The sequence below is a fragment of the Algoriphagus algorifonticola genome (assembly GCF_007655305.1).
Taxonomy (GTDB): Bacteria; Bacteroidota; Bacteroidia; order Cytophagales; family Cyclobacteriaceae; genus Algoriphagus; species Algoriphagus algorifonticola.
In genome coordinates this window covers 1-115,343 of record NZ_VLOG01000026.1, presented here as the reverse complement: position 1 = coordinate 115,343, position 115,343 = coordinate 1, and the positions used below count along the sequence as shown (strand labels likewise).

Below are 115,343 nucleotides of genomic sequence, written 5' to 3'. Positions count from 1 at the left end.
TTCCAATAGCCAAGTAGTAGGTCCGTTTTCCCTTGGTGCCGGAGTACCTAAACGCATCCCGGTTTTCATTAGGTTTTCGTAGTACCCTACTGCCACTTCAGGCTTACATAAATTGTTAAACTGACCGGATTGATCATTGCAATTGTCAGATTCATTGAATCCCAATAGGTGGTTGACTTGATCTTTTTCGATCACTCGCTGCAAGCCTGCAGGATTAGTTGCCCCCGCTCCCCAAGCCATAGGGACATATTCATAATTAGGTCTGCTGTTATTTGTGTTATTCCACTGGTAATACCAGCCAGCATTGACTTCAGGTGTAAAGCCACCGGTTCCTTTTTTTACCACCCAGTTCCAAGGTAATACCCGTATGAAACTAACATTATTTTGTAAAGCAGCAGGCAATTCATCAATGACCAAATCCTCTGTGGAGGCTACATAAACTTTACTTTTACTAGTTCCATTATTTGCAACTGAAAAAGTAGCCATATAGCCTCTTTTCAAAACAAATGAGGCAGTTTGATCATTCATGCCATTTGGAATTCCTGCTCCTGAATAAATTTGTTTCTCATAAATGCTGGCACTGTTTCCAGTTTGATTGGATCCTGAATATATAGTCAAGGCGGGATAGGTCTCAGAAAAAGGCCTGATCAAGGTGCCTTTCTGATAGAATTGATTGATACGATAGTTGGAATTCATTTGAGCTTGACCATGATTCACCCAAACCTGAGAAGTCATATCGCTCAAAAACTTATTTGGTTCTATGTTTTCCAGAATTACCCATGATTTCAAATCCAAGAAGTTGAAATGGGTTTGCATTCCCACATTTCCCCCTTCCTTGATGAGTAAGGTTGATTCTTGGTCCATGCTGATAATGCTGCTTCCAAGGGTAGCATTTACTTCCAGTTGGGAATTGACAAGTGTAATCCCAATCTCTCTGCAGACAAAGCTGATGTTCTGGGGAATTAAAAGATCTGCATCTGAAATCAGGAGATTATAAGCAATAGGTTTTCCGGGTTCCAAGGTTCCTGCTTTTGGATTTTTATCCTTGTTTAGATCAAGCTCTCCTTGACAAATCTGATGAGGAGATTTATTGGAACCAGGTAAACAAAAAGGCTTTGCACTTCCGGAAGCCTTGCTTTCTGTTTGGCCGGGAGGAGTTGGTTCAGAGGGTTTTTGATTTACTTCTCTCCAGTTTGCCTCGTTGAAAAAATCATTGTTTTCTTCACCGGTCCAAACCAGATATTTGGACGTCTGTCCACAGGATTGAGCATTACTTTGTTTTGATATTATGGAACAAAGTATTAGAACACTCAACCCAATCAGGTAGATTTTTTTCATGATAATCGGGTTTATTGATTTACTATTCCCGAAGTTATCTTCTTTGGTTTCCAGCGCTTTGGGCTATTCCGTCAGGTTCTGGGTGAAATAGGTCAAATGATTTAGAAAGTGTTACTCAACCTATCGGTGGAAAAGCGGATTAGGTTAATTGAGATTTACGAAGTACGATTTACGATGGGCAGAAGGACCTCAATCTCTATCCCATGCCTTTTGTGCTAGGGGAACGATGAACATTGAACCTTGCCGGCCTGCCGACGGAGGGGACCCTGAAAAACAAGTTTTCACCCAATTACTCAGTTACTCAAAAAACTCTTCTAATCAACATTCTCAGGTCCAGCTTCCCGAAGAAGTTTATCTTCCATCCTCTTTTTATCCTCTTCTATCAGGTCAAGAGTAACATTGATTTCGAAGGAAATAAGGATAATCAGTGAAGTGATATACAGCCAAAGCATCAAACCTATTAAGGTCCCTATAGAACCATAAAGCTTGTTATAGCTGGCAAAATTATTCAAGTAAAAAGTGAATCCATAAAAGGCTAAAGTAATCAAGAGGCCTGCAATATTAGCCCCAATTGAGAAGAAATGCCATTTATCATGGATTGCAGGAGCATGCCTGAATACAAATGCTGTTGTGAAGTAAAAAACAGCCAAAAGAACCAAAAACTTTAAGCTATTGAATAAGAAAATCAAGAAGTCAGAATTGAATAACTGCATTTCTTCAATTCTGGTGATGACAATTGATCCCAAAATCATAATTGTACTGGCTGCGAAAATCGCCAAGACTAAAGCAACTACTATACTGATTGCAATTACACGGCTTTTGAAAAAACCTCTACTCTCTTTGGTTTGGTACACAGAGTTGAAAGACATCATCATGGACATCACTCCTTGAGTACTAGCGAAAAGCGCGAAAAAGAAACCGATGGATAATAAGCTTTGCCGGGGTTTGGATACAATATCCATAATCGTGGTTTCCAACTGACTGTAAATTTCCCCTGGTAAACTCTCCTGTACAAAAAGTAAAATATTTTCTGTGGTGACGTAAGGGACAAAATCCTGCAGATAAGGAACGAGATTTAATAAAAAAAGCACGGTGGGGAATAAAGCAATCGTGAAACTGAAAGCCATTGAACCCGCCCTTTCGTTGATGTCGTCTTTTTGAAGCTGTTGAATGAAAATGTTCCCCAGATCATAGACATTTTTATACGGATCTCCTAGATGGACATTTTTTAAGCTTAACAGCCAATCATCGATTCGTTTACGTGCTTTTTTTATCCTTTCTTTTACCACAGATGGGGAATTCTAAAAATAGGGTTTCAATAAAGCTAATAAATTTTGAGGAGGTCTAGTGGGTTGATGACTTTCTTTTTTTAAAAAAGCCAAGGTGGTCCAGCCCTCTGTGATCAGCTCATCTGCCTCATTAAAAACCTGATACTCAAATCTTATTTTCACTCCCGGTAGTTGAGGGATCTGGGTTTTGATGGTCAAAAGCTCATCGTATTTACCCGGCCTTAGATAGCGAAAATGGCTTTCTAATACCGGCATCATGATTCCTTCCTCCTCCATTTGTCGGTAAGAGAAACCCACACTTCTCATAGCTTCCACTCGTGCTACCTCAAAATACATGGCATAATTGCCATAGTAAACATAGCTCATTTGATCTGTTTCGGCATATCTTACCCGGATTTGTGTTTCGGCTTGATACATCTTAAAATATTTTTGCTGCATTCAATGCGGCCTGATATCGTCTGGCATTCGCATTATGCTCTGATAAGGTTTTTGCAAAAGCATGATAGCCTGAGAAATCCTCCTTAGCGCAGAAGTATAAATAATCATGGTCTTCAAAATTCAGGACAGCATCTAAAGAGTTGATGTCCGGAAGATTGATTGGTCCAGGAGGAAGACCTGCGTATTTATAGGTGTTGTAAGGGCTTTCAGTTTCTTTGTGAATATTGAGGATTCTCTTGAGAGAGAAGTCTCCTAAGGCAAAAACCAGCGTTGGATCAGCCTGCAAAGGCATATTCAACTTCAGGCGATTGAGATAAACCCCGGCAATTTTTGCTCTTTCATCCTTTTTCTGACTTTCTGCCTGAACAATACTTGCTAAGGTTGAAACTTCCTTCGGATTCAAACCCAATTCTGCTGCTTTCTTTTTTCTTACATCCGTCCAGAAGTCATTATACTCTTTATACATTCTATCGAAAAGGGCTTCCGGAGATGTATTCCACCAAACTTCATAAGTATTGGGGATAAACATGCTCATAATGGTTTCCTCGTTAAAATCGAATTTTCTGATGTAAACAGAGTCTTGAAGTAAAGCAAGAAACTGCTCCTCCTCCATTTCTAAATTATCGGAAATTTTTTCCGCCAAATCCTCTTTGGTCCGGACATTATTGAAAGTAATCCGAACCGGAGTTTGTCTTCCTGACCTCAACAGTCTTACCAATTCCAGATTCGTCATCCTAGGTTTGATCGTGTAGAGACCCGGTTTAACAAGTTCCTGATATCCCAATACTTTGGCCACAAAGGCGAAGCTGACTGCATCATTGATAATTTGATCATCATAAAGCTTATTAGCCACATACTTATAATTGGCATTGCTGGGTATTCTTAGAGCAATGGGTTGATCAGGCTCTGAAAAAGTATTGGGACTGAAGAATACCTGATAGAAATAAAAAGTCATCGAAATTCCCAATACAGAGAAGGTGATGATCAGAATGAGCAGTAATTTTTTCTTTTTGTCGGCGATCATATGGGCAAAAATAGGAAATAGCTTTAAAACGCTAAGTAGAAACTTTTAATGGGTCTATTTTTTCTATTGAACAAAATACTGATAAAGCTCATAGAATTTGAAATTCCTAACTATCTTGTTAAAACATATTTTTATATTATGATTAAGCGTTTGTATTTCCTTTTGTTTCCCTGGGTTGCAGTTTTTTCCTGCGAAACTCCAAAAACTCCCGATCAGATCTGGGAAGAATCAAAAACTCAAATATTCAATCCTCAAGGATTATCTTTTCAATCCAAAATGGTTTGGGAAAACCCCAATTTCCATGAATTTGATACTACTTTCAGAAGTTTTGAGGCTAGAAAAATAAAGGATGAATATTTTGACTATGCCTATAGAGGAAAGAGAGATAATTATACTTTCGCGTATTTGGGAGGAGTGCTGCAGTCTATTGATCATGAAAAGAAAACCGTGAAAATCACCTCCATTGAGCAAGATTCTCTCAACTTTATCAAGACACTTCACAATAATAGCTTTCTTTCTTTTTCTCCATTAGGCTTGATGAAAAAAGAAGGCTGGTCCTTTGTAAAAGATACTATTGTCAACAATAAAATCTATTTTGATTACTTACATATCGAAATGGATACCACGATTGATAAAACCAAAGTTTTGCTTGAAAACCATCTTTTTATCAACCCTTCCAATGCTATTCCGGTTTGGTATAGCAGGCGTTTATACCATCACGGGAAAAGAAATCAATTGATAGAGATTTATTTTTCTGATTATATATTTTCCGAAGATACTGCAGAGTTGACTTTAGAAATACCGAGTTTCTATGTAAGCAAGACGGAGCAGGAATCTGAACCTCTATTGCCTTTGGAGGTGGGGGAAATAGCTCCTGATTTTGAATTGACTGATATGGAGGGAAATCCGGTAAGATTATCTGAGCTCAAAGGAAAAAGGGTGCTATTGGACTTCTCTATGATTAATTGTGGTTGGTGTAAAATTGCAATCAACAAATTCAAGGATGAAGATTTTGTCTTTGACTCAAATTTGGTTCCGCTATACATCAATCCGGTCGATAGCAAAGAACTGATGGAAAAATACCTTCGAACCAATTCTATTCCTTTTCCTGTCCTAGTGGGAGCTAGTGAATTGGGCAAATCCTATAAAGTCTCCGGTTATCCTACCTTTTATATTATAGATGAAAACGGGAAAATTGAATTTGTTCAAGTAGGGTTTAGTGATAACTTTATTGATCAACTGAATAGGAAAGAGAAATCCTGATGATCATCCCCGTTACCTGTGCAATAATTTTATTAGAACGCAAGGTGTTGGCTACACAGCGATCTGAATCCATGAATCTACCCGGATTTTGGGAGTTTCCAGGCGGAAAAGTAGAATCAGGGGAAAGTCCTGAGGACTGCCTGCATAGAGAAATCAAAGAAGAACTGAACATAGAAATTGATTTATTAGACCGCTGGAATTCTTTCGAACACTCCTACCAGCCAGGGAAAATTATTCAGTTGATCCCATTTTTGGTCTCTTTCAAAGGAGGAGAATTGATACTTTCAGAGCATACTGCATACCGCTGGCTGGGACTAAGTGAACTTTTTGAAGTAAATTGGGCACAAGCTGATATTCCCATTGTGCAGGAACTGAGTAGAAAGTGGGGATCAATTCAAAAGAACTATTAATTTTATTTATGCCTGCTGAATTTATACGACTGTACGAAGAAAACCCTGAACCTAGAAAGGTCAAGGAAATAGTAGATATCCTAAGAGATGGGGGAGTAGTAATCTACCCTACGGATACAGTCTATGGTATGGGCTGTGATATTACCAATCAAAGGGCCATTGAACGCATCGCTAAGATTAAGGGAATTAACCCGAAAAAGCATAACTTCTCTTTCATTTGCGCTGATTTGAGCGATATTGCTCAATATACAAGAGTGATTACTAAGCCAGTTTTCAAAATGATGAAAAAGGCATTTCCTGGACCTTTCACATTTATTTTGGAAGCAAATTCAACAGTTCCAAAGATCCTTCATTCCAATAAAAAAACGGTGGGTATTCGTGTTCCCAATCATAATATTCCGAGAACCTTGGTTCAGGAGCTCGGCCAACCCATTCTTACCACATCCATTCATGATGAAGATGAGGTGGTAGAATATAGCACGGACCCTGAATTGATTTTCGAGAAATATCAGCACTTGGTAGATGTGGTTATTGACGGTGGCTACGGACAAAATGTGGCTTCCACTATTTTGAACTGTACCGGAGATGAAGTGGAAGTAATCAGGGAAGGTCTGGGAAATGTTGAGGACCTATTTTAGAAATCTTTCCTTTTTTTAAATCGGAAAAAGACTTCAATTTCGCTTTCTCATCCTAAGAAAATCATGCGCCAAATTATTGCTGACCTTTTTTACTTGCCCAACCTGGAGTTTTTTTCAGCTATTTCTCAATGCGAGACGCTTTACATCTCTCCCTTTGATATCTATCAAAGAAAATCATACTTCAACAGAACACAGATTCTTCTCAGTAATAAAGTAGAGACACTCTCGATCCCAATTGTGGGAAGGCGACCTAGGTTATCATTGGGAGAAATTCAGATCGATTACAATCAAAAATGGCTGGCAACTCACCTTCGGGGAATCCAAAGTGCCTACGGGAAGGCACCTTTTTTTGAATTTTTTTTTCCATACATCGAAAGTATTTACGAGCAGGAAATCCGCTCTTTATGGGATTTAAATTACAAATTCCTGACAATCTGTCTTAAACTTTTACAGCTATCTGTCAAAGTGCAGGTGCTTGAAAGAGCTGAGGAATTGCCGGATGCTTGGGACATAAGAGGTCAAATTAAGCCCTCAGAGCACTTTTCCAAGAGAAATTATTATCAGGAGGAGCCTTACACCCAACTTTTTGGCTTAGACTTTGAGCCTAACCTCTCCGTACTGGATTTGCTCCTTTGCGAGGGACCTGCAGCAAAAAATTTCCTCTTAAAGTCTGCAAAAAAACAATGAACAATCCTTAAAAGGATTGTGTTTTTAAAACAAATTCGGTAACATACGTACAGGATTATTAAACAATCAGAAAGGAATTAAATGGAAGCAAAATTTTCGAACAGAGTCAAAGAGGTGATCTCTCTCAGTCGCGAAGAAGCTCTTCGCCTGGGACATGATTATATTGGTACGGAGCACCTCTTGTTAGGGATGATTCGTGAGGGGGAAGGTGTAGCTGTTTCCATTCTTAAAAAATTGGGCGTACCCTTGGACGAACTTCGGTCAGCGATCGAGCGTGCCGTCAAAGGTACAGCAAATCACAATGTGAAGAACATGGCCAATATACCTCTGACCAGACAGTCAGAGAAGGTATTGAAAATAACTTATTTGGAAGCAAAAATCTTTAAGAGCCAATTAATTGGTACAGAGCATTTGTTGCTTTCCATTTTGAGGGATGAAGAAAATATTGCCACACAGATTTTGAACAAGTTTGACATCAATTACGAAGCTGTCAAAGAAATGCTTGAAATGCAGTCTGATCCAGGAATGAGTCCGAGATCAAAAGCTGAAGCGGAAGATTCAGATGATGATGGCTCTAAATTATTCGGTTCTCCGGGCGGTGGATCTGGCTCTTCTAAAGCCGGTGCGGAAAAATCCCGCACTCCAGTTTTAGATAATTTTGGCCGTGATTTAACCAAAATGGCGGAAGATGATAAGCTAGACCCAATTATAGGAAGGGAAAAAGAAATTGAACGCGTTGCACAAATTCTTTCCAGAAGAAAGAAAAACAACCCAATCCTAATAGGTGAACCTGGGGTAGGTAAAACTGCCATCGCAGAGGGCCTTGCCTTGAGAATTGTACAGAAAAAAGTATCTCGTGTCTTATTCAATAAGCGTGTCGTGACTTTGGATTTGGCCTCTTTAGTGGCAGGTACAAAGTATAGAGGTCAGTTTGAGGAGAGAATGAAAGCCGTCATGAACGAGCTTGAAAAGTCTCCCAATGTGATCTTGTTTATCGATGAGCTCCATACTATCGTTGGGGCAGGAGGAGCATCAGGCTCTTTGGATGCATCCAACATGTTCAAGCCGGCATTAGCCAGGGGAGAAATTCAATGTATAGGAGCTACTACCTTGGATGAATATCGTCAGTACATCGAAAAAGATGGCGCTTTGGCGAGAAGGTTCCAGATGGTCATGGTAGATGCTACTTCTCCTGAGGAGACTGTGCAGATTCTACATAATATCAAAGACAAGTATGAAGATCATCATAATGTCAATTACACAGAGGAGGCTATCGAGGCATGCGTAAAATTATCTGACAGATACATCTCTGACAGATTCTTACCGGATAAGGCAATTGATATTTTAGATGAAGCCGGGGCAAGAGTGCATATCAACAACATTCATGTGCCGGAAGATATTCTAAAACTCGAGGCTGAGGTAGAAGATATCAAAAATGAGAAAAATCGAGTGGTGAAATCTCAAAAGTATGAGGAAGCCGCTCAATTGAGAGATAAAGAGAAAAAGCTTCTTGAGCAACTCGAAGTCGCTAAAGTAAGATGGGAAGAAGAAAGTAAGTCCAAGAGATTCACCGTGGACGAGGATAATGTGGCTGAGGTAATAGCCATGATGACTGGAATTCCTGCGAAGCGAATTGCTCAGAATGAAGGAGCGAAATTACTCAATATGAATGACGAGCTTGCCGGAAAAGTTATCGGGCAGGATGAAGCTATCAAGAAGCTTACGAAAGCTATTCAGAGAACGAGAGTTGGTCTGAAAGATCCTAAAAAGCCAATCGGTTCCTTCATTTTCCTAGGTCCTACCGGTGTTGGTAAAACTGAGTTGGCTAAGATGTTGGCAACCTACCTTTTTGACAAGGAAGATTCCTTGATTCGAATTGATATGTCTGAGTATATGGAGAAGTTCTCCGTATCCAGATTGGTAGGAGCGCCTCCAGGATACGTTGGATATGAAGAAGGTGGACAATTGACTGAGAAAGTCAGAAGAAAGCCTTATTCAGTAGTCCTTTTGGATGAGATTGAAAAAGCTCACCCAGATGTATTCAATATCTTATTGCAAGTATTGGATGACGGTATCCTGACCGACGGATTAGGAAGAAGAGTTGACTTCAGAAATACCATCATCATTATGACATCCAATATTGGTGTCAGAGACTTGAAGGATTTTGGAGCTGGAATTGGTTTTGCCAACAAGGCGAAGCAGGACAATATGGACGAGATTATGAAGTCTACCATTCAGTCTGCTTTGAAAAAGGCCTTCAGTCCAGAATTCCTGAATAGATTAGATGATGTGGTAGTATTCAACTCCTTGAACAAAGAGCATATCTTCAAAATAATCGACATCTCTTTGGGCAAACTCTTCCACAGAATCACTGATTTGGGATACAAGATTGAATTGACCGAGAAGGCCAAAGAATTCTTGTCTGATAAAGGATACGATCAACAATATGGTGCAAGACCATTGAACAGAGCTATTCAGAAATATCTGGAAGATGCTGTGGCTGAAGAAATCCTGAAAGGTGATTTGTCAGAAGGAGATATCATCACCGCCGATTATGACGGTGAGGGTTCTGAGTTGACCATCACGGTTAAAAAGAAAGAAAAAGCTGAGGAGTAAAAATCCTCTGGATAAATGAAACCCCGATTCTAAACAGGATCGGGGTTTATTTTTGCTATTTGGAAAAGAAGAGTCGGGTAATAAAAATTCCTTGACCATCCTCAGCTCCAGCATTGCTTTCCACTCCTGAAGTCACCTAGGTGAGCTTCCATCCTTGAGCAAGCATGCTGTTGATTTTTGAAGCGATTACCGCGTCATTGGAAGCGATATTTTGAAAATTAATACCGGTAGCACTGAAGAAGTTTAATAATTTGGTTTCCTCCAACTCATTTACTTTGATATCTGCCCGGTCTATTTCTTTTTGTTTACTGGTCTTGCCATCCGTTCTTTCTGTGGTAAACATGGATGCATCTACCTGTGTCTGACTGTCAATAATTCTGGAACGTCCAAGACCCATGGGAACTATGGATTCCACGACAGTGATAATTTTGAACTCAGAAAATGATGCCTGGCTAGAGACCTCTTGAGCTTTTAAGTTCAAGCAGAAGGCCGCTACTAAAGCGGCTGATAACAATATTTTTTTCATTACTGGTTTATTTAGATAAGGACTTCTACGCCAGTAATTTTAAAATTGTTTTCGAGAAAAAACTATCAGATAGATAAAATAAAAAACAACAAAGCCACACTCAAAATCATGGTCATCACTTTGGCTTTTTCTAGATTTTCTTTGAGAACTTTTCTTTTCCTCAAAACCAAGACTGCCAAACTCAAGCCGATCATTTGAAGTAGAATAGCCACTCCGTTTAAAGGCCCAATAGGAGCTTCCAAAAACTGAAAATTGGTATTGAAAATAGATAGAGTGCCCAATACAATTCCTGTTATTCCAAAAATAAATGATCGTTGAAGCAATACGCCTTCCGGCTGGTCAGTCCATTTCATAGTAAATTTTTTAATTGAGCGAAGTTAGGAATACACATTGGAAAAGAAAGCTCTCTTTTTCCGTAGAAGTCAAACAATTTTATTCTCTTTTTTTCTGATCAAAATATGCTTGAATTTCGTCTAATCCCATCGCATTCAAGGTCATCTCTTTGGTCAGTCCTCCTTTTCTTCCTACCAAAACTCCATATTTCATATCTGCATAGCCGTCCATTTCATGTGCATCCGGATTAATGGAGAGCATCACTCCCTGATCCATGGCATAGCGAACCCAGCGCCAGTCCAGATCCAATCTCCATGGATTGGCATTGATTTCTATGACAACCTTATTTTTTGCACAGGCATCAATAATGGTTTTGTGGTCTATTGGATAGCCTTCTCTTCTGAGGAGTAATCTCCCAGTCGGATGCCCTAGGATGGTCGTATATGGATTTTCAATGGCTGTCAATAATCGTTTTGTGGCTCTTTTGATATCCATATTCAGGATAGAATGCACTGATGATACAATAAAGTCAAAGCTTTTGAGCACATCCTCAGGGTAGTCCAAGCTGCCATCTCCTAATATATCCGACTCTATGCCTTTAAAGATCTTAAAAGGCGCCAATTCTTTGTTGAGTTGGTCAATTTCTTCATGCTGTTTTTGGACTTTCTCTATTTCTAGTCCACCGGCATAAGAAGCTGTTCTGGAATGATCAGAAATTCCCAAATATTCATAGCCTAACTCTTTGCAGTATTCGGCCATCTGTCTGAGGCTATGCTTTCCGTCACTATAGGTGGAGTGATTATGAAGAATACCTTTCAGATCTTTCTCCTCCAGAAGAGTGGGGATTTTTTGTTCTTTTGCCAGGCTCACTTCATCATAGCCTTCTCTCATCTCCACTGGGATAAACTGTAGATTTATTTGAGAGAAAAATTCTTCATCGTTTTTAAAGCCATTTTTCGCCAGCTTTTCTGCTATGGTTTCCTTTTCATCTACCAAACTCTTCAAGTGCTCTGCTGAGGCACTGAGAGCATATTTTTTTGCCGGGAATTTATTCAGATCACTGAAATGAATTCCAAAGTTTAGATCCAAGTCCTTAACTTTTCCTCTCCAAACAAAAGGGCTGGAAAGGCTTTTATCCAATTCAAATGCTCCGATTGCCTTAAATTGAGATTTCGCCTGAGAAATATCGGGGGTACCAACCAGCCATTCAGCTGTAGCAATGATTTCCATTTTTCGGGCAAAGTCTCCAACTTCTGCGATTTCAGATGAATTCAGGCTTTTTTGTAGTTCGCTTGTCAACGATTCTATGCTTTCTTCAACATCTGCATAGAGCCATTTTCCAGCGTTGGATGCCTTGAATTCTAAATTTTGGATAATGGTTTCCTGAGTTTTTTCTCCAAATCCTTTGATTTTAGCCACTTTACCACTTTGGCAGGCCTCCATCAGTTCATGGGTGGAAGTGATGCCTAATTCCTCCCATAGGGTTTTAACTTTCTTAGGACCTAAGCCTTTGATCTGCAAAACTTCCAAGATTCCCTCAGGGGTTTTTTCTATCAGTTCTTCCAGAGTACTGAAAGTTTCTGTTTCCTTCAAAGAAACAATGGCTTCCAAAATACTTTTTCCCACACCAGGGATTTTCGAAAGTTCACTTTCTAAAATTTCCATGATATCGGCATCCCCTCTTTCCAATGAATTCAGGGCCGATTGATAGCTTCTGATCTTGAAAGGATTTTCATCATGTAGCTCCATCAATTGAATACAGAGCTTAATTTTCTTCAGGATAGTTTTATGGTCCAAAATCTTTTCTTTTTCGTGATACTTATCAGACAAAAGTGCAGAAATAATGTTTCAAATTAAAGCCTGATCAGGTAACTTAAGCTTTTGGAGAGATAAGTAGCTGGCTTAGGAAAATTGGCAATTATGCATCCATGCTTTTCACGATAAGGGGAATTAGTTGGCATGAATGCAAGATGAGAGTTCAATTTAAGCTTGCTTCGGTCTTCGATCTTCAAATCGGTCAAACAATGAAAATTGGATAAATGGCGAGATTGAGGATAATCAGAATTACTAATATAAATGGAAAGAAGATGAACTATTGGATGGTGAAAAGCGAACCAAACTCCTATTCCTGGGAGGATTTTGAGGGAAAAGGGGAAGATGTTTGGGATGGAGTCAGAAACTATCAGGCTAGAAATTACCTTAAAGAAATGGAGGTAGGGGATGCAGTGATGTTCTATCATAGTGGAAAGGAGAAGGCAGTCGTAGGAATAGCTAAAGTATCCGTATCTGCATTTCCCGACCCCAAAGACGAGGCTTGGGTGGCTGTTAACTTAAAGGCTCATCAAAAATTAAATAAGCCTGTTACTCTTTCCCAAATCAAATCAGAAGATTCGCTTTCAGAATTGCCCATTTTAAAACAAAGCCGATTATCTGTTTTGCCTATGAGTAAGGAAGAGTTTGAAACGATTTTAAAAATGTCAAAATGAAGCAGCTTTTCGTATTGGTTTTAATTCTTTTTTTAGGATTTAAATCTTTGGCACAAGTGGAGTATGTGGCGAGATTTGAAATAGAGACTGATTTTTTCGATCCTCTTTTTGAAACCATTCCCACGGATCAAGGACTGATTTCTTTCAGGACTCTTTCTAAAAAGGCTTTCAATAACAGAAGGACCTTTCAATATTTTATTTCCGATTTGGAATTGAATACAGATGGGCTGATTGAATTGCCTGTCAGGGATGGTTTTGATATGGTAGGGTTTGATCTGGAAGGCGATTTTTTCCATGTTTTGTTTCAAAGAGGCTATTCTACTACCGGAGAACGCTATGTGTTGAAAATAGATTTATCCACTAGAAAGGGCTTTGAATACGGGCTGAGCAATCTTTTGGATATGGAACTCGCTGAGTTTTTGGTTCAAAATAATAGCGTCATTGTAATGGGAGTTGCCGATACCAGGCCTGCTGTTCAGGTATATGATTTGGATGACAAAAGTGTACACACGCTGCAGGGTATTTATGGAAATGACACCCAAATTCTGCAAATACGAAAAATGCCTGAAATCGAATCATTTCAGGTGGTATTGAGTCGAAAAGGTCAGTACAGAGAAAGGGAAATCATCATCAATACCTATGATTTGGAAGGAAATCTTCTGAGGGACATCAAGGTCAATCAATTTGGAAATCCCGATCAGGAAATTATGGAAGCCTTGCTTTTACCGATGCGAGGATATCAGCAGACTATGATAGGATCCTTTGGATTGGAGAGAAGAGATTATTACCAAGGGATGTATTTGATGGATATCAATGAATTCGGGGAGTTTGAAACCAAGCTATACACCTTGGAAGATTTCCCTAATTTTTTCAATTATCTCAATGAAAGGTCTAAAGCCAGAAAAGATCGGGAAGTGATGCGCAATATTGAGAAAAATAGAGTTCCAAGCATTCGTAACGTGTACTCTATCCGACAGGCTATAGAAACCCCGGAGGCCTATTATGTTTATTTTGATCACTATAATATTATAAATTCCCGCGGTAATTTTCGTACTCCTTATTCCCCAATGGGAATGTATAGATATGATCGTTTTAATCGATTTGGTCAGAATATTTTTGACCCTATTTATATGAATAGGCTAGGTTCTCCCCAGTTCAATCAACTGCAACCTGAGTACAGTTACATTTCAGCGCATTTCGTCAAGTTAGGCAAAGATGGAAAGGTGATTTGGGATAATGCTGCCACTTTTGATGACCTGAATACTGAAATCCGAATGGCATTTGGGGACATCGCAGTAGTCGGGGACGAATTTTACCATGCCTATGTTCGGGATGATGAAATCCGTTTGGCTTATTTCAAAAATGGGGAGAAGGTTTTTGATAATCTTGAGGTTGAAATTGAGTTGATGGATGAGACCCAGCGGATCGCTGAAAATAATATGGAGACTTTAAGCATTTCCCACTGGTTTGGAAGATTTTACTTGTTGACTGGTACTCAGAGGATTCGATATCAGAAAGAAGATGGATCAGGTGCCAGTAAAGAAGTGTTTTTTTTAAGCAAAGTCATGGTCGCTGGGGATTTGTATCAGCCTGAAGAAGGGCAAGAGTAGATTTTCTTTTTATATTTACCCGCAAATCACACCCATGCAAAAACGGCTTGTCTTAGATCAACAGCAAATAGGGATTATTCTCCGCAGATTTTGCCATCAGTTGATTGAAAATCATGATAATTTCGAAAATACAGTCCTGCTGGGATTACAGCCCAGGGGAAGTATCCTCATGGATCACCTAGCTCCGATTTTGGAAGAGATCTCAGGAGTGAAAGTTCCTTTCGGTTATTTGGACGCCACTTTTCACAGGGACGATTTTCGAAGAAGAGATTTTCCCCTCAAAGCCAACGAAACAAAAATTAATTTCCTGGTAGAGAGTAAAAAAGTTATTCTAGTAGATGATGTATTATACAAAGGACGTTCTGTGAGAGCAGCTATGGATGCTATGATCGCCTTTGGAAGACCACAGAAAGTAGAACTGATGGTCTTGGTGGATAGAAAACTTACTCGGGACTATCCTATTATGCCGGATTACTATGGCATCAGAGTCAATACACTTGATAGCCAATATGTAGTGGTAGAATGGGCTAATCAGGGACAAGCAGAAAATGCAGTTTGGATCACAGAGAAAGTAAAAAGCTAGGCATGTCACAACTCAGCACTCGTCACCTCTTAGGAATCAAAAATCTCACCCCGGAGGATATCCATTTGATCTTGGAAACTGCCGCAAATTTTAAAGAAGTCATTAATAGGCCTATCAAAAAAGTACCTTCACTTCGGGATATCACCATAGCGAATGTCTTTTTTGAAAACTCTACAAGAACCCGCCTTTCCTTTGAATTAGCTGAAAAAAGGCTCTCTGCTGATGTGATTAATTTCTCCTCGAGTAATAGTTCGGTCAAGAAAGGCGAGTCATTAGTTGATACGGTTAATAATATTTTGTCCATGAAAGTGGACATGGTGGTCATGCGTCACAGCAGCCCCGGAGCCCCACATTTTTTGTCTAGAAATGTCAAAGCAAATATTGTCAATGCGGGGGACGGAACCCATGAGCATCCAACTCAGGCATTATTGGATTCATTTTCAATCCAAGAGAAATTAGGGGATTTGGCAGGTAAAAAAGTTGCTATCATCGGTGATATCCTACATTCAAGAGTAGCGCTCTCCAATATTTTCTGCCTGAAAAAACTAGGAGCCGAGGTGATGGTTTGTGGTCCTATTACTTTGCTTCCCAAGCATATTGAAAGCCTAGGAGTAAAGGTGGAGTTGGATGTGAAAAAAGCTTTGCAATGGTGCGATGTGGCCAATGTGCTAAGAATTCAATTGGAAAGGCAGCAGATCAAATATTTCCCAAGCTTGAGGGAATATTCCCTGTACTATGGAATCAATAAGAAGCTGCTGGAGCAATTGGATAAAGAAATTGTCATTATGCATCCAGGTCCTATTAATAGAGGAGTGGAATTAGCCTCTGATGTTGCGGATTCCGAGCATTCCATTATCCTGGAGCAGGTTCAAAATGGAGTAGCAGTCCGTATGGCTGTCTTGTATTTGTTGGCAGGTTCCAGAAATTAGTCTGTCTGAATCAAAAAAACGGCTGTTGCGAAATCCGCAACAGCCGTTTTTCATTCTCCCTATGGGATATAAACTTTCTGACTTCAGCTTTTATTTTTTCTAGCTACTGCCTTACTCTTACTGCCAACTGCCTATTTTTCAGCTTTCTAAATCTCACTTCATCCTTTCAAAGGCCTCTCCATCTTCCTCCGCCTACATAGAATCCTAATGTAAAGCCAAAATACTGATTCAAGGCTTCTCCAATTATATTTCCACTGGTGTCTTGCAAGTTGCTGACTGGAACAAAATTATACTCAGCTCCCATTCGGAATTTGCCAAGCTCTATACCCGCTCTTACGATCGGTGCCCATTTAAAATCAGCATCCAAATTATCAAAATCAGGGGCTGAAGGGGAGCTTGAGTCAAACTCCACGGCGCTTAGTGTGAAATAACCATATCCCACTCCTATGTAAGGGGCAAAGTTGCTTCCGCCGTTGTTAAAATAATAATCAAAGGTCCCTGAAATAGATGCGTTTGCTGAAACTTCCCCTTGGTATTCTTCGAAATCATTGATGGTGGTAACCTCTTTGGCCAGAGCAGCCACACCGAATCTAAGGCCCACATTTATATTGTTAGCGATATTGATTTTTGGCTCTAAGTTGACCAAAAAACCTAAGCCTCCTCCATCAGGGATGGCAGGTCCCATGTCTAATCCCATTCTGAATTTCCCAGCTTGCTGACCAAAAGAGGCCTGAGCACTGAAAAGAATTGCTAGTACTATTAAAAGCTTTTTCATCTGTTTATAATTTGTTTTTTAGAGTTCAGATGAAATCCCTGCCTGCGGCAGGTAGGTCGCACATTTTCTCCGAAACATCTGGGCATCCCAGTGTGTGTGGCTTTCGTCGTGCTCGATTTCATGAATTCCTGTCGGTTAATTTTGAGTTGATCTATTGGAATCAAAAAAGGTTCCAAATATTCTAAACTTCAAAGTATTGCATGTAGTTTAGGAGCTAAAATCATTTTTATGCTAACAGTATCGAATTTAATCAAGCGTTACGGGAAACAAAACGCAGTGAATGATATTTCTTTTCATTTGGAAGGTGGTGAAGTGGTCGGTCTTTTAGGGCCTAATGGAGCTGGAAAAAGTACCACTATGAAATGCATAGTGGGCTTATTGAGAAAGACTTCCGGGGAAATTTTCATTGGTGGACATGATCATCTTTCTGTAGAGGCAAAGCGATTTTTCAGCTATATCCCCGAAACTCCCTATGTGTATGATTTATTGACTGTGCGGGAGCATCTACAGTTTATTGCTCAGGCTTATGAGATCAAGGATTGGAAAAGCAGAGGAGAAGAGCTGATGGAAATCTATGACTTAACCGATAAAGCCGATAAGCTGGGAAGAGATTTATCCAAAGGAATGCGCCAAAAGATATCCATATGCTGTGCTCTTTTACCCGATCCTCAGTTGTTGTTTTTTGATGAACCTATGATAGGTTTAGACCCAAAGGCCATCAAAAACACCAAAAAAATATTTAAAGAGCTCAAAGAGGCTGGGAAAACAATATTGGTCAGTACCCATTTGATTGATTCTGTGGAGACGATTGCAGATAGAATCATGATTTTGAAGAATGGAGATATCATCGGCAATGACACTTTGAGCAATTTGAAGCAACAGTTCGTTCAGGACGAACAGGGAAGTTTGGAGGATATATTTTTAGAGTTGACAAAAGATGGATGAGATCAAATTGCTCCTGAGAAAGGACCTTTTAATCCTGAAGAATAATATCTGGCTGATTCTGAAGAATCCCTTGCGATTGCTCCCCTACGGAGGGATGATTGCCTATTTTTTCTTCATTTATACGATGAGAGTGAGAAGAGGTGCCAAGGAAGGACAAACAGGAATTGAGAACATTAATGTCGAAGGTTTGCCTCAAGTTGACTTTGGACTTCAGAATGTAATAGGTGGAATTACCCTTTTAGCATTGGCATTTCTGATATTTCAGCTTTTCAGAGCAACCAAAAAGAATGTCAGTTTTTTCAAAATGGCTGACGTCAATTTATTGTTTACTGCACCGGTAAAACCTGAAAATATACTGATCTACTACATGGGAAGGTCCATCATACCTTCTCTGGGCGGGAGCATCATTTTTATCATTTACGGCGCTAGCCAAATGGCAGATAAGATTGAGCTTTCCTTCATGAATATTTCCTTTTTGGTTTTGGGATTTGCCCTATTTTTCTTCTTATCCTCACCTATACGCTTTTTAGTATATACACTTCATACCAAATATGGTGTGATGCAATATATCCAAACAGGAGTCATCATTTTGGCTGTATTTTTAGGATTGGCCATTTTGATTCCCGGATTAATGGCTGAAAAGTTTTGGCAGGGGATGTTTGCCTGGATAGCCTCGCCTGGGTTTGATTTATTTCCTATTGTGGGTTGGTCTAGAGCGATGATGGGCTATGTGTTTCACCAAAATCTGATTTCTGCTTCAGCATTTTTGGGCTTATATCTTTTGGCCTACTATGTGATCTTACGCTTAGTATTGGATACCGCGGGATATTATTATGAGGATGTATTGGAGGCTACCAAATCCAATGAAGAGCAGGTGGAAAAGGTAAGAGGGAAAAAGGAGTCTTCAGAGTCCTCCATGAGCTTGAATACCAAAAAGAAGTTGGTGCTTCCTGATTTTGGGGTAGGGGCAAAAGCACTTTACTGGAGAAATTATGTACATGCAAGCAGACAGGATTTTCATCCATTGTTTGGATTATGGTCTGTGATTTTAGCTGCCCTTGGGATTGCTTTTGCCATTCTTTCCAACTTTGATTGGTTTTCTCATAAAGTATTGAATGGCTATTTGTTGATGCTAGTAGGAATCAATTTTTTTGCTGGAATAGGAAGAGGCTCTGTTGGTGATCTGAAGAAACCTTATTTCTTTTTAATTCCGGCTTCCTGGTCCTCCAAACTCTGGAATGTCATAAAATTGGACTTGGTACAATTGGGCTTGATCTCCTGGGTATTGATTATTCCTTCTGTTTTGATAGCTGGCTTGGATTGGAAATTGATTTTGTTTTATCCTCTATGCGTATTTTTGGTATACATAGTCGGTTTGACGATCAATATGATTCCCAAAGTAGCATTTGAAGAAGGCTGGGATCAAAAGCTCATTAAACCATTGATGATTGGAGGGATTTTTCTTTTTGGAATTATACCGAGTTTGGTTGTCTCTGTTTTGATTTTCGCTTGGACCCGGCAATTTGTCTGGATGCTTTTTGCTTTTACAATAGGGCAAACATTCATTGCAGGGATTTTAGTCCATGTTTTGTTGGATGTGATCAGTAGATTAGAGCTCAAAGAGATTTAGGAGAATTAACAAAATCATCACCGAATTTTATTTGGTTTTTGACTGTTTGAATCGTGAGAGGGAAGAAAATTCCCTTAATTTTGTAGCTCCAAATGTAACTGAACTATGATTTACAATTCCATCATTGAAACCATCGGTAATACCCCGATGATCCGATTAAACAAACTTGCCAAAGATATCAAAGGTGAAGTGCTGGTGAAGGTTGAATATTTCAACCCGGGCAATTCCATGAAAGATAGAATGGCAATCAAAATGGTGGAGGACGCCGAAAAGGCTGGTATTTTAAAGCCAGGAGGTACAATCATAGAAGGAACTTCCGGAAATACGGGAATGGGCTTGGCTTTGGCTGCTGTTGCCAAAGGTTACAAGTGTATTTTCACCATGGCTGATAAGCAGTCCAAAGAAAAAATCGATATTCTTAAGGCTGTAGGGGCTGAGGTAATCGTATGCCCTACCAATGTTTCTCCAGAGGACCCACGCTCTTATTATTCAGTAGCGAGAAAGCTGAATGCGGATATTCCCAACTCTTTTTATCCAAACCAATACGATAACTTATCCAATACCGCTGCTCACTACGAGACTACCGGTCCAGAGATCTGGAATGATACAGACGGGAAAATCACGCATTATGCGGCTGGGGTAGGGACCGGAGGTTCCATGTGTGGTACAGCTAAATATTTGAAAGAGCAGAATTCGAATATTGTTACCGTGGGGATTGATACTTATGGTTCTGTGTTCAAAAAATATAAGGAAACAGGAGTTTTTGATGAGAAGGAAGTTTATCCTTATTTGACTGAGGGAATTGGAGAGGATATTTTGCCGAAGAATGTCAACTTCGATATGATTGATCACTTTGTGAAAGTAACTGATAAAGATGCAGCGGTCATGACCAGAAGATTGGCCAGGGAAGAAGGACTTTTTGTCGGATGGTCTTGTGGATCTGCGGTTCATGGAGCTTTGGAATGGGCTAAGGAAAATCTGAAAGAAGGAGATCAAATGGTGATTATTCTACCGGATCATGGAACCCGCTATTTGGGTAAGGTCTATAATGATGATTGGATGAGAAATCACGGTTTTTTGGAAGACAAAACTTACTCCACGGCCAGAGATATTATTTCCAAAAGACCGGCTAGCTATTCTTTGGTATCTGTCAAAAAATCAGATTCTATCAAAGATGCAATCGGGATGATGAATAAAACAAGTGTATCCCAAATCCCTGTATTGGATGGAGAGGAAGTAGTAGGGAGTTTGACAGATACCAAGTTGCTTTCCAAAATAATTGATAACCCATCCTTGAAAGATGGAAAAGTGGAGGATGTAATGGAGTCTTCTATGACTTTTGTGGCTGGAGATAGTACACTGGACGTGTTATCTTCCATGATTGAAAAAGAAAAGGCAGTGTTGGTAAGAGATGGAAATGATCAAATTCACATCATTACCAAACACGATATTTTAGAAGCGTTTACTAATTAAGTTTACATTGATTGATCCAAGAAAAGCAGAGCGTCTGCTCAATTCGCCAGTACATTTTGATATTGATCAAGCATTAAAAAGAGGTTGGGAGCTATTTAAAGCCCAACCTCTGATTTTGATCATGTATTTTTTATTGATCATGGTAGTTTCCGTTGGTCCTGCGTTTTATCTGGAGGATTTCTCTACCATCATTAGCTTATTGATAGGCCCACCTTTGACCGCTGGTTTTTATCTGTTGGCGAATAAGATCAGTAGGGGAGAACAGGTAGAATTCAAAGACTGCTTTGATGGATTTAAATTTTGGCTGCCTGTGGTAGGAGTCAATATTATCACTGGGATTATCACAGTCTTGGGAGTTATAGCGCTTATCATTCCCGGTATTTATTTGGGGGTGGCATATACCTTTGCGATGCCATTTGTTTTGTTTGCGGGTACTGATTTTTGGACTTCTATGGAATTAAGCAGGAAATTGATCACCAAAATTTGGTGGCGATTTTTCGCTTTTTTAATCCTGATTTTCTTGATTAATATGGTTGGAATTTTATGCTTGGGAGTAGGCTTTTTGGTATCAGGTCCTTTTTCTTACATGGCTATTTATGCGGCATTTGAGGAGTTGACAGGGGATTTATTAGTGGAGGATGATGCAGGTCCAACCATCACTCATGAGTCAGAAGCATAGCCTCTAATCTATTTCTACATTTTTGACTTAATTCCAGAATGGCAGTTTCAGAAGGCTGGGGAGGGGATATGGCTTCAGAAAAATAGATTCTGACTTTTCCTGGCTTCAAAAGCAATGAGCCTCTTTTCATGATCTCATCTGCACCTATAACAGCCATGGGGAGAATCGGAATACCAGTTTCAATAGAAAGTCGAAATGCCCCTTTTTGAAAAGGCAGTAAAGTTTGGTCGGTATCATTTCTGGTGCCCTCAGGAGCTACGACGACCGATTTCCCTTTGGATAAAAGTTCTACCAGTTTTTTGACGCTTTTTCTTCTGGACTCGGTGGAGGTTCTATCTACCCAAATCGCAAACCTCCCTACTATCCAGCCAAAAACAGGGATTTTGGAAAGCTCTTTTTTCCCCAATGCTTTCAAAGTTTGTGGGATTGCCATAGGTATGACTGGAGCATCTATGAATGAGCGGTGATTAAAAATGAAAATATAGGGTTGCCTGCGGTCAATATGCTCTAATCCTTCTACCTGATAGCTGATCCCTGAAAGAAAGGACCAGATTCCGGCCCAGCTTCGAATAAAAAAGAAAGAAATTCTATCTCCTTTTTCGGAAATCATAACTGGGAGGACTATGAAAAGACCCAAAACCAGCATGAGTCCTATAAAAAGGATTGCGGCGTAAATGGTATAAATTGTCTGAAAGAACTTGATCATCAGAAATTATCCTTAAATTTGGGTTCGAAAATAATCCTTTAACTCTTTGCTTGCACAGGCCCTGAAGCGTTTCAGGGCTTTTTTCTTGATCCAATTTTGTGAAAAAAATCCAATTCAAAGATTTTTTGAGCAGATGAAGCACATTTCAAGTGATTTTTTGACTCCCTTTTCTTGAAATTACAGAAAATCAGTACCTTTGCAGTCCGTTCGGGTGAACGGGGTGGTTTGGCAAGTGCTAAATCGCTGATTCATAACCAAAAACCGCAGTTAATCGGCCCGGTAACTGTCGGCATTTTTAGGGTCATTATTTATTATGTCTAAACAAGATTTTAACTGGGAAAACTTCGAAACCAAAGGATTCGGAGAAGGCTATTCCAAAGCACAGCGTGAGGAAATGGCTGCAATGTACGAAGGTACATTGAACGAGATCACTGAGAAAGAAGTGATCAAAGGAACCGTAGTAGGTGTGAACGACAAAGACGTGATCATCAACATTGGTTTCAAATCCGACGGTTTGGTTCCATTGAACGAATTCCGTGACTTGGAGTCCATCAAGCCTGGTGACGAAGTAGAAGTATTCATCGAAGAGCAGGAGAATGCTTTGGGTCAGTTGATCCTTTCCCGTAAAAAAGCAAAAATCGTTCGTGCTTGGCAGGATATCGAGAGCGCATTTGAAAATGATAGCGTAATCGAAGGTCTTGTAAAGAGAAGAACCAAAGGTGGTTTGATCGTAGATATCTACGGTGTAGAAGCCTTCTTGCCAGGTTCTCAGATCGATGTGAAGCCTATCAGAGATTTCGATATCTATGTAGGTAAGAAAATGGAAGTGAAAGTGGTGAAAATCAACCACGCTAACGATAACGTAGTCGTTTCTCACAAAGTCTTGATCGAGAAAGATCTCGAGAAGCAAAAAGCAGAAATCCTCAACAACCTGGAAAAAGGTCAGGTGTTGGAAGGTGTGATCAAGAACATGACCAACTTCGGTGTATTCATCGACTTGGGTGGTGTAGATGGTCTACTTCACATTACAGATATTTCTTGGGGACGTATCAACCATCCGGAAGAAGTATTACAGTTGGATCAGAAAGTACAGATCGTTGTGCTTGACTTTGATGATGACAAGAAGAGAATTTCTTTGGGTATGAAGCAGTTGACTTCTCATCCTTGGGATTCTTTGGCAGGCAACTTGGAAGTTGGTTCAAAAGTACAAGGTAAGATTGTAAACGTAGCTGACTACGGTGCATTCTTGGAATTGGCTCCAGGAGTTGAAGGTTTGATTCACGTATCTGAAATGAGCTGGTCTCAGCACTTGAGAAACCCTGCTGATTTCGTGAAAGTTGGAGACGAAATCGAAGCAGTTGTATTGACTTTGGACAAGGACGAAAGAAAGATGTCCCTAGGCATTAAGCAATTGACTGAAGATCCTTGGACTAAGGAAGATATGTCTACCAAGTATGCAGTAGGTACTAAGCACAAAGGTGTGGTTCGTAACTTGACTAACTTCGGTCTATTCTTGGAAATGGAAGAAGGAATCGACGGTTTGGTTCACGTATCTGACCTTTCTTGGACTAAGAAAATCAAGCATCCGTCTGAATTCGTAAAAGTAGGAGATGAGCTAGATGTAGCTGTATTGGAATTGGATGTAGAAAACAGAAGATTGGCGCTAGGTCACAAGCAGTTGGAAGAGAATCCATGGGATACTTTCGAAACTGTATTCCCTGTAGGATCTGTGCATAAGTGTACTGTTGTTTCTAAAAACGACAAAGGTGCTGTGCTAGAGCTTCCTTACGGTTTGGAAGGCTTTGCTACTTCTAAAAACTTGGAGAAAGAAGACGGATCTCAGGTTGAGGTTGGTGAGTCTCTGGACTTCAAAGTGACTGAATTCTCTAAGGATGACAAGCGTATCGTAATGTCTCATACAGCAATGTTCCGTGAAGAAGCTAAACCAGCTAAGAAAGCTGCTTCTTCTAAGAAGAAGGAAGATGCTGCTGACAAGACTCCAGCTGAAAAATCTACTCTAGGTGATTTGGATGCTTTGGCAGAATTGAAAGAGAAAATGGAAGGCGGCAAGAAGTAATTCTTGACCTCTTATAAAACAGAAAACGCCGGCTGCAAAGTCGGCGTTTTTTTTGCTATTTGCCTGGGAAAACTTTTTTAAATCTCAAATTAAAAAATCGGAGATTATTTTTTTTGAGGAAAATTTTGATATTTCTTTCTTTCTTTCTTTCTTTCTTTCTTTAGTTCAACTTTAAATGCAATTTGTATTTAAGTGTTTTAATTATTGTACACTAAACAAAAAGTTTTGTGACAAACAAAATCAACCTTAGCCAAGTGGCTAAAATCTTGTTTCTCGCTATCCTTGGCGTTTTTTTTAACGCTATTCATTCTAATGCAACTGGGGCTAGGAAAAAAGTTGAGTGTAGGACTTTGGATAGATATGACAATGTTCTTGCAAACGGTAATCGCTGTGATTTTGGTTGGAGTGAGTGTCTTTCTAACCCTTGTCCTTCTCCCGATGGGACTAGAGTTGAATACGAAACCCCTTCAATGAGTGATTAATTAAATAGAGATCCAGGAAACTGGATCTCTTTTATAGAAATTTGTTAATATTCAAACATCGTTTAGGTTAACCTTGTAATTATTTATCGAAAAATAGTATTTTCTTCATTGAAAGCATGAAATTATTTAGGAATTATCTATCTCTTGCTCTTCTGTTTACTGCTTGTTCTGTTGGAGATAGTTTAAAACAAGAGAAAGTCCCATTCAAAATATTAGGGGAAATCCCAGCACCTTTAGTAAGCTCAGATTCCCTTCTTGTATTTGAAGATTTATTGATTCTAAAAAATTCACCAGCACCTTTATTAAGCTTGAATAAATTGATTGAAAATGAAATTGGGATTTTTGTTTTAGACAAAGTATCGAGCAGGCTTTCATTATTTGATAAAAATGGAAAGTATATCCGATATTTTGGCCAAACGGGAAGTGGTCCAGGAGAATATGGGGTGATAAATGATTTTTTTATAGTCGGAGAATTGGTTTATCTCTTTTCCCCAAGTGATCTTTCTTTGTATTCTTATGAAATTAATACTGGAAAATTTATATCGAAGAATCCTCTTAAAGCTTTTGCTCAAAAGATAGTACCAATTTCTGATGGGGAGATCTTGGTGTATGTTTCTAATAATCCCACCGACTTCAACTTTAATGTCTATCGCTTCGATTTAGAAGGGAATTTGTTGGCAAAATATTTTCCGTTTGACCCTAAAAGATCAAATTCCATAGTATCATATACTGGTTTTTTAGCATCAGATGAAGGAAGTTATTATTGTGAGCCGTTTGGGGATAGAGTATATACATTTAATTCAACTACTAAGGATTTTGATCCCATATTTGAATTGGATTTTGTTTCCCAAGATATAAGATCAGATCGAGAGAATTTTGAGAAATACACAGGTAGTTACAGTTTGGATCCCCAAAATCGAGTTAGATTTCCTGGAAGTACTTTTTTGATTAATGATAATTGGTTGGTTATGGATATGACCTTTGATGCGAAAGTTCAATTTATCCTAATGAGCCTCAAGGATCCGTCAAATTTATTTACACTGAGTCGTCGAGTAGACAATGAGTTTTTTAGATTTGTTAGAAACCCACTATCCTTAAATTCAAATGATGAATTAATTTTTCCGATTGACCCTGAAAGTTTTCAGAATTATGACGGCGAGAAGGCAAGCACTATTATGAGTGATATTTTTGAGCAATCAGGTAAAATTTCACTGGATGATGATTATTATTTGGTTCGAGTTAGGCTTAAAAGATAAAATGATAACTGAATAAGCTCCCTTATTAAGAATTGGCTCTAGAAATTTAGAGTAGATTTAAAAGAAAAAAGCATCCCAAATTCGGATGCTTTTTTTAGTGAGGTCGCGAGCGGATTCGAACCGCTGTACAAGGTTTTGCAGACCTCTGCCTAGCCACTCGGCCACGCGACCATTTGAAATCGGAATGCAAATGTAGGAATTAATGATTCTAGTGCAAAAGCAGTACCATAATTTTTTGGAAAAAGAGCAGGTTCTTCAAAAAATTCAATTCTTATTAGGATTAAAATATTTACGGTTTTTCTTGGTTTTTTGAACTCCTCTAAAATTGATATTTAAGGTATTTATTTATAAAGATTCTAAATAAATTAAAGCCATACTTAGGCATTTTAAATAATTGAAAATCAGATTATTATATAATATTTTGGATTGATTGTTGATTTTTCGCAGTCCATCAACTCTTGTTTGAAAAATAACGCCCGGATACTACCTTTGCAGGGGTTATTGAAAACCGATTAAACTATTTAATTAGCTATAATATGTTATCCAAACGCTCGTTAGTAGGGGTTCGACTGAATTTCCACACGCTGGCAATGCTGTTTTTCTTACTGATCGGAACGCAGGCATTTGCTGCTGATCCGGCGGTGTCAGATAGTGATGAAGCCGTTGCTGCTGGGAAATCTCTCTTCAATGCGAACTGTAAAACGTGTCACAAGCTTGATCAAAAAGCAATTGGTCCGGCTCTAAGAGGAATCACCGAAAGAAGGTCCATCGACTGGGCAAAACGATTCATCAAAAATTCTCAGGCTGTAATTGCCTCAGGTGATGAATACGCGGTGGCTTTGTACGCTGAGTACAACAACACCAACATGCCTGCTCATGAATTCTTATCAGATGGTGATCTGGACAATTTGTTGTCATATATAGAATATGGCGATAAGGTCGATCCAGCCGCTCAGGCAGCTGCAGGTGCAGTTGGTGCTGATGGTGAAGTAGTTGCAGGTGGAGGAGTGCCAAGCGAGTATTTGACCATTATTGTAGTGGTATTGGTCATTGTTCTTCTTTTGATCCTGATTGTATTAGGGTTGATCATCTCTGTTTTGACCAAATACATTGATAAGCAGGACTTAGATGAGGATGACAAAGAATTCGTTTCTCAAAAATTTAATTTCGGTAAAGTATTAAAGAGTGATGGTTTTATCATTATTGTAACTGCCTTGGTGGTTGCTTTGGTAGCTAAAACCGCAATCGATGGACTTTATTCAGTGGGTGTTCAGCAAGGATATGCTCCTACCCAGCCAATTGCCTACTCTCACGCGCTACATGCAGGACAATTAGAGATTGCTTGTCAGTATTGCCATACCGGGGTAGAGATTGGTAAATCTGCCAATATTCCTTCACCCAACATTTGTATGAACTGTCACACCCATGTGCAGAACGTGCAAGGCAAAGAGGGAATCTCTCCGGAAATTCAAAAAATCTACGATGCGGTAGATAATAATAAACCAATAGAATGGGTTCGTGTACACAACTTGCCTGATCTGGCTTACTTCAACCACTCACAGCACGTGAAGGTAGGGGGTATTGAATGCCAGACTTGTCACGGTCCAATCGAAGAAATGGAAGTGGTTTATCAGCACTCTTCTCTAACTATGGGATGGTGTATTGACTGCCACAGACAAACTGAGATTGCTTCCGCAGGCAATGAGTACTATGACAAATTGGTTCAGTTGCACTCTGATTCCAAAGATGCTTTGAAAGTGAAAGACATCGGAGGTTTAGAATGTGCTAAGTGCCACTATTAATTCATTCATTTCGCAAATTCATTCCTAGATCATAAAATGAAGGAAACTAAAAAAACATACTGGAAAGGGCTTGAGCAGCTCAACAACGATCCAGAGTTTGTAAAGCATGCCGACCGGGAATTTCCCGAGCTTCCTTCCGCATTGGGCGAGGATGGCAGTGCTTCCAGAAGGGATTTTCTAAAATTGATGGGATTCAGCTTGGCAGCAGCTTCTTTGGCTGCCTGTGAAGCTCCTGTTCGAAAAGCTATTCCTTATGTGAATAAGCCGGTTGACGTTAACCCTTCCATTCCAAATTATTACGCATCTACTTTTGCTTCCGGAGGTGATTATGCTTCTGTAGTAGTAAAAACAAGAGAGGGTCGTCCTATCAAAATTGATGGTAACGAGCTTTCTCCTATTAATAAAGGTAAGGTAAATGCCATTGTAGAAGCTTCTGTACTTTCTCTTTATGATAAAGAGCGACTGGCAGGACCTTATGCCAATGGTCAAAAAACTGACTGGACTGCACTTGATGCTGAAGTAAAAAGCAAACTTGCTGCTGCAGGCTCGGTTAAAATTGTTTCCAATACCATTCTTTCTCCTTCCACCATGAAAGCAATGCAGCAATTTGCTGATGCATTCGGAGGTGCAGAAGTGATCATGTATGATCCACTTTCTAATTATGGTATTACTAAAGCTGCTGAAACTTTCTACGGTGCTGCAGTTCTTCCATCTTATTCTTTTGATAAGGCTAAAACCATCGTTTCCTTCGGAGCCGACTTCCTAGGTACATGGATTTCCCCAATCGAATTTGCTGGACAGTATGCTAAAACCAGAAAAATCAGCAAAGAGAAGCCGGAAATGTCCCGTCATTATCAGTTTGAGTCTAATTTGTCTCTTACTGGTGCGAATGCGGATTACAGAACTCCAATTAAAGCTTCTCAAAGTGGATTGGCTGTTTTGGCATTATATAATGCCATTGCAAAGAAAGCTGGTGTAGCTTCTGTCTCTGCTCCTGCAGTTGAAGTGGCTCACTTGGACAAAGCTGCTAATGACCTTTGGGCTAGCAGAGGTGCTTCTTTGGTAGTTTCCGGATCCAATGATCCAAACCTTCAAATAGTAATCAACGCAATCAATGAATTGCTTGGAAATAATGGTTCAACAGTAGACTTCTCTTCGCCTGTTTATTTTAGAAAGGGAGACGATGCTAGAATGAACCAGTTTGTAAATGAATTGAAAGCCGGACAGGTTGGTGGAGTTATTTTCTACAACTGTAACCCGGTTTACGATCATGCAAGAGGTACCGAAATCGCTGAAGGTATTGCTAAAGCAAGAGTTAGCTTGGCTACCAACGGCACTATGGATGAAACAGCTTCCTTAGTACAGTACATTGCTCCTGATCATCATTATTTGGAGTCTTGGAATGACTTCCAACCTAAGTTGGGTCATTACTCACTATCTCAGCCTACAATTTCTCCTTTGTTTGACACGCGTCAGGCTCAGGATTCTTTCTTGACTTGGGCTGGTTCTAGCACCAATTACTACGATTTCTTACAGCAAAACTGGCAGTCAGAAATGTATGCCACTGCTGAAAATACAGGTTCTTTCCAGGAATTCTGGGACAGAGCTCTTTTCAATGGTGTATATGCTGTAGAAAAGGCTGGTACTGCTTTAGCTCCTGTTGGAGATGCTGCAAGTGCAGCTGCGGCTGTAGCCAAAAATTATAAAGCAGATAATGCAGGTGCTGAATTGGTGGTTTATTCTAAAGTTGCTATTGGTAACGGTACTTTCGCTAACAACCCATGGTTGCAGGAAACTCCAGATCCAATCACAAAAGCTACTTGGGATAACTATTTGACTGTTTCTCAGAAATGGGCATCCGAAAACGGAGTGACCATGGTGGAAGAAAACACTAAGAAAGCTTCTATCACAGTCAACGGTAAATCATTGATTCTTCCAATCTTGATCCAACCAGGTCAAGCTGAAGGTACCTTCGGATTGGCTTTAGGATATGGTAGAACAAAAGCAGGTAGAGTTGCCAATGGAGTAGGTGTGAATGCTTACGAACTTTTGGATGCTTCTGCAGGCTTTGTGAATTTTGATATTACTTCAGGTGTAGAAGTAGCTGTAACTGGTGATTCTTATAAGATCGCGAGAACCCAGACACATCAGACTTTCATGGGTCGTGAAAACGTAATCCAAGAATCCGTATTGTCAGAATATAAGAAGGATGCCTCCGCCGGTAGATATAAGCCTGAAATTTATAAAGACGGTGAATTTGTAAAGCCATCAAAGATCTCTCTTTGGAGTGGTCATAAATATAGTCAGCATCACTGGGGTCTTGCTATTGACATGAACTCCTGTATTGGATGTTCTGCATGTTCTGTAGCTTGTCAGGTTGAAAACAACGTGGCAGTGGTAGGAAAGCAAGAAGTATTGAACCGAAGAGAAATGGCTTGGATCAGAATTGACCGCTATTATTCTTCTGATGCTCCGGCTGATGATTTGGATGGAATGGAGAAAGCTTCAGAAAATCCTGAGGTAACCTTCCAGCCTATGATGTGTCAGCAGTGTAACAATGCTCCTTGTGAGACTGTATGTCCTGTAGCTGCAACCACTCACTCCTCTGAAGGATTGAATCAAATGACTTACAACAGATGTATCGGTACAAGATATTGTGCCAACAACTGTCCATATAAAGTACGTCGATTCAACTGGTTCAAATATCATGATAATAAAGACTTCGCAGGAGTCAATGTTGCTCAAAACGATGATTTGGGTAAGATGGTATTGAATCCGGACGTGACTGTTCGTGTACGTGGTGTAATGGAAAAATGCTCCATGTGTGTGCAGCGTATCCAGGCTGGTAAATTGGCAGCTAAGCGTGAGAAGCGTAAAATTCAGGATGGAGAAATCAATGTGGCTTGTGCTACAGCTTGTCCTACTGATGCTTTGGTATTTGGTGATATGAATGATCCAAACAGCCGAGTTTCTAAGCTCTTGAAAATCGAAGAAAACACTACTTCTGCGTTGAAGGAAGTGAATGAAGAAAGAGCTTACCATGTATTGGAGGAGATCAACGTAAGTCCAAACGTTTGGTACTTCACCAAAATCAGAAATAAAGAGAAAAACGAAGCGTAATCATAATTTTATAAACTATGCAGGTTACTTCATCCGTACGTCAGCCGTTAGTTACCGGAGGCAAAACCTACCATGATGTTACACATGATGTGTCACGTCAGGTGGAGGGCAAACCATCTTTAGCTTGGTTCTTGGCCTTCCTTACAGCTGCAGGCGTGTTGGCTTTAGGATCAATTGCCCTTATTGCCACCCTCTGGGAGGGTATTGGAATGTGGGGTTTGAACAAAACCATCGGTTGGGCTTGGGATATCACCAACTTCGTGTGGTGGGTTGGTATCGGTCACGCCGGTACTTTGATTTCAGCCGTATTGTTACTTTTCAGACAGAAGTGGAGAACATCCATCAACAGAGCTGCTGAAGCAATGACAATTTTCGCAGTTATCTGTGCTGCGATGTTCCCGGTGATTCACATGGGTAGACCTTGGTTGGGTGCTTATTGGGCACTTCCATTGCCTAACACATTTGGTTCACTTTGGGTAAACTTCAACTCCCCACTGCTTTGGGACGTGTTTGCGATTTCGACTTATTTCTCTGTATCCTTAGTATTCTGGTACATTGGCTTGATTCCTGATTTCGCAACAATTCGTGACAGAGCTACTGGATTGAGAAAAACTATTTATGGTGCGCTTTCATTTGGATGGGATGGTGCTGCAAAGACTTGGATGAGATACGAATCTGTTTCCTTGATTTTGGCAGGTTTGGCTACTCCTTTGGTACTTTCTGTACATACTATCGTATCCTTTGACTTTGCTACTTCAGTAATTCCTGGATGGCATACTACCATCTTCCCTCCATACTTCGTTGCCGGTGCGATTTTCTCTGGTTTTGCGATGGTATTGACCTTGATGATTATTACCAGAAAGGTTTTCAAACTGGAAGATTATATCACCATGGGACACATTGAATTGATGAATATTGTAATCATCATTACAGGTTCCATCGTGGGTATTGCCTATATCACAGAATTCTTTATCGCTTGGTATTCTGGAGTTGAGGCTGAGCAATATGCATTTATCAACAGAGCTACCGGACCTTACTGGTGGGCTTACTGGTCTATGATGACTTGTAACGTGATCTCTCCTCAACTTTTCTGGTTTAAAAAAATCAGAACTTCCATTGTCGCTACCTTCCTTCTTTCTTTGGTAGTAAACATCGGTATGTGGTTTGAGCGATTTGTAATTATCGTTACTTCCCTACACAGAGATTATCTCCCATCCTCTTGGGCTATGTTCTACCCAACTTGGGCTGATGTGGGAGTTTATATGTTCACCTTCGGATTGTTCTTTACCCTATTCTTCCTATTTGCGAAGTTCTTCCCGGTAATCAACATGGCTGAGGTTAAGTCAGTATTGAAATCATCATCTGAAAAAGCTGCTAAATAATCATGGAAAGAGATACACATTTTATTCTTGGAGTGTACGAGGACGAAGATGTCCTTCTCCATGCTGTTAAAGAAGTAAGATCCACTGGAGTAAAAATCCATGAAGTTTACTCTCCTTATCCTGTTCACGGATTAGAGCATGTATTAGGCTACAAAAGAAGCAGACTTCCGATAGCAGCTTTCCTATTTGGAATGTTGGGAACTAGCTTGGCTTTAACTATGCAGTTTTACATGATGAAGTTTGATTGGCCTATGATTATTGGTGGTAAAGACTTTGCAGCTTTCCCTGATTTTATTCCTGTTTCCTTCGAAATGACAGTATTACTTGCTGCTTTTGGTATGGTAGGAGTATTTATGGTAAGCTCAAACTTGAAGCCTTGGGCTCAGCCTAGGATTTTCGATGTGAGAATCACCGATGATAAGCATGTGATGGCTATTGACATCGCCAATAACAGTAGCATGGAAGTAGAGAAGATTAAAGAAATTCTGAAGTCTTCCGGTGCTACAGAGGTAAATAATAAAAGTTTTGAATAGTAATTCTGGAAATATGAAGATTGCTAAAACACTAAGTATTTTGGGAGTATCTGCCCTTGCTTTCTTTGGCTGTAGAGCCGGAGGAGACAATCAGGGATTGGAATATGCCCCTCAAATGTATCACTCTGTAGCATATGAGCCTCTTACTCAGATCACTGATGAAGAGCAGGGTAAATGGTTATCTACCCGTGAAGATGAAAAGGGTGAATTCTTTAACAGTAATGTCTATAATCCTCATAACATGAATATGAGAGAGCCAGTAGAAGGTACTGTTCCAAGAAATAAGAATGGATTTCTTCCTCACAGATTGAAGCAGTTTGAATTGGAAGAAGCAGCTCTAATTGAAAATCCAATTGAGCTTTCTGATCCAATTTTGAAAGAAGGAGAAGTTCTATTTCAGCAATATTGTTCTTCCTGCCATGGTAAAGGCGGAGAAGGTGACGGAAAAGTTGGTGAGATTATCGGTGGTGTGGCTAACCTTAAAGGTGGTGCTTACATCGATCTTCCAGAAGGCCATATTTTCCACGTTATTACCAAAGGTAAAGGTAGAATGGGAGCCCACGGTTCTCAGATTACTACTGAAAACCGATGGAAGATCGTTCACTATGTTAAACAAGTAATTCAGAAGCAGTAATCATGGCTCACGACGTACAGAACTATAATTTGGATCAAAAATTTGATTTCAACGCGGGCATCAAAAAGTCTTTGTTGACTATTTTGGGTATTGGTGCTGCTTTACTTGTAATTGGTATTGTGATAGCAATGGCCGGTGGTGGTCATGCTGAAGAAGGAGCAGAGGCAACAGGCCATGCATTTCACTGGTATGAAAGGTTGTTCGCAAACGTGTGGATCAATAATGTGTATTTCACAGGTATTGCCATCGTTGGTGTTTTCTTCTTTGCTATTCAATATGCAGCTCAAGCAGGTTGGTCAGCTCCTATCACTAGGGTAATGCTATCTTTTGGTAACTGGTTGCCATATGCTGCTTTGATTATGATCGCTAGTTTCTTCCTTATGGGGCATAACTTGTTCCATTGGTGGCATGCAGAGTTGTTCGATCCTAATTCTCCGGAATATGATTCAATTATCGATGGAAAAGGAGCCTTCTTTTTCTGGCCAATGGAAAAAGGGACTTTCCCAATTTTTTACATTGCAAGAATGGTTATCTTCTTCGGATTCTGGGTGTTCTTCTTTAACAAGTTTAAGAAAATAGCTGCAGCGGAAGATCAATTAGGCGGAGATTCTCATTGGTTTAAAATGAGAAGCTGGTCTGCTTATTTCTTGGTTTTCTTTGCGGTTTCATCATCTGTTTCCGCATGGGACTGGGTAATGTCAATTGATACTCACTGGTTCTCTACTCTTTTCGGCTGGTATGTGTTTGCATCTTGGTTTGTTGCAGGGCTTTCTGCAATCACGCTTTTGACTATTTTCTTGAAAGGAAAAGGTTATCTGGAGATGGTCAATGAAAACCATATCCATGATCTTGGAAAGTTTGTTTTTGGCTTCTCCATTTTCTGGACTTATTTGTGGTTTTCTCAGTTCCTTTTGATCTATTATGCCAATATACCTGAAGAAACAGTTTACTTTGTTGAGAGACTGTCAAGTGACGTGTATGGACCGTTCATTTTCGTAAACATCGGGATGAACTTTGTCCTTCCATTCTTAGTTTTAATGACAAGAGATGCAAAACGTCATGGAGTCTTCCTTAAGTTAGTTTGTACGTTATTATTGGTTGGTCACTGGGTAGATTTCTTCCTGATGGTTCAGCCGGGTACCCTAGGTCATAACGGAGGAATTGGTTTCATGGAAATAGGAATGCTTCTCGTATATGGTTCAGCGGTGGCGTTGGTTGTGTTAGGAGGCTTGGCCAAAGGAAATCTTCTTCCTAAAAATCACCCAATGCTTGAGGAGAGCTATCATCATCACATTTAATTAAAGCCGAAAAGATTTAAATATGTACGGATTTCTTATTGCAGTTGGGGTTCTTTTGCTACTATCCATCATCTGGATGGTATATAGAATCCAAACCTTGGTTTCAGTAGTAAAAGGATCAGACAAAAAAATTGCGACAGGCAGTAATAAAATCAATGCGATCTTATTCGTTTTGTTTCTGCTTGGAACAGGAATTTTGATGTTCTGGTATTCTATAAAAGAATTTGATAATTATCAGCTTCCAGTTGCTTCTGAGCATGGGGTGATTACAGATCAATTATTCTGGATTACCATGGCGGTAACCGGAGTTGTTTTTCTGATTACGCACGTTCTTCTGTTTATCTTTCCTTACAAGTATCAGTACAAGGAGAGCAGAAAAGCTACTTTCTATCCTGACAACAACAAGCTTGAAATCATTTGGACTGTTGTTCCTGGTGTAGTTTTGGCTGGTTTGGTTATTTCGGGATGGATGGCTTGGTCTGACATTACTGCTCCTGCGCCTGAAAAAGCTCATGTAATTGAAATCATGGGTTATCAGTTTGCTTGGGACGTAAGATATGCTGGAAAGGATAATGTTTTGGGAGATTATGATTACAGACTAACTAGTGCTCAAAACTCTCATGGTGTTGATTTCTCTGATAAAAATTCAATCGATGATTTTCCTTCTCCGGTAGTAGTAATTCCAAAGGGGGAACCAGTATTGTTCAAAATCAGAGCAAGAGATGTGCTTCACTCAGTTTTCGCTCCCCATATGAGATTGAAAATGGATGCAGTGCCGGGTATGCCAACCAGATTCTGGTTTGTGCCAACCAAAACAACTGCTGAGATGAGGGAAGAATTAGGTAATCCTGAGTTTAACTATGAGATCGCTTGTACAGAAATCTGCGGTCGAGGTCACAATGGGATGAGGAAAGTGATAGAGGTGGTAGAGCCAGCGGCCTACCAGAAGTGGTTATCGGAACAGAAATCTTTCATTCAAAATAATCCTGCTTTAGCAAAAGGATTAGAGTCTGATGTGAAAGAACTGGCAGAAATTCAATAAGCGAACAAAAACACAAAATTATAAACTATGGCTACAGCGTCAGTTGCAACTCATGACACAGCCCATGATCATCACGATCACGAGCATCATGATAATTTTGTAACCAAATACATTTTCTCTACTGATCATAAAATGATCGGTAAGCAGTTCTTGGTAACAGGTATTTTCTGGGCAATTATTGGTGGATTCCTTTCCATCCTATTCAGATTGCAGCTAGGATTTCCTGAAATGAATTTAGAGTTCCTTCGCCCTCTTTTGGGTGGTTGGATTGATGAATCGGGTGCTTTGGACCCTACCTTCTACCTTGCTTTAGTGACAATGCACGGTACCATCATGGTATTCTTCGTATTGACTGCAGGATTGAGCGGTACATTCTCCAATTTTCTGATTCCTCTTCAAATTGGAGCTAGAGATATGGCTTCAGGATTTATGAACATGCTTTCTTACTGGTTCTTCTTCATGTCCAGTGTTATCATGTTTATTTCCCTATTCATTAAAACCGGTCCAGCAGGTGGTGGTTGGGTAGTATATCCACCTTTGTCAGCATTAGAACAGGCGATCCCTGGTTCTGGATTGGGTATGACTCTATGGTTGATTGCAATGACATTCTTTATTGCATCGTCTCTTCTAGGAGGTATCAACTATATCACAACTGTGATTAACCTAAGAACAAAAGGTATGTCTTTCTCAAGACTTCCTTTGACTATCTGGGCTTTCTTCTTAACAGCAGTTATCGGATTACTATCTTTCCCTGTATTATTTGCAGCGGCTCTATTGCTAGTATTTGACAGAAGCTTTGGAACATCCTTCTACCTATCTGACATTTATATCGGTGGTGAAGCGCTACCAAACACAGGTGGTAGCCCGGTATTGTATCAGCACTTGTTCTGGTTCTTAGGTCACCCTGAGGTATATATCGTATTGTTACCTGCATTGGGTATTACTTCTGAAGTTATAGCAACTAACTCCAGAAAGCCAATCTTCGGTTATAAGGCAATGATTATATCCATGTTAGGGATTACCATTCTATCATTTATAGTTTGGGCTCACCACATGTTCGTATCAGGTATGAATCCATTCTTGGGTTCGATCTTCATGTTCTTGACTTTGATTATTGCAGTTCCATCTGCGGTAAAAGTATTTAATTACTTGACAACATTATGGAGAGGTAATTTGATCTTCACTCCAGCTATGTTGTTCTCTATCGGTTTGGTTTCCTTCTTTATTTCCGGTGGTTTGACTGGTATTTTCTTAGGAAACTCAGCTATTGACATTCAGTTGCATGATACATATTTCGTAGTTGCTCACTTCCACTTAGTAATGGGATCTGCTTCCTTCTTTGGATTGCTAGCGGGTGTTTACCACTGGTTCCCTAAGATGTTTGGAAGAATGATGGATGCAAGATTGGGTTATATCCACTTCTGGTTGACATTTGTGGGTGTTTACATGGTGTTCTTCCCAATGCACTACATCGGTATTGCTGGATTCCCAAGAAGATACTATAGCTGGACTAACTTTGAGTTTACCAACATGTATACTGATTTGAACATGTTTGTATCAGTAGCAGCTATTATTACCTTCTCAGCGCAGTTTATTTTCCTCTTTAACTTCTTCTACAGCATGTACAGAGGTAGAAAAGCGACGCTTAACCCATGGAGATCTAATACACTTGAGTGGACCACTCCAATTAATCCAGGTCACGGAAACTGGCCAGGTGAAATTCCTACGGTATACAGATGGCCTTATGATTATTCTAAGCCAGGAGCACCTGAGGATTTCATCCCTCAGACTGTACCTCTTTCTGCGACTCCTGAGTCCAACTTGCCTCATGAGCAAGAGCAAGTAAAGCTTGAAATGGAAATTATGAAAGAGGAATCTGAGGTCTTGGTTGCCAATGAATCTAAACACTAAAAATAAAATAAACAGCTTTCGCCGGACTAGTTTAATTACGGTGATAGCTGTTTATTTCCTGATATTGGTCGGGGGCATAGTTCGGAGCACAGGCTCCGGAATGGGATGTCCTGATTGGCCAAAATGTTTTGGGAGCGTGATACCACCAACATCGGTAGATCAGCTCCCAAAAAATTATCAAGAGATTTATCTTGAAAAAAGATTAGCTAAAAACGAACGGTTTGTAGCAACCCTTGAAAAATTAGGCTTTGAAAAAGCAGCTTATCAAGTGGCCAATGATAAATCCATTTTAGTAGAAGAGGAGTTCAACGCTACTAAAACTTGGATTGAATACATCAATCGTCTGATTGGAGTATTGATTGGTTTCTTAATCATTTTCACAGTTTGGAAATCCTTCAGATTGTGGTCGGTAGATAAGTGGATTCCGATACTCTCTATTGCATCTTTGGTACTGGTTTTATTTCAGGGATGGATAGGTTCGTTAGTGGTTTCTACCAATCTGCTGACATGGATGATAACCTTTCATATGATCTTGGCTTTGCTTTTGGTTGGTTTACTTCTGTACATTAATCATAGAGCAGTTGATTTGATTAGGACAAAAGCCGATCTGTTTCAAGTTCCATCTAAACTCAGATGGATTTTGATTCTTGGAATTATCCTGATGTTTGCTCAAGTTATTTTGGGAACTCAGGTGCGAGAACAAATTGATCAGGTTGCCGCCAGTCTGGGAAATATGTTGAGAGAGGAGTGGATTGGAAGATCAGGAATGGTATTCTTGATTCACAGATCTTTCTCACTTGTACTATTGGGAGTTCATTTACTTTATTTCTTTTGGGCTTTTAAATACACCCTTAGAGAATCCCAGGTAAACATATGGTCTCAGGTGCTTATCCTATTGATTTTACTTGAAATTGCTTCCGGGATTGGTATGGCATATTTCGGTATTCCCGCCTTTCTTCAGCCTATACACTTATTACTTGGATCTCTGATTGTAGGAGTTCAGTTTATTCTGATTTTGCAGTTGAGAGACCATGTTCAACTTAAGTTAAATACAAATTGAAAATGAGGACAGTTGGTGTAACTGACCATTCGATAATGGATGTCCTAATTGGACGTCTGAAAGCCTACTCTGATCTACTGAAATTCAGATTATCAGCTTTGGTGACTTTCTCTGCAGTCTTTGGTTATATCTTAGGCGATAGAGGAGCAAGCTTTGGCTGGTCTGGCTTTTTGGGATTAGCATTGGGTGGATTCCTGATTTCAGGTGCCTCAGGCGCTGCCAATGAAATCATGGAGCGGGATTTGGATAAGTTAATGAAACGAACCCAAAATCGACCTTTACCCTTACAGATTATTTCTTTGAAAGAAGCCTATTGGTTTACCACAATGGTGGCAATAATAGGTGTTTCTTTACTTTGGATTTTCACAAATCCATTGACCACTTGGTTGGGTATATTAAGCATGGTGCTTTATGTATTTGCTTATACTCCTTTGAAAAAAGTTGGTCCTATAGCTGTATTCGTAGGAGCTATTCCTGGAGCCATGCCCCCTTTATTAGGATGGACTGCCGCTACAGGACAAATTACTTATGAGGCGTTAATTATTTTCGGTATTCAATTTATCTGGCAGTTTCCTCATTTTTGGGCAATTGCTTGGGTAAGTGATGAAGATTATAAGAAAGCAGGCTTTAAGTTGTTGCCAAGCGGTGGAGGACAGGATTTGAATACAGCTATTCAAATTATGATATACACCTTGTTTTTGCTTCCTCTCGGTTTGCTGCCAAGCTATTTTGGCTTGACTGGTTTGAATTCCGGGATTGTGGCAACTATCTGTGGCGTATTGTTCTTAGCTCAGACCTTTTCATTAATGAGGGACTGTTCTAGAAAGTCTGCTTTGAAGATCATGTTTGGGTCATTCCTTTATTTGCCAATTGTTCAGATTGCGTATCTATTGGATAAACTACCTTAATGATGGAAAAAGAATTGAAATATGTAGATATGGTGGAACAGCCTATCTCAATGCATCCAAAGAAGTTTGCATTGTGGCTGTTTATGGTTACTGTGGTGATGATTTTTGCTGCCTTGACCAGTGCCTACATCGTACGTCAAGCAGAAGGAAATTGGCTGGATTATGAATTGCCTAATATATTTTGGGTTACTTCTGGAATTGTAGTTTTAAGCTCAGTTTTCCTTCATTTTGCTTATGTCTCAGCTAAGAAGGATAATATTTCTCAGCTTCGTACAGGTATGGTGGTTGCAGTTGTCCTAGGGCTAGCCTTTTTGGTAGGTCAATGGTATAGCTGGGTTGCTCTGGTAGATAGAGAAGTGTTTTTTGTAGGTAATCCTGCAGGCTCCTTTCTATATGTATTTACCGGATTACACGCCTTACACCTTATTAGCGGTGTGATATTTCTGATTATTGTATTAATTTCGACCTTTAGATATAAAGTTCATTCACAAGCTATGAATACAATGGAGATGGCCACTACCTATTGGCATTTCCTCGGAGGCTTGTGGATTTATCTCTTTATGTTTTTGCTATTGAATCATTAAAATTAACCTGGTACAAATAAATTAATTATGTCTGCGCATTCTACTGCAATTGGAGTAAGCTCTAAAAGAGGCGTTTGGGGAGGTGGAAACGAACCTCTTAAAGCCAGCTATGGAAAACTGATGATGTGGTTTTTCTTGCTCTCCGACATCTTTACCTTTGCTGCTTTTTTGATCAGCTATTTAGCAATCCGTGTAAGTTATCCAGCTTATACAGGTCCTGCTGACACCTTTGTAGGATCTAACGAATACTGGCCAGTTCCTGAATTGGTTTTCGAAGCTGTTCCATTTCTACATGGAATTCATGCTCCATTGGTTTTCGTAGGTATCATGACTTTCATTTTGATTTCCAGCTCAGTTACCATGGTATTGGCTGTAGAAGCAGGACACAGAAATGATAGAAATGATGTAGTAAAATGGATGCTTTGGACTATGTTGGGTGGTATTACTTTCTTGGCCTGTCAAGCTTGGGAGTGGAATCACTTTATCCATGGTACAGATGGAGGAACTGTCCTTACCTATGTCAATTCTTTAAATAGACAAGTAACAGAAACAGTATTTGGAGCGAATTTGGTGGTGAATGAATACGGACCTGCTTCTTTTGCACAATTGTTTTTCTTTATAACCGGTTTCCATGGTTTTCACGTAACTATAGGAGTTGTACTTCTGTTCCTTTGCTTTTACCAAGCAGCAGTGGGAGTATATGACAGAAGAGGTCACTATGAAATGGTTGAAAAAATCGGACTTTACTGGCACTTTGTAGACTTAGTCTGGGTCTTCGTGTTTACCTTGTTCTATCTAATCTAAGCATCTAAATTCTTGTAATATGGAAATTCAGGATAACAAGTCAACTTTGGAAGTAACCCCAAGAAATGACGAAAAAATAAAAAAGATCTGGAAAACTGCAGGTATCCTTTTGGCTATCACTGTAGCTGAGTTTATCATGGCTTTTACTATGGATAGAGGAATTTTGCTTTATGCTTTATTCATCATCCTGACAATCTGGAAAGCCAAGTATATCATGATGGAATTTATGCACTTGGGTGATGAAGCGAAGCCTTTGTTTTACTCTATAATTGTGCCTTTGATCTTCCTAGTTTGGTTATTAATTGCCTTGGCAAAAGAAGGATCAGACATCTTTATGATGCGTTGGTAGAATTCTATTAAAATAATTAAAAAAAGTAGGTTGGGGTGTGACACTTCAACCTACTTTTTTGTTAAAAGCATATCATGAGAGGATTAAGAATATTACAAGGCTTGGTATTGGTATGTATCTTATTGATACCCGTGCTGATCATCATGTTTTTGAGAGGGTTTGGAAACAACGAGTATGATTTGCCAATCTTTTACCAAAATGGGGTAGAGAATCCCTTCCGAGAATGCACCTTTGAGGATAGCACTCAGCACTATATTCCCGAATTTACTTTTGTAAATCAGGATGGGGAGAATGTAGGAAGGAAAGACATGGAAGGGAAAATAACTATTGTTGATTTTTTCTTTACTTCTTGTCCAAGTATTTGCCCAGTGATGTCTAAGGAAATGGAACGTGTCAATGATATGTTTCGGGAAGAACCTCGAGTTCAGATCATGTCAATTAGTATTGACCCTGAGTATGATACTCCCGAAATCCTACAAGAATATGCTCAAAAGCACAACGCTACTTCCGATAAATGGCAATTTCTTTCCGGTCCGGTGGATGAGACCTATCAGCTTGCAAGATGTGGTTTTATTTTACCTGCTCTAGATGGCATGGGTGTTCCGGATGATTTCGTGCATAGTGATAAATTTGTACTCGTTGATGAGCTGGGAAGAATCAGAGGATATTATAGTGGCACGAACAGAGAGGACGTAGATTTGTTAATGTTAGAAACCAAAGTCTTATTGCATGGCAACAAGTAATTCCCTGCTTCAAAATGAAGCTAAAGTCAAAAATTGGATCATTGTTATTTCCGTTCTGATCCCTGTAGCGGTAGCTGTTTTGCTATTTATGCCTAGTAAGGTAGATATTGGCGCAGAATGGGTTTATTTTCTACCCCATTTGAATGCAGTAATGAATTCCGCCGCAAGTTTGGCCTTGATTTTAGGGCTTATATTTGTCAAGAAAAAAATGTATTCCTACCATGGAGCGACCATGAGCGTAGCTTTTGGATTGGGAGCAATTTTCCTGGTTTCTTATGTGATTTATCACGGAGCTGCCGAAAGCACCTCTTTTGGAGGAGAAGGATGGGTTAGACCTGTCTATTATTTCTTACTCATAACCCATATTATTCTGGCTGCAGTGGCACTTTTTCCAATTCTTTTCGCTTATTACTATGGATATACCAACCAAAGGGAAAAGCACAGAAAAGTGGTTAAATTTGCCTATCCGATTTGGTTGTACGTTTCAGTGACAGGAGTAATCGTCTATTTAATGATAAGCCCTTATTATATTCGCTGATTCTATTGAAAATTGAAAGGAGTTAAGATGAAGAAGTTGAAAACTTTATTATTTACAGTATTGGCATTCTTACTAGTGCAAGTCAATTCTTTTGCGCAATGTGCTATGTGTAGAGCCTCTGTAGAGAATAACGTAAGTAATGGTGACACGAGTATTGGTTCTGGTTTGAATACCGGGATTTTATATCTTTTTGTCATGCCTTATCTCATTGCTACCGTCATAGGTATTCTTTGGTATAGAGCCGCCAAAAAAAGAAAGTCAAAACTCGCACTTAGATAAGCATTTAAAGAAGCAAAGTTTGATCAGGGACTTTGCTTTTTTTATTTTTAGACCAAATGAGCTCAAACGTTCGCAGGCTGATTATTTTGATCAGCAGTTTTTCTCTCCTTGCTGTTTTAATCCTGAATTTCTTTTTCTTTCAAAAAAGTGATGAAGAAAGCTTCATTACTGTGCTGGAAGAAGAAATTCAACAAATTGACAGGGAGTTTGATGAGGATTTTGTCCAAATCTTAATGGTCATCAAACCTGACGAGGAAATTACTTTTGACCGGATCAGTTCTTCGGCTAACAATCATCCATTTTTTATTCTCAATCCTGAAAAGCAGCTATTATTCTGGTCAGATTTCACATTTACTTTAAACTTTGATCAGGTAGATGAAAACAAAGAGTATCAGTTACTGGAAGATCCTTATGGAAAGTTTTTACTTAAAAATAGAAAGATCAGTCGAAATGGGAAGTCTTACTTGGTGGTTCATGCGTTTCGTCTGGTTTGGCCGGGATCTATTGAAAATGACTATTTAGTAACAGGAGCAAATTCCAGGCTTTTCGGGAATGATAAATTTATTCTAAAACCTATAGGAGAGGAGGCAAATCATCAAGTCAGTAATCTAGCGGGTGTCCCGATTTTCGGGATTGATTTTCAGATTGGCTATCAATCGGCAGGGCGGATTTCAAACCCCGCTGTCTTCATCTTTTTTACTTCTATTTTCTTGCTTTATTTTCTTCTGAGCTCAGATTTTGTCTTGAAAAAATGGAGGAAAGGAAGAAGATGGCAAGGAGTAGGATATGGGATTCTGGTAGTTTTGGCATTTCGACTGGTTATGCTAATTCTGGGATTTCCCGGAGAGTATTTCAATATTGCCCTTTTTGACCCCAGTTATTATGCTGCTTCATGGTTGAATCCCAGCCTAGGAGATTTATTAATCAATACGGTTTTTGGAGTGGCTGTATCAGGAATGATTTTATATCAGCTGGTATCTCCCCGAACTCATGAGAAAATTACCATACTTCAAACCAAACAAGAGCTGAGAATATTCTTTGGGATAGTTTTCCTGATTTCAGTCTTAGGTTTTTATCTGGTTTGGGAATTACCAAGAGATCTAATTCTAAATTCTCAATGGCCATTGGATATAGAGGCCATCCCTACATTCGGGATTTTTGAGGGACTGAGCTTTTTGATTGTTTTTCTCTGGTCGGCTATCTATGTTCTATTCTGTCTTTCTCTGGGAAGTTTGTTGTTGGAACTCAATGCACCCAAGAAAATTTATTTCAAATACCTATTAGTTGCAGGGCTTCCCCTAGGATTATTAGCTATATTCTGGTCTACTTGGTTGGGAGTGGCCTGGTTTATACACCTGATCTTCCTTTTTTTGGTCATCAAATTTGAGCTTTTCAGAAATATTTTCAGACTGGGACTTAATACCTTTTTGACGTTTTTCTTTGGCTGTTTGATAACTGCCGGAATTGCGGGTATCAGCACTTTTCAAACAGAAAGAGAGCAATTGATTCAATCCAAAGTTCGCTTTGCCAATCAAAACCTAATAGAAAGCGATGTGATGACTGAATTTTTCTTGGGAGAAATTTTCAGCCGCATTCAATCCGACTTATTTATTCAAAATCGACTGGCAGACCCCTTATTATCCAAAGATCCCATCGAGACTAAAATCAGGCGTATCTATTTGGATAATTACTTTGATCAGTTTGACGTCCGCGTCAGACTGTTTTCTCCCAATGGACAGGACTTGATCAATTCGCCGGATAATAGATCCCTCAATAGACTTAGAGATCAATATGTCAAATCAGACTACGTAACCAGTCTCAAAGGACTCTACTTTATCAGAGGCTCTGAGGGAAATATGGGAAATCAATTTATTGCCTTTATTCCCATTCAACGCGAAGAAAATTTACTTGGGACTTTGTTTCTGGAGTTGCGGCAACTGAGGGTTCAGCCAGGCTCTGTATATCCTAAATTACTTCTAGATAAAAAATACAGTGAAAAATTAGATCCAGTCAGATTTGATTATGCAATTTTCAGGGAGGGCGAAATCATCCGAAATGCCGGATCTTTTAACTATTCGAATTCTGATTTGCTAGCGAGATTGGAAGTATCCAAGTTAATGGGATCGGGGATTCATGCCAATGGCTACCATCATTTCGCTGTGTCAAATGGGGAAGAGTTAATTGTGATATCCTCGGAAAACAGACCTTTTTCCTACTTCTTCGGTAATATATCTCTCTATTTCGTTGTATTCATCTTTTTGACCTTTTTCACCATTTTGACCAATGTCCTGATTAAGGGTAGAAAGAATTTTGAGTTTAATTATTCTACCAAGCTTCAGCTTTACCTCAACTTTGCCTTCTTTTTTCCAATTATTATCATTTCAATCATTACGATAGGGCTTTTGGCGAATAGTTACAGGGAGGATTTGGATAGGCAGTATATACAGAAGGCTGCTTTGATTCGTGGAAATCTTTCCAGTTTTCTGGGGGACCGTTCACTTAGTCAGGTAAACCAGGATTTGCTGAATGAGGAGGTTGTAACCTTGGCAAATACTATTGCAGCTGATATTCATTTGTATAATTCAGAGGGGATCCTTGAATCTACTAATAGGCCTAATATATTTGATAAAAAATTACTGGCTCCCAAGATTAATCCAGTTGCTATTTCTGAGATTATTGAAAAAAATCAACTTCAGTTTTTGGCTGAAGAACAGATAGGGAAGCTAAGATATAAGTCTGTTTATTTGGCTATTCCGACAGCAACCGGACAGGGGATTTCTGCAATCTTGGGAGTTCCGTTTTTTGAGTCTGAGGCGGAACTGAACACCCTGATTGCAGATGTGTTGAGTAATATTTTCAACACGTTTGTAATTATTTTCATTGTCTTTTTGATTGTTTCCTTCTTCGTTTCTAAAAACTTGACCTTCCCTTTTAGACTATTAACACAAAAGTTGAAAACCACCAACCTGGAGAATAACGAACCTATGCATTGGGATGCAAAGGATGAAATCGGTCTTTTGGTCAATGAATATAACAACATGCTTTTCAAACTAGAAGCCAGTAAAAAGGTGTTGGCCTCTACAGAGAAAGAGTCTGCCTGGAGGGAAATGGCTAAGCAAGTTGCGCATGAAATTAAGAACCCTTTAACTCCTATGAAGCTGACTTTGCAGCATTTGCTGAGATTGGAAGAGGCTGGAAGATTGGATGATTTGCAAAAACTCCGAAAGTCTCTGGAAACCCTCATTCATCAAGTTGACGCCTTAAGTGGAATTGCTTCATCATTCAGCACCTTTGCCAAGATGCCATTGCCAAAAAATGAGCTCATGAACTTTAAAGCGGTGGTAACAAGAGTTTTGGATCTTTTTAAGAATGATGAAAAGGTTGACTTGATTTTCCAGGATGACTCTTACACCGACACTATTCCCATCATGGGGGACGAAAAATTATTTGGCAGGGTGGTTTCCAATTTAATTATCAATGGAGTTCAGGCTGTGGAAGAGGGAAAAACTCCACAGATTAAAGTATGGCTTTGGATGACAGAACAGGCAGTATTTCTGGAGATTTCTGATAATGGAAAAGGTATACCAGAGGAACTTAGAGACAAGATCTTTATCCCAAATTTCAGCACCAAATCCACCGGTTCAGGATTGGGGCTTGCCATAGCAAAATCTGGTGTGGAAACAGCCGGAGGAAAAATATGGTTTGAAACTGATTTTGGAAAAGGAACTACATTTTACCTAACTTTTCCTATAGCCACATAAGTTGGCTTTTAGTACCTTGTGAGTAAAAGGGTCTGGTTTTCTGATGCGTAGTTGCTTGCTTATACTTCTATTTTTTCTGCTGGGGAATTTTTATTCCAAAGCCCAGCAAATCTGTAGGCAGGTTCCTGTAGCTCAACTTCAAAAAGGAATGGAGTTGGATTCTCTCTCAGGAATTAAAGAAACCATCATTTTAAAAGATGAAAAAGGCGATATCTATCCTTTTGTATTCGATCTCAGCAAAAATTTTATTAGCATAAAGGAAGACGTAATTCCAGCTACTGATTCCTTAACACTGTGTTATCGCACATTCTCTGTGCGCTTTGACAAACCCATTGCCAGAAGAACCCTACTCCAAAATTATGATTCTACGGCTAGGTTTAAGGATAATAGAGTGATCCAAAATGAGGTTTTGGATATTAGAGAAGAACTCTTCCCCAGTACCAATCTGTATAAGTCGGGTAGTTTGACCAGGGGTGTTTCTGTTGGGAATACACAGAATGTTTTTGTGAACTCTGCACTAAACCTTCAACTGGAGGGAGAAATCGCCGAAAATCTAAATATCAGAGCCAGTATTACTGATCAAAATGTCCCTTTTCAACCAGAAGGAAATACGCAGCAAATCCAGGACTTTGACAATGTCTTGATTGAGCTGTATAATAAAGATTTTCGTTTGGCTGCCGGAGATGTGGTTTTGCAGCAAAGGCAGTCTGAATTTCTCCGGTATTACAAAAATGTGCAAGGCCTTCAGCTCACTACCCAATATAAAATGAAGGGGAATTGGGAGGCAAGTACCCAGGGATTTGCTTCCATAGCTAAAGGAAAGTTCGCTTCTATACAAGTTCCAATATTAGAAGGAGTATTGGGCCCATACCGGTTAAATGGACCTAATAATGAGCGTTTTGTTATTATTATGGCTAATTCAGAGCGGGTGTTTTTAGATGGAAAATTGCTCCAAAGAGGCTTTAATGCAGATTATGTAATCGATTATAATCAGGCTGAAATCACTTTTACTCCAAAAGTTCTTATTACTCAATATTCCAGAGTTCGTGTTGACTTTGAATTTGCAGAGAGAAATTATTCCCGTTCCATAGTAGGAGCAAACCATTTGCAAACCAATGGAACAGTAGATTTTTATATGAACTATTATCAGGAGAAGGATAATAGAAATCGTCCCTTATTCACTGATTTCTCTCAAGAGGAATTAGTACTTCTGGCAAGTGTGGGTGATCAGGTTGAAAATGCCAGAATTCCAAGGATAGATTCTGTGGCTTTTGACCCTAACCGAATTTTATATAAAAAAATAGTGGAAGAGGACGGACAGGGAGACCCCATTGTATATTACAGGTTTTCGAAGGATCCAGAAAAGGCTTTTTTTGATCTTTCTTTTTCTCAAGTTGGCTTTGGAAATGGGGATTATATCAGGACCAATCAGCTATCTAACGGAACGGTTTTCGAATATGTACCGAGGCTCAATGGTCAGCCACAGGGAAATTATTCTATCGTCAGTCAGTTACCGGCACCTGATAAAAGAAGCATGTTGACCGCGGGTACCAGAATCAAAATTACTGAACATGAAAAAGTCTACACTGAATTTGCCCTTTCCAGCAGAGATAAAAATCTTTTTTCAACTATTGATAATGAGGATAATCAGGGTATAGCCTGGAAACTTGGCTTAGAATCTTCCAAACGACAAAGCAAACTCTTACCGGGATATGAGTTGAGTGGGAAGACTGAATTTGAATACAATTCCAGCAATTTTAATTTTATCGATCGCTTTCGTTACATAGAGTTTGACCGGGATTGGGGGGTTACTCAGGAAGAGCTTAGGAGCGCTGCGGCTGAAAGATTTATTCAGGCCGGGATTTCTGCTACAAAGGATGATTCCAATAGATTTAACTACTTGGTATACCTTAGAAATCGACAGAATGTAATGAATGGAGCCCAGCACACTGCCAATTGGTATTTCCAAGTAGGAGAGAGGATCAAGATTAGAAATGAATTTTTCAGCCTTCGTAGTGATAAGGATACTACCCAATCTGAATGGGTCAGATATCTCGGAAATATATCTTACCAGTCCAAACTTTTTAAGCCTGGCTACCAGTTTTCATTGGATCAAAATGCCCTTAAAGTCAGCGAAACAGATTCTGTAATTAGCACAGCCATGAATTTTAAAGAGCATTTGATTTTCATTCAAAACAATGATACGCTCGGAGTTAAGTTTCGCTTGGATGCCGCTTGGAGAGAAGATAAAGCTCCTTTTTCAGGAGTATTGGAAAATGATACCAAGGCATTTACTTCAAATTTCACTTTTCAAAAACAATGGAATCAGCATAGCTTGACAAGTACTTTTACCTATAGGGAATTGGAATATTTACAAAGGGCCTTGCCGAGAGAACTGACAGTCATGGGTAAACTAGATTATATAGGTTCTCTTGGAAAAAATCTCATCAGAAATGAATTAAGTTATGCTATCGGCAACGGTCGGGAACTGCAGAGAGAATTTGTTTTTATTCCTGCGCCGAATGGAGATGGAACCCATACTTGGAGGGATGATAATGGAGATGGGATTCAGCAGTTGAACGAATTTTACATAGCAATCAATCCAGAGGAGAAACAGTATATTAAAATTTTTGTACCTACTGATACCTATATTCAGGCTTATACTTCACTATTAAATTATCGGGTTCAGGCAAAATTTCCGGATGATTGGAAAGAGAGTGGAGGAATTAAATCCTTCCTCCAGCGCTTTTCAAATACCAGTAGTTTGAGCATTGAAAAGAAGGTGACCTCAGAGGATTTTTTGGTTCGGGTCAATCCATTTATCGGAGGAGTACAACGCGAGGATATTCTTTCATTAAGGCAAGTGATCCGTACATCCTTGTTTTTTAACCGGGCATCTGCACTATATGGCTTTGATTTATCGTTATTTGATTCACAGCTCAAGCAATTACTCTCGGGTGGCTTTGAAGATTTGATTCAAAAAGACTGGAAATTGAATACCCGATATAATTTTACAAACCGAACTACCCTTAGAATCCTTGGTTCAACGGGGCAAAGAGTTTCCAGCTCAGACTTTTTATCCAATAGAAACTATCAGATACAGCAGCGATCCCTTGGCCCCGAGTTTGTTTGGCAGCCCAGTGTCAAATTGAGAATGACAGGCTCTTATGTTTTTACAGATAAGGTCAACGAAGCGAATATTGAGTTTGAGGAAAAAGCCCTGAACCATCAGGTAGGATTGGATGTGCGCTTTGCAAGAGCCATCAAGACCACCTTGAATTTCAATTTGAAGTTGACCCAGATAGATTATAACGGAGTGGTAAATTCTCCAGTGGGGTACGAGATGTTGCAGGCTTTGACTCCGGGAACCAATATTATCTGGAACATGAATTGGCTCCAGAAGATTGGAGAAGGTTTACAGCTAAACATGGTATATGAGGGAAGAAATTCCCAAGGCCTGGATCGCATTGTTCATGTGGGAAGAGTGCAAGTGACGGCACTGTTTTGATAAAAAAATGTAACTTTGCTGGCTCTAGATAGTTGTCATACTAACTATTAAAACACTAACAAAAATGCCCAAAAGCATATTGGTAACAGGAGGAACAAAAGGAATTGGAAAAGCCATCATTCATCGCTTTGCGAAAGAGGGCTTTGACATCGCCACATGTTCCCGAAATCAGGAAGATTTACGTAGATTAAAAGAGGAGTTAGAGTCTAAATTCTCTAAGATAAAGGTCATTGCTGAAGTGGCTGATCTTTCTCAAAAAGATCAAGTGAAGGCTTTTGCTTCCAAAGTCCAAGCCGAATTTCAGCCAGACGTTTTGGTAAATAATACAGGCTTATTTTTACCGGGAGCCATTCATGATGAGCCGGAAGGGAATTTTGAACTGATGATGGATACCAATCTTTTTTCGGCTTATTATTTGACCCGAATTTTTATTGGAGAAATGATCCAAAGAAAATCCGGTCATATTTTCAGTATTGGTTCAATCGCAGGGACCACCGCCTATCCTAACGGAGGTAGTTACGCGATTTCCAAATGGGCCATGCTGGGAATGACCAAATGCCTAAGAGAAGAAATGAAACCCCATCAGGTGAAGGTAACTTCCATTTTACCTGGTGCTACTTACACGGCTAGTTGGGAAGGGGTAGATTTACCTATTGAAAGATTTATGAAGCCTGAGGATGTAGCGGAGTCTGTATGGGCTGCTTACAACCTTTCCCCGCAATCTGTTGTTGAAGAAATAGTGATTCGCCCACAATTAGGTGATATTTAATCATATGGAGCCATTAATTAAGTCTAACGATTTATTGTACTGTAATAGTCTTACTTCCTATTCACGTAGAAAAACCATTCCTGTCAAAGTTGGGGATGTATACATAGGTGGGGACAACCCAATAGTCGTACAGTCCATGACCACGGTAGATACCATGGACACTCAAGGTTCTGTAGAGCAGTGCATACGTATGATTGATTCAGGATGCCAACTGATCAGAATCACGGCCCCCAGCATCAAAGAGGCTGAAAATCTTCGAAAGATAAAAAATGAACTCAGAAAGAGAGGTTACCAGACACCCTTGGTAGCAGATATTCATTTCACTCCCAATGCAGCCGAAATAGCAGCAAAAATTGTCGAAAAAGTACGGATCAATCCGGGCAATTATGCCGATAAGAAAAAGTTTGAGGTCATAGAATATACTGACGAAAGTTACCAGGAAGAGCTGGATAGAATTCGTGAACGCTTTTTGCCTTTGGTGAAAATCTGCAAAGAACATGGAACTGCGATGAGGATCGGAACCAATCATGGATCTCTCTCTGACCGGATCATGAGCAGATATGGAGATACTCCCTTAGGTATGGTAGAATCAGCCTTGGAATTTTTAAGAATCTGTGAGGATGAAAATTATCATGATATCGTCATATCTATGAAATCATCCAATACTCAGGTTATGGTGCAGGCATATCGTCTTCTGGTGCAAAAGTTGGAAGAAGGTGGATTTAAGCCTTATCCCTTACACCTGGGAGTAACTGAAGCTGGAGAAGCCGAAGATGGAAGAATCAAGTCAGCTGTTGGAATTGGAACTTTGCTTGAAGACGGATTGGGAGACACAGTACGGGTTTCATTGACAGAAGATCCGGAATTTGAAGCTCCGGTAGCCAAAGCTTTGATAGATCGTTATACCAATAGATCCAGACATCAGGAGATTGATGTGATTCAAGATTATCCAATCAAACCATTCGAGTATACCAAAAGAAGCAGTGCTGAGGTTTACAACTTTGGAGATCATAATGTTCCTAGAGTAATCACAGATATTTCAAGAATAGAAAAGATTACTGAAAAGGAAATGAAGGCAGTCGGTCACTTTTATCTGCCTGAATTGGATAAGTGGAAAATGAATGATCAGGGATGTGACTTCGTCTATTCCGGTTCCAATTCTATTCCTTTCATGCTTCCTAATGGAATGAAGGAAATCCAAAATTTCGAAGTCTGGGACGAGGCTCCTGATCAGAAAAATAAGTTTCCGCTATTTACTTGGGGGAATGTTCAGAGTGCCAGCGTTTTTCATGAAGCTTTGAATTTTCTCGAATTGTTGGATACAGAGGTGGAGGAAGCTATTCCATTTTTACAAAACCAGACCAATTGGGTGGTTATTTTAAAAACCAATAACACTCATGCCATGCCGGCATTGAGAGCTGCCTTTGTAAAACTTTTGAAAGTAAGCTGTACTATTCCTGTGGTGGTAAAAGTTAGCTACACAGATCAATCAGCTGATAAAACCATGCTTTACGCCGCCACAGATGTAGGAGGTTTGTTGGTAGATGGATTGGGAGATGGGATTATGATTTCCATGGAAAAAGAAGCAGCCCATGAAAGAGATGAAATGCTTGAGCAAATTAAGCTGCATAATTCAGTTTCTTTTGGAGTCTTACAAGCTGCCAGAACCCGAATGTCTAAGACTGAATATATTTCTTGTCCTTCCTGCGGACGAACGCTATTTGATCTTCAGGAAACGACGGCTATGATTCGTAAGCGAACAGATCATCTCAAAGGTGTTAAAATCGGAATCATGGGCTGTATCGTAAATGGTCCTGGAGAAATGGCTGATGCAGATTATGGGTATGTAGGTTCCGGAAAAGGGAAGATTACTTTGTATAAAGGAAAAGAAGTGGTCAAACGATCTGTTCCTTCAGAAAAAGCCGTGGATGAACTTATAGAAATCATTCGAGAAGATGGGCAATGGATAGAGCCTGAGACCATCTGATTTTCTGTTAGAAAAGCAAAAAAAGATACTGGCTTTTGGGCAAACTTATCTCCCCATCAGTGTGTTTACAGTAAAAATTACAAGACTATGTCTGAAAAAAATAAAGTAAAAGAGTTCTTTAAGCTGGGTGAGGTGGGGAATTACTTTATCCGGGTTTTTCAAAAACCAGATCCTAATCAAAAATCAAATTTCAATCTGAGAATGATGCATGGAATCAACAAGATTTCCATCATCATCTTCTTATTTGCTATCATTGTATGGACGATCAAGAGATTGATGTAATTGCACATATAATTTCCTTTGAAGCCTGATTTCAGTTTTGAATCAGGCTTTTTTATTTTCGGTGTCGGGAATTCTTCTTTTTTTGAGGTATTTTAGACTCAATCAACCCTCAATAACCTATTCAATTTCATGAAAAAACTATTTACAGTTATCCTGCTTGCATTTCTTTCAGTTCAGGTTTTCGGTCAGCAATTGCAAAATATCAAGTCTAATTATTTTGAATTGCGCGTTTATACGGCTCATGAAGGGAAAATGCCCGATTTAATTAACCGTTTTCAAAATCATACCATGAAGATTTTTGAGCGCTTAGGGATGGAAAATATAGCCTATTTTCTTCCGGTAGATGAAAGTGAAAATAAGCTTTACTACATCCTAGGTTATCCGGATGCAAAATCCAGAGATTTATTATGGCAAAAATTTTCCGCTGATGAGGAATGGCAGGCAGCCTATCAGGAATCAATCAAAGACGGGATTTTAGTAAAAGACATTCAGGAAACTTTTATGGTATTTGCGCCGGGGTTGAATGAAGGTCCTCTGCCTGCTCCAAGTGGGATATTTCAGCTGAGAATTTATCATTGTTTTGACGGAAAGATCAGCGATATCCAGTCCAGATTTAGAAATCACACCCAAGCTTTATTTGAAAAGCAAGGTTTAAAAAATTATCCTTATTTCTTGACAGTTGAGAAGGGAGGCAACCAGCCTAAACTTATCTATCTCTTAGGGCACTCAAATCAGGCGACTTATGAAAAATCCTTTGCTGATTTTGTAAAAGATCCGGTATGGATTAAGGTAAAAGAAGCCTCAGAAAAGGATGGTAAAATAGTGGAAAGAGTGGATGCGGTTTTTTTAAAAACCTTACCTTTTTCTCCAATGAAATAGAAAAGAAAATCCCGAGCTGAAAACTCGGGATTTTTTTATCTTTCTACCTCTCTGAGATTTTCCATTTTTTTATTTCTCAAGAATCCATTGATATCCTCAAAGTGTTCTTTCACTCTTTTATTTCCAAATTCAAACACTTTGGTTACCAAGCCATCTAAGAAATCACGGTCGTGTGAAACCACCACCAAGGTACCGTCAAATGCTTTCAATGCATCTTTGATGATGTCTTTGGTTTTCATATCCAAGTGATTGGTTGGTTCATCTAGAATCAACAAATTGACAGGCTCCAATAAAAGCTTGATCATCGCCAATCGGGTTTTTTCCCCACCGGAAAGGACTTTTACTTTTTTGTTGATATCATCTCCTTTGAACATGAAAGCACCCAACAAATCCTTGATCTTGGTTCGGATTTCACCTACAGCAATCTGGTCGATTGTTTCGAAGATGGTTAGACTCTCATCCAAAAGGGAAGCTTGGTTTTGTGCAAAGTATCCAATCAAAGCATTATGACCCAGCTCGCATTTTCCTTCGTAGTCAATCTCGCCCATGATGGCTTTGATCATGGTTGATTTACCTTCTCCATTTTTTCCGACAAAAGCTACTTTCTGCCCTTGCTCAATGGTCATGGAAGCATCTTTGAAAACCACATGATCGCCATAAGACTTGCTCATTTCATCCACAATGACTGGATATTTTCCAGATCTTGGAGAAGGAGGGAAGCGAAGCTTTAAAGCAGAAGTATCTACCTCATCTACTTCCACGAGTTCCAGTTTTTCCAGCATTTTCACACGGGATTGAACTTGCAGGGTCTTGGAATAAGTACCTTTGAAACGTTCGATGAACTGGGTAGTTTCTGCGATAAATTTCTGCTGCTCTTCGTAATGCTTTTGCTGTTGTTCTCTACGCTCTTTTCTCAGTTCTAGGTAGTGAGAGTATTTGGCCTTGTAGTCATAGATACGACCCATGGTAACCTCAATGGTTCTGGTAGTAATATTGTCCACAAAAGCTCTATCGTGGGAGATCACCACTACAGCCTTGGCCTTAGAAATCAAAAACTCCTCGAGCCATTGTATGGATTCAATGTCCAGGTGATTGGTAGGCTCATCCAATAGAATAAGGTCCGGTTTCTGTAAAAGGATTTTAGCCAATTCAATTCGCATTCTCCATCCGCCGGAGAATTCAGAAGTGGATCTTTGCAAATCATCCCGTTCGAACCCCAGGCCTAAAAGTACCTTCTCAACTTCTGCTTCATAATTGACCTCTTCGATGGCGTAGAATTTTTCGCTTAATTCAGAAACCTGCTCAATTAGCTTATAATATTCTTCGGATTCATAGTCTGTTCTTACAGTCAGCTCCTCGTTGATTCTTTCGATCTCAGCCTTCATGTCCAAGTAGCTAGCAAAAGCCTTGGCAGTTTCATCCATGACAGTACAGTCATCGCTCGTCAAAAGGTGTTGGGGCAAATAAGCGACAACATAATCCTTTGGTGCAGAAACAGCTCCTGAAGTTGGTTTGGATTGCCCTGCAATAATTTTCAAAAGCGTGGATTTACCAGCTCCATTTTTTCCCATCAAGGCGATTTTATCATTTTCATTGATGGCAAAGGAGATATTACTGAAAAGCGCCGTGCCGCCATGCAGAACGGTCACATTGTCTACTGAAATCATAAGGCAAGAAATTGAAGCGGCAAAGGTAGATTTTTAAATATGAAATCAGAAGTTAGACATAAGAAAAAAACCGCCTCGAACTCAATCGAAGCGGTTTCAATTTATGGTTTATCGGTCACCCGATAGTAACAATTTATTAAGCGTTTACGCCCAAAACCTTGGCCATTACAGCACCAATTTCGGCAGGAGATTCTGCAACGTGAATTCCGTTTTCTCTCATGATTCTCATTTTGGCTACAGCTGTATCATCTGCTCCTCCGATGATGGCACCTGCGTGTCCCATTCTTCTTCCTGGAGGTGCTGTCTGTCCAGCGATAAATCCAACAACAGGTTTTTTGTTTCCTGTCTCTCTGATCCACTTAGCCGCTTCTGCTTCATAGTTTCCTCCGATTTCTCCAATCATTACGATGGCATCAGTCTCAGGATCTTCCATGAGCATTTGAACAGCCTGCTTGGTAGAGGTTCCGATGATAGGGTCGCCACCGATACCGATAGCGGTAGATACACCCAAACCAGCCTTGGCAACTTGATCCGCTGCTTCGTAGGTCAAGGTTCCAGACTTGGACACGATACCGATTCTTCCTTGCTTGAACACGAAGCCAGGCATGATACCTACTTTCGCTTCTCCAGGAGTGATTACACCCGGACAGTTTGGCCCAATCAAGATAGCTCCTCTTTCTTTGATATAAGGCTTAGCCTTCATCATATCAGCTACAGGAATACCTTCCGTGATAGCGATGATTACTTTGATTCCTGCATCAGCTGCTTCCATAATTGCATCAGCCGCGAAAGCAGGTGGAACAAAAATGATAGAGGTATCTGCACCAGTCTTCTGAACAGCTTCTTCTACAGAATTAAACACTGGCTTTTCTAAATGAGTTGAGCCTCCTTTTCCTGGAGTTACACCACCTACTACATTGGTGCCATACTCGATCATTTGCTGTGCGTGAAAAGAGCCCTCAGATCCGGTGAATCCTTGTACGATTACCTTGGAATTTTTATTGACTAGTACACTCATGCGTCGATTTTTAAAGTTTGGCACAAAAATAAGAGAAACCGACCGCTGACAAAAGAATATATCAACAATATCCACTTTATTTGACATACGGCATCTTTTTCTAATTTAGCCTTTATGAAACTTAACACCCTGAGGTTTCTGCTCTTAATCACCTTTACAGTGATCAGTGTAGCCACCCAGGCACAAACATTTAAATTCAATTCTAATCCTAAAGGGGTTCAGCTGCCTGTACAAACGGTTTTTCAGGTAGAGCAGGATACTTTGGGTAGGATATGGTTTTCCACAACAAGAGGTATATTTTTCTCAGATGGATTTCAAACCTATGAACTACCTGATAGCTTAAAATCGCTTTTCGATTATCAAATCAATATCCATAAAGATGAGGATGGAATGATTTGGTTATACAATGACCGAGGCTATGGTAAATTTTTGAAAGGAGGCTATGGAAGTTGGAAAGAAGTCAGTTTTCCTGAAAAGCTGAGAGACAATGATGTGTTTTATATTTTCTTCAGCACAAGAGGGAAGGGGAAGGAAAAGGAGTATGTGCTGGACACGAATTATGAGTTGATATTTTGGAGGGAAGGAGAACAAGCTCATGTTTTCTATAAGAAAAACAAAGACTGGGGAAAATTGGGTCACTTGGGAGGCAGTAGAGACTATCCGATATTTTTTCTTTCAAACTCCACTCTAAGATTTATCAATGGTAAATTTGAAGAATACAACTGGGAAAACTCCATCTTACCCTCACCTCCTGTGATGGTTAAGAAGTCTCCTGAAACAGGAGAATTTTATTTTTTAGGAAGTAACTATTTGGCAAAAGGTAGTTCTGAACTTAATGCCTCAGAAATTATTGATTCTAACCTTAAAAAAGATTTTACATTCCTTCGGGATTATTTCGATTTACAGTTTTCAAAAGGGAGCGTTTTCTATTTCTTTAATTCAAATCTGAGAAAACTAAGCTATGGTTCCCAGCGATTTTTGGATATTAACCTAGAGCCCCTTTTCAGAGTATTTTATATCCATGATTTTTTGATTGACAGAGAAGGAGTTTTGTGGATTGTAACGAGTAGAGGCTTAGTTAACCTTAATAGTTTAGCCTTCCAGACTTACAATGCACAGGTTTCAGGCTTGTTGAGTGATGAAGTGACTGCCATTTCAACTATACCGGGAGAGGACTCCTATTTAATTGGGTTTAATAATGGAATACAAAAAGTTTCTAGAAGTGGTATCCATAATATCTATGTGGACTCCAATTCCGGAGTGATTCCTAATAGTAGAATCGTGAATTTTTCTATTCAAGATGAGAATACAATTTGGTTTTCGGCCAATATTCGGGGAGTAGGAAAATATAATGTGAAGACGGGAAACCTACAGATTTTTCCGCATCCCGAAAAAGAGGGAGTCTCTTCAGTATATGCATTTGGTGATTCCTTGATGATCACCACTCCAAAGTCTGTGTATTTAGCTTCCACGAAAGGTAATTTTCAGAATTTGTATTCAAATTCTCTGAAGTCACAGCTGGAAGAAATCATGAATGGCTTCTACCACCTTCGAAAAGCCGGAAAACTATCAGATGGAAGAAAAATAATAATCAGGGCTAGTAGACTTGTAAATGAAAGAAGAATCATTCAGGAAAATGGGCTTTTAATTGCAGAGGGGTATGATTATCTGGAAACAGAAAATGGGATTTTGTTAGGCACCGAGACTGGTTTGAAAATCATAAAAAATGATACAATCCTTCCTTTTGAAGTGAATGGCAACACTGTAAACCGAGCGGTTTTTTCAATTCTGAAAGACTCGAAAGGAGTGATCTGGCTAGGAACCGATGATGGAATTTTTAAAATAGATCAATTGCAAATCAAGCATTTGAACAGTCAAAATGGATTGGCAGATAATGAGACCAACCGGGGTGCATTGATAGAAGGGAACCGAGGTTTGATTCTAATTGGAACTTTAGATGGATTTTCCATTTTTAAGCCTGATGAGCAGTTTTTTGCTCAGGGGGAGCCCAAATTACATTTGAATTCCATTTTCTTGGGTGGGAATCAGATTGAAGAAGGTGCTGAGTTGAAGGTGCCGTATGAGAAAAATACCCTTGAAATTAATTATTCAGCTATTGGGTTCAATGAGGAAGATGAATTATGGGTTCATTATAGAGTAATAGGCCTAAATGAAAATTGGGAGGTCCTTAAAAACCCCAAATCTTCGAGAATATTTTTGCCCAATCTGCCTGCTGGGGAATACCAGGTAGAAATTAAAGCTTCCTATGAAGGGACCAATTTCTCTGATGCTATCACTACACCAGTTTTCACGGTTTTAAGGCCCTTTTATCTCAGAGCCTGGTTTTTGATAATGCTTGCTCTGTTTCTGGTGGGGGTAGGGTTTTTTATCAATTCATTTTTCGACCAATTGAGAAAATTGGGGGTTTTGGAGAGCGTATTGTCTAAAAAAGATAAAGAAAAAGTGCATGCAGAAGAGCAATTCAAAAATGTATGGGATAGCTCCAAAGATGCCTTGTTGTTGAGTATTGATGGAAAAAAAATAGTTGCTGCTAATCCTTCTTTTGCTTTTTTGGTGAAAAAATCTACAGAGGATTTGGAGGGAGAGAATTTTCAGGAAATCCTTGAAGACACTAAATTTTTCATGAATTTTCAAAAAACATTGGACCAACTGGATACAATTGGTTTGACCTTTTTGCAGGAGGTGAAATGGAGTAATCAAAGTCTGGAAATGGAGGTTTACACTAAAGTGATTAATTCTGATATTCAGGAAGGGCGATTGATTTTGACGGTCTTTCGAGATGTGACGATTGAAAGGCAGATTGAAAAAAAGCTGACTGAGGCAAAAGAAAAAGCGGAAGAAGCCAATAGGTTTAAGACGAGTTTATTGTCGAATGTGAGTCATGAAATCAGAACCCCACTGAATGTGATTTTGGGAGGTACGGAACATATCATGATGAAATATTCTAAAGACCCCAAATTACTTTCGGAGTTGGATTTGATTCTTCAGAGTGGTGAAAGGTTGCTCACCACTATTTCCTCGATTTTGGATATGGCAAAAATCGAGGCAAATAAAATGCAGGTATCTTATTCTTTCTTTGACGTTAAAGCTTTTATATCTGCGATCATGAAACCCTATTTTTCTCATGCGGAACGAAAAGGACTTCAATTAAAACTTGAATTTCTAAAAGATAGAATAGAAGGAAGTTCGGATAAACGTTTCTTGGAAATGATCATCAATAACCTCATCGGAAATGCCATGAAATACACCGAATCAGGTGTGGTGAAAATGACTGTAGACCATGTTGGTGATCTTCTGAAAATAGAGATTCTGGATAATGGAGTTGGTATGGAGGAAGATTTTCTTCAAAAGGTTTTTGACCCTTTTGAACAAGAGAGTAGTGGAAATCAGCGAAAGTTTGAGGGAACAGGTTTGGGCATGACCATTACCAAAAATCTTTTGGAATTATTGAAAGGAGGCATCCATCTGGAGAGCGCTAAAAATAAAGGGACGAGAGTAATAGTTGAAATTCCATTGTCAGAATCATAATTTTTGTATTTTTCCTAATCTATTCTTAACCGGGATCCAAAGTTTAAATGTTTAGCCTTAAAATTCTCATCGTTGAAGATGACTCAGTCTCAGCTCTTTTATTGCAAAGGGCCTTGGAAAAAAACAATCACGAAATTATTGGTATAGCAGATACAGGTGAAAAAGCTTTGGACCTGCTCGATGAAAGTCATGCAGATATTGTGATGATGGACATCAATCTTGCCGGTGAACTCGATGGAATCACTACCACTGAGATTATCAATGAAAAGTTTGATATTCCGGTCGTATACCTTAGCGCCAGTTCGGATGCCGAAACCCTTAATAAAGTCGTGGGCACCAATCCTAGTGCCTATGTGATCAAGCCCTTCAATATCCGTGAACTCAACATGGTAATTGAATTGGCGATTTTTAAAGATCGCAAGGAGAAAGAATTACAAAAGCTGAATAATGAACTGGAAGAGAAAGTGAAAATCCGGACGGCTGAGCTTTATGAAGCAAACAAAGAGTTGACCAAAGCCCTTGAGAAGGAAAGAGAAATTAATGAATTGAAATCCAGGATTGTCTTAAATGTATCTCATGGGTTTAAAACTCCATTGACCTCTATATTGAGCTCTGCTCAACTGCTACAGATGTATGCTGAAAAAGATCATCCGTTCAAGCAAAAGATCGCCAAGCATGCGATGAAAATCGAAAATTCTGTTCGTGCCCTAAACAACCTGCTCACCAGTGTGCTATTCTTTGGAAAGGCAGACGCAAACAAAATGGAATTCAAGCCTAAAAAGATGTTTTTGGGAGCTTTTGTTAAGGAGTTGCTGGATACCGTTAAAGCCGGTATCGAAAATGATGTGACGATTAAAACAGAATTGGGTGACCTGCCTAAAACTATTGTTTCAGATAGTGAAATTCTATACCAAACCTTCGAGAATTTACTTTCCAATGCGGTCAAATACTCCAAAGATGGGAGTGAGGTCTTTTTCAAATTAGACTTTCAGAATGGACATCTTTTGGGAACTGTGGTAGATAATGGAATTGGAATTCCCAAATCAGAACAAAGTCAGCTGTTTGATCGTTTTTTCCGAGCAAAGAATGTGGGTATTGTGGAAGGATCAGGTTTGGGGCTTTCCATTGTCAAAAAATGTATAGAAGTTATGAACGGAGAAATAAACTTTTCAAGTGAGGTGAATAAAGGAACTACCTTTGAAGTGAAAATCCCTGTAATGTAAAATGTTGATTTCAACTGAAAATATTCAATATTCCCATCCGGGCCAAGCTCCTCTTTCTTTTCCTGATATTCATTTAAAAGCTAATGAAGCTCTCTTGGTTCTTGGTAAATCAGGAAGTGGAAAGACAACTTTATTAAATATTTTGGGTGGTTTGCTAATGCCTCACAGGGGAAGTGTATGCATTGACGGAGTGGATCTAAACTCAATACAAGGCTCAAATCTAGATCTTTTTAGAGGTAAAAATATCGGTATCGTATTTCAAAAACCTCATTTGTTAGCTCCATTGACAGTGGAGGAAAATCTTCAAATGGCTCATTATTTTTCCAAGAAAAAGGGTCAGGAAATCAATCGCTTATTGGATGAGCTGGGCATAGGAGTAAAATCCAAGTCTAGAGTTCAAAACCTGAGCGAGGGAGAAGCACAAAGAGTTTCCATTGCAAGAGCATTGGTAAATTCTCCCAAGTTGATTTTGGCAGATGAACCTACCTCAAGTTTGGATGATGAGAATACTTTTAAAGTTTTGAACCTTTTACAAACTCAAGCAAAAAAAATAGGAGCGGCTTTAATTATAGTGACTCACGATCAACGGGTTAAAGATCATATTCCTCAATTTATTGAAGTTAAAGGCGCATGAATTTATTTCGATTAAGCTGGAAGTATTTGACATTCAGGCCTCTTTCCACTGGATTGAATGTGATTTTATTGGCATTGGGCCTTGCAATTATTACTGTTTTACTGCTCGTTCAGGATCAGTTTGAAAATAAAATGACCAAGGATGCAGAAGGCATAGACTTAGTGGTCGGTGCTAAAGGGAGTCCACTTCAGCTCATTTTATCTGGGGTTTATCATATAGATTTCCCGACAGGGAATATTCCTTTGGAAGAAGCTAAAAAGCTATCAAGAAGTCGCTTGATTAAAAATATCATCCCCCTTGCCCTTGGAGACAATTATAAAGGCTATCGAATAGTTGGAACCAATCATGACTATCTCGGCCTTTTTGAAGCTCAGTTTGATCAGGGAAAAGTTTGGGAACAGCCGTATGAGGTGGTAGTAGGTGCTACTGTTGCCTTGCGGGAGGGACTCAAAGTTGGAGATACTTTTGAGAGCAGCCATGGGATCAGCGTAGGTAGTCATGATCATGAGCACGACTATCAAGTTGCAGGGATTCTTGCTCCAAGTGGAAATGTGATCGATAGATTGGTTTTGACCTCCATAGAAACAGTATGGTATACCCATGAAGAAGAGGCTGAGTCAGAAGATGAAAAGGATCATTCCGAGCTGCATCAGGAAGTTTCGAAAACTGGCTTTCCTGAAGGAGATCAAGCAAAGGAGGTCACTTCTCTCTTGATTCAATACAGAAGTCCTATGGCAGCTGTGCAATTACCGAGAATGATCAATTCAGGGACTTCTATGCAAGCCGCTTCTCCTACTTTTGAAATGGCTAGGTTATTTGAGTTGCTAGGCGTAGGTGTAAGTTTACTTCAAGGCTTGGCTTTTCTCTTAATTGGTATTTCGGGCTTAGGAATCTTCATAGCACTTTATAATTCTTTGAAAGAAAGAAAATACGATTTGGCCATATTAAGAGTAATCGGAGCATCCAGAGGGCAATTGGTATTTTTGATTTTCTTGGAAGGAATCATTCTTACCAGTATTGGAGCTTTAGTTGGGATTCTTTTAGGCCATAGTTTTTTAGCCGTAATTATTTCACAAAATGAACAGGGAGTTGCTGCCTCGCTTGATGCTTGGATTTTCTTAAAAGGAGAACTTTGGATACTGGTTTATGCGTTAGGGGTTGGTATTCTGGCCTCTCTTATTCCTGCGTGGTCAGCTTATCAAACAAGTATTGCAAAACAATTGACAAAGTCATAACTAGCAGCAGAATTAATTAAACCCATGAAATATTTCAAAACCACCCTATTGACAGGATTGCTTTCCTTAGGGTTCGCAGTTTTCACCTACGCGCAAAGCCTAAATGTGTGGAAGAGCCTTTCGGAAGTTACCTATAAAATCAGTGAGGATAACTTTGGGGAGCTTTACGTTCCAGTATTCTCTGATAAAGTGAAGCAGCTGGAAGGAAAAGTAGTGGAGGCGGATGGCTACATTATTCCTTTCGAAGGAATGTTCAAGCCGGAGCACATTATTTTATCCAGTTTACCACTTGCAGAATGCTTTTTTTGTGGTTCTGGTGGACCGGAAACGGTCATGGAGGTAATGCTGAAAACTCCTATCAAATACACCTCTAAAAGAGTGAAGGTAAGAGGGAAGTTGACTCTCAATTCCAAGGATCCTGAGAAGTTGATGTATATTTTGAAGGATGCTACTTTGGTGGAGTAGAGAAAAAAGGAGCCCTGAAAATTTCAGGGCTTTTGTATTAATAGGTGAGTTCTTTCTCCAATTCTTTAAATTTTTCCAGCAAATTCACGGAAATCGGTCCGGGTTTGCCATTCCCTATGGTTCTATCATCAATTTGTGTTACCGGTAATAGAACTTTGGTGGTACTACAGATAAAGGCCTCATCTGCGTCCCATACTTCCTGCAAACTGACAGGTCGAATGGTGACCTGACCTGCTATTTTGATTAAATTTTTCCGGGTAATTCCAAGAAGAATATGCTCACTTGGAGTGATTAGCTCACCATCCTTCACAATAAAGAAGTTGCTTCTGGAGCTTTCACTGATAAACCCGTTCATATGATATAATACATCCTCAGCTCCTTGCTTCTTCCACTGAGCCGAATGCCAAACTGCAAGTGCATAGTTGGTGGTTTTGATGTCAGCTATTGGACGGACATATTCTAAGGTCAAAAGCTTAACTCCCTTTTCATATTTCTCTTCAGATGGGAAAATTAAGGACTCTGCAAAAATGAATAGTTTGCCATCAGCGGGAGAAAAGTGGTTGTCTGAAACTCCACCGCTCAAAACCATTCTCAATCCGCCCTGCTCCAAATCATTCTTTTCAATTAATTGCCTGATGATTTGACGGAGTTCTTCTCTGGAATAATCTAAAGGAAGGAAGGTCTTTTCTGCTGAAGCAGTAAACCTATCCAGGTAATCTTCCAAAAATAGACCTTGATGATTGACTGTTCTGAAGAAATCAAAAATTCCATATCCCCTGATTAAGCCCAAGTCCATTGGATGGATAATTGCAGTTTGAGTATCTATGATTTTTCCGTCAGCGAAGCAAAATGGTTTCATATTTTTTCATTAAGCTCTAAAATTAAGCAACCTATTTTAATATTTTTGCTCTTTGATAATTTCATTTGAATAAGATTATAAAAAGAAAAAATAGTAACTTTACTCAAATTTTAATCAACTCCATGAACAGATTTATTCCTTTTTTAATTATTGTTATCTTTTTTGCCTCCTGTGGTTCAAGCTTAGAGGAGGAAAATTCAGAAATGAGAGCTAAAGTGATTGCCGTTCACGATGAAGTGATGCCAATGATGGGTAAGCTGAAGTCACTCGAAAAGCGGGCTATCAGCGAGGCCTCTGAATTAGAGGCTGAAAGTTCCTCGGATTCTCTTAAAATTCAAAAATTAAAATCCTTGGCTTATGACCTTGAACAAGCCTATGAGGCCATGTTTGTTTGGATGAGGCAATATGACAATGAGAATGGAGAACGAAGCCCAGAAGAGGTGAAAGCTTATTTGGAAGAACAGATGGAAAAGGTGAAAGTGGTTAATGAGAATATTACCGCTGCTTTGAACAAAGCCGAGAAAACACTCAAAGATTAAAGGTTTTCAGGCTTTTCAGAAAGAAATTTCTCCACATCTTTTGAGCTGATCACTCCTTCCTCATTTCCCCAGATATTGTATAAATAAGTACTGATTTGGGAAATCTCCAAAGCTGTTAGCTGAGGATTAGCAGGCATGGCTTGGTTATATGCTTCTCCATTGACAATGATTTCTCCTTTTTGACCATTTTTCATTATCCAGACAGCTCGATGAATACTTTCTTTGAAGTAATCTGATTCTTTCAAAGGAGGAATGAGCTTTCCCAGCCCTTTACCATCCTTTTGATGACAGTTTGCACAGTAATTTTCATAAAGTGCTTTCCCATTTACGGCATACTTCATCACTTCTGGATTAGAAATTTGAGCCAGTGTGTTATCCTTATCGGATGATTTAGGTGAGCAGGCAAAAGTGGCTAAAAAAAGAAAACCTAATAGAAACCTTTTCATGACCCCAGCAATTTTGGAATATCCTTGATCAGGTTATCCACCTGGTCCGATTTGGTACCGTCATAGACGCCTCTGATATGGCCTTCCTGATCTACCAAAACAAAAGCCCCACTATGTAGAAAACCTCCCGGTTCATTCTGATCTTCCATTGCAGTTGTCAGATAACTTGTCTGGCCGATTTCATAGATTTTTTGAGGTTCTCCCGTAAGGAAATTCCAGGTTTTTGCATTCTCAATCCCCAGTTTTTTCGCATAATCTTTCAAGACTTCCTGAGTATCATAAGTAGGGTCAATGGAGTGGCTTAAAATCTTAAAATCAGGATTGTCCCCAAATGCCTCGTGAACTCGGAGCATCTCTTTTTTCATAATAGGGCAAATAGTAGGACAGCTAGTGAAGAAGAAATCAGCTACATAGACCTTGCCTTTGACATCTTGATTGGAAATTGTATCCCCTTCTTGATTGATAAAAGCAAACTCAGCAATTTGATGGTAAACAGTATCTCCAGCATCATCGACATGCCAATTTCCCAATTTCGGTAATACTTCCTGTGAACTTTCTTCACTGGCAGGTTTACACTGCCAAAATATCCAAACGCTAACTAAAGCCAGTATTCCAATTCCTTTAATCTTCATGGGTGATTAAGATTTTGATCTATATTTTTTATAAAGCCTGATTCCCAACATGAGCAGAATCCCGAGACCTATCAGTCCTACAATTCCCCAAACCATACTGAGGGTATTTTTTAATACTATCAGGAATACTATTGCAAAAAGCAACAGGGTAGAGGCTTCATTCCAAAGTCTTAACTGAGTAGAGCTCCATCGGGTTCGTCCTGCTTGAATTTCTTTGAAAAGTTTATGGCACCCCAAATGATAAGCGTAGAGCAAAACCACAAAACCCAATTTGGCATGCATGAATCCCAGTTCAAGGTACCCCATTCTGTAAGTTAAAACCCAAGTACCAAAAATCAGGGTTAAAATGGCAGAAGGCCAAGTGATAATGTACCACAGCCTGGAAGCCATTAAGTCCAATTGAGGTTTTAAGATTTCCCGTTCTGCTTCAGGGCGATCCATGGCTTCTGTCTGGTAGATAAAAAGACGCACGATATAAAAAAGTCCTGCAAACCAGGTGACTACAAAAATGATGTGAAGTGCTTTGATATATTCGAAACCCATTGTCAGAATTTTCGGCTAAATTAAGGCCTAATCCTTTTAACCCCTAAAGTTTTTGAAAAGTACTCGAATTCTATACCTTTTGTTAAGTCTGTCTGTTTTGGCTTTGGTAGTATATATTTTAAATGAAAGCTTCACTCAGCCCGGATTGGATCGATTTGAAGGGAAATACGAAGAACTTGGCTTTTATAGAAATGAAAATAATACTGGCCCGGTGCTGAGAATTTATGCGATAAAAGTCCTGAACGAGGAAGGCGACTGGATGAGAGAATTCGCCGAAATGCAGCCACATACTAAATATGGAAAAACACTGGTTTACTTTTTCTCCCCAGAAGCTCCTACAAAAATTGAACTTAGTCCTAAGTATCCTTATTTTCAAGCAAGTTTAGAGCCATTGGTTTTAGCAAGCTTTGAAAAAAGTCCCATGGGCCAAAGTAAATTCCAAGAAGGTTTTTCACAATGAGAAAAAGAAAGTCCTTAACTGAGTTTAAAAAAGGTGTTTTAGCCGGGGATAGAGTAATTCTCTCCCAGGCAATCACTCTTGTGGAAAGCAATTTAGAAACTGATTCCAAACTTGCAGGAGATTTGGTTCAAGAGCTTTTACCTTACGCTGGTAATTCTATTCGGGTGGGGATTACAGGTGTCCCGGGTGTAGGTAAGAGCACGTTCATTGAGTCATTTGGAAAAATGCTCGTTGAAAAAGGAAAAAAGGTGGCAGTACTTGCCGTGGATCCGAGTAGCCAAAAAACCAAAGGAAGCATTCTTGGAGATAAAACCAGGATGGAAAAACTAGCTTCCGATAAAAGGGCTTTTATTAGACCTAGTCCTTCAGGAAGTACTTTAGGCGGGGTAAGTTCCAAAACCCGTGAAGCCATGCTAATATGTGAAGCGGCGGGCTTTGATGTGATTTTGGTCGAAACTGTCGGAGTAGGGCAATCAGAAATTGCCGTGAAAGGCATGGTTGACTTTTTTCTCCTTTTGATGCTTTCAGGAGCAGGAGATGAGCTCCAAGGGATTAAAAAAGGAATCATGGAAATGGCTGATGGGATGCTAATCAATAAAGCAGACGGAGATAACCTGCAACCTGCGAAAAAAGCTAAAGCTACCTATCAAAACGCTTTACACTTATTTCCATTGGGAGAGAATAATTGGTCTCCTCAGGTTCTGATTGGTTCCTCTATTTCTGGTATGGGTTTGCCAGAATGTTGGCAAATGATTGAAGATTTTCAGAGTAAAATGTTGGGTAATGGATTTTGGGAGAAAAATCGGGCCGAGCAAAGACTCAAATGGCTGGATGATAGTATTCAGGCATTGCTGGGCCGAGCATTTTATATGCATCCTGCTATTCAGAAAAAATTGAGCGAAGGAAAAAAACAGGTTTTGGAAGGTGACCTAAACCCAATGAATCTTGCTAGAGAATTAACCTCTCATTTTTTGAAAAAATAAAGCCCCGAATTTTTTTCGGGGCCTAATCATTTATTTCATCATAAAGCCAGAAGGGCCTCTACCTACGTCAAAAGTTCTAACCGTGTTTCTTGATTTGTCAAGCACAGTTATAGTCCCATTTCCTTGAAATCCATTAGCATTTGCTACATAAATCTCCTCTTTTGAGGAATCAATACCAATTCCATAGAAGCCTGAACCTTCATACCATTTGGGCTGTAGGCTTGTTCCAAAAAGAGGCAAAACCCCAATTCCGTCCTCGTAGTTTGGCCATCCCGAACTGGTCAATATATATAAGGTATTAGAATTGCTCAGAGCGATTTTTCCCGTAGCATTGGCAATTGGATACCAATTACTGGTAGCTAGAGTGAAGTTATCCAAGTGGAAACTATAGATAACCACCTCATCTGCTTTGGATGAAAACAGATAAATCTTGCCATCAATTTCAAAAAACTGTGATGGGTTTCCTTCTACTTCAATGCTTTTAACCAATTCCTCTTTTTCAGCATCAATCACCTCTACTTTTCCTTCTTCAGAACCCGCAACTAAAATGAATTTCCCGAAGGAAATCAAATCTTCAGGTTTCCTGGAAACGGCGATCTTTTTGGAAACAGTTCCGCCTAAAGTATTTCTAACTACGGCGATGTATGAGCTGGGAGTTTTGAAATTAGCATCATAAGGTCCATAATCAGAGATAAAGAGTTTGCCAGAATTGACAGTCAAGGACCTAGGTTGATCCAAACCTGATGTCACTGCTCCCAAACTTTTGAAATCTCCGGGATTGACTATTTCCACCTTGCCGGTGTTGGCAATCAGATACATTTTATCATCTTCATTGACCATATCTTCCAATAATCCAGCAAATGGTCGTCCATTGGCTGCTTCGAAAATATCAGGCTTCAATTCATTGGTGCTTGGGTTTAAGTGGTATACTTCTCCATCATTGCTTCCAAAAGAACCTTCATTCATAATCAAGATTCCTCTGTCATATTCCCCAAGAGGTCTTTCAGGGTCATTTCCTATACAGGAAAAAAGGATGAGTAGACTGACAAATACTTGTCCTAATTGCAGTAGTTTAGTTTTCATAGTTGAAAGGATATAGTAAAATGGATAGATCTTCCAGGCATGGGTCTCAAATAGATAACCTGGTATTGTGTGTTTAATAAATTTTGGATTCTGACTTGTAGAGGAATTTGAATTTTAGAAATACTAAAACCGGTATAGGATATTCCCAGATCTGCTAAGAAGAATGGGGAAAGTGTTCTAGGATTGTCAGCTGTGATTTTTCGCTCTCCTGTGTAATTTGTTTGAGCCTGAATGGAGAATCTTTGAACTTGAGCCTGTAATGATAGTCCGGCTTGATGTCTTGGGGTGTAAGGGAGTTGCTTCCCCAATGAAGGATCATTTTGAGATATCCCAACCAAAGAGACTGCCCGGTTCAAACTATATTGCCATTGTGAAATCCAATCGACTGCTCCAGTTTTGAACTTCATTGAACCCTGATATTCTACTCCATCAGATCTCACTTTTCTGATATTTTGCGGTGACCAAAAGGAACCTTGAGGCAACCAAATAATCCAATTATCTACATTCATGCTGTAGAAAGTCAGACTTTGAGAAAATGAATTCTTTTTCCAATGAAGACCTGATTCCACATTCCAGCTATTTTCTGGTAATAATTCCGGGTTGCCTCCAGGTGACCAAAATCTGTCATTTAATGTGGGAACTTTGAAGCCTCTTCCTGCCGAGATTTTCAACTCCAGACTTTGATTTTTTTGTTCTAAAAAAGTCCAATCTAAACCAGCCCCCGGAATAAGCGGAACAAGCTGGTCTCCATATCCCAACTGACGTAGGTTTAAGGATAAACTCAGTCTGTTTGTAGGACTGTACTTTGCTGATTGGAATATTTCCAATCGCTCATCTGTGGCAGCATAGGTACTGAGATCTCCCTTTACTAATGTGATTCTTGCTCCTGAGTGAAAAGATAGTTGCTCAGTGGGGAAGTAATCCCAGGCTCCTCCCAGAATGAATTGGGATGTATTGTTCTCAATCCCGTTAAATATGAGTTCCTCCCGAACTAATCCAGATTGAAATGCGAGAGTACTTTTTTTCTTGAAAACCTCATAATTCATGGACCATCTCAAAGCTTGGTCCTCTTGAAAGTCCTGAGTAGAAGATCCCATGGGAGGCTGGATTTCCCTTTCAGCTTGATGAAGCCAAATGGAGGTTTTCAGTGATTTATTGTCGGAGATTCTCCAATTCAGATCAGTAACAATCCCCTTTTGAATCACTTGGGCATGATCCTGCTCTTGTATTGGAGTACCGGGGAGTGCCAAATTCCGGAATGGATATTTATTGGCTGCAAATTGATGATAGATTTTACTTTGCAGGGCCAATTTTTTGCCTGAAATACTTCCTTTGACATTGGTTTGATAATTTCCGAAACTGGAAAATTCCTGAGAAAGTAAGAGGCTAGACTTTTCCTGAAATCCAGCTTGGGATTTCAAGTTAACACTGCCGCCGATTGCTTCATTTCCCAGAAGAGCACCGGATGAACCAAATTGTAAGCTTGCCTGATCAATGGCAAATACGGGTAACAATGAAAAATCACTTTGTCCGAGAGAAGGACTATTGAGGGGGATTCCGTTCCAAAAAACCGCGGTATGTCCAGCCGAACTCCCTCTAAAGGATGGGGAAGCCAGCATACCAGGCCCATAAGAGCGGATAAAAACCGGACTTTGGTCAACAAGGAGATCAGCCAAGCTCCTGCTTTGGTAAGCTTCTAAGTCTTTTTGGCTCCACTTAATTGACTTCTGACCCTGCCCGAATCGCTCATAGGCAGGGGATATCACTTCAATTTCTTGAAGTCCAACTGTATCGATTTTTTGGATATCAGATCCAAAAAATGTGAATGCCCACACTAATAAAATCATGCCTAATCGAATCAAAGGTTGAATTCGATCCGGGCTTGAAGAGAAATGGGAAGAAATGAAATAAGAGGGTATACTAAACCCAGTAATTGCATGTCTTCTTCGCTTTTCCTCCGAAAGCACAGAATCAACAGAATCAGGCAGGTCTCCTGGCTTGTCTGACTTTCACTGGCCTTCTCAAACCAAAAAAAAATGGTTCAATGGCTTTGCTTAGCGAAAGCTTTTCAAATTTCTGAGTAAATCAGAAAAGCGCAGACTTACAGTTGCGGGGACAGCTTCGGTATTTCACCGAATTCCCTATTAATCCCTGATCTAAGTTTTAGATCGGGAACCTGTTTCTGATGCAAACATAGAATCATTTCGAATCTGAAAAAAGCAGTTTGAAAACATTTTTTGTAAAGCGACTGATCTTATCCTTACTTTGAACTTTCAAAAATCAGATTCAGGTGAAGCGAATTCTTTTCTGTAAAATTTTTATTCTATTGATTGTCAGTGCTCTGTCCTGTCAAAAAAAGCAGAGAGATCAGGTTTTTTCAACTGAAAAAATTAGCCTTTCTTATGCACAGGGGTTTGAAATTGAAAAAGGGGATGGCTTTTGGGTTCTTACAGTAACTCAACCATGGACCGGCGCAGAAGAGGATTTTACCTACTTAGTACTTGAAGAAAATCAAACTCCTCCAGAAGGTGAATTTGATGGGTTTATTAAATTACCCACCCAACATATTGTCTTGACATCGACAACCCAGATTCCTCATTTGGATCTTTTGGGGCAAACCTCCAAACTCAGAGCCTTCCCTAATCTGGATTTGATTTCATCCCTCAAAGTATGGGAAAGAATTGAGCAAGGGGAAGTACAAGACTTGGGTTCAGCTCCTTCCGCCAATATTGAGTTGATCTTGGATTTAAACCCGGATTGGGTGATGATATCCACTTTGGGAGAGGATTTGAAAAGTTTACAACTGCTAAAAAACGCGGGGATCCCTGCTCCGATTAATGGGGAGTATGTAGAGCAGCATCCCTTGGGGAGGGCTGAATGGATCAAATTTACAGGAGTATTACTGGGTGATTATCAGAAATCTTTGGAAGTATTTGAGGCTATTGAGAAGGATTATCTAGAGTCTCTGGAATTGGTGAAAGAAATCGAAACTAACAAGCCAACTGTGCTTTCCGGAGTGTTGTATCAAGATATTTGGTATGCTCCCGGGGCGGATAGTTGGGGAGCCAAAATTCTTCAAAATGCAGGAGGAGAGTATATATTTGGTGATAAGAGCGGCACTGGGAGTTTGCAATTGAATTATGAATTTGTATTGGATCAAGCCTTGAATTCTGATTTCTGGATAGGTTCGGCTGATTTTTCTAACTTGGAAGAAATGGGTAGTAATGAGCCCCGATATCGGTCTTTTGCTGCATTTCAGAAAAGGAATGTCTTTACCTATACGGGTAAAAAGGGGCCTAAAGGAGGATTAGAATACTTTGAATTAGGCTATATGCGGCCAGATTGGGTTTTGAAGGATATTATCAAAATCCTTCATCCGGAATTGCTTCCAGATTACGAACTTTATTTCTATACCAGATTGGATGAGAAGTAGCCGAAACAGTTTTCTTTTAATTGTATCAGTAGTTGTATTAGTACTGAGCCTTTTTCTGAATATTAGTTTGGGTTCTGTTACTATTTCTACTGGAGAATTATTGGACGGTCTTTTTTTTAACAAGTGGGAGAGGGCATCCTTTGAACAAATTATTTTGAATTATCGCTTTCCGAAGGCGATTGTCGCTGTTTTAGCGGGTATAGGCCTCAGTATTTCCGGGCTTCAAATGCAAACTTTTTTTAGGAATCCATTGGCAGGTCCTTATGTTTTGGGAATAAGTTCCGGGGCAGGTTTTGGGGTAGCCATTTTGATTTTGGCAGGATCAATTTTTGGTTTTGCTTCCACTGCCATCAGTCCTTGGGCCACTGCTTTTGCAGGGACATTGGGAGCTGGGTTGATTTTAGCACTAGTAAGTTTAGTAGCTTGGAGAGTCAAGGATAGCATGACTTTATTAATTGTTGGGATCATGTTCGGAGCAGCGGTTTCTGCTATCATCTCTGTTTTGGCGTTTTTTTCCGGAGCCGAGGCATTGAAACTTTTTACCATCTGGTCTTTGGGTAGCTTAGGTGGATTAGGTTGGAATCAGGTTGGTCTCTTGTCATTTGTGGTGTTTCTGGGTTTGATTCCGGTGATATTTTCTATCCGATCTTTCAATGCATCTCTTTTGGGAGAATCTTATGCAGAAAGTATGGGAGTTAATCCAAATAGATTGCGTTGGTTGATGATTGGCAGTACGGGATTACTCGCTGGGGCAATTACGGCTTTTTGCGGTCCTATTGCCTTTGTCGGGATTGCGGTGCCGCATTTGGCCAGGATAGTTTGGAAAACTTCCGATCACAGGATATTATTCCCGGCTTCAGGTATTTGTGGGGCTATTTTATTATTGCTCTGCGATGCGGTAGGTCAGCTTCCCGGATCTGCTCAAAGCTTGCCAATCAATGCTGTAACTTCCTTGATTGGGGCTCCTTTGGTGATAGGCTTGGTTCTTCGAAAAAACTTCAGCAAAGAGTTCTGATATGAGAAGAGAAGTAATTGTTGGTGCTAATTTGTCTTTGGGTTACCAATCCGGTAAATCCCGTAAAGAAGTGTTGCAAGGAATAAACTTTAAGCTTTTTTCCGGGGAACTCACCTGTTTATTGGGCCCTAATGGGGTGGGTAAGTCAACCTTGATCAAAGCGATTATGGGAAGACTTCCCGTTTGGGAAGGAACATTGACTGTTCAAGGCAAATCGATTAATCAATTTACTCAGAAAGAACTCGCAAAGAATCTAGCAGTTGTTTTGACGGAGCCTTTTATTCCGGGGAATATGACCGTTACTCAACTCGTCAGCTTGGGCAGAACTCCTTATCTGAACTGGTCTGGATATTTATCAGATTTGGATAAAAAGGCAGTTTACAAGGCTATTGAGGATACGAAAATAGCATATATCCAACATGAGAGGCTTTCTGATCTGTCTGATGGGCAGCGCCAAAAGGCTTTTATAGCTAGAGCCCTAGCTCAAGATTCTCCGATCATGGTTTTGGACGAACCCACAGCGCATTTAGATTTAGTAAATCGCTACGAGATCATGCAATTGCTGCGAGAGATATCGGTTCAAAAGGGAAAGTGTGTCTTGGTGATTACGCATGATTTGGATATTGCTTTAGAGAGTTCTGATCAGATTTGGTTGATGAACTGCGGAGAGGATCTCCTGAAAGGTCTTCCTGAAGACATGGTGATTTCCGGAAATATTAATCATCTTTTTCCTCAGGAAAAATTTGAGTTTAATACCCAGCGGGGAAGAGTTGAAATCAAAAACCAGCCTGGAGATTTTGATATTGAAGGCCCTCTGGAATTGATTTTTTGGCTGAAAAAGGCCTTGACAAAAGCAGGAATATATCAAGTGAATGGACCGATTAGGATTAAAAATGAGCCTTTATTTATTTTTCATAAAGGTAAAGAGTACGGTTCTATAGAGTCCTTTATCGGCGGTTTGAGGATTGGGAATAAGTAAGTTATTATCCCTATAGAAAAAGTAGAGAATTGTATTTCTGAATCACTTTTTTTATATATTTGTCACACTAATTATTTGTATGACACAAGAGCAATTCGCAAAATATTCCTTCCTACTTGACCGTACAGCACGAAAGGTCAAGCAGTACGCTCAGCAGCAGTTTAAACAGGGAGATTTTGATGTGACTGTCGATCAATGGTTAGTTTTGAAAAATTTATCGGAACATGGCTTATTGAGTCAGACTGAGCTTGCGAATTTGGTGTTCAAAGATCATCCTACTTTGACTCGAATTATCGATTTGCTTTGCAAGAAAGGGTATGTTGAGCGAATCCCCCATCCTCAGGATAGAAGGAGTTTTCAGCTTCATCTGACGGATTCTGGGGTGGCTAAAGTGACTTCGCTGAGACCAAAAATTCTGGAGATTAGAGAAAAGGCTTGGGAAAATCTAAACGAGAATGATTTTGACGAGTTTAAGAGAATTCTGAATACAATCTATCAGAATTTGGATGGTCAGGTGATGGAAGAATAATAATTAGTGTACTAATAGTAATTATACGAACAATTTGAATTTAAAGGGGTTTTCCCATAAAGTTTATACAAGATGATTCATACTGATATTTGCATCATAGGAGCTGGACCAGTCGGTTTATTCGCAGTATTTGAGGCAGGATTGCTCAAAATGCGATGTCATTTGATTGACGCCCTACCACAAGTAGGTGGTCAATTGTCCGAAATTTATCCTCAGAAACCTATCTATGATATCCCGGGATATCCTGAAGTTAAAGCTCAGGAGCTTGTGGATAACCTGATGGAACAGATCAAGCCATTCTCTCCAACTTTCACTTTGGGAGAAAGAGTTGACCACTTGGATAAGCAGGAAGACGGGAGCTTTGTGGTGACTACCAGCGATAAAACGCATATTCACGCAAAAGTGATTGTGATTGCGGGTGGTTTGGGTTGCTTCGAACCAAGAAAGCCTGTTTTGGAGAATTTGGATGCATTTGAAGGAAAGGGAATCACTTATATGGTGAAAAATCCAGAAACCTTCCGTGATAAAAAAGTGGTGCTTGCTGGTGGAGGAGATTCTGCTTTGGACTGGACTATTTTCCTTTCCAATGTTGCACAAAAAGTAACTCTGGTGCACAGGAATGAGACATTCAGAGGTGCACCTGATTCTGCTGCGAAAGTATTCGACCTAGCCAATCAGGGTAAAATTGATTTGATCCTTTCGGCTAATTTGAAAGAAGTTGGAGGAAACGGAAAGTTGAACTCAGTGACTTTGGAGGACAAATCCAAAGCTGAAATCAAAATCGACACAGATTATCTTATCCCTCTATTTGGATTAAGTCCGAAATTGGGTCCAATCGCAGATTGGGGATTATCTATAGATAAGAATGCCATAGAAGTAGATACAAGAGATTATTCTACTGGGGTGGAAAGAATATATGCAATTGGAGATATCAATACCTATCCGGGTAAATTGAAGTTGATCCTTTGCGGATTCCACGAAGCTGCTATTATGATGCATTCTGCCTTTAAATATGTTTATCCTGATCAAAAATTGAGCTTTAAATACACTACAGTCAATGGTGTAAACTCATTTTAATGCTACTTTTGCGTCATGGTAAATTTCATTGTAGAAGATAACGACGGTAATCGTCAGCCTGTCGAAGCTCCAGATGACATGGGTTTCAGCCTGATGGAAATTCTAAAAGCATCTGATTATCCTGTATTGGCAACCTGTGGGGGTATGGCTCTTTGTGCTACCTGTCATGTTGAAATTTTGGAAGGAAAAGATGGCTTGGGAGATGCAACTGATGCAGAACTTGACCAGTTGGAAAACCTGCCTGAATATTTCCCAACTTCCAGGCTTGCATGTCAAATTAGAATTTCTGACGTCTTGGAAGGAGCCGTAATTAAGCTCAGAGGAGAAGACGTCGTCTAGAATATTTATACTCAACTATTCGAAACCACTCAGTAATGGGTGGTTTTTTTTTATTAAATTTTTCGGATATTGACTAAAGATAAATCGAAATGATATGAGATTTCTTCTTCTATTCTTCCTTTTGCTCCCTGGATTTGGTTTTTCTCAAATTACAGATGAACAGAAAATAAATTCTGTGGCAATCAATCAAGTCATCAATGATTATAAAAAGGCAAGAGAAACTGGGGATTCGGTTTTATTAAAATCTATTTTCACAGAAGATATTGATCAATTGGTGTCCAGTGGTGAATGGCGCAATGGGGCAACTGAAGCAATTTCAGGGATGGTAAAAAGTTCAGTGAATAACCCTGGATCTCGAGTTTTGAAAGTTGAAAAGATTAAGTTTTTGTCCAGCGAAGTGGCAATGGTAGATGCCAGGTATCTTATAGATCAAGCGGACGGAACTCAAAGGAAGCTCTGGAGTAGCTTTATATTGGTTAAGAAGAAGGGGAAATGGCTGATTTCAGCTATTAGAAATATGGACCCAAGGGATTGATCTGAAATTTTCTTTCAAAAATTTTTCAAGAGTTGATGTATCATTTTTTTCAGCAGCTTCGTATTAAAGTTAGTTTTTAAGCACTATTTATGAAAAGGTATTTCGTCATCCTATCGGTTTTAATTTTATCCTCTTGCCAGCTTTTTGAATCTGAAAACAGAGTTTATACGCTGGAGGAATTGGAATTGCTTTATGCTGAAATCAAGCAGACGGCAGAGTCCGAAACCTGTAATAATTCAAATGATTGGGGGTATGTTGCCCTGGGGAGTAAACCATGCGGCGGGCCATGGGAATATATTGCTTATTCAAAGAAAATTAACGTGGATGATTTTTTGAAGAAGGTCAAGCAATACAATCATTTGCAGGCTGAAGACAATAAAAAGAATAATCGGTTCTCTGATTGTATGTTTGTAGGAGAACCAAAGGGAGTACGTTGCGAGAATGGTAAGCCTATTTTGATATACCAGAATTAATCAAAAAGCTTAACTCCGAGTGTTAATTCTAATTCAATAGGCTGTTGGATTTTTTCTTCTATTTCTTCTTTGATCTCTTTAAAATCCTGATTGCTTAATTCATGGTCAGAAAGAATAGTCACAGAAAGACGTAAAGGACTGAGGCCTATGACTTTTACATCCCTGAGTAAACCATGTGGAATTTCTTTTCCACTCAATTGTTGAATTAATTGATTTTCCCGAACCATTTCTCTGAAGCTCAGCACTAATGGTGCGGTCACCAAAATTAAAATCCCCACACTGATCAAAATTCCTTTCTTAGCTAGGCGGAATGGACTAAATCCAAGAAGCATGAATGTCAATGCTGCAGCCATTACTATCCCCGCTAGGTTCGTTCCGAGTAACAGGGATGCTCCCCAGAACACATTCCAGTTGCCCCATCCCAGTCCAATACCAGCTACGGCTAAAGGGGGTACCAATGCTACAGAAATTGCAACACCTGCCAAAGTTTTGGCTATTTCTTCTTTGGAGTGAGCATATGCTCCTGCTATCCCTGAAGCCACAGCAATCCCCAAATCCAATAAATTGGGACGAATTCGGGCTAATATCTCAGAATTCATGGTTTTGAGCGGAGTAAGCCAAGTGATAAATACCGCAAAAATGATCCCCAACACTACTCCCCAAAATATGGTGATCAGGCTATTTTTGATGAGAATTCCATCTTGTCTCAAAGCGCCCATTGCCAAGGAAATAATGGGTCCCATCAAGGGTGCCAAGATCATAGCTCCGATTACCACCGGACCTGAATTTCCGAAAAGTCCAAAAGTTGCGATCATTGTGGATAAGGCCATGAGTACCAGGTAAGTGGAGGAGGTTTGAGAATTTTGTTTTAATAAAGTAAATAGCTCCTTGAACTCTTCAGAAGTTGCATGCCTTACCCAAGGAAGGTAGCCTTTTGTGAGTTCCGTCCGTAATTTTCCCATAGGTAAAGAAGAAACATTCAGCTCCTTCTTCTTTTCTTCCTTTTCTTTGCTTGAATCAAAATCAGAAAATATCCTTACTTTGTTTTTAGAAATTCCCAATTCCAGTTTTTGGGATTTATTCTCTTGACCATCCGAAGCGAAAGTAAACTCTTCCTCACTTTCTATAGTCATTTTTTCAGTGGAGATATAGCTCAAAAAGTCTGGGATTGCACTTCCTTTAATTGGGAAAAAGAGGTTTTGAAGACCAAACCGAATGATTGAAAAAAGGCTTTTTGGGGCCAAAATAATTACATGCATCAAGCCTTCATTCAATCCTGAATCTTTGATGACTCGTTTGAAAATAAGGTTGCTCTCACAATGCGAAACTGCCAAGATGCCCATGGCAGCAATCTCAATGGTTTTTTCTTCTTCTTTTCCGTAGGTGATTTTATAACTTTTCAATTTTACTCTTCTGAAAAGTTTTAGAAACCTTCGAAATCGTTCTTTTAGGTTTTGAAAAAAGTTATTTTCAAAAGAATCATACAAGATGCTAAGGGATTCTCCGATGACCAGGGAATTCATACACAACTCCCCGTTGATTTCAAGTAAATCAAATACCTCTACTTCCTCTGCTTCAAGAAAGTGGTTAAATGCTTTTTCTTTGGAAGATGCCACTCCCAAAGATTTGGCGATTAGGATGAGTTCAGGATGGGGGAGAAAAGCTATGGATGGACTATTTTTGTTTGCCTCTTCGATAATCTTTTTGCTTTGCTCATCACTGACCCAAAACAAAATGTTATCCTTTGAAGAATAGTCTTGAAGATTAAATTGATCAAATGAAAGTTTGGATTGAGGTTGAACTTCCAGTTTCTCAAAAAAGGAATTTTGATCTTCCTCAGGAAGATTTTGATCAAAAACTAATACGAAATCCCGCATACTTAAAAATAGCTATTGTTTAGCTGAATACTAGTAGATACTATAAAAAACAACAGCCCTCCGAGGAGGGCTGCTTATTATTCTTCCAAAAGTTTTTCGAGAATTTTTATCGCAGCTTCAGAAAGCACTGTTCCCGGGCCAAAAACTGCCGAAACTCCCTGATCGAAAAGGAATTGATAATCTTTAGCAGGAATGACTCCACCGGCTACCACCATAATGTCTGGTCTGCCAAATTTTTTTAAAGCCTCTATCAATTGGGGAATCAGAGTCTTATGTCCTGCGGCCAGAGAAGAAGCACCGACAATATGCACATCATTTTCTATGGCTTGTTCCGCCACTTCCTCTGGTGTTTGAAATAATGGTCCTATGTCGACATCAAATCCTAAATCAGCAAAGCCTGTAGCGATGACTTTTGCACCTCGATCATGTCCATCCTGCCCCATTTTGGCTACCATAATTCTTGGTCGCCTTCCTTCCAGTTCGGCAAACTGATCGGAAAGGGCAATTGCTTTTTTAAATGATTCCTGATTTTTCACTTCTGCTGCATAAACACCGGTGATAGATTTGGTTTGGGCCTGATGCCTTCCGAATACTTTCTCCATAGCCATGGAAATTTCCCCTAAAGTCGCTCTTTTTCTCGCCGCATCCACTGCTAGAGCCAAGAGATTTCCATTTCCGCTTTGCGCAGCTTCCGTGATAGCCTCTAATGCACTTTTGACTTCAGATTGATTTCGTGTGGACTTTATCTGATTGATTCGTTGAATTTGAGATTCTCTTACGGATTGATTGTCTACTTCTAAAAGTTCAATTTCTGATTTCTCGTCTACCTGATATCGGTTTACTCCTACAATGATATCTTTTCCACTATCTATTCTAGCTTGCTTTTTGGCAGCAGCTTCTTCTATTCTAAGTTTTGGTAATCCTGCCTCAATAGCTTTTGCCATACCACCCAAGCCTTCTACCTCTTCGATCAGCGTCCAGGCTCTTTCCACCAGTTGATCAGTCAGATATTCCACATAGTAGGAGCCGCCCCAAGGATCTACTACATCTGTGACTCCAGTTTCTTCCTGTAAAACCAATTGTGTATTTCGGGCTATTCTTGCTGAGAAATCAGTGGGTAAGGCAATGGCTTCATCCAGCGAGTTGGTGTGTAAAGATTGAGTATGCCCCATAGCTGCACCCAAAGCTTCTACTGCTGTCCTGGTAACATTATTGAAAGGATCTTGCTCTGTCAAGGACCATCCGGAGGTTTGGCAGTGTGTTCTCAGAGCGAGTGATTTTTCATTTTTGGGATTAAACTGCTTTACAATTTTAGCCCAGAGTAATCTGCCTGCTCTCATTTTGGCAATTTCCATGAAATAATTCATTCCAATTGCCCAGAAAAATGAAAGCCTTGGTGCGAAATCATCAATGTCCAAACCTGCCTTTACTCCAGTTCGCAGGTATTCCAGTCCATCCGCCAGAGTGTAGGCCAGTTCCAAATCGGCAGTTGCGCCAGCCTCCTGCATATGATAACCTGAGATCGAAATGGAGTTGAATCGAGGCATTTTCTGAGAGGTAAACTCAAAAATGTCCGCGATGATTTTCATGCTAGGCTGGGGAGGGTAGATATAGGTGTTTCTTACCATGAACTCTTTCAAAATGTCATTTTGAATGGTTCCGCTTAATTTTTCAGGAGAAACTCCCTGTTCTTCCGCCGCGACAATGTAAAATGCCATGATTGGAACCACAGCTCCGTTCATCGTCATGGAAACTGACATTTGATCCAAAGGGATTTGATCAAAAAGTATTTTCATGTCCTCGACTGAGTCAATTGCAACCCCAGCTTTCCCGACATCTCCAACTACTCTGGGATGGTCAGAATCATAGCCTCTATGGGTAGCTAAATCAAAGGCCACTGACAGGCCTTTCTGCCCAGCTGCTAAATTTCTTCTATAAAAAGCATTGGATTCCTCTGCTGTGGAGAATCCGGCATATTGTCTAATAGTCCAAGGACGCATTACATACATTGTACTGTAAGGTCCCCTGAGATAAGGAGGGATTCCAGCTACAAAGTCTACATGAGCCAATTTAAGAGTTGCCGGATCGAAAGAAGGAGGAACCTGAATTTGTTCGGGAGAATCCCATAAATTCTCTAACAAGGTATCATTAGCTACAGAGGGCTTTTTCCAAGAGTTAAAATCTGGTCTCATGAGTGATTTTGGGTTTCTAATAAAGCTGTTGCTCTTGTTTCAATTAATTCACTTTCCTCTTCTGAAAAATCCTTTGAAGAAAGGTTGTCGATGAGTTTTCCCTGAGCTTTGAATTTGTTGGCTCCGATTTTCGAAATCTCTGAATTCTCAACAGCTTTTTGGATTTTCAGTCGCTGAGCTCGAATTTGTTGGTGGATTTTTCTTCCTTCAAAAGCTTTCTCCCAACCGCCTTCATTTTCCAATTCGGCGATTTTGTTTTGAACAGCATCTTCTATTTGTTCTTGAAGCTTTTCCAGATAGTAAGTGCCAGCTGATGGGTCCATTACCTTATCCAAATAACTTTCTTCTTTCAAGATTGATGGGATGTTTCTAGCTACCCTTTTTTCTAAGTTACTTGCATCGTTCCCTTGGATGGGTCTGACCCAAATACAATTGCAGCCGCCCAATATCCCGGACATTGCTTCATAGCTGTCTCTGATTAGGTTGGTGTTTTTATCAATCAGGGATTTACTCCAAGTGGAAGTAGACACCAAAAGCTGAAGATTCGATGGATTTGATTCGACCCCAAATTTCGCCCCAATCATCGCCCAAATCTTTCTTAGGGCTTTCAATTTTGCGATTTCAGGAAAATGGTCTCCGGCTACTGAGGAGTGAATTCCAATTCTTGAAAAGATATCTTGAAGTGTACTTTTCTCATCTGAAATAGAGCTTATCAATTCAATCAATTCGCCAAAACCAAAGCTTAGTTCCTGAATTCCTGTCCCGCCGCTATTTCTATATCTGGCAAAATTCAGAACTAGTGGAGAAAAGTTAGGGTACTTTTTCCATTTGTTAAACTCAGCTTCGAAATATTGAACAGAATCTGATAAATTCAGATTTGTACCGAATACTTCATCAAAGGGAGAATTCAAGAAGCCTCCATGAAGCGTTGTTTCTGTTTTAGAAATAAATTGAAAAAATGAGTCTCTTACCTTCCGTGGATTTTTCTCAGGAAGAATATAAAGTGTGATATATGGAAGCAGGACATCCTTTAATATCTTCTCCCAGTCTTCATTTCCTGAAGCATGGATGATTAATGCATCAGCGCCATTTTGAAGTACTTCTAAAATCTCTTTGTTGGACAAACGAGAGTCCGAAGGATAAATGGAAACAGCATTAGACCATAGCCTTGGACTAAGTCCGGGAATCTCAGAAGGAGGGTGGAAAGTCATTGGTTGAGGATTGAAGTCCAAATCCTCCGAATGATAAATAGGTTGCTGTAGGATTTCTCCCCACACCTTTTTTACCAGGGTTTTTTCAAAATCTTTTCCTTTGAGATCCTGATGGATTTGTTCTAGCCAATCATTTTTACTTTTGACAGGAAATGGATAAAAATCAGGGCGTATCATATTTGGGTTTTGTATTGTAATGAGAAAGGCCTTTGCCTTCATCTTGGTCTCCAAAAATAATTAAATGTGAGGGTAAACCCTAAAACCATAAAATAGATTGACTATCTAAATATAAGTTGTTGAATATCAGGGAGACTTTGTCAGGAATATGGCTATTTGAACCAACGGAGATACTTTTTTACTATGAAATGTTCAATTTGATAATTTTAGGTAAAGTCGAAAATAATTCAAAATAACTTCGCCATGCCTAAAATTTAACTTTTTCAACCTAAAATGGATTTTTTATTTAAATGATTTTTGTACAAATTTGACACCCTTGTACGAATCCGTCCGGGTCATTGTTTTTTAGAAACCTTCTCAAATGAGTTCAGAAGCTAATGCAGTTTGGAATGAATGTTTACGTGTCATAGAACAACACGTGAATGAGCAGAGCTTTTCAACTTGGTTTAAGCCGATCAATCCGGTTAAACTAGAAGGGACGAGTCTGACCATTCAGGTCCCCAGCCAGTTCTTTTACGAATGGTTGGAAGATAATTATATCCAAGAATTAAAACTTGCTATCAAAACCGTATTGGGTCAGGGAGGTAGATTGGAATATGCTGTAGTAGTTGATCGTGGAAATTCTTCCAATCAACCCTATGTAGTTTCATACCCTCAAGGAAATCACGGTAATAAAAAACAGGGAAATCAAGCTAATTCTGCCACTGAGCAAAAAGTGACGCCTTTCGAGATGCAATCTTTGGGCGCCGAAGCTTTGACTCAAAGCAATCTGAATCCAAATTATACCTTTAATACCTACATAGAAGGCGATTGTAATAGATTGGCTAGATCTGCAGGATTTGCGGTAGCTACTAAACCGGGGATCACCTCTTTCAATCCACTCATGGTATATGGGGGAGTTGGATTGGGTAAAACTCACTTAGTACAAGCTATTGGGAACGAAATAAAAAATGGACCTGAGGATAAGTTCGTCCTTTATGTTTCCTCCGAGAAATTCGTGAATCAATTCATGGATTCCATCAAAGACGGGAATGTGAAAAGTTTCACCAACTTTTACATGCAGGTAGATGTGCTGATCATTGATGATATTCAGTTTTTGGCAGGAAAGGATAGAACGCAGGAAATGTTCTTCCATATTTTTAATCACCTACATCAAAGTAAGAAACAAATTATTATGACTTCCGATTGCCCACCAAGAGATTTGAAGGGGTTGGAAGAGCGATTACTTTCGAGGTTTAAGTGGGGTTTGACTGCGGACTTGCAAATGCCTGATTTTGAGACAAGAGTTGCCATTATCAGAAGAAAAATGCAGTCAGAGGGAATTTTCATCCCGGATGATGTAGTGGAATATTTGGCATACACGGTAGATACCAATGTTAGAGAGCTGGAAGGAATTCTAATTTCACTAATTGCACATGCTTCTTTGAATAGAGTAGAAATCAATCTTCAATTGGCTAAAACCGTGATGAAAAATATCATCAAGGATATAGAAACTGAAGTTGGGATAGATTTTATTCAAAAAACTGTCTCAGAGTATTATAGTATCAATCAGGATGATTTAAAGGCTAAAACCAGGAAAAAAGAAATTGTTGTGGCGAGACAGGTTGCGATGTATTTTTCAAAGGAGTTTACCAACCATTCTTTAAAGTCCATAGGCTATCATTTTGGAGGTAGGGACCACTCTACGGTTATTCATGCTGTTCAGACAGTAAATGATATGATTGAAACTGACAGTACTTTTAGAAATGCTGTCAATGAGCTGAAGAAAAAATTCAAAATGCGCTCTTACTAAGGTTTAGTTTAGAATCTTATCGATAGTTTCCTCAAATTTCCCTAAAGCTGGAATATACCTTTTCTGGATGTTCTCCAAGAATTTGCCTTGAGTGTCTATTGGATAAACTGGATTGTATTGAATTCGGTCTATGACCATGTCCAGCCAAACTTTTCCATCATCAATCAAATCTGCATGAAATGCTTCTATAGTAGCATCTCTGGAACCTGAAAAAGGTCCTTTACCCTGCTTCTCAAAATATTTCTGAATCACTTTCAAAGCCAATTCATGAGTTACCTCAAAACTCATGATCAATTCTCTGGATTGAGAGTCTGTGAGTTTGGCAAAATCAGCCCTGTGGGCAAAATTATTCAAATCTTCTAAGGCTGCTTGATATTCTTTGAAGCAATCTTCGCAGGATTGAGGGAGAGATTTCATAAGTCTTAAGCTTTCTTCAAGATAAAAATTTAATCTGAAAAGGCAGAAAAAAATCAGGAGGGTATTTCCCTCCTGAATTGAAATTATCTAACCGTATAACTCTGCATAAATGGTTGTCCATTGGATGCTACACCTTCAATTAATAGTCTACCACTATATTCTTCCAGGTATTTTCCTACTGCTTTCGGGTCTTTGGCAGGCTCTCTGTTGATCTGAGTAATCACAAATCCATCTCTCAATCCCAAATCTCGTAAGTATCCTCTGGACAAGGCAGATATTTTGATACCATACTGGATCCCAAGCCGGTCTTTTTCAATAGTATTCACAGCTTCAAGTCTGGCACCCAGAAGTTTGGAGCTGTAAAATTCTCTTTTGAGGACACCAGTTCCGCCTTCCAGATTTTGAAGTGTCATCGTACCAGTTTTCACTTCTCCATTTCTGATGAAAGTTACGGCAAGTTTATCTCCTGGGTAATAATAAGAAAGTGCCTCTTCAAAACTTCCCATTCCTGTGATAGGCTGATTACCTAGCTGAGTAATCACATCATTTCTCAAGAGACCTGCTTGGTCCGCAGCGCCTTGCTTTACCACATGAGTGACAATAACTCCATCTAAGGTTTTGATTTTCATTTCTTCCGCTAGTTCCGGCGTAATCTCTACCGCGTCAATTCCCGGAATTGCTTTTTGTACTTCTCCATATTGGATTAGGTCGTTGGCAACTTTCATGGCGATATCCACCGGAACAGCGAAGCCATATCCGGTATAAGAACCGGTGCGGGAAAGAATTGCAGTATTGATGCCGACTAGTTCACCTTCCACATTGACCAGTGCTCCTCCTGAGTTTCCTGGGTTTATTGGTGCATCTGTTTGAATAAAACTTTCCAAAGGAAAATCTCCACCAAGGATGTTGATCTGCCTTTCCTTGGCTGAAACGATTCCTGCCGTGACCGTGGAGGTAAGGTTAAAAGGGTTCCCAACCGCAATTACCCATTCTCCAATTTTGAGGTTTCGGGACGATCCTCTTTTGATAGCGGGAAGATTTTCTCCCTCAATTTTCAGAACAGCGATATCAGTATTTTTATCCGTTCCTACCAGTCTGGCTTGATAAGTTCTCTTCTTATGAACAACCTCAATGGTCTCTGCCAGATCAATCACATGATTATTGGTAACGATGTATCCGTCCTGAGAAATTATTACTCCGGAGCCAGTACTTACCTGTTGGGTAGGACCAGTGCCGAAGAAATAATCAAACATGCTGTATCTCCTTGGGTCACTTCCTGAAAAATTCTTAATGAATACTACTGACTCGGTACTGTTTTCAGATGCTGCTACAAAAGATACCGGAGGATTAGTTTGGTAGCTTTGGACAGCTTGCGCATTGTTTCGAGAGGTAAATTGTGTTTGTTCTGTCAGTGGCTCTTTTTGGTCAAAATCACCTCTGCTTGGTTCCGATATTTCCAAAGAAGTCCAGAAAGCAGCTCCCGCCAGACCTGCCAGAAAGGAAATCCCGGTAGTTTTGAGAATATTTTCCATGTCTTTTCTTTTAACAATTTGACGTCCTTTTTCCATTTAGGGTAAGAATATTCACATCTTTTAAGATGGAAATCCCTCAAAAATTTTTCCATTGATTAAAAACTGACGATTTGTACAAGGAAAAGTCTAGGCATCTTGTAATTTTGTCAGCCTATGGATTAAACCTTCCCAAATTTAGAAGGTTGTTTTCCTCAAAAGTAAAACTGAATGAAAGAAGCGAAGCGCGTAGCCATCCTGGGTAGCACCGGCAGTATTGGTACACAAACCCTGGAGGTGATTCGTCAGCATCCCGAGGACTTTGTCGTCGAGGTTCTAACTGCCCAAAATAATTGTGATTTATTGATTACCCAAGCATTGGAGTTTATGCCCAATGCTGTGGTAATCGGCAATGAGTTGAATTATCAGAAAGTGAAGGAAGCACTTCTTCCTCATGATATTAAAGTTTTTGCCGGCCAGAAAGCCATTGCCCAAGTCGTGGAAATGGAGACCATTGATGTGGTGCTTACTGCTTTGGTAGGTTACTCCGGGCTAATCCCTACTGTTAATGCCATTAAGGCTGGAAAGCAAATAGCTTTGGCTAATAAAGAAACTTTGGTGGTGGCAGGAGAAATCATCACCCAACTAGCCAAAGAAAATGGGGTCAATATATATCCTGTAGATTCAGAGCATTCGGCGATTTTCCAATGTTTGGTAGGGGAATTTCATAATCCTATAGAAAAAATCATTCTTACAGCTTCAGGAGGTCCTTTCAGAGGCAAAGACAGGGCTTTTTTGGAAACTGTCACGAAGGCTCAGGCTTTGAAGCATCCAAATTGGGATATGGGAGCGAAAATCACTATCGATTCAGCTTCTTTGATGAATAAGGGCTTGGAGGTGATCGAGGCAAAATGGCTTTTTGGGATTCAAACCGAACAGATTGAGGTAGTCGTTCATCCCCAAAGTATCGTTCATTCATTAGTCCAATTTGAAGACGGATCAATCAAGGCACAACTTGGTTTGCCTGATATGCGTATTCCCATTCAGTTTGCTTTGAGCTTTCCTCACAGATTGAAAAGTGATTTTGAAAGATTTGATTTCCTAAAGTATCCTAATTTGACTTTCGAGCAACCTGATTTAAAGACCTTCAGGAACTTACAGTTGGCATTTGATGCTTTAGCTAAAGGAGGAAATGCTCCATGCATTCTCAACGCAGCAAATGAAATTGCTGTAGCAGCATTTCTTCAAGATGAAGTAGGATTCTTAGAGATGTCGGATTTGATAGCAGAAACTCTTGAAAAAGCTCATTTCATAGCACATCCAAGCCTGGAGGATTATGTTAACACGGATAAGCAGGCAAGAGAAATTACAGAAAAATTAATAAAGCGTAAAGTATAATGGATACATTGATTATGGTGGGCCAATTGCTGCTGGGATTGTCAATCTTGGTAGGCTTACATGAGTTGGGTCACTTATTGACTGCCAAAATGTTTGGCATGAGAGTAGAGAAATTTTCTATTGGGTTTCCTCCAAAAATTGCAGGATTCCAATGGGGTGAAACTGAATATTCAATAGGAGCAATTCCTTTGGGTGGCTTTGTGAAAATATCCGGTATGGTGGATGAATCCATGGATACTGCCCAACTTTCCTCAGAGCCCCAACCTTGGGAGTTCAGAGCTAAGCCAGCTTGGCAGAGACTGATCGTGATGTTGGGCGGGATTATCGTCAATGTGATCACAGGTATAGTCATTTTTGTTTTCCTGGTTTACAATAATGGGGAAACTTATTTTTCCAGAGATCAAGTAGTTGAAAATGGAATCGTAGCCTATGAATATGCAGAGGCAATAGGCCTTCAGACAGGAGATAAAATTCTGGACGTGAATGGACAGCCTTATCAAAGCATCAATGATTTAAGCAGTGGAAATGTTCTATTGAGCGAAAACGGTTTTTACACAGTTGAGCGAAATGGCGAACAGGTCCGAGTTGATATTCCTAAGGGTTTTATCAATACCTTCAATAATGAAGATGCATTTAGCAAGTTCATTTCAGTAAGGTTTCCGTTTGAAGTTGGAATGATCGAGCCGGGAAGTGGAGCTGAGTCTGCGGGCTTGAAAGAAGGAGATAAAATTCTTGCTGTAAATGGAAAGTCAATTCAGTATTTTGACGAAATGCAGCTTGCCTTGCAAAATCTGAAAAATGATACTGCTCAATTTGTAGTTCAATCTGAGTCAGCTACAGATACCATGGCAATAGCTGTATCGGACGATGCGCGAATTGGCATTGCAGTCAATCCATTGCTAGAGCCTGTAAGCAGAAAGTTTGGCTTTGGAGAATCATTGGCTAAAGGAACAGAAAGAGCATTTGGAGTAGTAATCTTGAATGCCCGAGCACTTGGTAAAATGTTTACCGGTGAGGTTTCTGCAAAAAATGTCAGTGGTCCGATCGGAATGGCTAAAATTTATGGAGATAAATGGGACTGGACTAAATTCTGGAGTATTACGGGTTTGATATCCATGATCTTGGCATTTATGAACCTTCTGCCTATTCCTGCTTTGGATGGTGGTCATGTGATGTTCTTGCTTTACGAAATGGTTTCAGGTAGAGCTCCATCCGATAAGTTTTTGGAAAATGCACAGAAAGTAGGAATGGTTATTTTGTTAGCCCTGATGGTGTTTGCCATAGGGAATGATATTTTGAAGTTCTTCATTTAAGGAGAATAAACTTTCTGATTCTGAAGAGGCTGGTTTTTTACCAGCCTTTTTTTGTTAAGGTGTAAGAGGTACTTCAATTTTTCTGGAAGGAAAGTGAAAGAATTTTGATTTCTTTTTTCAGGTAGATTTTTTTTAAAAATACTCTTTGATAATCAGTTCTTTAAATCTTTTAAAACTTAATTTTTTTGAAATGAATTTTAAAAATTATTAGTTTATATAAATTTTAATTTATGGTAAAATATCTCCTAATTGTTCTTGGTTTTTTTTGGAGTCTACAACAATCGAACGGTCAAAATTCCCAAGTAAAAGTATTTGTAAACGGGGCTGATCAAAATTATTCCTTAGCTCCTCAAGGACTGGCAAGTACCTATAAAGTTCTAAAAGTAGTTACTCAGGAAGGGTTTGTTTCCTTTTCCCCATCTGAAATTGACGGGTTTGAATTTGAAAATGGGAAAAAATACAGCTCCCTGAAGGAGCGAAATTCAGGCGCCAAACAATTTTTTCAGGTTCTGATAGAAGGAGCTGTTTCATTAGGCTATTATGAATCAAATTATTATTTGATGTTTGATGGGGAGGCGGTTTTACTTAGCGAGGATAACAGACTGTCGAGAATGGAACAATCTAGAAGAGAAAAAAGAAAATCCTATTTAGGGGTCTTGTATGTTGCTCTTAGGGACTGTGCATCTGATTTTAATGATAAAATCAATAGTACCTCTCTTTCTTATCCTTCACTTGAAAAATTATTGATCTCCTATCATCATTGCATCGGTAAGAATTTCGAAATAATCGGGGAAAAAGAGAAGTATGTAGATTTCGGGGTTTCCGCAGCTATTGGATTCAGTAGCTTTTCGGATAATATGATTTCAAATGGAACTGGAGATCAAAGATTTGCTTTTAGGCCAGAAGTGCTTTTAACCATGGATTTCAATAAGCTGTCTCCTAGAATGAGAGCTGAAGTGGGTGTTGGATTTTTTTCAGTAGGGGATAGTTGGATTCACGCTCCTGAGTTAAAGCCAGGAGGGCAAAGGGAACGCTATGAAGAGGAGTTTAGAATCAGAAATATTCAAATTCCGGGATACTTAACCTACCGACTGATTCAAAGACCAAAACAAGACTTGTATTTTGGACTTGGAGTAAGTATGAATTTCTTAAAGAAAGAAATGATTTCTGAAATTTCAGAATATGAATTTATGCAAGATTGGGAGCCATACAGGATTATTACGAGGCCCAGGGATCCTGTCTTACTCGTCTTAGACCCCATTCGATTTGGAGGAATAATGAAACTGGGATTTTCGAAACAAATCAACCAAAAATGGTCCTTTTTTGAACTTCAGTATGAGTCTCTTCCAAAGATAGGCACCTTGGACTTCGAAGCTTCAGACGTTAGAAAATATTCAATGAGAGGTTTTTCGGGCAAGATAGGATTAAGATTTTAATTGAATTTTTTACCTAAGTTTTGAATTTTCTTTTGAATCAATTAAACTTCGGAGATAAAGCCTTTAGTTTAATTTTTGATAGGTATTCACTAGTAAAAATTTTTAGAGGCTCAGTAGAGATTTCCAAAGTCGCAGATATTTTAAGTTTTTGATCTTAAAAGATTTTCGATGCAGGTTTTTTTACCCAAGGAAATCAGGACTTTCTTAATCAATTTATGAGTTATCAGTTTATATGCGTTTTCAAATTTACTTAAGGCTTGTAATCTTAGCCTTTTTTCTAGGATTGATTCATTTTTCAGCCCTGAGCCAGTCGATTACTTATGAGGATCTTAAATCTTTCAATTCTAATCTAGAGGGAAACCAAGAATTTATCATACTGAATACCCTCGAGAAGAAAGTAGGGAAAATTGTCAGGAATTTTGACTCCAATAAATATGAAGAGATTGTATTTGAAAATTCTGACGGTTTGAGATCTAGTTTTGATGCCAATCAGATAAAAGGATTTCAACTTTCAAATGGAAGAGTTTTTGAAAGTGTACTAATTCCAGGATCTTCTAAAAGACAATTTTTACAAAGGCTATTTTCAGGTCAATTAATGAGTCTATATTCTTTAGGAGATAGATATTATGTTTTTAATGGCTTAGAGATTTATGAGTTAAGGTCAGTTTATGATGAGACTAAGGATATTTCCATAAAAAATTCAAGTAGGTATGTGCCTTACTTATCGTTGTTCTCGGCCCTGATGGCAGGGGATTGCTTTGGTCAGGTAGCTCCAATTTTGCAAAAAACAAAGCTTACGGAAAATGATTTAATCATTTTGCTGGAAAAATTCCATAAATGTGAAAACGCAGAATACATCATTCACGTAGCCAAAATCCCAATTTTTAAAGTAGCATCACAAGTAAAATTTGGAATAAATAGGTCAGGACTTAGATCAAATCAAAAGGAGGAGGGTAGAAAAGATAGGCTGACCTTTTCGAGTGGATATCAGGCGAGTTATAGCTTACAGTTTGAGGATTTCAGGAATCTTCCGAGGTTCAACTTCCAGATTTCATTTCAAGCTGAAAGGTCCGTTCAAGAATTAGGTTCGGATTTGGATCATCCAATAGGATTTTTTAAAGGGCAAGAAGAATTTCAGCTTGAGACCTTATCTATACCCTTGAGTTTCAACTATGAGGTTTATAAGAAGCCCAATCAGCTAGTGTATATGGGGATGGGTATCGGTTTTGCTTTTTCTAAGTTGACAAGTGAATTTGGAATGATAGAAGTTGATTGGACTAACCAAGACTATCTTTCAATATTTGAAAAAGGGTTTTTAAAAGTGCAGGAAAACACCGTTTTTCCTTTTACTCAAATTGGATTTAAAAAGAAAATAAGTCAAAAATTATTGATCCTGACTGAGCTGCAATTAAGATATCTGCCTAACTATTACTATTCTACTATCAATCAATTTGAAAGTACTTACCACAGGCTTGATACTAGTCTAAACATTGGAATCCAGTTTTAATTATGAGAATTATTCATTTTTCCCTCTTCCTTGTTGCTTTTATTGCCTTTTCTTGTGAAAACGAGAGCTTATCTCCCCGTAATAACCCCCAATTTGGCGTAGCACTTATTCAGGAGATATCCTCCTCAGGGGTGCAATTTGGTGCAACTATTTACGAGTTTGGTTCAGAGCCAATCATTGAATATGGTTTTGTTTTCTCTCCTTTGGGAGATCCGAAACTTCACAATGCTGATTTTGTGAGGGAGTCTGGTAATCCAGGTGAATATTTTGAATTGATAGCAGACAGTAATTTGGAAAAAGGGAAAATTTATTTTGTAGCTGCCTATTTAAAAACTTCGACAGCTACTTTATATTCCGAGGAGGTTTCTTTTCAAAGTCAAGGCTCTGAAGGTTTTTTGGTAGATTCCGTGGAGTGGCCCATATTATTCAAAGGAGTAGAGGAAAGAGTAAGAATAAAGGGAAAAAAATTTAGCTCTATCAAGTCAAATTATTCAGCAGAAATTGGAGGGCTACCAATGGATGTTGAACTGCTCGATTCTGAAAACTTTGAAATAATTATTCCTGCTGACTTCCCTCTTAGAATTGAAGGGCAAAATGTTCAAACTGCAATGAAATTTAGAATTGCAGGAAAAGAGTTTTTTGGGGTTTATAGTTCTCGCTTTATTGAGCCATCATTTGAACAAGCTGAATTAAAAGAACTGAATTTTACCGATTCGATTCAGGTTGAAGGTCAAAATTTTTCATTCGCTCCCGCAACCTTATATGTTAATGGGGTCCAAAGAGAGATTATATTTTTGGATTCTACTAAGATGGTTTTTCAAGCATACAATATTTCCAATCCCTCTGCAAATTCTACTATAAGTCCAGAAATATCTGTGGAAATGAGAGGGATAACCTATGACCTTGGTAAAAGATATACTTTGAAGGCACCTGTGGTTGAAAATACTTCAATCAAACTCTCTAAAAGTTCAGAACTGATATTGAATGGAAAAAACTTCATTCCTTCTGTTGCTAATTTCAACAATCTAATTGATCAACATGATGAAATTTTCAGTAGGCCTAACCTAGCTTCAAGCACGCAATTAAAATACTCTTTTGGACAAGTTCCCAGTAGATTTTTAACGCTTCGGGTCAAGAACTTTGATCTTTATTCCAATCCCGTTTCTTTAGAAGTAAATGATCCAGTGATTGCTTTGAGGAGAGGACCTGAAGAATTTTCTTCTTTTCCCCAAAAAGGATTAGTCATAGAAGATGAGGGATATTACATTGAGAATTCCAACTTGATGAAAGTTGGATTTGAATACCCATATTTATCAAATAAGGTTGGTGAAATTCCTCATCGAGAAAATTATTTTTTCGAAAAAATAGATGGGAAAATCCTGATTGGTGGTGGCGCTCAATCTCAATTTAACCTAAATAAAAATATTTATTGGTTTAATCCACAAACGAAAAAACTTGATCAGCTTACCGAGCTGCCTGAAGGTCTGGTTGGATTTAAAATAGTATATAAAGTTGGAAATAGCTTAATTTTCGAACAAGGTCTTAGGTACGAAGAATTTAGATTGGTTCCTAGCAGGGAAAGGTGGAAGTTAGATTTGAATTCTAAAAATTGGGAGAGATTGTCAGATTCAAAATTAGAATCTAATGCTATTTACAAGCACTTTATTTTTAGTGACCAACTTTACAGTCTGATTGCAGATTTTCAGAATGGAATTTATACTCTGGCTAAGAAAAATTTTTCCACATTTGAATGGGAAATTATCAAAGATAGGGTAGACTTGAGAAGTTCGTTTTATGTCCACCAACCTGTCCAAATAAATGGTTTTTCTTATTTTATTCAAGAAGATAAGATCGAAAGACTTGATTTAAGCTCTGGAGAGGTGGATTTATATCCTGTAAACACTGGACAGCGATTTAATTCTTCTTCAGCATTTAATTTGAAAGATAAGGCATACTTAGGCGTTGATTTTAGCTTATACGAGTTTGACCCAGCATACCTTTCTAACTAAGTTGTTGATTTATTCATTGATTTTCAGTTTTAGTTCTTTGCCTGATTCGTTTTAGGGGGCCTTTATAAAGCAATATCAAAAATCCTTAAATCTTTTATTTCTGTGACTAATTTGTTACCCATATATTAAATTTAAAAATGCGTGATAAAGGAAGTATTCAATAGAACTTGATTAATGATATGCCGATTAAGATTCCTTTTGATAAGCGATCCTTTTGTTGAGCCATAAAATTTTAATGGGAGATGAATGGTGGGCTCATTCACAAAGTATTTTTCAAATTGTATCGCTCATCTCTGCCATTCTGACCCATTCTTTCTTTGGCACAGGCATTGAACTTTAAGCACAGACCTTCGTACATTGGAGGTCTAACTTAAACCAAGTCAAAAAACGACAGTTTAACTGTCAAAATGTCTATATGAGTCAATTCGAAAATTCCTTATTTGATAATCTTATGGTAGGTGAGTATGCAGGAGAGGGAGATCTGATCCAATTAATCACAGATGAAGAAGATGATCAAAATGGAAAAGAAATATTAAAGGAAGAAATTCCGATTTTATCTGTTAGAAATACGGTACTTTTTCCAGGGGTGGTGATTCCAATCACTGTTGGACGGCAAAGGTCAATCAAACTGGTTAAAAAAGCCCAAAAGGGCGATAAGATGATTGGGGTCTGCGCGCAGATCAATCCTAATAATGATGATCCGGCTTGGGAGGATATTTATCAAGTAGGGACATTGGCCAAAATTATCAAGATGATAGTCCTTCCTGATGGAAATACCACGATTATAATTCAAGGTAAAAAGCGATTTAAAATCAGGGAGCAGGTTACTGATGACCCTTACTTTATCGCTAAAGTGGATTTCCTTGATGAAAACTTCCCAAAAAGCTCCAAGAAAATACAAGCGCTGGAAGAGTCTCTGAAAGACGCAGCTACCAGAATTCTTCATCTGAATCCAGAAATCCCAAGAGAGGCTCAAGTAGCTTTGGATAATATTGACAATACTCCATTTCTTACCCATTTCCTTTCTTCCAATATTAATGCTCCAGTCGAATCCAAGCAGCGATTATTGGAGATCAATGATGGGGTAGAAAGAGCTACTTTGCTTTTGGAATTCATGATGAAGGATATCCAAATGTTAGAACTGAAATCAGAAATCCAAAAGAAGGTACATACTGATATCGACCAGCAGCAAAGAGACTATTTCTTGCGTCAACAAATGAAAGTTCTTCAAACTGAACTGGGGGAAGAAGGTCCTGAGAAAGAGGTGGAAGATTTGCGAGTTAGAGGGGCCAAGAAAAACTGGCCTGCGGAAGTTGCTAAGCATTTTGAAAAAGAACTGGATAAGATTTTAAGAATTAATCCTTCTGCTGCAGAATACCCAATTGCGCTCAACTATGCAGAAACCATGGTGGAATTGCCATGGAATGAGTTTACTCAGGATAATTTTGATCTCAAGCATGCCAAAGAAATTTTGGATGCGGATCACTTTGGTCTTGAGAAAGTCAAGGAAAGAATTATCGAATACTTGGCTGTTTTAAAGTTAAAAAATGATCTCAAAGGCCCAATCCTATGTCTTTACGGACCTCCTGGGGTTGGGAAAACCTCTTTGGGGAAATCCATAGCCGCAGCCTTGGGAAGAAAGTATATCCGAATGTCATTGGGTGGTCTGCATGATGAGGCTGAGATCCGAGGTCACAGAAAGACTTATGTGGGCGCTATGCCAGGTAAGATTATCCAAAACATGAAAAAGGTGAAAATATCCAATCCTGTTTTCGTTTTGGATGAGATTGACAAACTTTCATCGGACTTTAGAGGAGATCCAAGTTCAGCTTTCTTGGAAGTATTGGACCCTGAGCAGAACTTCGCCTTCCTTGATAATTATCTGGAAGTGGAATATGACTTGAGCAAGGTTCTGTTTATCGCTACTGCCAACTCATTGGATACCATTCAGCCTGCGTTGAGAGATAGAATGGAAATCATTGAAGTGACTGGGTATACTCAGGAAGAGAAAGTAGAAATAGCCAAAAGACACCTAGTTCCTAAGCAAAGAAAAGAGCATGGACTTAAAGCCAATCAAATTCGTTTTGACAAAAGTGCTTTGGTGAAGATTATCGAGGATTATACCCGGGAATCAGGGGTTCGTAATCTGGAAAGAGCCATAGGTAAAGTTGTTAGAAATGTGGCCAAGTCTATTGCGATGGAAGAGGAGTATGAACCTAAAATCAATGCAGAGGCCGTTCGTAAAATCTTGGGTTCTGAGATGTTTGATAAGGAAACTTATCAGGATAATTCCGTGGCAGGTGTAGTGACTGGTTTGGCCTGGACCAGTGTAGGAGGTGAAATTCTATTTATTGAATCTAGCTTGAGTAGAGGAAAAGGGAAGTTAACCTTGTCTGGCCAGTTGGGGGATGTGATGAAAGAATCTGCTATGACAGCGCTATCTTATTTGAAGTCACAGGCAGAGCATTTGGAGATTGATCATAGAGTATTTGATCAATATGATTTGCACATTCACGTCCCAGCGGGTGCAGTTCCAAAAGATGGACCATCTGCGGGTATTACTATGTTGACTGCAATGGCCTCTGTTTATACCCAAAGAAGAGTGAAGGCGAAAGTAGCTATGACAGGTGAAATCAGTTTGATTGGGAAAGTAATGCCTGTTGGAGGGATCAAAGAGAAAATCTTAGCAGCTAAAAGAGCAGGGATTAAAGAAATTATTCTTTGCAAGAAGAACAAGCGGGATATCGAAGAAATCGATGAGCAGTATATCAAAGGAATAGATTTTCACTTTGTAGATAAAGTAAGTGAGGTGTTGGATATTGCTTTACTGAAGTCTAAAGTGGAGAAGCCGTTAAGGTTTTCCTTTCAGGCTGATGCCAAAAATGCTGAATAATTAAGCGGGGAGAAAAAACTCCCCTTTTTAGTTTTCTAAGGGAAACTGATCAAGTTTAAAATTTAAAAAATTACAAGATGGATCAAATACTTTCTTTAACTCCGAGACAGATCGTCGCTGAGTTAGATAAATATATTATAGGACAAAAGGACGCAAAACGAAATGTAGCCATTGCGCTTCGAAATAGAATTCGAAGAATGATGGTCAAATCTGAAATTCAAAAAGATATTGTTCCAAACAATATTTTGATGATAGGTTCTACCGGTGTAGGTAAGACAGAAATTGCCAGAAGATTGGCAAAAGTCGCTCAAGCACCTTTTACCAAAGTGGAGGCTTCCAAATTTACCGAAGTAGGTTACGTCGGTCGAGACGTGGAAAGTATGGTTAGGGATTTGGTAGAGCAGGCGGTTCATTTGGTGAGAGAAGTGAAGAATGAGGCTGTAAAGGCTAAAGCTTCCGAATCAGTTGAAGAAATTATTTTGGATATTTTGATTCCTCCTGTCAAGGGTGCAGGGTTTAGAACAGCACCTGTTATAAATGATCAGGAAGAACCGGGTTCTGACGGTGAACTCAATGAAAGAACCAGAGAAAGATTTCGTGAAAAACTCAGAAACGGAGATCTGGATGATAGAAAAATAGAAATCAATGTGAAAGCCTCTTCTCCGGTAGGAGTGGGAATGATTGGAAATGGAATGATGGATGATGCCAGTATGGCGGGCCTTCAGGACATGATTTCCAACATGATGCCAAAGAAGACCAAAAAGCGAAAGCTTAGCATAGCAGAAGCCAGAAAGGTTTTGCTGGAAGAAGAAGTCTCCAAGTTGATAGATTTTGATGAAGTAAAGGAAGAAGCAATTAAATTGGCTGAAAACAATGGGATTATTTTCATTGATGAGATCGATAAAATTGCTTCCAAATCAGGCAAGAATGGTGGTGGGCCAGATGTAAGTAGAGAAGGTGTTCAAAGAGACTTATTGCCGATCGTAGAGGGAAGTTCGGTGAACACCAAATATGGCGTAATCAATACCGATCATATTCTATTCATTGCAGCGGGTGCTTTCCACGTGAGTAAGCCTTCAGATTTGATTCCTGAACTTCAAGGTAGGTTCCCGATTAGAGTGGAGTTGAACAGCCTAACCCAAGAAGACTTTTCAAGAATTCTTCGTGAACCCAAAAATGCTTTGACCAAACAGTATCAGGCATTATTTGAGGCAGAGCAGGTATTTCTTGAATTCAATGATGAAGCCATTGAAGAAATAGCTCGATTGGCATTTTTGATCAATCAAGAAGTAGAAAATATCGGAGCAAGAAGACTGCATACTGTGATGTCTCATTTACTGAATGACTTCTTGTTTGAGGTACCGGACACCATAGAAGCCAACTCAAAAATTATGGTCACCAAGGAAATGGTACAGGAAAGATTAAATACTTTGGTGAAAAACCGAGATCTCTCACAATATATTCTGTGATATAGGTTTCTTACCGTTAATTGTAGAAGGGTTTTCATTCAAAACCCTTCTTTTTTTTGATATAAGCTAGGTGTTTAAAATATTTTAAAACCATAAGTAACTGATATTTAATTGATTACATATTTTTGTTTAAATCATTTTAAAAATTGGGATGATCCTTGTTAGGTAAAAGTGAATCACTTGTTCACCCAATGAGTAAATCACTACTAATTTTAACAGGCCACAGTAAAGGCCTAGGCAGAGCTATACTAGATCATTTTCTGAATAAGGAGGGTTTTGATGTTCTGGCAATTTCAAGGACAAAACTTGAAATCGAGGCCTCCAATCTAACCCAAATTTCTTTGGACCTTTCTGAATTGGAAGTTTTGCAGAAAGAGTTAGACTCTGTCTTTCCCATTGATAACTACGAAGAGTTTATTCTGATCAATAATGCAGGCTGGATAGGCGAAGTCAAGCCTATAGGTAGTTTGCATCCTGCAGAATTACGCACGCAAGTGAATTTGAACCTATTAGCCCCCATGTTCTTGACCAACTCCTTTATCAAGACTTACAAATTCAACGAGGCTAGAAAACAAGTGATCAATATCAGTTCAGGAGCAGCTAAAAGAGCAGTTTCGGGTTGGGGAGGGTATTGCAGTACCAAAGCTGCTTTGGCTATGTTTACGATGGTCGCAGCCAAAGAGAACAAATCCGATAAATTCCACTTCTACAGTCTAGCTCCAGGAATTGTAGATACTGAGATGCAGGCAGAGATTAGAAATTCCAATGAATCTGATTTTCCGGATATAGAAAAATTCAAAGGATTTAAAGAAAATGGAGATTTAAGCTCTCCTGAAGATGTAGCGGCAAAAATTGATTTTCTTATTAGCAATCCATCTAAATTTGAGGATGTTATTCAAGATGTGAGAAACTTCTGAAATTTGAGATAAAAAAGGAATTAGGATCTTTTCTTGTTTTTTGGGTAGTCCCAAAAATCTTTTTTTACTGTTTTTGAATGCATTTCGGCCCAAGAATCTACCAATAAGTTAAAACAGAAAATCCCTGCTGTAGGAAGATTGTCTATATATTCTCCCAAATATTCTATAAGGTCATTCAACCCGGGGTTATGACCTACCAAGAAAAGGGTTTCTTTTGAATCCTTTTGCATGTGAATATATTTCATCATGACGGAAGGAGAGGCATGATATAGGTTGGGCTCAATTTCAATGATTTCTGGGGAGGCTTCCATTGCTTCCACAATCAGTTTTGCAGTAGCCACCGCCCTTTCAGCGGAGGAGCTTAGGATAAGATCTGGTTTAATTCCTCTCTTTAAGAGTCCCTTTCCCATGATGGGAGCAGCTTTAATTCCTCTTTCCGCCAAGGGTCTATCATGATCGTTTAACCAAGGATTATCCCAAGAAGATTTGGCATGTCGGATCAAAACAATTTTTTTCATATGCGTAAAATAAAAAATGATTATTTTGTTTTTTTTAGACGAATATTTACTTTTAAAGCAATTCAGTTACAATTTATAACAATTTATTATGTTTACCGGAACAGTAAAATTTTACAATGAAGCCAAGGGGTTTGGATTTATCGTGGATGATGAGTCCCAAAGCGATGTCTTCGTACACGCAACCGGATTGGTGGACAAAGTTGCCCAAAATGACAAAGTTACATACGACGTCAAGGATGGCAAAAAAGGACCAAACGCCATCAACGTCAAAAAAGCATAAATGCGTTTTTGAATAATGATGTAAAGGAGCCTCCGTTTTTCGGAGGCTTTTTTGTTTTATCTATATAATCTGTTTAAAATTTATTTTTTAGAGGTCAGATAGCTTGTCCCGAATTTGATTCGGGAGAATCTTGCATATTCTCCCCGATACATCGTGGCATCCCGGTGTATGTCGCTTGCGTTGTGCTCGATTTCATAAAGCTATTTATTATCTGCTAACGTGCTCTTTATCATGTCAATACGTCTGAATATTTGACTTTTACATGGAAAAATCTGTCAAAGAGGCAGGAAAAATCAAGTGGTACAAGTTTTTCTTATTAGTTGGTGTAAACAACTTAAACCAAAAACATCATGAAACTTACAAAATATAATCCGACCAGTACTGAATTTCCAACCACATTCAGTAGCATGTTAGACAGGTTCTTTAATGATAATTTTATCCCAATGAATAAGCAGTTTAATCCTGCTGTGGATATTTCAGAAGATGATAAAAGCTTTGAAATTGAATTCGCTGTGCCGGGAATGAAAAAATCTGATTTCAATATCGATCTTACCGAAGGAAGGTTAACTATATCAGGAGAGCGAAAAATTGAGGAGAAAAAAGAAGGGAAAAATTATCATAGCATAGAGACTCATTTTGGTTCCTTTAGCAGATCCTTTTACTTGCCTGAAAATGTATTAAGTGAAAAAATCGAAGCAACATACGTGGATGGAGTTTTGAAAATTTCCATTCCAAAAACTGAAAAAAAGAATTTGAAGTCTGTCATAGAAGTCAAATAATTTGAAGAGCGGAAAAACCCCGCTCTTTATTTTTGAGTTTATTTAAAAGGATGTGAAATGCGGTTAATTCTTGTTAATTTGAGGTTTTAGCCACATCAAAAGGCTTTATTATTGAGCCTTTCGTCTTTATAAATTTGTAACAGAAATAATTCTATAAACTATGAGCAAAAAACAATTCTTTCTTGGGATGCTTCTGGCCTCTCTGATTGGGGGTATTGTAGCTTTGGCTGGGGTGAGTTTTTTGATTCAACCTCAAGAAGCTACAAGCTTTGATGAAAAGCAGCAGACCAGTTTTGTTAATTTATTAAACGGTGAAAATTTCACCATTCCCGATGGGATCAATTTTGTGGCATCTGCCGGTATTGTGACCCCGGCAGTGGTCCACGTAAAAAGTACAATTTCTTACGGAGGTACAAGGTCCCAAAGAGATCCAATTCAAGAATTCTTTGGCATTCCTCCAAGGGGCAGACAGGGTGGTCCTGGAATGCAAGCTCCGGTGAGCTCAGGCTCTGGAGTGATTATTTCTGAAGACGGATACATTGTCACCAATAACCATGTGGTTGATGGAGCTACTCAAATTGATATTTCATTAGAAAATAATAAGCGTTTTGTAGCTAAGGTTATTGGTACAGACCCTACTACGGATTTGGCTTTATTGAAAATTGAAGCTAAGGGGCTGCCATATGTAAAGTTTGGAAATTCTGATCAAACCAAAATCGGAGAATGGGTACTAGCAGTAGGTAATCCTTTTGACTTAAATTCTACCGTTACAGCTGGAATTATTTCCGCCAAAGCTAGAAATATTGGCATTTTGAGAGATGTGGAAAACAACCTGCAGATTGAATCCTTCATCCAGACAGATGCCGTAGTTAATCCAGGTAACTCAGGAGGGGCTTTGGTTAATTTAGCAGGAGAGTTAATTGGTATTAACACAGCCATTGCATCCAATACAGGAACTTTTGCTGGGTATTCATTTGCAGTTCCTAGTTCTTTGGTGAAAAAGGTTATGGATGATTTAATGCGATACGGAACAGTTCAAAGAGGTCTTTTGGGAGTAAGTATCCAAGATGTTAGCCCAGAATTATCTGATCGTTTGAATATAGAATTCCCTGTGGAGCAAGGAGTATATATTGGAGGAGTCAATGAAGGTAGCGGAGGAAAAGAGGCCGGATTGAAGGCCGGTGATATCATTATTGGGATTGATGGAAGATCGGTAACCAATGTGGCAATGCTACAGGAAATGGTAGCTAGAAAACGCCCCGGAGACAAAGTGGAGGTGGAATATATCCGCGATGGCAAGACCTTTAAGACCAATGCGACTTTGAAAAACTTCGAAGGAGATACAAATATTGTTAAAAAGGTAATTCCTAAAACTTATGAGTTTGAAGGCTTGATCTTTGAAAACCTTTCCACTGAACAAAAGGAAAGATTAGGAATATCCGGTGGAGCTTTGATTAATACTGTGGGGGCTCCTAAATGGAGAAGCGCAGGGGCAAGACCAGGATTTATCGTAACATCAATTATTGCCGAAAATGGCCGGTATAAAGTAACTGATGCCGAGTCTATAATTTCTACACTCTCCAAATTATCAGGAGAGGAAATTGTTGTACTGGGTATGTTTAATGATGGTACAGAATACTACTTTGAGGTTGAACTCGAATAGGGATAAAGAAAACTAATCATAAAAAAAGCTCGCTGGGTAATTCCAGCGAGCTTTTTTGATTTATAAAATGCTTATGCTACTTGAAGTCTCTTGAACTTTGATTTGTCAAATTGAGATTTGGCATATTCTTCATCTATGACCAATTCTTTGATGTCCTCATTAGAAGGAAGTTCATACATAGCATCAGTGATGATTGCTTCACAAATAGAACGAAGCCCTCTTGCACCTAGATTATATTCCACAGCCTTTTCTACAATGAAGTCAAGGCCACTTTCTTCAAATACTAGCTTTACTCCTTCCATTTCCAAAAGCTTGTGATATTGTTTCACCAATGCATTTTTTGGTTCTGTCAGGATTCTTTTCAGTGCTTCTTTATGAAGTGGATCCAAGTGGGTCAATACAGGAAGTCTTCCTATCAATTCTGGAATTAAACCAAAAGCTTTGAGGTCTTGAGCAGTTACATATTGCAAAAGATTTTCTCTGTCCGCTATGGATGCTTCAGAAGCCTTACTAAAGCCTAATGGCTGAGTGTTAAGGCGCTTGGCAATATGTCTGGCAATTCCGTCGAATGCACCTCCGCAGATGAAGAGAATGTTCTCTGTATTCACAGCGATCATTTTTTGATCTGGATGCTTTCTTCCTCCTTGAGGTGGTACATTAACCACCGTTCCTTCCAGAAGTTTGAGCATAGCCTGCTGCACACCTTCTCCACTGACATCTCTAGTGATTGATGGGTTGTCTGATTTTCTGGCGATTTTGTCAATCTCATCGATATAGACAATCCCTCTTTCAGCAGCTTCTACATTATAATCTGCTGCCTGGAGCAATCTGGTCAAGATACTTTCTACATCTTCACCGACATATCCAGCTTCAGTCAAAACGGTAGCATCAGCAATACAAAATGGAACCTCAAGAATCCGAGCCAGAGTTTTTGCCAGATAGGTTTTTCCTGTTCCCGTATCTCCAACCATGATGATATTGGATTTTTCAATCTTGATATCATCCTTTTCTACTTTTTGCTGAAGTCGCTTGTAGTGGTTGTAGACAGCTACTGTTAAAACTTTTTTAGCATCCTCCTGACCGATTACATACTGGTCCAGATAGGAGGTAAGCTCCTTCGGTTTTTTGAGATTAAACTTTGGTTTGGAAGCAGTACTTTTCTTGGTTTTTTCTTCCTCACCAAGAATCATATGTGCTTGCTCGATGCAGAAATTACAGATATGGGCAGAAATACCCGATACCATCAAGTCAACATCTTTTTTGTTTCTACCGCAAAAGGAGCAGGTTACCTGAGCCATTTAATTATTTTTTTACAAGTACTTCATCGATCAAACCGTAGGCTTTAGCTTCAGGAGCTTTCAACCAATAGTCACGATCTGAATCTCTTTCAATTTCTTCGTAGGTTTTTCCTGTATGATTTGCCAGAATTTGGTACAGCTCCTGTCTCATGGAAAGAATTAATTTAAGAGATATTTCCATGTCTTTAGACTGTCCCTGCATTCCTCCAGAAGGCTGGTGAATCATCACTCGGGAATGCTTTAGTGCAGATCTTTTGTCCTTCGCACCACCGGCAAGCAAAACTGCGCCCATCGAAGCTGCGATTCCTGTACAGATAGTAGCTACATCTGGACCAATGTACTGCATCGTGTCGTAAATGCCTAATCCTGCTGTAACTGATCCTCCCGGGCTGTTGATGTAAAGGAGTACATCCTTTTTGGAATCCACTGATTCCAAAAACAGCAACTGCGCAACAATAATATTGGCAATGTGATCATCTACTCCTGTTCCCAAGAAAATGATTCTGTCCATAATCAATCTTGAAAAGACGTCAATTTCTCTAAAGTTTTGAGGTCTCTCCTCGATCACAGAGCGAGTCATATTCTCGATGTGTTGTGTATACTGATCAAATGCGGTGCCGCTTACACCTTGATTGTGAATCGCATACTTTCTGAATTCTTCTTTATTGATCATATCTATGTATGTTGTGGTTAACAAAAATAAAAAAAGCCCTTAAATAAGGACTTTTTTATAGAGCTAAAAGCATTTTACTTTTCTAAAAGTTCCTTGAACTGATCAATGCTTATTTCCTTTTCTTTCATGTCTATTTTTTCCTGTACAAATGATAAGACTTTATCATTCTGTACTGAGGTTAGCATGTTCATATAGTTTTGACCTTCTTCTCCTTTGAGATAATTGTCTACAAACATATCCATGCTGTCTTCCATTTGAGATCCAAGACCACTCGCTGCAAATTGCTCTCTGATCATCTCTTTGGTTTTAGCGATAACATCTTCGTGCTCCGCCTTAATTTCATTAGCTCTAGCCAACTCATTAGAAACCAAAGACCAAATCAGTTGTCTTGCATAGATTGGGAATTCTTTATCAACGTCTTCCTGAGTGACTTTCCCTTCGTTTGCTTTAAGCAACCACTCTTTCAAAAAGTCTTCCGGCAAATCAAGGTTGGCCTTTTCTACCAACACTTTCTTTAATTCTTCCTCAGTGAAAACTTTGGATTCTTTATCGTAATTAGACTGAAGAGTATCCTTTACCTTAGCTACGAATTCTTCTTCAGACTTAACCTGATCCGGACCAAAGATTTTATCAAAGAACTCCTGATCCATTTTCGCCTCTTCAGTTCTGTTGATGTTTTTTACAGTGAATGTAAAAGCTCCATTGGCAAATTGCATTTCATCTTCAGAAAAGTCAAAAGCCTCTTCCCACTCGCCTTTTTTCACGTCTTTAGCGTCAAACTCAACTACTGCATCTTTACCGAGACCGATGAATTTTTTAGCTAATTTTTTGCTCAACTTAGAAAGTGGCAAAGAAAGAGTTTTAGTGAAATCTCCTTCAGCAACTTTTAAATCTCCATAAATATTATCACCCTCTTCAGAAGTCTCCGGATTGGTGCTGTTTCCATACTGAGATGTTAGATTCTCAATGGTTTCATTGACCAATTTGTCATCTACCTTAATAGCGTATTTGGTTGCTTTGATTTTCTTATCAAGCGGCAATTCAAAATTCTCTATAAAGCCGATTTTGTATTCAAAGTCAAAATCCTTCTGATTTTTCCAATCGATTTTCTCCTCAACGTTTTCTACTGGAAGTGGATCACCCAAAACTCTGAAAGTTTGCTCTTTCAGATACTTATTCAAAGATTCACCCAAAATCTCGTTGATTTCTTCCACTAAAACGGAAGTTCCATACATGTTTTTAACCATGGAAATTGGAGCTTTCCCAGGTCTGAAGCCACGAATATTAGCTTTTCTAGCATAATCTTTCAATTTGGCATCTACCTTCGGTTGATAATCTGCTTCTGTTAGCTTAATTTTAATAGAAGCTTGATTTGCTGAGTGCTTGTCTAATGTGATTTCCAAAGCGCTTGTATGTTTATGATGAAGATTAACTAAAAACCCCCAATCTCTTTCCTGTTTGTGAAAAACAGTCGAGTGATTGAGGGTTCGGTATGTGTGCGGATGGAGGGACTCGAACCCCCATGCCTCGCGGCGCTAGATCCTAAGTCTAGTGCGTCTACCAATTTCGCCACATCCGCAGTTGAACCAATTCAAATCCGGATATTACATCCCGTTTTCAATTGTGGATGCAAATGTAGGTACTAAAAGATAATTTGCAAATGCTCACCCAAAAAAAAATCTAAAATCATTTCCAAAAATTAAGAGACAGCTTCCATTTTTGTAGTAAATTCCCTCAGTATGATTCAAGTAGACCTCGAAGAAGAAAGAAAAGAAATTTTAAAGCGATATAGAAGAATTCTTCGTCAAGCCAAACCCATCCTGAAGGAAGGGGATGCAAAGCTCATTAAAAGAGCTTTCAATGTATCTCTGGAGGCTCATAAGGATATGAGGAGGAAGTCGGGAGAACCCTATATCTATCATCCATTAGAAGTAGCATTGATCTGTGTGGAAGAAATCGGATTGGGCACCACTTCAATTGTATCTGCTTTATTACATGATGTAGTAGAAGATACTGATTGGGAGTTAGAAGATATAGACCGGGAGTTTGGACATAAAGTCATGACCATTATAGATGGCTTGACTAAAATTTCCGGGGTGTTTGAGTATGGGAGTTCTCAACAGGCTGAGAATTTCCGAAAAATGCTCCTGACCCTTTCAGATGATGTGAGGGTGATTTTGATCAAAATTGCAGATCGTCTCAACAATATGCGGACTTTGGCCAGCATGCCTAGGCATAAGCAATTGAAAATCGCTTCAGAAACAATGTATCTGTACGCTCCACTTGCACACCGATTGGGACTTTATGCGATTAAGTCGGAATTAGAGGATCTTTATCTGAAATACACCGATACGGATACCTATAAGGACATTGTTAATAAGATTAATGAATCGAAATCCTATAGAAATAGGTTCATCAGGTCTTTCATTCAGCCAATTGAGGAAGAGTTGAATCGCCAAGGCTTTTCTTTCACCATTAAGGGTAGACCGAAATCTGTTTTTTCAATCTATAATAAGATGAAAAAGCAGGGGATTCCTTTCGAAGAGGTATATGACTTGTTTGCGGTTCGTATTATTTTGGATAGTGAATTGGAAAGCGAAAAGGCAGATTGCTGGCAGGTCTATTCTATTGTCACTGATTTTTATAGACCCAACCCAGACAGACTGCGTGATTGGATTAGTACTCCGAGGTCTAATGGCTATGAGTCTCTTCACACTACTGTAATGAGTAATACTGGGCAGTGGGTGGAAGTACAAATCAGGACTTCCAGAATGGATGAGATTGCGGAAAGAGGTTATGCTGCACATTGGAAATACAAGGAGAAAGACAGTAGTGGTAAGGGAAGTTCTGGATTGGATGACTGGATCACTCAGGTAAGGAGTATGCTCGAATCCAATGATGGAAACGCTATAGAATTCATGGATGATTTCCGTGGAAATTTATTTCATGAGGAGGTTTTTGTCTTTACTCCTAAAGGCGATTTGAAGGTTTTGCCATTTGGAGCGACTGCTTTGGATTTTGCATTTGAAATTCACACGGAAGTAGGGGCCAGATGTATAGGAGCCAAAGTGAATCAGAAGTTGGTGCCTATCAACCACAAGCTTAAAAATGGAGATCAGGTAGAGATTCTTACCTCCAATAAGCAAAAGCCGACAGAGGATTGGTTGAATAATGTGATGACCTCTCGCGCTAAGGCTAAAATCAAGGATGCCCTGAGAGAGGAGAAGAAATCTGCCATTTTGGATGGAAAAGAGATCATTCAAAGAAAGCTTAAGCAGATGAAGATGGATTTCAATTCAGAAACTGTAGAAAAGTTACGGGCCTTCTTTGAATTGAAAACAGCGAATGAATTTTACTACAGAGTTGGAAAAGGAATTATTGATCCTACCACTATCAAGTCTTTCAAAGATTTCAAAGAAACCCAAAAGCTGAAGCACAAGGCTATTCAGGAAAAGGTGAAAGATGAAAGTACATTCACCAAAGAAATCAAAAGCTTGAAAGGACCTGATCACGATCAGCTACTTATAGGGGAGGACATGGATGTAGTAGATTATATCCTTGCAAAATGCTGTAACCCTATCCCGGGAGATGATGTTTTTGGATTTGTGACTGTCAATGAAGGAATTAAAATCCATAGGACTTCCTGTCCCAATGCCTTGGAACTACTTTCTAATCATGGAAATCGAGTAATCAAAGCCAGATGGACCAGTCAAAAGGAAATTGCGTTTTTAGCAGGTTTACACATTGTAGGTACAGACCGTGTGGGCTTGATTAATGATGTTACTAAGGTGATATCCAATGAATTGAAAGTAAACATGCGTTCAATCACAGTGGATTCAGATGCGGGGATTTTCGAAGGAACAATCAAGCTCTATGTCCACAGCACAGAGCATTTGGATAAATTGATGAAAAATTTGAGTCAGGTAGAGGGAATCATCAAGGTTTCACGCTTTGATTGAACAAATGAATCTTTTCTCCCTATCAAAAGTTATATTTGGAAAAAAAGAAGCCAATGTCTTTGAATACAACTCATTTCGAAGAAGTAAAGAAAATATTTACAGCCTATCTCGAAAATCAAAAGCTTAGGAAGACTCCTGAGCGATATGCGATTCTAGAAGAAATTTATAGCCGAAGCGGGCATTTTGATGTGGAGTCTCTATACATCAGTATGAAAAATAAGAATTACCGCGTCAGCCGAGCTACTGTTTATAACACCTTGGATCTTTTGGTAGAATGCGATTTAGTGACCAAACATCAATTTGGGAAAAATCTCGCTCAATTTGAAAAGTCCTATGGGTACAAGCAGCATGATCATTTGATCTGTGTAGACTGTAATCAGGTGATGGAATTTTGTGATCCCCGTATCCAAAATATTCAAAATACCGTAGGGGATATTTTGGATTTCAAAGTGATGCATCACTCATTGATTTTGTATGGTAATTGTACCAAGGAAAAATGTGAAAATAGACCCACTAATTAAAAAATGAAATTAACATACAGAAGCGCTCAGGACGAAAAAGCGCATTATTTATATATCCAAGGGGATTTGATCGGTGATGAAGTTGGGCCCAAACTAGTGGAGGTGGTTTCCGATGCGATTGAAGAGGATACAAAAAATTTTGTTATTGATCTGAGCGAAGTGAGATATATCAGTTCTTCAGGGATTGGCCTTCTTATCACCATGTTGACCAAAATGCGAAATGTAGGAGGGGAAGTTTATCTTACCTCACCCTCGGATCATGTTAAAAAGTTGCTGATCATTACGAAATTGAATAACATATTCACTGTTTTTGATTCCGTAGAGGAGTTTCAAAAGAAAAATTAATAGAAATTGAATGCGATACAAAGTCAACCTGTTCACGGGCGGGTTGACTTTTTCTTTTTGGTTCAGGTAATTATTTATCCTAATTCACTTGGTTTTCTTTACTCGAATCGCAAATTTCGCCCTTCAAAAAGACTTTGATTAACCGTTTAGACCGCACATCAAATGAAGATGGATGTACTTCTGGGTCTCCAGTGGGGAGATGAAGGAAAAGGAAAAATTGTAGATGTTTTAGCTCCTGAATATGAAATCGTAGCCCGCTTTCAGGGAGGCCCCAATGCAGGACATACATTGGAGTTTGATGGCATCAAGCATGTTTTACACCAAATTCCTTCAGGAATTTTTAGATCTCAGATTCTTAACATTATTGGAAATGGTGTGGTGCTGGATCCGGTGGTGTTGAAAAAAGAGATAGAAGGATTGGGTAAGTTTTCCATTGATTACATGAAAAACTTGGTGATTTCAAAGAAAGCCACCATCATTGTTCCAACCCATAAATTATTGGATGCTGCCTACGAGCAATCGAAGGGAGATAAGAAAATTGGATCAACACTCAAGGGAATTGGTCCAACTTACCAAGATAAAATTGGAAGAACTGCTCTTCGAGTAGGAGATATTTTAAGCCCTGAGTTTAAGGAGAAATATAATACGCTCTTAGAAAAGCATAAGACTACCTTGTCTTTTTATGACTTTCCTCTGGATCAATTGGCTGAAATGGAAAAGCAATTCTTTGACGCGATTGAATTTTTCAAGACACTCAATCTAATCGATAGTGAGTATGTGGTCAATGAAGCTTTATCAGCTAATAAAAGAATCCTTGCCGAGGGGGCTCAAGGCTCATTACTGGATGTAGATTTTGGCTCCTATCCATTTGTAACTAGCTCAAGTACCATGACCGCAGGAGCGTGTACAGGTTTGGGGGTTGCTCCATCCAAAATCGGAGATGTTTTTGGAATTTTCAAAGCTTATTGTACCCGTGTAGGGAGTGGTCCATTCCCAACTGAGTTGTTTGATCAGACTGGGGAGGACATGAGAAAAGAAGGTAATGAATTTGGAAGTACGACCGGTCGTCCGAGAAGATGTGGATGGTTGGATTTGCCGGCTTTGAGATATAGTATCATGATCAATGGAGTCACTCAGTTGTTTATGATGAAAGCAGACGTGTTGAATATTTTCGAAGAGATCAAAGTTTGTACCCAGTATGAACTTCCAAATGGAGAAAAGATCGATCGTTTGAGCTTTGAAATCACCGATACTGAAGTCAAGCCAGTTTACAAGACAATGAAAGGCTGGAATTGCTCTTTGGAAAACGTTAGGTCTTATGAGGATTTCCCTCAAGAATTGAAAGACTATGTATCTTATCTGGAAAAAGAGCTCCATGTCCCAATTAAATTGGTTTCGGTGGGGCCTGATAGAGTCCAAACCATTATGAGATAAAAATTTAGCCTCGGATTTTAACCATTCGAGGCTTTTTTCTTTTTGTGCTGAGATCATTTCGTATTTTTAGCAAAATGTGTGGGAGAATGAATTTTAAATTTTTTGCAATCGGTCTGTTAATCTTTTTGAATTTCTTGGTAGGAGTTAAAGCTCAGACAGGATTTCCATATTGTGAAAGTTTTCAAACGCCAGGCACTCAATCTAAGACCATTTTTGGGGGAAATGCCTCTTTGACAGGCGGGGTCTTGCGACTAACTAGTAATTTGAATGATCAGGTAGGTTATGTTTACATTGATGTACCATTTCCATCCATTTACGGGATTAAGGCAGAATTTGAGTACTTCAGTTATGGAGGAACAGGCCAGTTTCTGGCTGATGGTTTGACCATTTTTTTATTTGATGGAGATACACAGAATTTTTCACCAGGCGGATTTGGAGGCTCTTTAGGTTATGCTCCTAGAAATAATGAGTCTGGATTGAGTAATGCCTACATAGGAATTGGCTTTGATGAGTTTGGGAATTTCGGCAACAGTGGCGAGGGAAGGATTGGTAGGTTTTCTAATATTCAGCCTGAAGAAAGAGTACCAGATGCTATTGTAGTAAGGGGACCAGGAAATGGATTTCAGGGTTATCAGTTTATAGTAGGAAGAAAAACCAATACAACAGGAAATAATAACGATGGGCTCAATCCAGGAGCACAATTCCCAATTAGCTCTGGTGGATCAGGGACTACTAGAGTGACAGATCCTAATCAGCCTGGCTATAGAAAGGTGTTTTTAGAATTAGAACCCAATCCTAATGGAGTAGGTTTTTTTCTCACCTTGAGAATGATGGTTACTACTCAGTCCAATCAACCGAGAATGGTGACCATATTCGATAGGCCTTATGATTTTCCTGCACCGAAAAATCTTAAAATCGGATTTGCAGCTTCTACCGGAGGCTTTACCAATTTTCATGAAATCAGAAATCTTCAAGTTGAAGTGTCTAATGACGACGCTTTGGAAAATCCCATCGGAATAGATTTCGAAGATGTTGCTACTTGTGAGGGACAGGAAAATCAGTTTTTTATTTTGGATCAGGATGTGGTTTTACCCAATGTTGACTCAGAGATTCGCTGTTTGCAATTTTACAGGACAAGGGAGGAAATTCAGGCACAGGCAGACGATATCTGTACTCAGGCAAGATGTTTGGAACAAAACAGATATTTGGTTCTGCCGGAAGGAATTCTGGAAGCAGGAGAAAAAGGAGCCTACACATTTTTTCCAAATGAAGGCTTTGCCGGTCAAGAGGTGACCGTTTTTTACACTATTGGAGATAATTATGGAAAAGCTTCTGAAGGGAATAAAATTACCTTAAGGATACAAGAGTCTCCAGAGCCAGTAAGTTTGGAGGTCATCGGTAAAGAAGTTGTTGAAGGAAGTATCAATAGCTGTCCTGGAGAATCATTGACTTTTATTGCGAGTGGGAATGAAGAATATACTAGATACGAATGGTATCTAGATGGGGAATTGATAGTAAATGAAACCTCTGACCAGCTCATTATAAGTGAAGAGGGCATGGTAGAGGTTTGGGCTTACAATAGAAATAATTGTCCTGCTAAATCGGATCCGATTGAGGTGGTATATCCCGAGTATCCAGAATTAATTTTTGATGAATTAGTTGTTGGATGCATTCCTGGTGAGCCAGTAAATATTTTTGAAGGTATATCCTCTTATGATCCAGAGTCTTTTGATTATTTATTGACGGGGAATGGTTTGGAATTGGAAAACGAAGAGATTTCAACTTTAAATCAAAGTGGCACTTACGAAGTCTTTGTGAAGCCTAAAGAATTTGATTGTTATTCCGGCTCCAATCAAGTGGAGGTATTCATCCAGGAGGAAGAACTATTGATTGGTTATGACTTTGTTGTTCAAGGTACAGATATTCGAGGGGATGCAGAAGGTGGTATTTTTCCTGATGATCCTATCCAGTTTACAGATATGTCAGACACAAGAACTATCCGCTGGTCTTGGGATTTTGGAGATGGGGAAACCTCTCAAAATAGAGATCCTGTGCATGTTTTCGGAAAAAAGGGAGAGTTTGAAGTTACTTTAACCTTGACTGACAGGTTTGGCTGTCAAAAAAGCTTGACTAAGACTATTTCTATTACCAAAAGTTTCCGGGTAATGTTTCCGACCGGATTCACTCCGGGCTTAGAGGAAAATAAAACTTACACTCCCAAATACAAGGGGCTGTTCAGTGCAGAACTTTTGATTTTTAATTTGTGGGGTGATTTGATTTTCCAGAGCAATGAATTGAATGGTGCAGGATGGGACGGAACCATCGAGGGGAAATTAGTGGATGCTGGTACATATATCTATCGATTCAATGGTGTTTCTACAGAAGGAGAGCAAGTAAAAGAGAGTGGAAAATTTAAGCTGATCAGATGAGTAAATTTTCGATTTTCGCGGTTTTGTTTTTTCTGATTTGTTTCTTTTCGAAAGGACAGGATGTTCAATACTCGCAATTTTATGCCAACCCGTTTTATTTAAATCCAGCATTTGCCGGCAGTACTGACGAAAGCAGGGTAGGTTTTAATTTTAGAAATCAATGGCCAGCATTAGATCAGAGTTTTTTAGCATCTACAGCCTATGGAGATCATTACTTTGAAAATTTGAATAGTGGGGTAGGTGTTATAATAACAGGGGCAAAAGAGTCCTTTACTCAAAGTCAATGGTATGAAGTGGGTTTGCTATATAGTTACCGCTTGAAATTATCAGAGAATACATTCTTTCAGATTGGCTTTCAAGGTAGCTTCACTGGAAGAGATGTGTATTTTGATAGAGTCATTTTGGGCACGCAGCTCGATATCAACAGAGGAGTGATTATTGGACAGCCGGGAGATGGATTTGAGGGGGAAAGCAAGCTTCGTTCATTTGATGCCCATACTGGCTTTTTATTTTATGGGAAAAAGTTTTGGATGGGAGGTTCAGCCTTTCATTTATTGGAACCCTCGATTAGTTTTCTTTCAGAAAGTGAAAACACTTTACCTATGAGGTTTGGGGTACATGGAGGATATAGGTTTGAATTGGCTCCTGGCTATATCAATGAGTATCTGAATAATTATGATCAGGAACGATCTATGGCCATTGCTTTTAATTATAGACAGCAGGGATTGTATAATCAACTGGATATTGGTGCTGAATTTTTCTTTGAGCCATTAATCCTTGGTTTGTGGTACCGAGGTCTTCCAACTAAGTACCAGTTGCCAAATAGTGAGTCTTTAATTGCCTTGGTTGGGATATCCTTGGATTCAGGGATTGAGTTGGGTTACTCTTTTGACTTTTCAGTTTCAAAACTAGGACAATCTGTTTCCGGGGGAGCTCATGAACTTTCATTTAGATATGTATTCACTTCTAATAAAAGGAGGAAAAATAGCTATCCGGCCTTGCCAAGTTTCAGGTTTTGAGTTTTTTGGCTGAGATTCAGAATATTATACTGATAATTAATACAATTATCTTTTTAATCATTTAATTCTTCGTGGAAATTGGCTTTTTAATTCAAGAAATTTTGAAAATTTTTCTGATTCATAATCAAGAGATTAGATCTGATCTAGCAGTTTTTCTATAGAATCTATTGTATCCTGAAATAATCCCCCGATATTTGCACTCCCAATCGACGCAAACGGCGCGGGGA

The 115,343-nt window shown here is 39.2% G+C and carries 97 protein-coding genes, 2 tRNA genes and 1 riboswitch (1 of these 100 running past the window's edge); of the genes, 71 read left to right on the top strand and 28 right to left on the bottom strand.

Annotated features, from left to right (window positions below; all coding sequences use genetic code 11):
• The 4 genes from FL972_RS06060 to mltG form a co-directional block, all read right to left on the bottom strand.
• Window positions 1-1,338, bottom strand: partial view of a glycosyl hydrolase gene (locus FL972_RS06060; protein ID WP_144604168.1) — the 5' end (the start) only. The gene continues 2,532 nt to the left of window position 1, outside the view; only the first 1,338 of its 3,870 coding nucleotides appear in the window; the start codon lies at window positions 1,336-1,338; its stop codon lies off the left edge, out of view.
• Between the two features lie 314 nt (window positions 1,339-1,652).
• The gene (locus FL972_RS06055; RefSeq protein ID WP_144604167.1) at window positions 1,653-2,627 is read right to left on the bottom strand and encodes a YihY/virulence factor BrkB family protein; all 975 of its coding nucleotides are present in this window, start codon (window positions 2,625-2,627) and stop codon (window positions 1,653-1,655) included.
• A 12-nt stretch (window positions 2,628-2,639) separates the two neighbouring features.
• Window positions 2,640-3,044 (bottom strand): acyl-CoA thioesterase, encoded by a 405-nt coding sequence (locus FL972_RS06050; protein WP_144604166.1) that lies wholly within the window; start codon window positions 3,042-3,044, stop codon window positions 2,640-2,642.
• 1 nt (window position 3,045) lies between these two features.
• Window positions 3,046-4,089 carry an endolytic transglycosylase MltG gene (gene mltG, locus FL972_RS06045; RefSeq protein WP_144604165.1) on the bottom strand — a complete coding sequence of 348 codons (1,044 nt, stop codon included), beginning with the start codon at window positions 4,087-4,089 and terminating at the stop codon, window positions 3,046-3,048.
• 138 nt (window positions 4,090-4,227) lie between these two features.
• Between mltG and FL972_RS06040 the strand changes: the two genes are divergently transcribed.
• The 5 genes from FL972_RS06040 (at window position 4,228) to FL972_RS06020 (ending at window position 9,703) form a co-directional block, all read left to right on the top strand.
• Complete coding sequence (locus FL972_RS06040; RefSeq protein ID WP_186300017.1) at window positions 4,228-5,352, top strand: peroxiredoxin family protein; 1,125 nt, start codon at window positions 4,228-4,230, stop codon at window positions 5,350-5,352.
• A complete protein-coding gene (locus FL972_RS06035) occupies window positions 5,352-5,762 on the top strand; it encodes a (deoxy)nucleoside triphosphate pyrophosphohydrolase (RefSeq protein ID WP_144604163.1) in 411 nt (136 codons plus the stop codon). The genes FL972_RS06040 and FL972_RS06035 overlap by 1 nt, the downstream gene beginning before the upstream one ends.
• Window positions 5,763-5,770: 8 nt before the next feature.
• Window positions 5,771-6,400 carry an L-threonylcarbamoyladenylate synthase gene (locus FL972_RS06030; protein WP_144604162.1) on the top strand — a complete coding sequence of 210 codons (630 nt, stop codon included), beginning with the start codon at window positions 5,771-5,773 and terminating at the stop codon, window positions 6,398-6,400.
• A gap of 63 nt (window positions 6,401-6,463) precedes the next feature.
• Complete coding sequence (locus FL972_RS06025; protein WP_144604161.1) at window positions 6,464-7,087, top strand: WbqC family protein; 624 nt, start codon at window positions 6,464-6,466, stop codon at window positions 7,085-7,087.
• 81 nt (window positions 7,088-7,168) lie between these two features.
• Window positions 7,169-9,703, top strand: a complete 2,535-nt coding sequence (locus FL972_RS06020; RefSeq protein ID WP_091655030.1) for an ATP-dependent Clp protease ATP-binding subunit — start codon at window positions 7,169-7,171, stop codon at window positions 9,701-9,703.
• Window positions 9,704-9,839: 136 nt separating this feature from the next.
• On the opposite strand, the gene FL972_RS06015 is transcribed toward FL972_RS06020, so the two are convergent.
• The 3 genes from FL972_RS06015 to FL972_RS06005 all read right to left on the bottom strand — a co-directional run bounded on the left by FL972_RS06015 (window position 9,840) and on the right by FL972_RS06005 (window position 12,359).
• Entirely contained in the window at window positions 9,840-10,229 is a 390-nt protein-coding gene (locus FL972_RS06015; RefSeq protein ID WP_250161294.1) for a hypothetical protein, read from the bottom strand.
• 65 nt (window positions 10,230-10,294) lie between these two features.
• Window positions 10,295-10,582: a hypothetical protein gene (locus FL972_RS06010; RefSeq protein ID WP_144604160.1), complete on the bottom strand. Its 288-nt coding sequence runs from the start codon at window positions 10,580-10,582 to the stop codon at window positions 10,295-10,297.
• Window positions 10,583-10,661: 79 nt separating this feature from the next.
• The gene (locus tag FL972_RS06005; RefSeq protein ID WP_449354069.1) at window positions 10,662-12,359 is read right to left on the bottom strand and encodes a helix-hairpin-helix domain-containing protein; all 1,698 of its coding nucleotides are present in this window, start codon (window positions 12,357-12,359) and stop codon (window positions 10,662-10,664) included.
• Window positions 12,360-12,649: 290 nt separating this feature from the next.
• Here FL972_RS06005 and FL972_RS06000 point away from each other — a divergent pair, with 290 nt between their 5' ends.
• From FL972_RS06000 to FL972_RS05985, 4 genes are read left to right on the top strand one after another with little or no spacing between them, the layout of a single operon-like run.
• The gene (locus FL972_RS06000; protein WP_144604159.1) at window positions 12,650-13,048 is read left to right on the top strand and encodes an EVE domain-containing protein; all 399 of its coding nucleotides are present in this window, start codon (window positions 12,650-12,652) and stop codon (window positions 13,046-13,048) included.
• Window positions 13,045-14,658 carry a hypothetical protein gene (locus FL972_RS05995; protein WP_144604158.1) on the top strand — a complete coding sequence of 538 codons (1,614 nt, stop codon included), beginning with the start codon at window positions 13,045-13,047 and terminating at the stop codon, window positions 14,656-14,658. Before FL972_RS06000 ends, FL972_RS05995 begins: the two co-directional genes overlap by 4 nt.
• A 34-nt stretch (window positions 14,659-14,692) precedes the next feature.
• Window positions 14,693-15,241 (top strand): bifunctional pyr operon transcriptional regulator/uracil phosphoribosyltransferase PyrR, encoded by a 549-nt coding sequence (pyrR, locus tag FL972_RS05990; RefSeq protein ID WP_144604157.1) that lies wholly within the window; start codon window positions 14,693-14,695, stop codon window positions 15,239-15,241.
• Window positions 15,242-15,243: 2 nt separating this feature from the next.
• Window positions 15,244-16,170, top strand: coding sequence for an aspartate carbamoyltransferase catalytic subunit (locus FL972_RS05985; RefSeq protein WP_144604156.1), 927 nt, complete (start codon window positions 15,244-15,246; stop codon window positions 16,168-16,170).
• Between the two features lie 166 nt (window positions 16,171-16,336).
• Here the strand turns inward: FL972_RS05985 and FL972_RS05980 are convergent, their stop codons facing one another.
• Window positions 16,337-16,945: an outer membrane beta-barrel protein gene (locus tag FL972_RS05980; protein ID WP_144604155.1), complete on the bottom strand. Its 609-nt coding sequence runs from the start codon at window positions 16,943-16,945 to the stop codon at window positions 16,337-16,339.
• A 228-nt stretch (window positions 16,946-17,173) separates the two neighbouring features.
• Here FL972_RS05980 and FL972_RS05975 point away from each other — a divergent pair, with 228 nt between their 5' ends.
• The 4 genes from FL972_RS05975 to FL972_RS05960 all read left to right on the top strand — a co-directional run bounded on the left by FL972_RS05975 (window position 17,174) and on the right by FL972_RS05960 (window position 21,672).
• Window positions 17,174-17,890 carry an ABC transporter ATP-binding protein gene (locus FL972_RS05975; protein ID WP_144604154.1) on the top strand — a complete coding sequence of 239 codons (717 nt, stop codon included), beginning with the start codon at window positions 17,174-17,176 and terminating at the stop codon, window positions 17,888-17,890.
• Window positions 17,883-19,520: a putative ABC exporter domain-containing protein gene (locus FL972_RS05970; RefSeq protein ID WP_144604153.1), complete on the top strand. Its 1,638-nt coding sequence runs from the start codon at window positions 17,883-17,885 to the stop codon at window positions 19,518-19,520. Before FL972_RS05975 ends, FL972_RS05970 begins: the two co-directional genes overlap by 8 nt.
• Before the next feature lie 105 nt (window positions 19,521-19,625).
• Window positions 19,626-20,993, top strand: coding sequence for a pyridoxal-phosphate dependent enzyme (locus FL972_RS05965; protein WP_144604152.1), 1,368 nt, complete (start codon window positions 19,626-19,628; stop codon window positions 20,991-20,993).
• A gap of 7 nt (window positions 20,994-21,000) precedes the next feature.
• Window positions 21,001-21,672, top strand: coding sequence for a DUF2189 domain-containing protein (locus FL972_RS05960; protein ID WP_144604151.1), 672 nt, complete (start codon window positions 21,001-21,003; stop codon window positions 21,670-21,672).
• Here FL972_RS05960 and FL972_RS05955 read toward each other — a convergent pair.
• Entirely contained in the window at window positions 21,650-22,378 is a 729-nt protein-coding gene (locus FL972_RS05955; protein WP_317129930.1) for a lysophospholipid acyltransferase family protein, read from the bottom strand. The genes FL972_RS05960 and FL972_RS05955 overlap by 23 nt on opposite strands.
• A 313-nt stretch (window positions 22,379-22,691) precedes the next feature.
• Here FL972_RS05955 and rpsA point away from each other — a divergent pair, with 313 nt between their 5' ends.
• Window positions 22,692-24,455: a 30S ribosomal protein S1 gene (gene rpsA / locus FL972_RS05950; protein WP_394344570.1), complete on the top strand. Its 1,764-nt coding sequence runs from the start codon at window positions 22,692-22,694 to the stop codon at window positions 24,453-24,455.
• A 598-nt stretch (window positions 24,456-25,053) separates the two neighbouring features.
• The gene (locus FL972_RS05945; RefSeq protein ID WP_144604150.1) at window positions 25,054-26,193 is read left to right on the top strand and encodes a 6-bladed beta-propeller; all 1,140 of its coding nucleotides are present in this window, start codon (window positions 25,054-25,056) and stop codon (window positions 26,191-26,193) included.
• A 100-nt stretch (window positions 26,194-26,293) separates the two neighbouring features.
• Here FL972_RS05945 and FL972_RS05940 read toward each other — a convergent pair.
• A tRNA-Cys gene (locus FL972_RS05940) sits at window positions 26,294-26,364 on the bottom strand.
• A 365-nt stretch (window positions 26,365-26,729) separates the two neighbouring features.
• On the opposite strand from FL972_RS05940, the gene FL972_RS05935 reads away from it, so the two are divergent.
• The 22 genes from FL972_RS05935 to FL972_RS05830 all read left to right on the top strand — a co-directional run bounded on the left by FL972_RS05935 (window position 26,730) and on the right by FL972_RS05830 (window position 54,366).
• On the top strand, window positions 26,730-27,995 hold the full coding sequence (locus FL972_RS05935) for a c-type cytochrome (protein ID WP_144604149.1): 1,266 nt from the start codon (window positions 26,730-26,732) through the stop codon (window positions 27,993-27,995).
• Window positions 27,996-28,031: 36 nt separating this feature from the next.
• Window positions 28,032-31,115 (top strand): TAT-variant-translocated molybdopterin oxidoreductase, encoded by a 3,084-nt coding sequence (locus FL972_RS05930; RefSeq protein ID WP_144604148.1) that lies wholly within the window; start codon window positions 28,032-28,034, stop codon window positions 31,113-31,115.
• Window positions 31,116-31,132: 17 nt separating this feature from the next.
• Window positions 31,133-32,497, top strand: coding sequence for an NrfD/PsrC family molybdoenzyme membrane anchor subunit (nrfD, locus tag FL972_RS05925; RefSeq protein ID WP_144604147.1), 1,365 nt, complete (start codon window positions 31,133-31,135; stop codon window positions 32,495-32,497).
• A gap of 2 nt (window positions 32,498-32,499) precedes the next feature.
• The gene (locus FL972_RS05920; RefSeq protein WP_091655045.1) at window positions 32,500-33,030 is read left to right on the top strand and encodes a DUF3341 domain-containing protein; all 531 of its coding nucleotides are present in this window, start codon (window positions 32,500-32,502) and stop codon (window positions 33,028-33,030) included.
• A gap of 13 nt (window positions 33,031-33,043) precedes the next feature.
• Window positions 33,044-33,664, top strand: coding sequence for a c-type cytochrome (locus FL972_RS05915; protein WP_091655046.1), 621 nt, complete (start codon window positions 33,044-33,046; stop codon window positions 33,662-33,664).
• A gap of 2 nt (window positions 33,665-33,666) precedes the next feature.
• Window positions 33,667-34,962, top strand: coding sequence for a quinol:cytochrome C oxidoreductase (locus FL972_RS05910; protein WP_144604146.1), 1,296 nt, complete (start codon window positions 33,667-33,669; stop codon window positions 34,960-34,962).
• Window positions 34,963-34,984: 22 nt separating this feature from the next.
• On the top strand, window positions 34,985-36,004 hold the full coding sequence (locus FL972_RS05905; protein ID WP_144604145.1) for a cytochrome c oxidase subunit II: 1,020 nt from the start codon (window positions 34,985-34,987) through the stop codon (window positions 36,002-36,004).
• A 27-nt stretch (window positions 36,005-36,031) separates the two neighbouring features.
• The gene (locus FL972_RS05900; RefSeq protein WP_091655049.1) at window positions 36,032-37,915 is read left to right on the top strand and encodes a cytochrome c oxidase subunit I; all 1,884 of its coding nucleotides are present in this window, start codon (window positions 36,032-36,034) and stop codon (window positions 37,913-37,915) included.
• Window positions 37,899-38,975 carry a COX15/CtaA family protein gene (locus FL972_RS05895; RefSeq protein WP_144604144.1) on the top strand — a complete coding sequence of 359 codons (1,077 nt, stop codon included), beginning with the start codon at window positions 37,899-37,901 and terminating at the stop codon, window positions 38,973-38,975. Before FL972_RS05900 ends, FL972_RS05895 begins: the two co-directional genes overlap by 17 nt.
• 2 nt (window positions 38,976-38,977) lie before the next feature.
• Window positions 38,978-39,883 (top strand): heme o synthase, encoded by a 906-nt coding sequence (gene cyoE / locus FL972_RS05890; protein WP_144604143.1) that lies wholly within the window; start codon window positions 38,978-38,980, stop codon window positions 39,881-39,883.
• 2 nt (window positions 39,884-39,885) lie between these two features.
• Window positions 39,886-40,467, top strand: a complete 582-nt coding sequence (locus tag FL972_RS05885) for a cytochrome c oxidase subunit 3 (RefSeq protein WP_144604174.1) — start codon at window positions 39,886-39,888, stop codon at window positions 40,465-40,467.
• Between the two features lie 27 nt (window positions 40,468-40,494).
• Entirely contained in the window at window positions 40,495-41,271 is a 777-nt protein-coding gene (locus tag FL972_RS05880) for a cytochrome c oxidase subunit 3 (protein ID WP_091655052.1), read from the top strand.
• 19 nt (window positions 41,272-41,290) lie between these two features.
• The gene (locus FL972_RS05875; RefSeq protein ID WP_144604142.1) at window positions 41,291-41,620 is read left to right on the top strand and encodes a cytochrome C oxidase subunit IV family protein; all 330 of its coding nucleotides are present in this window, start codon (window positions 41,291-41,293) and stop codon (window positions 41,618-41,620) included.
• Window positions 41,621-41,694: 74 nt separating this feature from the next.
• Window positions 41,695-42,363 carry an SCO family protein gene (locus FL972_RS05870; protein WP_144604141.1) on the top strand — a complete coding sequence of 223 codons (669 nt, stop codon included), beginning with the start codon at window positions 41,695-41,697 and terminating at the stop codon, window positions 42,361-42,363.
• Window positions 42,350-42,901 (top strand): DUF420 domain-containing protein, encoded by a 552-nt coding sequence (locus FL972_RS05865; protein ID WP_144604140.1) that lies wholly within the window; start codon window positions 42,350-42,352, stop codon window positions 42,899-42,901. The genes FL972_RS05870 and FL972_RS05865 overlap by 14 nt, the downstream gene beginning before the upstream one ends.
• Window positions 42,902-42,928: 27 nt before the next feature.
• Window positions 42,929-43,180 (top strand): hypothetical protein, encoded by a 252-nt coding sequence (locus FL972_RS05860; RefSeq protein WP_091655121.1) that lies wholly within the window; start codon window positions 42,929-42,931, stop codon window positions 43,178-43,180.
• 56 nt (window positions 43,181-43,236) lie between these two features.
• A complete protein-coding gene (locus FL972_RS05855; RefSeq protein WP_144604139.1) occupies window positions 43,237-46,941 on the top strand; it encodes an ATP-binding protein in 3,705 nt (1,234 codons plus the stop codon).
• Between the two features lie 43 nt (window positions 46,942-46,984).
• On the top strand, window positions 46,985-50,449 hold the full coding sequence (locus FL972_RS05850; RefSeq protein WP_144604138.1) for a hypothetical protein: 3,465 nt from the start codon (window positions 46,985-46,987) through the stop codon (window positions 50,447-50,449).
• A gap of 64 nt (window positions 50,450-50,513) precedes the next feature.
• A complete protein-coding gene (locus FL972_RS05845; RefSeq protein WP_144604137.1) occupies window positions 50,514-51,218 on the top strand; it encodes an SDR family oxidoreductase in 705 nt (234 codons plus the stop codon).
• A gap of 4 nt (window positions 51,219-51,222) precedes the next feature.
• Window positions 51,223-53,205 (top strand): (E)-4-hydroxy-3-methylbut-2-enyl-diphosphate synthase, encoded by a 1,983-nt coding sequence (gene ispG, locus FL972_RS05840; protein ID WP_144604136.1) that lies wholly within the window; start codon window positions 51,223-51,225, stop codon window positions 53,203-53,205.
• 87 nt (window positions 53,206-53,292) lie between these two features.
• A complete protein-coding gene (locus FL972_RS05835) occupies window positions 53,293-53,487 on the top strand; it encodes a DUF6728 family protein (RefSeq protein WP_091655060.1) in 195 nt (64 codons plus the stop codon).
• Between the two features lie 129 nt (window positions 53,488-53,616).
• Window positions 53,617-54,366, top strand: coding sequence for an NIPSNAP family protein (locus FL972_RS05830; protein WP_144604135.1), 750 nt, complete (start codon window positions 53,617-53,619; stop codon window positions 54,364-54,366).
• 35 nt (window positions 54,367-54,401) lie between these two features.
• Here FL972_RS05830 and FL972_RS05825 read toward each other — a convergent pair whose 3' ends face one another.
• Both FL972_RS05825 and sucD read right to left on the bottom strand, forming a co-directional pair.
• A complete protein-coding gene (locus tag FL972_RS05825) occupies window positions 54,402-56,033 on the bottom strand; it encodes an ABC-F family ATP-binding cassette domain-containing protein (protein WP_144604134.1) in 1,632 nt (543 codons plus the stop codon).
• A gap of 136 nt (window positions 56,034-56,169) precedes the next feature.
• Window positions 56,170-57,051, bottom strand: a complete 882-nt coding sequence (gene sucD, locus FL972_RS05820; protein WP_091655066.1) for a succinate--CoA ligase subunit alpha — start codon at window positions 57,049-57,051, stop codon at window positions 56,170-56,172.
• 114 nt (window positions 57,052-57,165) lie between these two features.
• Here sucD and FL972_RS05815 point away from each other — a divergent pair, with 114 nt between their 5' ends.
• Genes FL972_RS05815 through FL972_RS05795 form a run of 5 tightly spaced genes read left to right on the top strand, consistent with a single transcriptional unit; the run spans window position 57,166 to window position 64,157 of the window.
• Window positions 57,166-60,600, top strand: coding sequence for a sensor histidine kinase (locus FL972_RS05815; RefSeq protein WP_144604133.1), 3,435 nt, complete (start codon window positions 57,166-57,168; stop codon window positions 60,598-60,600).
• 47 nt (window positions 60,601-60,647) lie between these two features.
• Window positions 60,648-61,823, top strand: a complete 1,176-nt coding sequence (locus FL972_RS05810; protein ID WP_144604132.1) for a hybrid sensor histidine kinase/response regulator — start codon at window positions 60,648-60,650, stop codon at window positions 61,821-61,823.
• Between the two features lies 1 nt (window position 61,824).
• Window positions 61,825-62,457 carry an ABC transporter ATP-binding protein gene (locus FL972_RS05805; RefSeq protein WP_144604131.1) on the top strand — a complete coding sequence of 211 codons (633 nt, stop codon included), beginning with the start codon at window positions 61,825-61,827 and terminating at the stop codon, window positions 62,455-62,457.
• A complete protein-coding gene (locus FL972_RS05800; RefSeq protein WP_144604130.1) occupies window positions 62,454-63,692 on the top strand; it encodes an ABC transporter permease in 1,239 nt (412 codons plus the stop codon). The genes FL972_RS05805 and FL972_RS05800 overlap by 4 nt, the downstream gene beginning before the upstream one ends.
• Window positions 63,693-63,716: 24 nt before the next feature.
• Window positions 63,717-64,157 carry a hypothetical protein gene (locus tag FL972_RS05795; protein WP_144604129.1) on the top strand — a complete coding sequence of 147 codons (441 nt, stop codon included), beginning with the start codon at window positions 63,717-63,719 and terminating at the stop codon, window positions 64,155-64,157.
• 37 nt (window positions 64,158-64,194) lie between these two features.
• Here FL972_RS05795 and FL972_RS05790 read toward each other — a convergent pair whose 3' ends face one another.
• On the bottom strand, window positions 64,195-65,016 hold the full coding sequence (locus tag FL972_RS05790; RefSeq protein WP_144604128.1) for an aminotransferase class IV: 822 nt from the start codon (window positions 65,014-65,016) through the stop codon (window positions 64,195-64,197).
• 122 nt (window positions 65,017-65,138) lie between these two features.
• Here FL972_RS05790 and FL972_RS05785 point away from each other — a divergent pair, with 122 nt between their 5' ends.
• Complete coding sequence (locus FL972_RS05785; RefSeq protein ID WP_144604127.1) at window positions 65,139-65,555, top strand: hypothetical protein; 417 nt, start codon at window positions 65,139-65,141, stop codon at window positions 65,553-65,555.
• Here the strand turns inward: FL972_RS05785 and FL972_RS05780 are convergent.
• Genes FL972_RS05780 through FL972_RS05770 form a run of 3 tightly spaced genes read right to left on the bottom strand, consistent with a single transcriptional unit; the run spans window position 65,552 to window position 67,176 of the window.
• Window positions 65,552-66,001: a c-type cytochrome gene (locus FL972_RS05780; protein WP_144604126.1), complete on the bottom strand. Its 450-nt coding sequence runs from the start codon at window positions 65,999-66,001 to the stop codon at window positions 65,552-65,554. The genes FL972_RS05785 and FL972_RS05780 overlap by 4 nt on opposite strands.
• Window positions 65,998-66,633 (bottom strand): SCO family protein, encoded by a 636-nt coding sequence (locus FL972_RS05775; protein ID WP_144604125.1) that lies wholly within the window; start codon window positions 66,631-66,633, stop codon window positions 65,998-66,000. The genes FL972_RS05780 and FL972_RS05775 overlap by 4 nt, the downstream gene beginning before the upstream one ends.
• 6 nt (window positions 66,634-66,639) lie before the next feature.
• Window positions 66,640-67,176 carry a CopD family protein gene (locus tag FL972_RS05770; RefSeq protein ID WP_144604124.1) on the bottom strand — a complete coding sequence of 179 codons (537 nt, stop codon included), beginning with the start codon at window positions 67,174-67,176 and terminating at the stop codon, window positions 66,640-66,642.
• A gap of 52 nt (window positions 67,177-67,228) precedes the next feature.
• On the opposite strand from FL972_RS05770, the gene FL972_RS05765 reads away from it, so the two are divergent.
• Together FL972_RS05765 and meaB are read left to right on the top strand one after the other, a co-directional pair.
• Window positions 67,229-67,636, top strand: coding sequence for a hypothetical protein (locus FL972_RS05765; RefSeq protein ID WP_144604123.1), 408 nt, complete (start codon window positions 67,229-67,231; stop codon window positions 67,634-67,636).
• A complete protein-coding gene (gene meaB, locus FL972_RS05760; RefSeq protein WP_144604122.1) occupies window positions 67,633-68,619 on the top strand; it encodes a methylmalonyl Co-A mutase-associated GTPase MeaB in 987 nt (328 codons plus the stop codon). Before FL972_RS05765 ends, meaB begins: the two co-directional genes overlap by 4 nt.
• A gap of 30 nt (window positions 68,620-68,649) precedes the next feature.
• Here meaB and FL972_RS05755 read toward each other — a convergent pair whose 3' ends face one another.
• Window positions 68,650-69,702: a DUF5074 domain-containing protein gene (locus FL972_RS05755; RefSeq protein WP_144604121.1), complete on the bottom strand. Its 1,053-nt coding sequence runs from the start codon at window positions 69,700-69,702 to the stop codon at window positions 68,650-68,652.
• The gene (locus tag FL972_RS05750; RefSeq protein WP_144604120.1) at window positions 69,699-71,549 is read right to left on the bottom strand and encodes a TonB-dependent receptor; all 1,851 of its coding nucleotides are present in this window, start codon (window positions 71,547-71,549) and stop codon (window positions 69,699-69,701) included. The genes FL972_RS05755 and FL972_RS05750 overlap by 4 nt, the downstream gene beginning before the upstream one ends.
• Window positions 71,550-71,668: 119 nt before the next feature.
• Window positions 71,669-71,897, bottom strand: a riboswitch (cobalamin riboswitch).
• A gap of 95 nt (window positions 71,898-71,992) precedes the next feature.
• Between FL972_RS05750 and FL972_RS05745 the strand changes: the two genes are divergently transcribed.
• From FL972_RS05745 to FL972_RS05710, 8 genes are all read left to right on the top strand, one after another.
• On the top strand, window positions 71,993-73,135 hold the full coding sequence (locus FL972_RS05745) for an ABC transporter substrate-binding protein (RefSeq protein WP_144604119.1): 1,143 nt from the start codon (window positions 71,993-71,995) through the stop codon (window positions 73,133-73,135).
• Window positions 73,125-74,150, top strand: coding sequence for an iron ABC transporter permease (locus FL972_RS05740; protein ID WP_144604118.1), 1,026 nt, complete (start codon window positions 73,125-73,127; stop codon window positions 74,148-74,150). Before FL972_RS05745 ends, FL972_RS05740 begins: the two co-directional genes overlap by 11 nt.
• A 1-nt stretch (window position 74,151) precedes the next feature.
• Window positions 74,152-75,129 carry an ABC transporter ATP-binding protein gene (locus FL972_RS05735; protein WP_144604117.1) on the top strand — a complete coding sequence of 326 codons (978 nt, stop codon included), beginning with the start codon at window positions 74,152-74,154 and terminating at the stop codon, window positions 75,127-75,129.
• A gap of 79 nt (window positions 75,130-75,208) precedes the next feature.
• A complete protein-coding gene (locus FL972_RS05730) occupies window positions 75,209-75,658 on the top strand; it encodes a MarR family winged helix-turn-helix transcriptional regulator (protein WP_091655083.1) in 450 nt (149 codons plus the stop codon).
• A 72-nt stretch (window positions 75,659-75,730) separates the two neighbouring features.
• Complete coding sequence (locus FL972_RS05725; protein WP_091655084.1) at window positions 75,731-76,735, top strand: NAD(P)/FAD-dependent oxidoreductase; 1,005 nt, start codon at window positions 75,731-75,733, stop codon at window positions 76,733-76,735.
• A gap of 15 nt (window positions 76,736-76,750) precedes the next feature.
• A complete protein-coding gene (locus tag FL972_RS05720; RefSeq protein WP_091655085.1) occupies window positions 76,751-77,074 on the top strand; it encodes a 2Fe-2S iron-sulfur cluster-binding protein in 324 nt (107 codons plus the stop codon).
• 94 nt (window positions 77,075-77,168) lie between these two features.
• Window positions 77,169-77,609 carry an SgcJ/EcaC family oxidoreductase gene (locus tag FL972_RS05715; protein WP_144604116.1) on the top strand — a complete coding sequence of 147 codons (441 nt, stop codon included), beginning with the start codon at window positions 77,169-77,171 and terminating at the stop codon, window positions 77,607-77,609.
• 89 nt (window positions 77,610-77,698) lie between these two features.
• A complete protein-coding gene (locus FL972_RS05710) occupies window positions 77,699-78,082 on the top strand; it encodes a hypothetical protein (protein WP_144604115.1) in 384 nt (127 codons plus the stop codon).
• On the opposite strand, the gene FL972_RS05705 is transcribed toward FL972_RS05710, so the two are convergent.
• The 3 genes from FL972_RS05705 to FL972_RS05695 all read right to left on the bottom strand — a co-directional run bounded on the left by FL972_RS05705 (window position 78,079) and on the right by FL972_RS05695 (window position 83,539).
• Window positions 78,079-79,959, bottom strand: coding sequence for a TIGR00341 family protein (locus FL972_RS05705; RefSeq protein ID WP_144604114.1), 1,881 nt, complete (start codon window positions 79,957-79,959; stop codon window positions 78,079-78,081). The genes FL972_RS05710 and FL972_RS05705 overlap by 4 nt on opposite strands.
• Window positions 79,960-80,036: 77 nt before the next feature.
• Window positions 80,037-82,151 (bottom strand): methylmalonyl-CoA mutase, encoded by a 2,115-nt coding sequence (gene scpA / locus FL972_RS05700; RefSeq protein ID WP_144604113.1) that lies wholly within the window; start codon window positions 82,149-82,151, stop codon window positions 80,037-80,039.
• Window positions 82,148-83,539: a methylmalonyl-CoA mutase family protein gene (locus FL972_RS05695; RefSeq protein WP_186300015.1), complete on the bottom strand. Its 1,392-nt coding sequence runs from the start codon at window positions 83,537-83,539 to the stop codon at window positions 82,148-82,150. Before FL972_RS05695 ends, scpA begins: the two co-directional genes overlap by 4 nt.
• A 361-nt stretch (window positions 83,540-83,900) precedes the next feature.
• On the opposite strand from FL972_RS05695, the gene dnaA reads away from it, so the two are divergent.
• A complete protein-coding gene (gene dnaA / locus FL972_RS05690; RefSeq protein WP_144604111.1) occupies window positions 83,901-85,331 on the top strand; it encodes a chromosomal replication initiator protein DnaA in 1,431 nt (476 codons plus the stop codon).
• Between the two features lie 3 nt (window positions 85,332-85,334).
• On the opposite strand, the gene FL972_RS05685 is transcribed toward dnaA, so the two are convergent.
• The gene (locus FL972_RS05685) at window positions 85,335-85,748 is read right to left on the bottom strand and encodes a nucleotidyltransferase substrate binding protein (protein WP_091655092.1); all 414 of its coding nucleotides are present in this window, start codon (window positions 85,746-85,748) and stop codon (window positions 85,335-85,337) included.
• 83 nt (window positions 85,749-85,831) lie between these two features.
• On the bottom strand, window positions 85,832-87,316 hold the full coding sequence (locus FL972_RS05680; RefSeq protein WP_394344569.1) for a S1C family serine protease: 1,485 nt from the start codon (window positions 87,314-87,316) through the stop codon (window positions 85,832-85,834).
• 171 nt (window positions 87,317-87,487) lie between these two features.
• Here FL972_RS05680 and FL972_RS05675 point away from each other — a divergent pair, with 171 nt between their 5' ends.
• The 8 genes from FL972_RS05675 (at window position 87,488) to FL972_RS05640 (ending at window position 100,198) form a co-directional block, all read left to right on the top strand.
• On the top strand, window positions 87,488-88,654 hold the full coding sequence (locus FL972_RS05675; protein WP_144604109.1) for a 1-deoxy-D-xylulose-5-phosphate reductoisomerase: 1,167 nt from the start codon (window positions 87,488-87,490) through the stop codon (window positions 88,652-88,654).
• Window positions 88,654-89,967: an RIP metalloprotease RseP gene (gene rseP / locus FL972_RS05670; RefSeq protein ID WP_144604108.1), complete on the top strand. Its 1,314-nt coding sequence runs from the start codon at window positions 88,654-88,656 to the stop codon at window positions 89,965-89,967. Before FL972_RS05675 ends, rseP begins: the two co-directional genes overlap by 1 nt.
• 230 nt (window positions 89,968-90,197) lie before the next feature.
• Window positions 90,198-91,403: a hypothetical protein gene (locus FL972_RS05665; protein WP_144604107.1), complete on the top strand. Its 1,206-nt coding sequence runs from the start codon at window positions 90,198-90,200 to the stop codon at window positions 91,401-91,403.
• Window positions 91,404-91,635: 232 nt separating this feature from the next.
• Window positions 91,636-92,910 (top strand): hypothetical protein, encoded by a 1,275-nt coding sequence (locus FL972_RS05660; RefSeq protein WP_144604106.1) that lies wholly within the window; start codon window positions 91,636-91,638, stop codon window positions 92,908-92,910.
• A gap of 2 nt (window positions 92,911-92,912) precedes the next feature.
• On the top strand, window positions 92,913-94,919 hold the full coding sequence (locus FL972_RS05655; protein ID WP_144604105.1) for a hypothetical protein: 2,007 nt from the start codon (window positions 92,913-92,915) through the stop codon (window positions 94,917-94,919).
• A 415-nt stretch (window positions 94,920-95,334) separates the two neighbouring features.
• Entirely contained in the window at window positions 95,335-97,812 is a 2,478-nt protein-coding gene (gene lon / locus FL972_RS05650; protein WP_144604104.1) for an endopeptidase La, read from the top strand.
• A 77-nt stretch (window positions 97,813-97,889) separates the two neighbouring features.
• Window positions 97,890-99,281 (top strand): ATP-dependent protease ATPase subunit HslU, encoded by a 1,392-nt coding sequence (gene hslU / locus FL972_RS05645; protein WP_144604103.1) that lies wholly within the window; start codon window positions 97,890-97,892, stop codon window positions 99,279-99,281.
• 191 nt (window positions 99,282-99,472) lie between these two features.
• The gene (locus FL972_RS05640; protein ID WP_144604102.1) at window positions 99,473-100,198 is read left to right on the top strand and encodes an SDR family NAD(P)-dependent oxidoreductase; all 726 of its coding nucleotides are present in this window, start codon (window positions 99,473-99,475) and stop codon (window positions 100,196-100,198) included.
• Window positions 100,199-100,218: 20 nt separating this feature from the next.
• Here FL972_RS05640 and FL972_RS05635 read toward each other — a convergent pair whose 3' ends face one another.
• Window positions 100,219-100,716 carry a SixA phosphatase family protein gene (locus FL972_RS05635; RefSeq protein ID WP_144604101.1) on the bottom strand — a complete coding sequence of 166 codons (498 nt, stop codon included), beginning with the start codon at window positions 100,714-100,716 and terminating at the stop codon, window positions 100,219-100,221.
• A gap of 88 nt (window positions 100,717-100,804) precedes the next feature.
• Here FL972_RS05635 and FL972_RS05630 point away from each other — a divergent pair, with 88 nt between their 5' ends.
• From FL972_RS05630 to FL972_RS05620, 3 genes are all read left to right on the top strand, one after another.
• Window positions 100,805-100,996 carry a cold-shock protein gene (locus FL972_RS05630; protein ID WP_024281570.1) on the top strand — a complete coding sequence of 64 codons (192 nt, stop codon included), beginning with the start codon at window positions 100,805-100,807 and terminating at the stop codon, window positions 100,994-100,996.
• Window positions 100,997-101,346: 350 nt separating this feature from the next.
• On the top strand, window positions 101,347-101,775 hold the full coding sequence (locus FL972_RS05625) for an Hsp20/alpha crystallin family protein (protein WP_144604100.1): 429 nt from the start codon (window positions 101,347-101,349) through the stop codon (window positions 101,773-101,775).
• A gap of 160 nt (window positions 101,776-101,935) precedes the next feature.
• Window positions 101,936-103,438 carry a S1C family serine protease gene (locus FL972_RS05620; RefSeq protein ID WP_144604099.1) on the top strand — a complete coding sequence of 501 codons (1,503 nt, stop codon included), beginning with the start codon at window positions 101,936-101,938 and terminating at the stop codon, window positions 103,436-103,438.
• 71 nt (window positions 103,439-103,509) lie between these two features.
• Here the strand turns inward: FL972_RS05620 and clpX are convergent, their stop codons facing one another.
• The 4 genes from clpX to FL972_RS05600 all read right to left on the bottom strand — a co-directional run bounded on the left by clpX (window position 103,510) and on the right by FL972_RS05600 (window position 106,988).
• Window positions 103,510-104,736: an ATP-dependent Clp protease ATP-binding subunit ClpX gene (clpX, locus tag FL972_RS05615; protein WP_144604098.1), complete on the bottom strand. Its 1,227-nt coding sequence runs from the start codon at window positions 104,734-104,736 to the stop codon at window positions 103,510-103,512.
• A gap of 4 nt (window positions 104,737-104,740) precedes the next feature.
• Entirely contained in the window at window positions 104,741-105,409 is a 669-nt protein-coding gene (locus FL972_RS05610; RefSeq protein WP_091655105.1) for a ClpP family protease, read from the bottom strand.
• A 74-nt stretch (window positions 105,410-105,483) separates the two neighbouring features.
• Window positions 105,484-106,812, bottom strand: coding sequence for a trigger factor (tig, locus tag FL972_RS05605; protein WP_144604097.1), 1,329 nt, complete (start codon window positions 106,810-106,812; stop codon window positions 105,484-105,486).
• 94 nt (window positions 106,813-106,906) lie between these two features.
• Window positions 106,907-106,988: transfer RNA gene (locus tag FL972_RS05600), tRNA-Leu, on the bottom strand.
• A 160-nt stretch (window positions 106,989-107,148) separates the two neighbouring features.
• On the opposite strand from FL972_RS05600, the gene FL972_RS05595 reads away from it, so the two are divergent.
• From FL972_RS05595 to FL972_RS05570, 6 genes are all read left to right on the top strand, one after another.
• Window positions 107,149-109,368 carry a RelA/SpoT family protein gene (locus tag FL972_RS05595; protein ID WP_144604096.1) on the top strand — a complete coding sequence of 740 codons (2,220 nt, stop codon included), beginning with the start codon at window positions 107,149-107,151 and terminating at the stop codon, window positions 109,366-109,368.
• A gap of 53 nt (window positions 109,369-109,421) precedes the next feature.
• The gene (locus FL972_RS05590; RefSeq protein ID WP_144604095.1) at window positions 109,422-109,889 is read left to right on the top strand and encodes a Fur family transcriptional regulator; all 468 of its coding nucleotides are present in this window, start codon (window positions 109,422-109,424) and stop codon (window positions 109,887-109,889) included.
• Window positions 109,890-109,892: 3 nt separating this feature from the next.
• Window positions 109,893-110,234 (top strand): STAS domain-containing protein, encoded by a 342-nt coding sequence (locus tag FL972_RS05585; RefSeq protein ID WP_144604094.1) that lies wholly within the window; start codon window positions 109,893-109,895, stop codon window positions 110,232-110,234.
• A gap of 162 nt (window positions 110,235-110,396) precedes the next feature.
• The gene (locus FL972_RS05580) at window positions 110,397-111,668 is read left to right on the top strand and encodes an adenylosuccinate synthase (protein WP_144604093.1); all 1,272 of its coding nucleotides are present in this window, start codon (window positions 110,397-110,399) and stop codon (window positions 111,666-111,668) included.
• Window positions 111,669-111,754: 86 nt separating this feature from the next.
• On the top strand, window positions 111,755-114,097 hold the full coding sequence (locus FL972_RS05575) for a PKD domain-containing protein (RefSeq protein ID WP_144604092.1): 2,343 nt from the start codon (window positions 111,755-111,757) through the stop codon (window positions 114,095-114,097).
• On the top strand, window positions 114,094-115,116 hold the full coding sequence (locus tag FL972_RS05570; protein WP_144604091.1) for a PorP/SprF family type IX secretion system membrane protein: 1,023 nt from the start codon (window positions 114,094-114,096) through the stop codon (window positions 115,114-115,116). Before FL972_RS05575 ends, FL972_RS05570 begins: the two co-directional genes overlap by 4 nt.
• The last annotated feature ends 227 nt before the right edge of the window (window positions 115,117-115,343 follow it).

Excerpts from the sequence above, each read along its gene's own strand:
- FL972_RS06050 (WP_144604166.1), bottom strand. The coding sequence starts at position 3,044 with ATGTATCAAGCCGAAACACAAATCCGGGTAAGATATGCCGAAACAGAT.
- mltG (WP_144604165.1), bottom strand. The coding sequence starts at position 4,089 with ATGATCGCCGACAAAAAGAAAAAATTACTGCTCATTCTGATCATCACC.
- FL972_RS06040 (WP_186300017.1), top strand. The coding sequence starts at position 4,228 with ATGATTAAGCGTTTGTATTTCCTTTTGTTTCCCTGGGTTGCAGTTTTT.
- FL972_RS06035 (WP_144604163.1), top strand. The coding sequence starts at position 5,352 with ATGATCATCCCCGTTACCTGTGCAATAATTTTATTAGAACGCAAGGTG.
- FL972_RS06030 (WP_144604162.1), top strand. The coding sequence starts at position 5,771 with ATGCCTGCTGAATTTATACGACTGTACGAAGAAAACCCTGAACCTAGA.
- FL972_RS06025 (WP_144604161.1), top strand. The coding sequence starts at position 6,464 with ATGCGCCAAATTATTGCTGACCTTTTTTACTTGCCCAACCTGGAGTTT.
- FL972_RS06020 (WP_091655030.1), top strand. The coding sequence starts at position 7,169 with ATGGAAGCAAAATTTTCGAACAGAGTCAAAGAGGTGATCTCTCTCAGT.
- FL972_RS06015 (WP_250161294.1), bottom strand. The coding sequence starts at position 10,229 with ATGAAAAAAATATTGTTATCAGCCGCTTTAGTAGCGGCCTTCTGCTTG.
- FL972_RS06010 (WP_144604160.1), bottom strand. The coding sequence starts at position 10,582 with ATGAAATGGACTGACCAGCCGGAAGGCGTATTGCTTCAACGATCATTT.
- FL972_RS06000 (WP_144604159.1), top strand. The coding sequence starts at position 12,650 with ATGAACTATTGGATGGTGAAAAGCGAACCAAACTCCTATTCCTGGGAG.
- FL972_RS05995 (WP_144604158.1), top strand. The coding sequence starts at position 13,045 with ATGAAGCAGCTTTTCGTATTGGTTTTAATTCTTTTTTTAGGATTTAAA.
- pyrR (WP_144604157.1), top strand. The coding sequence starts at position 14,693 with ATGCAAAAACGGCTTGTCTTAGATCAACAGCAAATAGGGATTATTCTC.
- FL972_RS05985 (WP_144604156.1), top strand. The coding sequence starts at position 15,244 with ATGTCACAACTCAGCACTCGTCACCTCTTAGGAATCAAAAATCTCACC.
- FL972_RS05980 (WP_144604155.1), bottom strand. The coding sequence starts at position 16,945 with ATGAAAAAGCTTTTAATAGTACTAGCAATTCTTTTCAGTGCTCAGGCC.
- FL972_RS05975 (WP_144604154.1), top strand. The coding sequence starts at position 17,174 with ATGCTAACAGTATCGAATTTAATCAAGCGTTACGGGAAACAAAACGCA.
- FL972_RS05970 (WP_144604153.1), top strand. The coding sequence starts at position 17,883 with ATGGATGAGATCAAATTGCTCCTGAGAAAGGACCTTTTAATCCTGAAG.
- FL972_RS05965 (WP_144604152.1), top strand. The coding sequence starts at position 19,626 with ATGATTTACAATTCCATCATTGAAACCATCGGTAATACCCCGATGATC.
- FL972_RS05955 (WP_317129930.1), bottom strand. The coding sequence starts at position 22,378 with ATGATCAAGTTCTTTCAGACAATTTATACCATTTACGCCGCAATCCTT.
- rpsA (WP_394344570.1), top strand. The coding sequence starts at position 22,692 with ATGTCTAAACAAGATTTTAACTGGGAAAACTTCGAAACCAAAGGATTC.
- FL972_RS05945 (WP_144604150.1), top strand. The coding sequence starts at position 25,054 with ATGAAATTATTTAGGAATTATCTATCTCTTGCTCTTCTGTTTACTGCT.
- FL972_RS05935 (WP_144604149.1), top strand. The coding sequence starts at position 26,730 with ATGTTATCCAAACGCTCGTTAGTAGGGGTTCGACTGAATTTCCACACG.
- FL972_RS05930 (WP_144604148.1), top strand. The coding sequence starts at position 28,032 with ATGAAGGAAACTAAAAAAACATACTGGAAAGGGCTTGAGCAGCTCAAC.
- nrfD (WP_144604147.1), top strand. The coding sequence starts at position 31,133 with ATGCAGGTTACTTCATCCGTACGTCAGCCGTTAGTTACCGGAGGCAAA.
- FL972_RS05920 (WP_091655045.1), top strand. The coding sequence starts at position 32,500 with ATGGAAAGAGATACACATTTTATTCTTGGAGTGTACGAGGACGAAGAT.
- FL972_RS05915 (WP_091655046.1), top strand. The coding sequence starts at position 33,044 with ATGAAGATTGCTAAAACACTAAGTATTTTGGGAGTATCTGCCCTTGCT.
- FL972_RS05910 (WP_144604146.1), top strand. The coding sequence starts at position 33,667 with ATGGCTCACGACGTACAGAACTATAATTTGGATCAAAAATTTGATTTC.
- FL972_RS05905 (WP_144604145.1), top strand. The coding sequence starts at position 34,985 with ATGTACGGATTTCTTATTGCAGTTGGGGTTCTTTTGCTACTATCCATC.
- FL972_RS05900 (WP_091655049.1), top strand. The coding sequence starts at position 36,032 with ATGGCTACAGCGTCAGTTGCAACTCATGACACAGCCCATGATCATCAC.
- FL972_RS05895 (WP_144604144.1), top strand. The coding sequence starts at position 37,899 with ATGAATCTAAACACTAAAAATAAAATAAACAGCTTTCGCCGGACTAGT.
- cyoE (WP_144604143.1), top strand. The coding sequence starts at position 38,978 with ATGAGGACAGTTGGTGTAACTGACCATTCGATAATGGATGTCCTAATT.
- FL972_RS05885 (WP_144604174.1), top strand. The coding sequence starts at position 39,886 with ATGGAAAAAGAATTGAAATATGTAGATATGGTGGAACAGCCTATCTCA.
- FL972_RS05880 (WP_091655052.1), top strand. The coding sequence starts at position 40,495 with ATGTCTGCGCATTCTACTGCAATTGGAGTAAGCTCTAAAAGAGGCGTT.
- FL972_RS05875 (WP_144604142.1), top strand. The coding sequence starts at position 41,291 with ATGGAAATTCAGGATAACAAGTCAACTTTGGAAGTAACCCCAAGAAAT.
- FL972_RS05870 (WP_144604141.1), top strand. The coding sequence starts at position 41,695 with ATGAGAGGATTAAGAATATTACAAGGCTTGGTATTGGTATGTATCTTA.
- FL972_RS05865 (WP_144604140.1), top strand. The coding sequence starts at position 42,350 with ATGGCAACAAGTAATTCCCTGCTTCAAAATGAAGCTAAAGTCAAAAAT.
- FL972_RS05860 (WP_091655121.1), top strand. The coding sequence starts at position 42,929 with ATGAAGAAGTTGAAAACTTTATTATTTACAGTATTGGCATTCTTACTA.
- FL972_RS05855 (WP_144604139.1), top strand. The coding sequence starts at position 43,237 with ATGAGCTCAAACGTTCGCAGGCTGATTATTTTGATCAGCAGTTTTTCT.
- FL972_RS05850 (WP_144604138.1), top strand. The coding sequence starts at position 46,985 with ATGCGTAGTTGCTTGCTTATACTTCTATTTTTTCTGCTGGGGAATTTT.
- FL972_RS05845 (WP_144604137.1), top strand. The coding sequence starts at position 50,514 with ATGCCCAAAAGCATATTGGTAACAGGAGGAACAAAAGGAATTGGAAAA.
- ispG (WP_144604136.1), top strand. The coding sequence starts at position 51,223 with ATGGAGCCATTAATTAAGTCTAACGATTTATTGTACTGTAATAGTCTT.
- FL972_RS05835 (WP_091655060.1), top strand. The coding sequence starts at position 53,293 with ATGTCTGAAAAAAATAAAGTAAAAGAGTTCTTTAAGCTGGGTGAGGTG.
- FL972_RS05830 (WP_144604135.1), top strand. The coding sequence starts at position 53,617 with ATGAAAAAACTATTTACAGTTATCCTGCTTGCATTTCTTTCAGTTCAG.
- FL972_RS05825 (WP_144604134.1), bottom strand. The coding sequence starts at position 56,033 with ATGATTTCAGTAGACAATGTGACCGTTCTGCATGGCGGCACGGCGCTT.
- sucD (WP_091655066.1), bottom strand. The coding sequence starts at position 57,051 with ATGAGTGTACTAGTCAATAAAAATTCCAAGGTAATCGTACAAGGATTC.
- FL972_RS05815 (WP_144604133.1), top strand. The coding sequence starts at position 57,166 with ATGAAACTTAACACCCTGAGGTTTCTGCTCTTAATCACCTTTACAGTG.
- FL972_RS05810 (WP_144604132.1), top strand. The coding sequence starts at position 60,648 with ATGTTTAGCCTTAAAATTCTCATCGTTGAAGATGACTCAGTCTCAGCT.
- FL972_RS05805 (WP_144604131.1), top strand. The coding sequence starts at position 61,825 with ATGTTGATTTCAACTGAAAATATTCAATATTCCCATCCGGGCCAAGCT.
- FL972_RS05800 (WP_144604130.1), top strand. The coding sequence starts at position 62,454 with ATGAATTTATTTCGATTAAGCTGGAAGTATTTGACATTCAGGCCTCTT.
- FL972_RS05795 (WP_144604129.1), top strand. The coding sequence starts at position 63,717 with ATGAAATATTTCAAAACCACCCTATTGACAGGATTGCTTTCCTTAGGG.
- FL972_RS05790 (WP_144604128.1), bottom strand. The coding sequence starts at position 65,016 with ATGAAACCATTTTGCTTCGCTGACGGAAAAATCATAGATACTCAAACT.
- FL972_RS05785 (WP_144604127.1), top strand. The coding sequence starts at position 65,139 with ATGAACAGATTTATTCCTTTTTTAATTATTGTTATCTTTTTTGCCTCC.
- FL972_RS05780 (WP_144604126.1), bottom strand. The coding sequence starts at position 66,001 with ATGAAAAGGTTTCTATTAGGTTTTCTTTTTTTAGCCACTTTTGCCTGC.
- FL972_RS05775 (WP_144604125.1), bottom strand. The coding sequence starts at position 66,633 with ATGAAGATTAAAGGAATTGGAATACTGGCTTTAGTTAGCGTTTGGATA.
- FL972_RS05770 (WP_144604124.1), bottom strand. The coding sequence starts at position 67,176 with ATGGGTTTCGAATATATCAAAGCACTTCACATCATTTTTGTAGTCACC.
- meaB (WP_144604122.1), top strand. The coding sequence starts at position 67,633 with ATGAGAAAAAGAAAGTCCTTAACTGAGTTTAAAAAAGGTGTTTTAGCC.
- FL972_RS05755 (WP_144604121.1), bottom strand. The coding sequence starts at position 69,702 with ATGAAAACTAAACTACTGCAATTAGGACAAGTATTTGTCAGTCTACTC.
- FL972_RS05750 (WP_144604120.1), bottom strand. The coding sequence starts at position 71,549 with ATGATTTTATTAGTGTGGGCATTCACATTTTTTGGATCTGATATCCAA.
- FL972_RS05740 (WP_144604118.1), top strand. The coding sequence starts at position 73,125 with ATGAGAAGTAGCCGAAACAGTTTTCTTTTAATTGTATCAGTAGTTGTA.
- FL972_RS05735 (WP_144604117.1), top strand. The coding sequence starts at position 74,152 with ATGAGAAGAGAAGTAATTGTTGGTGCTAATTTGTCTTTGGGTTACCAA.
- FL972_RS05730 (WP_091655083.1), top strand. The coding sequence starts at position 75,209 with ATGACACAAGAGCAATTCGCAAAATATTCCTTCCTACTTGACCGTACA.
- FL972_RS05725 (WP_091655084.1), top strand. The coding sequence starts at position 75,731 with ATGATTCATACTGATATTTGCATCATAGGAGCTGGACCAGTCGGTTTA.
- FL972_RS05720 (WP_091655085.1), top strand. The coding sequence starts at position 76,751 with ATGGTAAATTTCATTGTAGAAGATAACGACGGTAATCGTCAGCCTGTC.
- FL972_RS05715 (WP_144604116.1), top strand. The coding sequence starts at position 77,169 with ATGAGATTTCTTCTTCTATTCTTCCTTTTGCTCCCTGGATTTGGTTTT.
- FL972_RS05710 (WP_144604115.1), top strand. The coding sequence starts at position 77,699 with ATGAAAAGGTATTTCGTCATCCTATCGGTTTTAATTTTATCCTCTTGC.
- FL972_RS05705 (WP_144604114.1), bottom strand. The coding sequence starts at position 79,959 with ATGCGGGATTTCGTATTAGTTTTTGATCAAAATCTTCCTGAGGAAGAT.
- scpA (WP_144604113.1), bottom strand. The coding sequence starts at position 82,151 with ATGAGACCAGATTTTAACTCTTGGAAAAAGCCCTCTGTAGCTAATGAT.
- FL972_RS05695 (WP_186300015.1), bottom strand. The coding sequence starts at position 83,539 with ATGATACGCCCTGATTTTTATCCATTTCCTGTCAAAAGTAAAAATGAT.
- dnaA (WP_144604111.1), top strand. The coding sequence starts at position 83,901 with ATGAGTTCAGAAGCTAATGCAGTTTGGAATGAATGTTTACGTGTCATA.
- FL972_RS05685 (WP_091655092.1), bottom strand. The coding sequence starts at position 85,748 with ATGAAATCTCTCCCTCAATCCTGCGAAGATTGCTTCAAAGAATATCAA.
- FL972_RS05680 (WP_394344569.1), bottom strand. The coding sequence starts at position 87,316 with ATGGAAAAAGGACGTCAAATTGTTAAAAGAAAAGACATGGAAAATATT.
- FL972_RS05675 (WP_144604109.1), top strand. The coding sequence starts at position 87,488 with ATGAAAGAAGCGAAGCGCGTAGCCATCCTGGGTAGCACCGGCAGTATT.
- rseP (WP_144604108.1), top strand. The coding sequence starts at position 88,654 with ATGGATACATTGATTATGGTGGGCCAATTGCTGCTGGGATTGTCAATC.
- FL972_RS05665 (WP_144604107.1), top strand. The coding sequence starts at position 90,198 with ATGGTAAAATATCTCCTAATTGTTCTTGGTTTTTTTTGGAGTCTACAA.
- FL972_RS05660 (WP_144604106.1), top strand. The coding sequence starts at position 91,636 with ATGCGTTTTCAAATTTACTTAAGGCTTGTAATCTTAGCCTTTTTTCTA.
- FL972_RS05655 (WP_144604105.1), top strand. The coding sequence starts at position 92,913 with ATGAGAATTATTCATTTTTCCCTCTTCCTTGTTGCTTTTATTGCCTTT.
- lon (WP_144604104.1), top strand. The coding sequence starts at position 95,335 with ATGAGTCAATTCGAAAATTCCTTATTTGATAATCTTATGGTAGGTGAG.
- hslU (WP_144604103.1), top strand. The coding sequence starts at position 97,890 with ATGGATCAAATACTTTCTTTAACTCCGAGACAGATCGTCGCTGAGTTA.
- FL972_RS05640 (WP_144604102.1), top strand. The coding sequence starts at position 99,473 with ATGAGTAAATCACTACTAATTTTAACAGGCCACAGTAAAGGCCTAGGC.
- FL972_RS05635 (WP_144604101.1), bottom strand. The coding sequence starts at position 100,716 with ATGAAAAAAATTGTTTTGATCCGACATGCCAAATCTTCTTGGGATAAT.
- FL972_RS05630 (WP_024281570.1), top strand. The coding sequence starts at position 100,805 with ATGTTTACCGGAACAGTAAAATTTTACAATGAAGCCAAGGGGTTTGGA.
- FL972_RS05625 (WP_144604100.1), top strand. The coding sequence starts at position 101,347 with ATGAAACTTACAAAATATAATCCGACCAGTACTGAATTTCCAACCACA.
- FL972_RS05620 (WP_144604099.1), top strand. The coding sequence starts at position 101,936 with ATGAGCAAAAAACAATTCTTTCTTGGGATGCTTCTGGCCTCTCTGATT.
- clpX (WP_144604098.1), bottom strand. The coding sequence starts at position 104,736 with ATGGCTCAGGTAACCTGCTCCTTTTGCGGTAGAAACAAAAAAGATGTT.
- FL972_RS05610 (WP_091655105.1), bottom strand. The coding sequence starts at position 105,409 with ATGATCAATAAAGAAGAATTCAGAAAGTATGCGATTCACAATCAAGGT.
- FL972_RS05595 (WP_144604096.1), top strand. The coding sequence starts at position 107,149 with ATGATTCAAGTAGACCTCGAAGAAGAAAGAAAAGAAATTTTAAAGCGA.
- FL972_RS05590 (WP_144604095.1), top strand. The coding sequence starts at position 109,422 with ATGTCTTTGAATACAACTCATTTCGAAGAAGTAAAGAAAATATTTACA.
- FL972_RS05585 (WP_144604094.1), top strand. The coding sequence starts at position 109,893 with ATGAAATTAACATACAGAAGCGCTCAGGACGAAAAAGCGCATTATTTA.
- FL972_RS05580 (WP_144604093.1), top strand. The coding sequence starts at position 110,397 with ATGAAGATGGATGTACTTCTGGGTCTCCAGTGGGGAGATGAAGGAAAA.
- FL972_RS05575 (WP_144604092.1), top strand. The coding sequence starts at position 111,755 with ATGAATTTTAAATTTTTTGCAATCGGTCTGTTAATCTTTTTGAATTTC.
- FL972_RS05570 (WP_144604091.1), top strand. The coding sequence starts at position 114,094 with ATGAGTAAATTTTCGATTTTCGCGGTTTTGTTTTTTCTGATTTGTTTC.